The following is a 111,114-nucleotide window of genomic DNA, read 5'->3' as shown; positions in this document are numbered from 1 at the left end:
CGAGCTGCGGCCGAAGTGGTCGAAGGCCAGGCCGAAGCCGTCGTACACGGCCTTCTGCGCGTCGTGCGCCTGCCCGCAGAACTCGGCGACCGGCAGGCCCTGCTCCTTCGCGGCCAGCTCGGCGGGCGTGCCGTGCTCGTCGGTGGCGCAGATGTACAGGACGTCGTGGCCGCGCTGGCGGAGGTACCGGGAGTACACGTCCGCCGGGAGCATGGACCCCACCATGTTGCCCAGGTGCTTGATTCCGTTGATGTACGGAAGGGCGCTGGTGATGAGGTGTCGAGCCATCGGGGGCTGCTCCCAAGTCGCTGCGTGCGGTGACGGTGTACGTCAGTCGAATCAAAGAATCGTATCCGACACGGCGGGGCCGCCCCTCCCCGTATTTACGGGGTGGACGGCCCTGGGGGTGCGGTGCGGGTGCCGGTGCGGGTGCGGTGCCTAGCGGAAGTCGAAGACCAGCCGGGCCGTGACCCGGCCCGCCAGGATGTCCTCGATCGCCTCGTTGACCTCCTTGAGCCTGCGCTGCTCGCGGATGACGCGGGTACGGCCGAGGCGGTGCAGCTGGAAGACCTCTGCGAGGTCCTGCCGGGTGCCGACGATCGAACCGATCACGCTCTTGCCTTCGAGCACGTGCTCGAACACGGGCAGTTCCAGCTTCCCTCCGGCGGGCAGCGCGACCAGGACGAGCGTGCCGTGCCTGCGCAGGGAGCCGTACGCCGCCCGGAGCGACGCGTTCGACACGGCGAGCCCGATCGCGACATCGGCACCGCCCAGCCCGCGCACCGCCTCGGCGACGTCCTGGGTACGGGCGTCGATGACATGGTCGGCGCCCAGCTCGTGCGCGAGGCGCAGCTTGTCGTCGGTGACGTCCACGGCGACGGTCTCGGCGCCCGCGATCCGTGCGTACTGGAGGGCGAGATGGCCGAGGCCGCCGATCCCGGAGATCAGGACGCGCTTGCCGGGGCCGGCGCCCGACACCTTCACGGCCTTGTACGTCGTCACTCCCGCGCAGGTCAGCGGAGCGGCGTCCAGGGGGTCGAGGCCGTCGGGGACCTTCACGACGTAGTCGCCGTGCGCGACGGCGTACTCGGAGAAGGAGCCGTCGACCGAGTAGCCGCTGTTCCGCTGCCTCAGGCAGAGCGTCTCCCAGCCGGACACGCAGTGGTCGCAGTAGCCGCACGCCTCGCCCAGCCAGGCGATGGCGACGCGGTCGCCGACGTTGATGTGGCCGACCCGCTCGCCCAGGTCCTCGACGATCCCGATGCCCTCGTGGCCCGGGACGAACGGCGGGACCGGCTTGACGGGCCAGTCACCGGCTGCGGCGTGGATGTCCGTGTGGCACAGCCCGCTCGCCTCCATGCGGACGAGGACCTGGTGCGCCGCCGGCCGCGGGATCACACGGTGCTGGATCTCCAGGGGCCGGGTGAAGTCGGTGACTACGGCGGCCTTCATGGTGCGCGGTCCTTCCCTCGGTGCCGGAATTCATCCAGCTTCTCCCGATTCGGGGGGAACGGCGCGGGGGGAACGGCGGCGCCCCCCGTCCCGCCGGGGCGGGAACAGGGGGCGCGGGTCGTGCGGGGGTCAGGCCTGCTGCGAGCCCAGCCACTGCGGCAGGTCCGCGAGCAGCCCCTCGTACAGCTCGGTGTCCGTGAGCTCGCGGGGGGTGGGGCCCGCGTGGAAGAACGCGGCGTTGGGCGCCTTCAGCTTGCGCAGGTAGTCGAAGCCCTTGGCCTCGTGCTCGCCGAACGCGACGAACTGGAAGAACAGCGGGTGCCGGGCCGCGTCCGCGAGGGCCTGGTTGGCCGGGCCCTTCGCGTCCGGGGCGCCGTCCGTCTGGAAGACGACCAGGGCGGGCGTCTGCGACTGCGACTTCTCGTGGTGCGCCACGACCTCTTCGATCGCGCGGTGGTAGCTGGTACGGCCCATGTGGCCGAGCGATGCGTGCAGCTCGTCCACGCGAGCCTCGTGCCCGTCGAGGGTGAGCTCGCCGGTGCCGTCGATGTCGGTGGAGAAGAAGACGACGTGCACGGTCGCCTCGGGGTCGGTGTGCGCGGCCAGGGCGAGCACCTGTTCGCCGAGCGCCTGCGCGGAGCCGTCCTTGTAATACGGACGCATCGAACCCGACCGGTCGAGCACGAGGTAGACGGTGGCCCGGACCCCGGAGAGCTCGTTCTTCTGGAGCACACTCCCGGCGGCCTTGTAGGCAGCGGCGAGCCCGGGGGCGCGCGACTTGACCCGGGCGAGGGGGAGGGCGGGGGCGGAGGCCTCGGCGTCGGCGTCGGCGTCGGCCTCCGGCTCGGGCGCCACCTCGACGACGGGCTCGGCCACGTCGGCCTGCGGCGCGGGCTCAGCGACGGACTCGGCCACATCGGCCTCGGCGGCGACGGGCTCGGGGTCGGCGACGACTTCGGGCTCCGACGCGGCAGCGGCGACGGGCTCGACGACGGCCTCGGGCTCGGGCTCGGTCTCGGCGACGGGCTCGACGACGGCCTCGGGCTCGGGCTCGGTCTCGGCGACGGCCTCGGGCTCGGGCTCGGTCTCGGCGATGGCCTCCGGCTCGGGCTCGGCCACAGGCTCAGCGGCGGGCTCGACCACGGCCTCGGGCTTCTCGGCGACGGGCTCGGCCTCCGGCTTGGTCTCGACGGCGGTCGCAGACTCGGCCTCGGCCTCCGGCTCGGTCTCGACGACGGCCTCGGGCGCTGCCTCGGCCTCCGTCTTCACCTCCGTCTTCACCTTCGGCTCGGCGACGGGCTCTGCGTCAGCGTCAGCCTCCGCCTCCGCCGCGGGCTCGGCGACGGGCTCAGGGCTCTCGGCAGCCGGTTCCGCTTCGGCCTCGACGATGGCCTCCGGCTCGGTCTCGGCGATGGCCTCGGGCTCGGTCTCGACGACGGCCTCGGGCTCGGTCTCGACGACGGCCTCGGGCTCGGCCTCGACGGCGGGCTCGGGCTCCGGTTCGGTCTTGACGGCGGGCTCGACGGCGGCCTCGGGGGACGCCTCCGCCTCCGTCTTCACCTCCGCCTCCGCCACCGGCTCTGCGACAGGCTCTGCGTCAGCCTCGGCCTCCGTCTTCACGTCCGGCTCGGCGACAGGCTCTGCGGCCGCCTCCGCTGCCGGCTCAGCCTCCGCCGCCACCGGCTCCGCGTGCTCCGTGGTCGGTTCCGCTTCCGCGTCGGCGGCGGCCTTCTCGCCCACCGGCGCGGACGGCTTCGGGACCTTGATGTTGTCGAATGCCGCGGCCACCAGGTCGTCCGCCTCGCGCGTCGACGGCGCGGGCGTCGGCTCGGTCGAAGGTGCGGGCACCCTCGCCTTTGCCACGGCGGGAGCGGCCTCGGGCGTGTTTGCCGACTCGGCGGGAGCGGCCTTTGGCAGGGTCGCCTCGCCGGCCGGTGCCGGGACCGTCGCCTCGGGTGCGGCGGTCGCCGCCTCGTCACCCCGCGAGGACTTCCGCGGCCTTCCGAACGCGTTCCGCAGGAGATTCCGAATGCCCATGTGCGCAACCCTTCGCATGAGTTGGTTTCCGTAACCCCTGGCCAGGGCGGACACGTAAGGTTAGCCGCCACGTTCCGTGATCTTGGGCAGGGTCGCCCACCCTGCCGTTCCCGCACTCCGATGCGCCCTGCCCTGAATGGAATGTCAGGGAGATTAAGGCATAAAGCAGTCAACATCGCGAATCATCCATATCTGCACGGTAATTGGAGCTAGCTTGGCGGCGTGAAGCTGGTTGTGCAGGTGAAGCTCCTGCCTACGCCTGAACAGGGCAGAGGCATTGAAGGCGGCCCTGCACGCCTGCAATACGGCTGCTGACCGGGTCTCCGGTGTGGCGTTCGAGCGGCGGCTGTTCGACAGGAAGTCATTGCAGATCGCTGTCCATGGCGAGGTGAAAGACCTCTTTGGGCTGTCGGCGCAGCCTGAAGGGCACCAAGTCAGCCAGGCGACGGGTACACCGGCGGCGTCGCAAAGAGGCTCGACGAGCCAAGGACGTCAACCACAAAATCGCGAAATACATCGCGGCCGAGGCTCAACGCACCTCGCGCGGGATTGCCCTGGAGGACCTCACGGGCATCCGCCAGAGGGTACGGCTTCGCAAGCCCCAACGGGCCGCACTTCACTCGTGGGCCTTCGCCCAACTGGGCAACTTCATCGCTCCTCGGTCGCCTCAGGCCGATGCCGCGTCCGGCAGGCGCTCGCGATACGCGGGTGCCTGCCGGGCCGCTTCCCAGTAGGCGCCCTCCAAGTCCCCGTAGACCGCGTCCAGTTCGGCCTCCGTGCGGGCGGCGAGGACGAGGCGTACGCCGATCGGGTCGCCGTCGAGGGGTCTTATGGCCATGTCGGGGCGGGCCCGTGAGGTCGGCTGGCACAGGGCGACGACCTCGCCCGTGGCGACCAGGGACGCCGCCGTGAGGTAGTCGCCGTGCAGGATCCGGGGGTTGAGCCCGGCGGCCCGGAGCACCCGCAGGAGCCCGTGCCACTCGCCGTCCACGGTGGGGTCGACCATCCACCGGTCGTCCGCGAGGTCGGCGAGGCGCACGACGCGGCGCCGGGCGGCCGGATGGTCGGCGGCCAGGGACACGTACTGCGGTTCGCGTTCGACCAGGACGCGGCAGCGCAGACCCGGCGGGACGCGCAGCGGGCTGCCCTCGACCTCGTGCACGAACGCCACGTCGAGCTGTCCGTCGCCGACGAGCCGCAGGAGCGCGTTCGCGGAGACGTCCATGCGGAGCGCCGGTTCGCCGCCGGGCGGGTGCTCGCGCTGCCGCAGCCGTCGCAGCCAGCCCGGTATGGCCCGGCTCGCCGTGGAGCCGATCCGCAGATGGGGGCCGCCCGCGGCGAGTGCGCCGGCCGCCCTGGTCTCCGTGACGAGAGCGCGCATGCCGTCCACGAGGGGGCGGGCGCGGTTGAGGACGACGCGGCCCAGGGGGGTTGCACGGCAGCCGGTGCGCTCCCGGGCGAAGAGCGCGCCGCCGAGCGTGTCCTCGATGCGCCTGAGCTGGGTGGACAGGGACGGCTGGGTCATGCCGAGCAGCCGTGCCGCCTTGTGCAGGCTCCCGGTGTCGTCGATGGCGCACAGCGCGCGCAGGTGCCTCACCTCGAGCTCCATGGGCATGGAGCGTAAGGCGGTCACGGAGGCCGCACCAGACGTCCAAATGCGAACCGAAACGGGCGAGTTGGGCGGGTGATAGCTCCGTCCTATCGCCAATTGCCATCATCCCCAGGGGTCCCGGGCGCCTCCACACTCTCCCTCGTACCGAACCGTTCACGTAACCCCCCACTCACGGAACGAGGAGGAGCCCCCCACATGAAGCTCTCCCTGCGCTACGCCTCGGTCGCGGTCGGCATCGGCATGGCCGCCGGCGCGCTCGCCACCGCGGCCCCCGCGTCCGCCGCCCCGGCCCCGGTCGTCGCCGGCTACACCCACTACGCGGGTTCGGCCGAGGAGGCCGCCGCCAACAAGGCGTTCTTCCAGGCCGTCCTGAAGTCGGTCGCACAGAAGCGCGCCGCGCACCCGCACGCCGCGTCGGTCACCGTCACGTACGACGCGTCGGGCGCCCCGTCCTTCGCGCAGCAGATAGCCAACAGCACGTCGATATGGAACTCCTCCGTGTCGAACGTGAAGCTCCAGGCGTCCTCGGGCGGCGGCGACTTCTCCTACCGCGAGGGCAACGACCCGCGCGGCTCGTACGCGTCCACGGACGGGCACGGCAGCGGCTACGTCTTCCTCGACTACGCCCAGAACCAGGAGTACGACTCCACCCGTGTGACCGCGCACGAGACCGGTCACGTCCTCGGGCTCCCCGACCACTACGAGGGGCCGTGCAGCGAGCTGATGTCGGGCGGCGGCCCGGGCACGTCCTGCACGAACCCGTACCCGGACGCCAACGAGAAGTCCCGCGTCGACCAGCTGTGGGCCAACGGCTTCGCGAAGGCCGTGAAGTCGCTGGAGAAGTCCGCCAAGACCGGCTGACCCTCACCGGCCGACCGTCAGCGGCTGACGTACTGGAGCCACCCCCCACACCGATGCGGGCCGTCCCCTCCCCGGGGCGGCCCGCATCCGCGTCCCGTATCGGTGTCAGCGCGGTGAGGCGATGGAGCGGGCGGCCGCGACCTCCTGACGTACGGGTTCCAGCACCCCGTCGGGGTCCGCCTCGCTGAAGTCGGCGCGCACCCCCTTCAGGACGTCGGCAGCGCGCAGCCCCTGGGCCAGCTCCCGCAGTTGCCCCGCGGCCTGCGCCACCTCGGCGGGTCCCGGCGCCGGCGCCCCCTGCTTGACCCGGACCCGCGCCGCGGTCGTCGCGTCCACGATGCGTTCCACGGCGACGACGAGCGGCCACCAGGCGGCGGCGCGGCGGCCGATGGGCGGCGGTTCGGTCAGGGCGCGCTGGAACTCGGAGCGGATGACGGACAGGTCGCGGTAGAGCCGCCGGCGCATCCGCGCGCGGGCGGCCGGGACGTCCGGGTCCGCGGACGCCCCGAACGCGCGCTCCACGTATGTCGCGGTGTCCGCGACGGCGTCGGCGAGCCGGTCGCCGATGCGGGTGTGCCAGCTCTCGGGCCACAGCAGATATCCGGCGACCAGCGCGATGGCGCAGCCCATGAGGCTGTCCAGGAGCCGCGGCAGGACGAGCCCGATGCCCTGGTGGTTGAGGATGTCGGACAGCAGCAGGATGGCCGGCGTGATGGCGGCGGTCTGATAGCCGTAGCCGCGCGGGGTGAGCGCCGGGATGAGCGCGGCGAGGGCCATCAGCACGGGCACGTCCCACCACCCGCGGGGCACCTCGAAGAGGACCACCGTGGCGAGCACGAGCCCGACCGCCGTGCCGAGCGCGCGCAGGACGGCCCGCGAGAACACCGAGCCGAAGTCGGGCTTGAGGACGAACGTGATGGTCAGCGCCACCCAGTAGGAGCGCGGGACCGGCACCGTCGAGACGAGGACCTGGGCGATGCCGATGCACAGGGCCAGGCGCAGCCCGTAGCGCCAGGAGGCGCCGGACAGCACGACGTTGCGCGCGGCGCGGACGGCGCGCACGCGCAGGGCGGCGGGCCGGCCGAGGCGGTCGGCGTCGATCGCGCGGTGGGGGTCCGTGTTCTTGCTGGTGACGAGGTGGGCGGCGTGCCGTACGGCGTGATCGACGGCGCGGGCGGCGGGTCCTTCGGGTGCGGGCAGGCCGAGGGGCCCCACGTCGGTGCTGCCGGTGTCGACCGCGTCGGCGAGGCGTCGTACGGCGTCGGGTACGGCGGCGGGGAGCGGCACCCCGTGCTGGTGGGCGGCGGGCGCGGACTCGGCGAGCGGGGTGAGCGCGTTCAACAGGGCGATCAGGCGCACCAGTTCGGGGTTGCGGCCGTGGGAGAGGGCGCGCCGGGCGAGGACGAGGTCGTAGGCCTGGTTGAGGGACTGGGTGACGGCGTAGCGGGTCTCGACGTAGTTCTCGGGGTCGCCCGCCGACGCGAGCAGGTTCGCGACGGAGCGGTACGTGGCGGCGACGGCCGAGCGTTCCGGCACCCCTGACCGCAGGGGCCAGGCGAGCAGCGCGAGCGCGAGGACGAGGAGTCCGCCGCCCGTCATCAGGAGCGGCGCGAGCCACCACGCGCCCGGCAGGGGCAGCCCGGCGCCGATCACGCAGTTGAGCAGGAGCAGCAGCCCGGACACGGAGGCGACCGCGCCGATCGTCGAGATCATCCCGGAGACCAGCGCCACGCCCGTGACGGTGGCGACGGCGACCCAGCCGTGCCCGTACACGAGCGCGCCGACCGTGACGCCGGCCGCGCCGAAGAGCTGCGGCACCGCGATGTTGAGGATCCGCATCCGGTAGGCGTCGGCGGTGTCGCCGATGACGCCGGACAGGGCGCCCATGGAGGCGAGCGCTCCGTACGCGGGCTGCCCGGCGGCGAGCCCGACCGCGAGCGGCAGCGACATCGCGAGGCCGGCGCGCGCGACGGCCGCCCAGGGGATCGGCGCGGGGTGCGGACGCAGGGTCCTGACCAGCCAGTCGGGCGGTGCGAGAAGGCGGGCCGGGGACTCGGGGCGCATGCCGTCCATTGAACGCTACGGGCCCGGCGCTCAGGACGCTGCCGGTCGGTGCATCGTCAGGTCGACCAGGAGGGCGCGGTGGTCGGTGTCGGCCAGCTCGATGAAGCGGGCGGTGTGCGGGGAGAACTCCTCGCTCACCAGCACGTGGTCGATCTGGGTGCCGAGCGGCGGGCGCAGGCGCGAGGGCCAGCTCGGGGCGCGGGACTTCCCGGTGAGGCCGGCGCTGTCGTGCAGGCCCGCGTCGAGGATGCGGCGGAACGCGGCGTGGTCCTGCGTGGCGTTGAAGTCCCCGGCCAGGATGGTCGGCTGCGAGCGGCCCGCGGCGGCGAAGTCGCGCAGTTCGCCCAGCTCGGAGCGCCACAGGCCGACCTGCCGGGGCAGCGGGGGCATCGGGTGCGCGAGCTGGACCCGCACGTCGTGGCCCTTCACATCGGCGACGGCGCCTGGCATGCCCATGGTCCCGGGGACGCCCGCGGCGGCCTTGAGCGGATACCGGCTCAGAATCACCGACCCCTCCGAACCGCCCGCCTCCACGGCCTGCCGGTACGGGAAGTCGGCGCGCGGCAGCTCACGGCGCAGGGTGTCCTGGCACCCGTAATCACACTCCTCGACGAACACCAGGCCGGGCCGCTCGCGGCGCACCGCGCCCACCAGCGACTCGGTGCCGCGCCCGAACTGGACGTTCGAGGAGAGGACCCGCACCTCCGCGACGGGCGGCCCGCTCGCCGCGGCGTCCTTGGGGTTCTTGCCGTACGGCTCGATGTACCAGGCGAGGGCGCCCAGGACCGCGACGCCCCACACCATGCCGATCCGCCATCGTGCCAGCGCCGTGAGCAGCAGCGCGGCGCCGGTGGGCGCGAGGAGCCAGGGCAGGAACGCCAGGAGCTGCGGGACGGGGGTGACCCCGTCCACGTCCGCGATCCGGCAGCCCACGACCGCGCTGACTCCGGCGAGGAGCAGGCCCGCGGCCCAGGCGGCCAGGGTGCGGCCCGGCCTGCGGTCCGGGTCGTCGTAGGGGAGGACCGGCGGTGGGCCGGGCGCTTGCGTCACATGCTCCAAGGCCCGGGCCCGCCTTCCGTTCGCTCCGACACCCTCCGGCGCCGGATGCCGGAATCCTCCCTCAAAGACGGGGCGGCGCGGGGAACGGTTGCCCGGTTTCAGGCCCGGTCGGCCTGGTGCGAACTGTTGCTGGCCAGCGCCCAGATGACGAAGACGCCGATGCCGATCGCGATGACCGACCAGATGGGCTCGTAGGGCAGGAACATGAAGTACGCGATGACGTACAGCGAGGTGATGGCGATGCCGACGCCGCGCGCCCAGCCGGAGTCCGTGAGGATGAAGTAGCCGGTGATCGTGACGATGATGCCGATGATCAGGTGGATCCAGCCCCACGTGGTGAGGTTGAAGGCGTACGTGTAGTTGCCGATGCGGGCGTACACGTCGTCCTTGGCGATGCCCGCGATGCCGTTCAGGATGCCCAGGATGCCGCTGACCATCATCAGGACGCCGGCGAAGACCGTGCCGCCGGACGCCCAGCCGCTGCCCGCGCCGTCGCCCCGGGTGGGGTCGGGCCCGGCGGAGCGGTGCTTGTCCGACCAGACGCCGTGGCCGGCGTCGGGCTCGGGGGGCGGTGTCGGGGTGGTGGGGGTCTCGCTCATTCAGTCCTCCTCGGTGTCACTGGCATGCTCACCCCGGAAGCGACGGGCCGCATTTCGGGAGGAGCCGGAGGGCGTGGTGGGGGCCTGCGGCTCAGGCGCCCCGACAGCCAGGCGCAGACGGCCACTGCGAGGGCCGTGCCGGCCGTCCACCAGGACGCGGTGCGCACCGACGAGCTGAGGGCGTCGTAGGCCGCGCCCGCCGCGGAGCGGTCCAGGTCCGAGGGCAGGTTGTCGAGGGTGAGGGAGCGGCTCATCGCGAGCGCGACGAGGAGCGCCGCTGCGGCCAGGGCCACGCCGAGCGCCGTCGCGGTGAGGGCCCGGCGCCGGCGCCGGGCGAGCGCGAGCCCGGCGGCGGCGAAGGCGAACGCGGCGAACGGCAGCCACAGGCCCGCCCGTTGGAGCACGCGCAGCGACTGGCGCAGCCGGTCGAGGTCGCGCGAGCTCATCACGGTGATCGTGGTGTGCGTGACGGGGATGCGGTCGGCGAAGGCCACGCCGTCGTCGCTGAGCTGCTGCCTGACCTGCCCGGTGACGGGCGCGAGGTCGATGGTGACCGGGCCGTCGGTGCCGTCGTCGATGGCCTGCTGCACGGCGTCGTGCGCGGCCCGGTTCGCCGTGTTCCACGCCTTCTGGAAGGCGTCGGTGCCGGTGAACGACTCCACCGCGTCGTGCACGAACGCGTCGACCGTCGACTGGAGCGGCCCCGCGTCGAGTTGCGCCACGATGCCGTTCGTGACGGCGTCGGCGACCGCGCCCCGCACAGCCGGTTCCGCGGCGAGCGGAGCCATCGTCGCGACGTACCGGTCACTGTCCCCGACCTCGTACTTCGCCCATACGGAGAGCGTGCCGAGCGGCACGAGCAGGCAGGCCAGGGCCGGCAGGACGACGGACAGGGCTCTTCGCATCACCCTCCCAGGCAACGGGCGCGCGGCAGGGGGCGCCAGCGGGGACAGGGCAGATGGCGGGGTCTGCGGCGGAGGGCTCGGCCGAACGGGTGTCGCTGAGCCGCTCGGTCACTCACGTGCCCAGTGGCTCTGATGGTCCGTCACTCATGTGTGTAGTAGCGGTAGAACATCGCCGCGAACACACCGGCGGCGACCGTCAGCGCCATGATCGTGGACCGCAGGACCGTGGCGTCGGTCAGGCTGTAGAGATAGCCGAACGCGATACCGGCCCACGCGGCCCAGGCGACGGCGCGCAGCTCGCGCGGCAGCCGGGACGACGCCCGGTGCATCCCGAAGGTGACCACGGCGACGATGATGCCCGTGAGGAAGCCGAACAGGACGTTGCCCGTGGTGATCGGGCCGGCATCGCGCCGGATGCCCGAGGCCCAGAAGCCGTAGACGATGCCGAGCAGGAGAGGGAGCGCCATCGAGAGCCTGGAGCCGGCCGCCATGGAGCGCAGGCCGGAGGTTCGTGAGGCGGGTGCCGCGTGAGCCATGACGGCTCCTTTCTGCCTTTTCCCCCGTCTTCCATTGACCTCCGTCGCTCTCCGATCCGCAACATTGCGGCCGGTTTCTATGCCGCGGAGATGCGGGCGAACCGCCCGGCGACGTGCAGATCGGCCTCGATGTGCGAGGCCGTGGCGAGCAGCGCGGGAAGGACCTCGTCCGTGACCCGGGCCAGGTCGCGGCGGCTGCTGTGCGTGGCCACGTTCACCGCGGCGACGACCTGCCCGGCCAGGTCGCGCACCGGCACGGCGACGGAGCGCAGCCCCTCCTCCAGCTCCCCGTCCACGAGCGCGTGGCCCTGGTGCCGTACGTCGTCCAGGAGCGCGCCGAGCCGGTCGGCGCCGGTGACGGTGCGCGGGGTGAGCGGGGCCAGGTCGGCGCGGGCGAGGAACGCGGCACGCTCGGCCGGGGCGAGACCCGCGAGCAGGACCCGCCCCATGGACGTGGCGAAGGCGGGGAAGCGGGTCCCGACCGAGATGTTCACGCTCATCACACGGCTCGTCGCGACGCGTGCCGTGTACCGGATGTCGTCGCCGTCGAGCACGGTCAGGGACACCGAGTCGTGCAGCTGGGCGGAGAGAGCCCGCATGTGGGGCGTGGCGATCTCGGCCAGCGTGAGGTGGGACAGGGGCGGGAAGCCGAGGGCGAGGACGCGGGGCGTGAGCCGGAAGCCCCGGCCGCGCGAGGCGACGTATCCGAGGTGCTCCAGGGTGATCAGGGCGCGGCGCGCGGTGGCCCGCGCCAGGCCCGTCGCCGCGGCGATGTCGGTGAGGTTCAGCTCGGCCCGCCCGGGCCCGAAGACGGTCAGCACGGCGAGGCCGCGCGCCAGCGACTCGACGAAGTCCCGGCCGAGCCGCTGCTTGGCCTCGGCGGCCCAGGCGGCGTCCGGTCCCGTCGCGTCCGGTCCCGTCGGCGCGGGGGCGTCCGGCACGGGCCTTCGCAGCGCCTCCTCCATCTCCGTGACGGCGTCCCGCAGCCGCCCCAGCATCGCCTCGCGCAGCGATGCGGCGGTGTGCCGGCTGGTGTGACTGACGACGCTGACCACGCACGCGACGTCACCCCGGGGGCCGCGCACGGGCACGGCGAGCGCGACGAGGCCGGGCTCGATGAGCTGGTCGTCGAGGGCCCAGCCGGCGGCCCCGGCGCGCGCCACGCGCTCCTCGAACGGCTCCTTCTGCGCCTCCTGACGGGGCGGCACCGCGGGGAACGCGCGGTCCTCGGGATCCGCGGCCCGGCGCGCCCGCCACCGCTCCCACAGGTCCTCGTCCCACGCACCCGCGAACAGCGGTCCCGGCGCGGTGCGTTCGGCGGGCAGCAGGTCGCCGATACGGAAGCTCAGCGACATGGCGCGGCGCCGGGTCGCCTGGTGGATGAAGCGGATCCCGTCCCCGTCGGGGACCGCGAGAGAGACCGATTCGTCGAGCTCGTCCGCGAGCCGCTCGGCGCGCGGGCCGAGCAGCGCGGGGAGCCGCAGAGCGCCCAGATAGGCGTTGCCCACGGCCATCAGCGGCGGCGCGAGCGTGGCGTCACGCCCGTCGAGGCGCAGGCACCCCATGTGCGCGAGGGTCGCGCAGATCCGGTCGACCGTGGACCGGGCGAGGGCGGTCGCCCGCGCGAGCTCGCTCAGGCTCAGCGTGCCGCCGGCGTCGGTGAGCCTGCGCAGCACGTCGATGCCGCGCATCAGCGGTGCGACGGCCTCCGCGGGCGCCGCGACGCCGGGGTCGAGGGTGGGAACCGGTCCAGTGGACATGTGCGATGACTGCTCTCCGTGGCGCATTCTCAGGCAACGGTAGAGGAATCCCCCCGACACCCGGCTCCCGGCCGCCCGCGGGTGCGCTCAGCGGGCGAGGAGTTCCAGGATCCGGTCGAGGGCCGCGGGGGCGAGATGGCGGCGGAGGGACTCGACGACATCTTCCGGGGTGCCCCGGCTGTCGATTTTGATTACGCCGTAATCACGCCGGGCCTTCGGCACGGTCGGCGGGGGTGTGCCGGTGTCGCCGGGGAGCGCCTGCTCCTCCTGGGGGAGGCGGGCGATGCGGCGGGCGTCCTCGACCGAGACGCGTCCGTCGGCCAGCGCCTCCTGGAGGTCCTCGCGCAGCTTCATCAGGGACAGGCGCTGCGAGACGAAGCCCTGCGTCTTGCCGATCCGGGCGGCGACCTGGCGCTGCGAGTAGCCGTAGCTCTTGATCAGGCCCTGGATGGCCTGGGCCTGCTCCAGCTCGGTGAGGTCGTCGCGCTGGACGTTTTCGATCAGGGCGTCCTCGTCGGTGCGGGACGCGTCCTCGCGCACCAGGACGGGCACCTCGTCCAGGCCCGCCATCCGGGCCGCGGCGAGCCGCCGGTGGCCGTGCAGGACGACGTACGGGGCCCGGCCCACGGCCTCCTCGTGGTGCGGGTGCGCCGCGAGGAACACGGCGCGGGGGACCACCCCGAGCGCCTGGAGCACCCCGCGCTCGCGCAGCGTCTCGGCGAGCCCGTCCAGGTCGCGCAGCTCGTGGCGCGGGTTGTCGGGGTTCTCGGCGAGGTCGGCGAGCGCGACGGTGACGGGGTGCGCGGCGTCGCGGGCGACGGGCCGGGTGCCTTCGCCGGCTGTTTCCGTGGCCGGGGCCGCGGCGCCGGAGGACAGCAGGGAGGACAGATCGGTACGGCGCCCCATCAGACGTTCACCTTCTTGGCGTTCCTGGCGCTCTTGGCCTTGGTGCTGTTGGCCTGGGTGCTCTTGGCCGTCGCGGCCTGCGCGTCCTGCTTCTGCGCGCCCTTCCTCGCAGGCGTACGGGTGCTGCTCGCGGAGCGTTTGGCGGGGGCCGGGATCGCGGCGAGGCCCACCTCCAGGGCGAGGCGGAAGAAGTCCTCGCGGGCCTGGAGCGCGACCCGGTTCGCGCCGTACTGGGTGACGACGAGGCCGTCCGCGGAGGCGCGTGTGTGCAGCTTGTAGTGCCGTACGACCGTGCGGGCCAGCGGCCAGTCCTGGGCCTCGACGAAGGCGCGCGTCTGCTCCAGGTCGGCCTTGCCGTCGCGCGGGTCCCAGTTGTTGATGACCACGCGGTAGGGCAGGCCGCGCGGCTTCACGACGCGCTCGATGGTGCGCTGCGTGGGCTGGAAGCCGAGCGGCTCGGGCTCGATCGGCACGATCACGTCGTGGGCGTTGGACAGGACGGCGCGCAGCGCGTCAGCGGCGGCGCCCTTGCCGAGCGGGTCCTCGCCGGCGGACTCGGCGAGGTCGAGCCAGCCCGGGGTGTCGACGAAGACGTGCTGGGCGGAGGGGATGCGGGAGAGCGCGGCGAGCCCGGCCAGGTCGTCGTGGGCCTGCACGAAGTCGAAGGGGAGGCCGTCGCCGACGCGCTCCGACCACCACACGGCGGAGCCCTGCGGGTCGATGGAGACGGCGACGACGGGCGGCTGCCCGCCCTCGGTCCCCGCGCCGAGCACGTCCGCCGTCACGGCGGCGAGGTTGACGGCGAGCGTGGACTTTCCCACGCCGCCCTTCTGATTGAGGATCACGTGCACGTGGGCCATGCTCACCACACTCCCTGGGAGACCGGCGTAACGCACTAAAATTATGAAACGCGCGAAACGGGTGATTCTGTACCTGGTCACTGTGGCAGTGCGGGCGGGGCGAGCGGAGCGAACACGCCGTGGACGGCGGGTGGTTACGCCCAGACATCCACCTGCTCGTACCCCACGGCCCGCCCCTCGGCGTCCAGGAGCCGCCCCATCGTCGCGAAGGACGGCCTGCCCTGCAGGGACATGGACGGCCTCGCAGCCTGACCGTCACCCGTCACCCGAATGGACGCGGCCCACGGGCCGCGTCCCCGTCACGCGCCGGGCAGCAAGGCCTGTACGGCGGCGGAGCCGTCCGCGCCGTAGCGGGAGCTGTTCGCCGCCCCGCCGACGAGACCGAGCACCAGGAACGCTCCGACCAGCACCTTCGCCCCTTTCCCCAGGAACAGCGGCCGCGTCGCGGACGGGCCCGCGATGGTGCCGACGACGGCGTCCGGCGCCGACTGGTCGCCGAAGAGCCGCTTCGGGTACGCGGGGGTCAGCAGCAGCACGTACGCGCCGAGCCGCATCCGGTAACGCAGGACCGCCGCCGTCGCCTCGAACAGCGGCAGCGGCATCCGGCCGAGGACGAGCACGGCGAGCCAGGCGAGCACCGAGAAGGCCCACCAGCCGGCGGTGGCGACCACCTCGACGAGCGCCGCGGGGATCACCAGAAGCAGCCGGAACAGCACGGCCAGCCGGTTGAGGTGCACGGACTGCTGCACGCGCACCCGCACCGGGTAACCCATCGGTTCGCCGAGCTCGAAGGGCGGGTAGCGGCCGGTCAGGAGCATCGCGGAGGCGTTCACGCGGGTGTCGTAGCCGAGGAACCCCGCGAGGTAGCGCTCCACCGGATTGGGCAGCCGCCCGAGCAGCAGCGCCGCGAACCAGCCGGCGACCGCCACGAAGAACGTGACGATCGACAGGACGGCCAGCACGACGAAGTGCGGCACGAGCAGCAGCAGCCGCACCAGGACGGCGAGCCGGTTCTGCCGACCCGGGCGCGGGATGTCCAACTCGGGCAGGGCTTCGGTGCCCGGGATCAGCGAGACCGTGCCGTAGTGGGGTTCCATGCCGGTAACTCTGCCGAGAGGACGGGTGGTGAGCACGCCGGGTCGTCCGGGCGGGTGCATGAGCCTTTCGGTCAGCGTGCCGCGTCCCGGAGGACTGCGAACCGGCCACGGCTCTCCTCGCCGTCCGGCAGGCGCCAGCCCGCGGTGACGTATCCGCGGGCCTCGGTCGTGTCGGTGGGCCGGCCCGGCCGGAGGATGCGCGTCACCTCGAGGGTCAGAGGCTCCGCCGACTCGCTGTGCGGCTCGGATCCGGTTCCCACCACGATGTCGGTGCCGTGCTGGCCGTCGTGGACGGCCGTCGACGCGACGACGGACGGGAAGCCGGCTCCGGTGAAGTAACTGGTGACGGAAGGATCGGGGGTGTCGGTCGCGCCCTGGGCCTGCGGCTCGGCGCGGCCCTGGACGAGGGCGAGCAGTTGAGCGATGAGAACGGAGTCGTGGGTCCCGTCGTACACCCACCGCCGCCCCAGCACCCCGTGCTCGGACGTGCCGATGAGTGCCTGATCGGCTCCGTCGAGCGGTGCCCCCCGGTAGCTGAGCGGCAGGTGATACGAACACGGCCGGCCGCCGGACGTGTCCGTGACCACCATGAACTCGATACCCACCTCGCCTCGCGGGTCATCGAGCCGGAAGCCGCCGGCCTTGGTCAGTTCCGGCCCGCGCGCCGGGCCGACGTACCACGGTCGCGCGGGAAGCCAGGCCGCGAGAAGCTCCAGCTTGCCGGGAGTCATTGTGGTGTTGTGGATGACAGCCATGCCTCGTGAACTCCTTCCACCGGCGCCCGATTCCCCGACCTCGCTTCGCATGCGAACCACACCGTCTTCCCCGCTCGCCCGCCACGACCGCCGCCTTCGAGGCCTTCACGCAGGCGGCGGTCCGGGGCCGGATCCAGGAGAGTCGGGGAGTCGGGGAGTCGGGGGGTCAGTTCACCCCCCGCTCCCGCCCCTCCCAATACGGCTTCCGCAGCTTGTACTTCTGGAGTTTTCCGGTCGCCGTACGCGCCAGCTCGTCCCGGAACTCGACCGACGTGGGCGCCTTGTATCCGGCCAGACGTTCCTTGCAGTGGCGGATCAGCTCGTCCTCGGTCACCGTCGCGTCCGGTGCCCGCACGACAAGGGCCTTGATCGTCTCGCCCCACTTCTCGTCCGGGACGCCGATGACGGCGACCTCGGCGACGTCGGGGTGGCTGAAGAGGGCGTCCTCCACCTCGATCGACGAGACGTTCTCGCCGCCGGTGATGATCACGTCCTTCTTGCGGTCGCTGATCGTCAGATAGCCGTCCTCGTCGACGGTGCCGCCGTCGCCCGTGTGGAACCAGCCGCCCGCGAGGGCCTTCGCGCTCTCCCCGGGCTGCTCCCAGTAGCCCTCCAGGATCACGTTCGACCGGGCGAGCACCTCGCCCTCCTCGTCGGTGCGCAGCGTCACGCCGAGCGCGGGCGCCCCCGCCCGTACGAGTTTCTCGGCCCGCTGCGACGCGTCGAGCTCGTCCCATTCGGCGCGGGACCGGTTCACCGTCAGCAGCGGCGACGTCTCCGTGAGGCCGTAGATCTGGATGAACTCCCAGCCGAGTTCGGACTCGACGCGGGCCACCGTGCGGGTGGGCGGCGGCGCCCCGGCGACGATGATGCGGACCCGGTCGCGCCCGGGGATCGCGCCCTTCCAGGAACGGGCGGCGTCCAGAACGGCGTTGACGACGGCGGGCGCGGCGCACATCACGGTCACGCCGTGCTCGTCGACGCGGCGCAGGATCTCGGCGCCGTCGACCTTGCGCAGGGCGATCTGGCGCACCCCGAGCGCGGACATGGCGAACGGCATGCCCCAGCCGTTGGCGTGGAACATCGGCAGCGTGTGCAGGTAGACGTCCCGGTCGGTGACGCCCGCGTGCAGGGCGAAGGTGACGGCGTTGACCCAGATGTTGCGGTGGGTGATCTGGACGCCCTTGGGCCGGGCGGTCGTGCCGCTCGTGTAGTTGATCGTGGCGGTGGCGTTCTCGTCGGGCGTCCAGTCGCTGGGGTCCGCGTCGAAGCGGTAGAGCTCGGAGTCGGCGGCCGCTCCGATGGTGAAGCGGTGCTTGGCGGGGACTGCGGCCAGGCGGTCGGTCAGTTCGGGGTCCACGAGGAGGACGTCCGTGCCCGAGTGGGAGACGACGTAGCTCACCTCCTCCGCGGTGAGGCGGAAGTTGACCGGTACGAGGACGCGGCCGTAGCCGCTCACCCCGAAGAAAGAGGTCAGCAGCCGCGCGCTGTTCGGCGACACGACCGCGACGCGCGCGCCGAGCGGCACCCCGAGCGCGTCGAGCCCGGCGGCCTGGGCGCGCGCCAGCTCGGCCACCCGGCGGTAGGTGAGGTCCTCCCATGGTTCGGCCGGCTGGACCGGCTCGTCGACGACGCCGATCCGGTCCCCGTAGACGGTGGCGGCACGTTCCAGAAAATCAAGGGCCCCGAACGGGACGAACATCCTGGCCTCCCGAGCACAGACGATGAACAACAGATCAGGTTCTGTCCGACCACAGCATGGGTGAACCGGGCCCGCGCGGCATTACCTCCGGCGTAATCGACCCCCGTCCGCCCGCCCGGCAGGCTGAAGGCATCCGGAACCCGGGCGGCGCACTCCTCCCGGGCTCCGGCCCCTCATCCGATGTCCGACCTGGCTGGAGGCCGCTTCCTATGTCCGCCATCTCCGTTCACGAGACCGCCGTCGCCCGCTACTTCGAGGCCTGGAACGCCGAGGGCGCAGACGCCCGCGCCGAGGCCGTGGCTGCCGCCTGGAGCGACGACGGCTCCTACACCGACCCCCTGGCCGACGTGGCGGGGCACGAGGGCATCGCCGCCGTGATCGCGGCCGCCCGCGAGCAGTTCCCCGGGTTCGCGTTCAAGCAGACCGGGACGGTCGACGGGCATCACGACATCGCCCGGTTCACCTGGGAGCTGGTGTCCACCGCGGACGGCTCCGCGCCCGTCGCGGGGTCCGACGTGATCTCGCTGGCCAAGGACGGCCGGATCCGTACGGTGCAGGGGTTCCTGGACCGGATCCCGGCAGCGTGACGACTTCCTCCAGTCCCTCTAGCGCAGCGTCACCGTGAGGCTCCGCCCGTACGTGTGGCGGGTGTCCACGTCCAGGCGGGTGCCGCCGTGGACGCGGGTCACCCGCACCTGCGGGTCCGCGGTGACCTTGCCCAGGGGGCGCCCGTGGAGCAGGACGGACACGGTGTCCCGCTGTGTCGTCGGGTCCGCGACCGCGACGGTGACCGGGTCGCCGTGGCGCCGCCCGCGCCGCACGAGCACCGACGCGGGGCCCTCGACGCGCAGGCCCGCGGTCTCGTGGCGGCCGGGCGTGAAGGTGTTCGCGGCGGTCAGGCCGAGCCCCTTGTGGGTGACGGCCTGGAGTCGCGGTGTGTTCGCGTGGACCGTCAGCGGGCCGTCGAGGCGGGTGTACGAGCGCAGGGCGGCCTCCGCCGCGTTCGGCACCAACGCATAGGCCAGGCAAGCCGGTTCGGCTCCCGCCGCATGGTCGACCGTCACACCGAGGACCGTGCGGGTCACCGCGGTGTCCGGGTTCGCGGCGCGGACCACTCGGCGGCTGCGGGTGACCTCGTCGAGGGCGACCCGCACGCGCGGGGTGTCGAGGAAGACGTAGCCGAGCGACGTGCCGCGGGTCGCGTTGGCGTAGCGCAGCCAGTGCAGGTCGCCGGTGCCCGGGCCGCTCCACGGGCGGCCGTCGCGGAGCGCTCCGGTGACCGTGGTCAGGTCGTCGGGCGCCGCCGTGCGGGAGTCGACGGTCGTCGTCACGGCCCGCCCGGCCGCGTCGCCGACATCCGCCGCGAGGACCACGATCTCGTCGTCGAACAGGAACCACGACTTCGTCGACGTCGCGTTGCGGTAGACCACGAAGTCGTCGGGCAGGATGCCCTTCTGCTTGTCCCGGTAGGGGACGTCGTCCGACTGCACCATGGCGGCCGCGCCGTACGCGCCGAGCACGGCGCCGCCCGAGTACGGGCCGGTGCCGCACGGGAAGTAGACGTACGTGTTCTGCGACTCGGACGACGACGTGAAGTTCAGCGGGTGGCCCGGGTTGTCGTAGTACGGCTTCCCGTAGAGCTCGGGGACGGTGCGGCGCTCCTCGACCGGCGCGGTGACCCCGGCCAGTGCGTACGGCGAGACCGTCGTGAAGTAGTCGACGCCGTACGCCTGCGTCTGGTCCTGGCCGGACAGGTACAGGTAGTACGCGCCGTCGCCCTGGAACCACGGCATGAGGTTCTCGCCGTTCATGTACTCGTACTTGCTGATGCGGCCCGAACTCCGGGCGAGCGCGAAGGCGTAACCCGGCCTGCGGTGCACGGTCCGGTCCATGGCGTTGAACGCGACCGTGCGCGACGCGGGGTTGAGGTCCTCGGCGGGGACGGACGCGTCGCCGGTGATGTCGGCGTAGCGCGTGATGCTCACGGGGGAGACGAACGAGGACGGGTCGAGGGCGGCGCGCGAGGTGGCCCGGATGTGTTTGACGTAGCCCTTGAGGGCGGTGGCGTCGGTGCCTGCGGTGTCTTCGGCGAGTGACGCCAGATCCACGACCGCCTCGACGACGATCGCGACGTCGGTGTAGCCGGTGTCCGGGCGGGACACCGCCCGGCCCTTGACGATCTCCATCATCCAGCCCTCGAAGATGAGCGGCGCGAAGCCGTTCCGCACCCAGCCCACGACGGTCGGCACCAGCTCGCCGCCGTGCGCGAAGCCCGTGCCGTCGAGGATCTTGAGGGTCTGCACGACCCGTGTGAGCAGGCCCTTCCCATACGAGCCGGTGTAGGCGACGGACGCGTGCTGGATGAAGGAGCCGTCGGCGTAATAGCCGTCCGTGACCCCGTGGTCGAGCGCGTACGGGTCGATCGTCGCGAAGACGGTGAGCTGGTCGGTGAGGGCCTTGCGGATGCGGGCCTCGCCGTCGGGGGCACCGCCGCCGTCCCCGATGAGGAGCGCGCCCTGGAGGATGCGGTTCGTGGTGATGTCGGCGAGGTTGGCGCCCGTGTGGAAGCGGGAGTCGAGGTTCACGTCGCCATCGGTGCCGTTGCGCAGGTACGCGTCCATCGAGGCGACGTAGGTGCGCAGGAGGTCCGGGCGGTAGGCCTTCACCTCGGCGGCGAGGAGGACGAGGGTCTTGCTGATGAACTGGGAGAGGCCGATCTCCCAGTAGAACCAGTTGCCGTAGTAGCCCTTGGACTGGTCGCCGTAGTAGCGCTCGTGCAGCCACGCGAGGCCGTCGATGACGCGGCGCTGCACCGCCTCGTTGCCGTACAGGTCGGGGGCCGCGCCCGGCGCGCGCGTCGCGAGGGCGATCTCGTACAACTGCTTGTACGCCGTGTTGAGTCTGCCCTCGTCGGTGCCGAGGACGAGCCCGGCGAAGAGTTCGCCGGGGCCCGCCGCGTCCATCGACTTCAGGTTCGCGCGGGCGGCCTTGCCGATCGCGGCGCGCTTGGCGGCCGTCTCCGTACGGGAGTTGGAGGCCTCGGTCCCCGCGAAGACGCCCACGGTGTTGGCGAGGAGCCGGGCGCTGTCCGCGGCCGCGTCGGCGGCGTTCGCCCGTCCGGTGGGGATCACCGTCAGGAGACCGGCGGCTGACAGGGCGGACAGCAGGCGTCTGCGGGTGATCTCCATGGCTTCCTCCGCCGGTGAGGTGGCGTGCTGGCGCGCGGAGTCAAGCAGATGGGCCCGAGGGCGACAAGTGGTCCACGGGCCCGGAGGGGAAAGCGCGTACTGGCCTGTCTTGTACGGGTCCCGGCGCGGCGGTCAGACGGGAAGCCAGTCGGCGCCCTCCCCCGCCCCGTCCGGGACGACCTGTCCGAAGACGACGTCCGCGAAGTGGATGCCGAAGCCGAGGGTGCCCGGCTGCTGGAGTTCGCTGATCAGCCTGCGCCGGTGGCGCTCCGACTGGGCCGGGTCGCCCTCCGACACCGTGAACCACTCGGGGTGGCGCACCTGGAGCGGCGAGTGCAGCGCGTCCCCGAACGCGAGCAGGCGACGGCCCCGCGAGGTGATCGTGAAGCCGGTGTGGCCCGCGGTGTGGCCGGGCAGCGCCAGCGTCTGCACGCCCGGGAAGATCTCCTCGCCGGGGACGACGAGCCGCAGCCGGCGCTCCAGCGCGGTGAGCGCCTCGGCGGTCGGCCCCGGTACCTGATGGCGGCTCTCCCACTCGCTCTTCGGCACGGCGAACGTGGCCGCCGTGAACACCGGCGGATCCGTGCACGCCCAGCCGATGTGGTCCCGGTGCAGATGGGTGAAGGCCACGACCTCTATCTCGTCGGGCCGCGCCCCGAGCCGGGCCAGATTGTCGAGCAGCGAACCGCCGTGCACCGCACCGATGTACGGGTGGTCGGGGTCCTCCGGTACGGAGTGCGGGCCGAACCCCGCGTCGATGAGCAGCGCCCGCCCGTCGGACTGGACGAGCAGGCCGCCGGTGTTGGCGACCAGATGGGCGGTGTCGTTGAGATAGGCGGCACCGACGTCGGCCCGCGGCGGCTTGGGCGGCTTGAACAGCATGGCGCCGTCAGGTACGTAACTGACCTTCAGATCACCCACCTGCACGGAACACACCGCAGATGGCCTGCGCAGTCGCCTGTCGTTCACGGGTCGGTCTCCTCGGTGAATGTCCAAAGGGCGCTGAGAAGCGCCGTAAAGGGGCGCGGGGCTGTGTCGATTTGCGGCTCCGCCGCGTGGGCGCGCCCGCAGAGCAACGACAACGCCGGCACCCCGGATAAGGGGCGCGGGGAACTGCGCGAACGGCACGCACGTTCCCCGCGACCAAATTCCCGCACCCCGCGTCGCGGCTAGGCGCGCTTGCGCAGCACAGTCGCCGCAAGCCCCGCACCCACCAGGGCGACAACACCCGCGGTGACCATGCCGGCGTGCAGCCCGCCGAGCGTGGCGGCCGCGTCAGGAGCCGACCCGCCCGAGAGCGCATTGGTCCGAGCGGCAGCGATCGCGCTGAGACCGGCGACGCCGATCGCGGCGACGTACTGCGGGAGCTGCGACAGGCCGCCGACGACGCCCTGGTCCTCCTCGCTGACGCCCGTCGTCATCACGGTGATGAAGGAGACGACGCTGAAGACGTGGCCGAGGCCCATGACCGAGGACGTGATGATGAGCGGCGCGATGTTGCCGCTCTGCGGCAGGGTGAACATGGCGACGGTGCCGGCGCCCTGGATCAGCAGACCGGCCGCGAGGACCCGCTCGCCGCCGAACCGGCCGAGCAGCTTGGCGACGTACATGCCGCCGAGCATCGCGGCCGCGCCCTCACCGAGGTAGCTCAGACCGGCCTGGAGCGGGGTGAAGCCGAGGACGTCCTGCATGTAGAGGCTGAGCAGCACGGTCGTGCCGGCGCACATGCCGAAGGTGACGACACCGAACAGGCCCGACCACTTGATCGTGGGGCGGCCGAGGACGGAGAGCGGGATCAGCGGCTCGGGGTGACGGCGCTCGACGAGCAGGAACGCGCCGAGCAGGACGAGGCCGCCGACGATGGAGCCGAGCGAGTCCGCGCGGACCCAGCCCTTGTCGCCGCCGGTGGAGATGCCGAAGACGAGACCGAACAGGCCGAGCGTGGCGAGGACCGCGCCGGGGATGTCCATGCGCTTGGCGGCCGTGGACTCGCCGATAACGGGCAGCGCGAGTGCGCCGGCCAGGGCGACGGCGCCCATGACGCACAGCACGACCATCGTCCAGCGCCAGCTGAAGCCGCTGGTGATGACGCCGCCGCCGAGCGCGCCGAGCACGAAGCCGAGCGACATGACGGCACCGTTGAGGCCCAGGGCGCGGGCGCGCTGCGGGCCCTCGGGGAAGTAGCCCGTCATCAGGGCGATGGCGGCGGGGGCGATCATCGCGGCGGCCGTGCCCTGGCCGACGCGGGTGGCGATCAGGACGCCGGGGCTGCCCGCGAGGGCGGCGCCCAGCGAGAACAGGGTGAACAGGGCCACGCCGAACGTGAAGAGCTTCTTGCGGCCCACGAGGTCGGCGACGCGGGCGAACAGCGGCAGCAGGCTCGCGGAGGGCAGCAGGCTCGCGGTGGCGACCCACTGGAGCGTGCCGGGCGAGGAGAAGCCGAGGCTGCTGCCGATGTCGGGCAGGGCGACGGTGACGATGGAGAAGTCCAGGCCGCACATGAACGTCGCGCAGCACAGGGTGATCAGGACGAGCCAGCCCCGTGTGCTGAACGAGCTGTCGGCGGGGCCGACGTCGGCGACCGGCGGTGGCGGGGCGAGGACGTCGGTCTCGGTGGGGGGAGAGGACTCGGTGACAGCCATCAGGGGTGTCCTTTCGTATGTGATCGGGCCTGACCAGCATCGAATCGGGGCACCTGCGCAACAAGAACGATCTGTGCAACGATCGATTCGCCGGGCTCATCGTTCGAGGTGAGCGGGTTGGTGAGGGGTACGAGGCCGAGGACGCCGAGGACGGGGAGGACATGGAACGCCAGGAGATCGAGATCTTTCTGACGCTGGCGGAGGAACTGCACTTCGGCCGGACCGCCGAACGTGTGGGTGTCTCGCAGAGCCGTGTCAGCCAGACCATCGCGCGCGTCGAGCGCCGCATCGGCGCGAAGCTGTTCGAGCGCAGCAGCCGGCGCGTGACGATGACGGCCATCGGGGAGCAGTTGAGGGACGGGATCGGCCCTGCTCAGCGCCGTATCGAGGAGGAGATCGCCAAAGCCACGGCGGCCGGCCGGGGGATCACCGGCACGCTGCGCATCGGCTTCTCGGGGGCGTTCACCGGCCATCTGCTGCACAGCGTCGCCGCGGTGTTCGCGCGCCGTCACCCGGGCGTGGACGTGCAGATCCGCCAGGTGCAGATATCCGACCCGTACGGGCCGCTGCGCGCCGGGGACATCGACCTTCAGGTCACCGAACTCCCGGTGGCGGAGGCCGACTTGACGACGGGGCCGGTGCTGCTGTCGCAGCCGCGGGTGCTCCTGATGCCGTCCACGCACCCGTTCGCGCGGCGCGAGACGCTGAGCGTGGAGGATCTGGCGGAGGCGACGCTGCTGACGGTGACGAGGCCGGTGCCGGCCCACTGGCTGGACCATCACTTCCCGCGGCAGACGCCGTCGGGGCGGCCCATTCCGCACGGCCAGGCGATCACGCACTGGGAGGACGCGCTGTCGCTGGTCCTCGCGGGCAAGGGGGTGACGCCGGTCGCGGCCGCAGGTGTGCGGTACTACGCGCGCCCCGGCCTGGTGTTCCGGCCGTTCAGTGATGCCCCCCGCATCGAGTACGCGTTCATCTGGCCCGCCGACCACGAGACGGGCCGGCTGCGGGCGTTCGTGGGTGCCGCGCTGGAGCATGTGCGCTCGCTGGGCGGGCCCACCAGGGCGCTGGAGACCCTGTGGGAGTCCGAGGGCGGCGCCTGAGGGACGTCAGGGCCGCGGACGGTGGTGCGGGGCAGGGTCAGCGGACGGCTCCCGCGGCGGACAGATAGCGCTGGTCGGGGCGGTCCTGGAGCATTGCGTGGTGCAGGGACCTGGTGGTGGGCGACGGCGTGATGCCGAGGTCGTCGCTCATGCGGCGGCGCAGCGACTGGTAGACCTCGAGCGCGGCGGCCCGGCGGCCGGACGCGTACAGGGCGCGCATCAGCTGGGCGTGCACGTTCTCGTGGTACGGGTGCTCCTCGACGAGGGCGACGGCGTCACCCACGGCCTCCTGGAAGCGCCCGGCCGACAGCAGCGCGTCGACCCGCACCTCGCAGGCCGCGAGATGGGCCTCGTTCAATACCCGTGACTGGGCGGTGAGTTGGCTGCCCGCCTTGACGTTGCAGAACGGGGTGCCGCGCCACATCGCGAGGGCCTCGCCGAGTACCTCGGTGGCGCGCTGCGACTCGCGCTCCTCCATCAGGCCGCGCGCCTCGAGGACCAGCTGCTCGAAGCGGGGCCGGTCCCATTCGGTGTCGGCGAGCTTCAGGGCGTAGCCGTTCCCGTCGGTGACGAGGCGGTGTTCGGCGATGTGGCGCGCGGTGGTGCCGGTCGCGGTGGCGAACGTCTTGCGCAGGGACCCTATGTAGGTCTGCAGCGCGGTGGTGGCGGTGCGGGGCGGCTCGTAGCCCCACACCTCGTTGAGCAGGGTCGGTACGGACACCCGGCGGTTGGCTCTGGCCAGGAGCAGGGCGAGTACCTGCCGTTGTTTGGGTGCGGTGGGCGTGATGTCGCGCCCCTGCTCGGATACGTCTATCGGACCAAGGAGTCGGAACTCCATTGCCCCTCCCTCGTGATGGACGCGCTGTCCGTGTCGGCGGACGGCGAGTGGCTGGACTGACAGGTCGTGGTCCCTACGGTGCGGTGCGGTGCGGGGTGTGCGGACACCCGCCGTGGCCGAGCCTGCGCTGCGCGGACGCGGCGGAGACCAGCGTCGCGTGGCGGTGCCAGCCGGCGTAGGAGCGGCCGGCGAAGTCGTGCAGTCCGAGCTCGGTCTCGGCGGCTCCGGCGCGTGCGGCGGCGCGCTCCGCGATGAGCGCGCCCGCCTGGAAGTGGCGGTCGGGGTGCAGGTTGGTCAGCCAGGTCCGGTCGGGCCGGACGGACGACGATGTCCATTCCCCGACGAGCAGGCAGGGCCGGTCGCCGCCGGGCAGCGGCACCAGCGTGGACAGTGCGCCGAGGCGGGGACTGTCGCGTTCCGTCCGGGCGGCGGTACGCGGTGACGCGTGCCGGCGGACCAGGGTGCGTACGGTCTCGAGCGGCGGCCGGGGGGCGGCGCTCTGGGCGGGCGCGAGGGCGAGGCGGAGGGTGTCGGGCACGGCGACGATCCAGTCGTGGCCGCGTGCCTCCAGGCCCTCGATGAGTGATTCGGCATCCAGGTGGCCTTCGGGGTCGATGACGACGGGCGCCCGGCGGATGGTGGTCCGCGCGAGCCGGTCGAGCAGCGCGAGGCAGAGCCCGGCGGTGTCGGTGTAGCCGGTGGAGCCGGGGATGCGGGCCTGCTCGCGCAGCCGGCCGTCCGCGGTCCATTCGCGCGGCAGGTAGAGCTGCCAGTCCACGGAGACGTCGCCGAGCCCGGAGGTCAGGAACGCCCCGAGCGCCAGCTGGCAGTTGACGGTGCGTCCGAGGCCGGGCACGAAGCGCCGGTGGACCCCGGCGGCGAGGCTGCCCCGCTTGGGTATCACCACGGGGGCCACGGTCCAGGCGCGCACCGGTGTGTGTCCGGCGACCCAGCGGGTGAGCTCGGCGCGGACCGGACGCCATTCCCAGGGGCTGACGTTGACGAACTGCTGGAGCGACTGCGAGGCCGTCGGGGACGGGGTGACGGAGGCCGCCATCCGCCGCAGCGACTTCTTGCCCGGGGTGGTGAGCAGCCCCTTCACATAGACCTCGGCCCACCGGCGCTGGTCGGCGCGCGGCAGGTGGGCGAAGAGGCGGTGCACGGGCGGCGCGGGGGCCGCGCCGGTGGTCCGTGCGCCGTCGTCGATCGTCCGGTCCATGGGTGGGCTCCTCTCCCTCGGCGTGGCCACACAGAAAATATAGCGAACGTTCTCTATTTTTCTAGCCCAGTTCTCGGGGAGGGCAGGGGAAAGCGCGGGGGGAGCGTGCGCCGCGGTCCCGCGGCAGGGGTTCTGAGCTGGGGAGAGAGCGCGATCAGGGGTGCGCGGAGGGGAAGTTGAATATGTGGGTGCGGGCGTGGTCCGGCTCGTCGCCGGGTGTCGCCGCGCGTACGATCCGTGCCCGGAACGGTGCATTCAGTTGAGGCACGAGCGCCCGAGGAACCCTGTTCCGTACGTGAGTTGAGGGCGCCGGCCGGTGAACGCCGGTCCCGTCAGAGGGGCTTGGCCGGGGACGCGAGCGCGCTCAGTGCCTGGAGCGCCTGGGTCAGCTCGTCCTGGGGGTCGGCGCCGTACGCGTCCCGCAGGGCGCCGCGGGCCGAGGTGGTGGCCTCGACGCCGGCCATGACGTACGTGAGCAGCGCGGCGGCGGAGACCGGGGTCAGTCCGGCGCCGGGGCGCTCGTCGGGCCAGCCGCGCTCCAGGCTGTCGCGCAGGTGCGGGACCCAGGCCGCGTACCAGTTGGACTCGGCGTCGCGGCCCTCGCGGGTGAAGCGCGCGGCGGCCCTGATGCTCGGGGTGGTCTCCAGGGCCTCGGCGAGCGCCAGGGTGTCGACGAGTGCAGCCTGCAGTCCCGGGCCGGCCTCGTCGCCGTGCAGCACCGCGCGCGTGGCGGCGGCCCCGGCTTCCTGAACGGCGTCCGCCAGGGCGGACTTAGACGAGAAGTGGAAGGTCAGGGCGCCCATGGTGACCCCGGCCGACTTCACGATCCCGAGCAGGGAGGTGCCGGCGTACCCGTGCGCGGCGAACTCGGCGGCAGCGGCCTCGATGAGCCGGCGCCGGGTCAGTTCTGCTCTCTCCTGGCGTGCCATAGATCTACCGTAGGTCAAGACTTTCCCAAGAACACCCCATGGGCGGCAGCCCGGAACGTTCTTGGCAGGTCGGTCGGGCCCGAGGGCTGAGATGCCCTCTCCCGGCGTTCAGGATCACCTGCTTGACTGCCCGTCATGATCAAGGACGTACGCGACATGGACGGCCGGGTAGTGATGATCACGGGGGCTTCGTCGGGCATCGGCGCGGCGGCGGCGCGCCTGTTCGCCGGAAGGAACGCCCCTGTGGTGCTCATGGCCCGCAGACAGCAGCAACTCGACGCGCTCGTGGGGGAGATAGAGGCGGACGGGGGAAGGGCGGTGGCCGTCGTCGGTGACGTGCGCCGCGGCGAGGACGTGGAGCGGGCCGTCGCCACCGCCGTGGAACGCTTCGGCAGGCTGGACGCCGCCTTCAACAACGCCGGTCACGCCACGCTCGGCAAGGACCTGCACGAGACGCCGGACGACGACTTCGACGCCGTGATGGACATCAACGTGCGGGGCGTGTGGAACTGCCTGCGCCACCAGATCGGCGCCATGCTCCCCACCGGCGGCGGCTCCATCGTGAACACGGCGAGCACGGCGGGCCTCATCGCCACCGGCGTCGGCGCCCCCTATGTCGCCGCCAAGCACGCGGTGATCGGCCTGACGAAGGCGGCCGCCGCCGAGTACGGCACGCGCGGCATACGCGTCAACGCGCTCGCCGTGGGCAGCACGCTGACCGAGATGATGGAGTCCGTCATCGACCAGGCGCCCGGCATCGAGAAGACGTTCTTCGCGCGGGCCGTCCAGCAGCGCTTCGCCGCACCGTCCGAGGTCGCCGAGGCGGCGATGTGGCTGTGCAGCGACGCGTCGTCCTTCGTCACCGGGGCGACCGTGCCGGTGGACGGCGGGGTCCTGGCCGTCTGATCCCTGAACGCCCGTGCTCCGGCCGGTCCCTGGGCCGGCCGGAGCGCTCGCATCAGGGCGCCGGACCGCTCAGACCCCCGCGCCCGCAAGCCCCCTGGACATGTCACCCGCGTCACCCGCGTCCGCGCCGCCGCTCCGCCACACCGTGCCGCCCGCCGCCTCCGTGTCCAGCGTGCGCAGCAGGGCGTCGTCGATCTCGTGCAGGGAGCCGACGAGGTGGCGTACCCCGGTCTCCCGCATGAGCTCCGTCTGATGGCTGTGTTCGAAGGTGCTGGGGTGGCCGATGAACGGCGCGTCCAGCGCCCTGGCAGCCTCGGCGACCCGCGCCACGTCGTCGATGAACAGCACCTCGCCGTGGTCGAGGCCGAAGTGCGCGGTGATCTCCTTGAGGCCGGGCCGCACCTCGTTCGTGCAGATGTACTGCGGTTCGGCGAACAGGTGGGCGTACGCGCCCAGATGCTCGTCGAAGTGCGACTTGTCGAGCCCGCCGTAGCAGACGAAGGGCAGGCCCGCGGCGCGCAGCCGGCCGAGGAGGCCGAGCGCGCCGTCCATGATCTCCACGGGGTGGTCGGCGAGATAGTCGGCGCGCTCCTCGAAGTACGCCTCCAGAGCCTGCGGGCCCGTCATGTCCTGAGGCACCGACTCCGCCATGGCCTGCCCCGCGACGGCCTGGCGCTGGGAGAAGATCCGGCGCTCGACATCGGCCGAGTAGACACCGCCGCGGCCGGTGACGAACCGGTGGATCAGCGGACTGAACGTGTCGTTGAGCAGCACGCCGTCGATGTTGACGGCGGCGAGCCGCAGCCGGCGAGGCAGGTCAGTCATCTTCGCTCCCCTTGTCGTGCGCGCCCAGGGTGGTCCACAGGGACTTCGCGCGCTCCTGGCTGTTCTCGATCGTGCCGAGGGTCCGGTCGGTGGCGATGCCGGGCAGCAGCAGCTTCCACATGTTCACCGTGCGCCGCGGCAGGTCGGCCCGCTTGGAGACGACCTGCGCGTACTCCTGCATGCCGGTGCACGCGCCGACGACGAACTCGGCGAGCTCGCCGAGTGCCACGTGCTCACGCAACTCGCCGCTGTCGCGGGCCACTTCGAGACACTCCTCGAAGCTGCGCGCCCAGACCGCGTACGGGGACGCGTCCTGGAGGCCGAAGCTGGCCTGTTCGCCCGTGAGGCGCACGCCCGCCCGCAGCAGCGGGTCGGCCTGGAGCGAGTGCGACCAGATGAGGGTGATGTCCACCAGGCGCTGGAGCCCGGTGGACGGCACATGCGGCTCGATGGTGGTGCGCTGGGCGTGCATGACTTCCAGTGCGAGGTCCTGCTTGTTCTTGAAGTGGAAGTAAAGAGCCCCCGCCGTCACGCCCGCGCGCTGGAGAATCTTGTTGATCCCCGCACCGGCATAGCCGTACTCGTCGAAGACCTCGGCCGCGGCCCTCAGGAGCTGCTCCCGGGTCTGAACTGCGCGTTCCTGCTTCGGTGCTGCCATGCCACGTCCCGGTCTCGACAAAAAAAAGAACGCCCTCTATGTTACTGGCTGTGGCGCGGATCCGCTACCGCGTCGGGGGCAGCGCATGACAGCGCTCACTCACAGGGGGATCACTGATGAACGACATGGCTTCGACGGTCACTTCGATACCTGCTCGCGTCACCAAGGAACTTGTCCACAAGCACGACGCCTCCCAGGTTCTCCTCACGGACCTCAGGCGCATCGGCGACGACGAGTTCCTGATCACCGCGGACTGGACGGACACCAGCCGCCTGATGAGCACCCAGGACAGCCGCCGCGACGACGCGGTGCTGCTCACCGAGACGATCCGGCAGACCTTCCCGCTGCTCGCCCACGCGGGTTACGAGGTCCCGTTCGGCCACCACCTGCTGTGGGACGAGTACCGCTACGCGCTCGGCCTCGAGGCGCTCGGCCGCAGCGGCGCGGGCGGCAGGCCCCAGCTGCACATCAAGTGCTACGACATCGTGCGCCGCCGGGGCGTCGTCTCCGCGCTCTCCCTCGACATCACGGTCCTGCGCGACGGCGAGCAACTGGCCACCGCCCACACCCGGTTCGCCATCCAGCCCGCCGCGATCTACCGGCGCCTGCGCGGCGCCCGCGGCGACGCCCTGGAGATGCTGGAGCTGGCCCGCAGCCGCCCGCTGCCGCCCCCGGTCTCCGGGGCGAGCGAGGAGTTCCGCGACGCCGTCCTGTCACCCACCGACGAGCGCGACCGCTGGCAGCTGCGGATCGACACCCACCACCCGATGTACTTCGACCACCCCAGCGACCACGCCCCGGGCATCCTGCTCCTGGAGGCGGCCAAGCAGGCGGCCCGCGCCGTGCGGCACCCGAGGGCGGGGATCACTGAGGCGATGGAGACCGTCTTCCACCGTTACGTCGAGCTGGACAGCCCCTGCCGGGTGGACGCGCAGCCCCTGCCGGACGACCAGCAGGGCCGTGCCCGCATCCTGGTGACGATGCACCAGGAGGACAAGCTCTGCTTCACCGCGCTGGTGTCGGTCGCGAAGACGGCCTGACGATCCCGGGCAGCGTGCCGCCGCCCGCCCCGGTGACATGGGCCCCGAGGACCAGGTCGTCCCCGACGGCCACCGGGTGCCCCACCGACCGCAGGAGGTCCAGGTCGGAGGCGTGGTCGCCGTAGGCGGCGGCCCGGGACGCGGGAATCGAGTGCCGGGCCATCAGTTCGCGCGCGAGCCGGCCCTTCTCCGGGCCGATGACCGGGCGTTCGAGATGGCCGGTGCAGAACCCGCCGACGCTCTCGGGCTCGCTGCACAGCACGAAGTCCGCGCCCAGGTGCTCGGCCACCGGCTCCAGGCAGGGCCGGAACGAGCCCGACACCAGGGCGATCAGCGAGCCGTCCCGTCGGTGGCGCCGCAGCGCGTCGACGGCGGGACGGTGCAGCAGCGTGCCGCTCGCGAGCTCCGCGTCGAACCAGGCGCGGCCGTGCGCGAACAGTTCCTCCTGCGGCCGGCCGGTGAAGAGCCGGTAGTACTCGCGGTTCGTCCGCACCCGCGAGACACCGGCCGCCGCCCGGTCCCGCAGCTCCCCCGCCGCCACCGTGTACGCGGAGGGCGGCAGCCCGCGCTCGCGGTAGTGGAACTCGAGGAAGCGGAACATGCTTTTGACGGTGATCAGGGTCTCGTCGACGTCGAAGAACGCGATGGCGACAGACGAACCGGTTGCAGTGCGGGGTGAGTTGGAGACTTCTGACATGTGAGTCGCCTTCCGTACGGGGGCAGGGGCGGGATGGATGTCAGCCACCGGTCAGGCCGCGACCGCGGCGGGAACGGTGGCCGCGGCGCGCGCCGTCAGATACGCGCGCACTCCCTTGCCGGCCGTCTTGCGGCCCAAGTGCCGTGCGGCAACGAGCTGTTCGAGCAGTGCGGCGGGCGCAGGTGTCCACAGCGACGGTTCCGCGTGGAGCCGCCGCTGCACCTCCAGGGCCACATCGGCGCCCACGGTGTCGAGCAGACGTACGGGACCGAGCGGCTGGCCGCCCACCGACTTCAGGGCCAGGTCGAGCGTCGCCGTCGTGGCCTCACCGGCGTCGAGGAGGCCCAGGGCCTCGTTCAGATACGGGAAGAGCAGGGCGTTGACGATGAACCCGGCCCGGTCGCCGCACTCCACCGTCTGCTTGCCGAGCCGCTCGGCCACGGCGCGGGCCCGCGCGAGGGTGTGCGCGCTGGTGCGCTCGCCGGGGACCAGCTCCACCAGCGGCATCAGGGGCGCCGGGTTGAAGAAGTGCAGACCGAGGACGTGCGCGGGGCGGCCCGCGGTCTCCGTGCAGGCGCCCACCGGCAGGCTCGACGTCGACGTGGCGAGCAGCGTGTTCGGCGGGCACACCTTGCCCAGCTCGGCGAACAGCCGCCGCTTGACCTCCAGGTCCTCCACGACGGCCTCGACGACGATGTCCGCCGAGGCGAGCACGGAACGGTCGCTCGTCGCGGTCCAGGAGGCGGGCCCGGTGTTGTCGGAACTGACGTCTGTGGACGCGGAGTTGCGCTGGAGCGCGAAGTCTATGCGTTCGGCTGCGGCCGCGGCCTTCTCCTCGGACCGGGCGAGCAGCGTCGTGCGGAACCCGCCGCGCGCACACGCCTCGGCGATCCCGGTGGCCATCGTGCCCGAGCCGATGACGACGACGTTGCGTCCGGGCGGGGCCGTGGGGTGGACGGTCCGCTGCTGGGCGGCCCCTTCCTCGTAACGGTGGAAGCCGCGGCCCGACTTGGCGCCGAGCGCGCCCTGTGCGACCAGCTCGTCGAGGATCGGGGCCGGGGCGCGCAGGCCGCCGCCGAGGTCGCCGAGGCGGGCGAGGACATCGCGCGCCGTGTCCAGGCCGATCGCGTCGAGCGCGGCCAGCGGCCCGTCGCTCCAGCCGCAGCCGAGCCGCACCGCCGTGTCGACGTCCTCGGCGCTCGCGTACCCGTCGTGGACCATCCACGCGGCCTCGTTGAGGAGGCCGAGGAGCAGCCCCGGCGCGAGGGAGCCGGGCCGGTCGCCGACCTGATGGGCCTTGATCCCAGCCGCCGTGAGGACCTCCACGACCCTGGCGGCCGCGGCGTCCCCGGCACGCGGGGCGCGGGCCAGCTCCACGGCGTCGAGCGCGTCGGAGCGCAGGAAGCGCAGCGCGAACAGGTCGGGTCCCGCGGCGTCCTCGAGGTCCCCGAGCGGGGTGGTGAGCGCGGTGGTGAGGACGGGCGTCCCGGGCCGGCGCTGCTCGCGCAAGGAGGCGAGCACCGCCCGTTTCAGGGCCGCGGGTTCCGGCACGGCCTCGATGACCAGGTCGGCCGAGGCGACGCCGGCCGGGAAGCGGGTCAGAGTGCGCGGGCGCTCCCCGGGGCTCAGTCGCAGGGCCCTGACCAGGGCCGCGGGGTCGTCGTCGATGCCTATGACGCGAAGCCCTGCGCGGGTCAGGCGGCGCGCGAGGGCGAGCCCGGTGCCGCCCAGGCCGACAACGGCCACGGTGAAGGGCGGCGGCGCGCCCTCGGCGGAGGGAACGGAGTCGGTGGTGGGAATGGAGTCGGTGGTGGGAGTGGTGCGGGTGTGGTCGGCCATGGTGCTGCTCCTGCCTTCGCGGGTGGGGGCATCAGTAGCGGCTGCCGGTGGCGGCGGGCGCGGCGTCCAGGTCGCGCAGGTCCTGGAAGGTGAGGCGCAGGCCGGCCGCGGCCAGGTTCGCCGTCAGATAGCGCAGCTGCTTGGTGCCGGGGATGGGGACGACGTGGTCGCCCTGGGCGAGCGTCCAGGCGAGCGCGACCTGGGCGGCGGTGGCGCCGTGCCGGGCGGCGACCTCTTCGACCGCCTTCACGATGCGCAGGTTCGCGGTGAACGCCTCGCTCTGGAAGCGCGGGTTGGTGGCGCGGAAGTCGCCGTCCTCGAAGTCGTCGGGCCGGGTGTAGCGGCCGGTGAGGAAGCCCCTGCCCAGGGGTGCGAAGGGCACGAACGCGGCGCCGTTGGCGGCGCACCACGTGGCGATTCCGGTGTGCGGGTCGAGCGGTTCGCGGGTCCACAGGGACAGTTCGGACTGGACGGCCGCGACGGGATGCGCCGCGTGGGCGGCGGCCGCCTCCGCGGTGGTGACCTCGGAGAGGCCGAGATGGCGGACCTTGCCCTGTCGCACCAGGTCGGCCAGGGCGCCCCAGGACTCGGCGAGCGGGACTTCGGGGTCGACGCGGTGCAGGTAGTACAGATCGATGACGTCGACGCCGAGGCGGCGCAGCGATGCGTCGGCCGAGCGCCTGATGTGCTCGGGGGAGCCGTTGCGGCTCAGGGTGCGGGTGGCGAGTTCGTCCACGACGATGCCGGTCTTGGTGGCCACGACCGCGTCGTCGCGGCGCCCGGCGAGTGCCCGCCCGACGAGGGTCTCGTTGTGGCCCGCCCCGTAGGCGTCGGCGGTGTCGACGAGGAGGGGGCCGGCGTCGAGGGCGCGCCGGATCACGTCCACCGAGGCCGCGTCGTCGCGCAGCGACTCGGCGTAGCCCCAGCTCATTCCCATGCAGCCGAGGCCGACGGGGGTGACTTCGAGGCCAGTCGTGCCGAGCTGACGCGTTTCCACGCGAACTCCCTTGTCAGTAGCGGTAATTGAGGTAAGTGGGGGGTGGTGCCGGGCCGGGGCGCCGGTGCCCCGGCCCGTTCAGGCGGCGGTCAGGACGAGGGCGGCGTTGTGCCCCCCGAACCCCAGCGACGTACTCGCGGCGACCTGGATCCTCTTCTGCCGCGCCCGGCCCGTCACCACGTCGATGTCGACGTCGATCGAGGGGTCGAGCGAGTCCACGTTGGCGGTGGGCGGCAGCGCGCCGTGGTGCAGCGCCAGCGCCGTGTACGCGGCCTCGACCGCACCGGCCGCGGCCAGCGTGTGCCCGGTGACCCCCTTGGTGGAGGTCACCGCCGCCCGGTCGCCGAGCACCGAGTGCAGCGCGCGGGCCTCGGTCAGGTCGTTCATCGGGGTCGACGTGCCGTGCGCGTTCACGTGCTCCACTTCGTCGGGGAGCACCCCCGCGTCGCTGAGGGCGTCCCGCAGGGCCCGGGCCAGGCCCGCGCCCTGCGGGTGCGGCGCGGTCGCGTGGTGCGCGTCCGACGTCGCGGAGAACCCGGCGATGTCGGCGTAGCGCCGCGCGTTACGGGCGGTGGCGTCCTCGCAGCGTTCGAGTACGAGGATGGCCGCGCCCTCACCGGCCACGAAGCCGTCCCGGTCGTGCGCGAAGGGACGGGACGCCGCGGCCGGGTCGTCCGTGCGGGCCGACAGGGCGCCCATGCGGGACAGGCCGTTGAGGGTGCCCGGGCTGATCGCCGACTCGGTGCCGCCGGCGAGGACCACGTCGCACAGGCCGGACAGCAGCCACTCGCGGGCGGTGCCGATGGCGGACGCCCCGGAGGCGCAGGCGGTCGCCGTGACGAGGCTGGGTCCGTGGATCTTCTGGTCCATGGCCACGTACCCGGCGACCATGTTGACCATCCCCATCGGGATCATCAGCGCGGACACGTCGTCGGGCGTGCCCTCGAAGTACGTCCGCAGCTGCTTCTCCAGGGTGGCGACGCCGCCCAGCGAGTTCCCGATGACGACGCCGACGCGGGTGCCGTCCCAGGACCCGCAGTCGAGCCCCGCGTCCGTGACGGCCTGCCGCGCGCTGACGATGGCGAGCTGCGCGAACCGGTCGAGCTTCCAGGCGTTGCGCCGGCCCAGTTCGGCCGTGGCGTCGAAGCCGGGGACGCGGCAGGAGATGTCGACCCGTTCGCCCTTGAGCTCCGGGTCGGTGGTGGCGGCGGACACGCCCGACAGGACGCGCCGCCAGTTCTCGTCGACGCCGATGCCGGCGGGGGTGACGAGGCCTATACCGGTGACCGCGACTCCGCGGCCCCGGGCCACCCCGCTCATGCCTGGTCCGCCTTCGCGGCGATCACGGCGACGGCTTCGTCGAGGGTGAAGGACGACTTGAGCTCGCCCTCGACCAGGACGATGCCCATCTCCTTGCGGAGGATCAGGCTGAGCTCGACGAGTATCAGCGAGTCGATGTCGAGCTCGTCGAACGTGGCGCCCGAAAGCAGCTCCGCCTCGTCGAGGCCGAACTTGTCGCTGATGAGGCCGGAAACCTGGTGCTTGAGGGAGAACTCGACGGAAAGAGCGGTCATGACTGACTCCTGTTGTCTGTGAAATGAGGCGCCTGTGAAACGAGGTGCCTGTGAAATGGGTTGTGTGTGAGGTGAGTTGAGGCTTGGGGGGCTGAGCGGCTACGCCTGCGTGACCGGTTCGATGTCCGGCCAGATCAGCGCGGCCGAGCCCCAGGTGAGGCCGCCGCCGAAGCCCGTGAGGACCACGCGGTGGCCCGGTACGAGGTCGCCTGCGGCGGCCGCGTCCGACAGGGCGAGCGGGATCGAGGCGGCGACGGTGTTGCCGACCCGGTCCAGGTTCACCACGATCTGCTTCTCCTCCAGGCCCAGCTGCTCGCCGACGGCGTGCAGGATGCGGACGTTGGCCTGGTGCGCCACGACCTTGTCCAGGTCGCCCGGCGTCCAGCCGACGCGGTCGAGGAGGCGCTGCGAGGACTCGCTCATGTTGATCACGGCCTCGGTGAAGACGGGCCGGCCCTCCATGGCGAAGTACTGGTCGCCCTCGGCGGGCGGTTCACCCGTCGAGCGCTGGCGGGAACCGCCGGCGCGCACCGTGATGAGGTCGGCGCCGCCGCCGTCGCTGCCCAGGTCGAAACCGAGGAGCGCCCCGGGTTCCCCGGACTCGCCGGCCCGCAGGACCACGGCTCCCGCGCCGTCGCCGAAGATGGCGCGGGTGGTGCGGTCGACGGGGTCGAGGATCGTCGAGAAGGTGTCCGCGCCGATCACCAGGGCCCGCCGGGCGATCCCCGCCGTGATCATGGAGGCGGCGGTGGCCAGGGCGTACACGAACCCGGTGCAGACCGCCGCGACGTCGAACGCGGGGACCGTGCCGAGCCCGAGCCGGTGGGCGACGCCCGGCGCGGTGCCGGGGCAGGGCCGGTCGGGCGTGCTGGTCGCGAGGACCACCAGGTCCACGTCGGCGTCAGCGTCGTTGTCATTGCCCGTCCTGCGGGCCGACTCCAGGGCGCGCTCCCCAGCCGCGACGGCCAGGTCCGAGGTGGACTCGCCCGGCGCGACGACGTAGCGCAGGCCGATGCCCGTACGCGTACGGATCCACTGGTCGGACGTGTCGAGCTGGGCGGCGAGCTCCTCGTTGGTGACGGCGGTCGCGGGCAGCGCGCCGCCCAGACCGCAGACCACGGCGGCGCGGCTCATGAGGCCAGCTCCTCGACCTCGTGGGCGGCCGGCGCGGGCTGCGCGGGCACGGTCCGTACGGGACGCGCCATGGCCTTGAAGGAGCTGCCCGCCCGGCGCAGCGCCGAGCGCACCTCGGCCGGTTCGGGCGCGGTCAGTGCCGCGATGTGCCCGTCGGGCCGTACGAGTACGGCCTTGGGGTCCTTGCCGAGGAGCGGGGCGAAACCCGGCCAGGCGGAGATGTCCTGCACAAGAACGCCCTCGGGCGCGGCGGCCGTCAGCGCTGCCCGGGCCGCCACCCAGCCGGAGTCCTGGCGCTCGCCCGCCCACAGCAGCAGCGTCAGCCGCGCCGGGTCGATCGAGGGCCAGCGTTCGGCGCCCTGCTGGGGGGTGCCGTGCGCGGCGAACACGGGGAGGCGGTCACCGGCGCGGACCTTGCGGGTGAGGCCGGGCAGGGTGTCGCGCAGGGACTCGGCGGGCCGGTAGCTGACGTCGTGCTGCGCCATCAGCGGGGCGCCGAAGCGCTGGAGGAGACCGGTGCGCGAGGCCAGGCGCAGGGCGCCGTCGCGGGCCGCTATCTCGTGGCGCCGCTTGAACAGGCCCCAGCTCGTCTGCTTGGCGGTGGTCAGGACGATGCGCTCGGCGGCCAGGTGCCGGTCGGAGTCGTACGTGTCGAGGATGCCCGGCTCGAACAGGCCGTTGACGACACCGGCGAGCTTCCAGGCGAGGTTGACCGCGTCCTGGATACCGGTGTTCATGCCCTGCGCGCCGGCCGCGCTGAACACATGGGCGGCGTCGCCCGCGAGGAACACGCGCCCCGCGCGCATCGTCTCGGCGACCCTGCGCCGGGCCCGGAAGATCGTCGACCAGTCCAGCTTGCCGACCAGGCCGGGGCGCGGCGAGCGCTCGTCGAGGAAGTGCTGGAACAGCTCGCGCGGCGGGCCCTGCTCCTTGTCCCAGTCCGGCACGCTGATCGCGAGCCGGAACTGCCCGTTGCCGAACGGCGCGATGCCGAGGGCCCCGGTGCGTGAGTAGCAGTAGACGAGCGAGTGGGGGTCCATGTCGCCGTCGACCGGACCGTCACCGATGGCGAAGAGCACGTCGTTGCCGGTGCCGAGGAGCTCGATGCCGGCGAACTCGCGGACCGCGCTGCGGGCGCCGTCCGCGCCGATCACCCAGTCCGCCTCGATCTGCTCGACGCGCCCCTCGGCGCCCTCCACCTCGGCGACCGGGCGCGGCCCGGACGTGTCGAGGCCGGTGAGCGTCCCGAACTCGATCTCGCCGCCGTACGCGGCGAGCCGGGTGCGGATGACCTCCTCGGTGGTGTCCTGCGGGATGACCACGCCGAACGGGTACGGGGTGTCGGTCAGCCGGCTCATCTCGATGGCGCCGATGGCCCGCTTGTCGGAGTAGTACTGCACGGAGTCGAGGCGGTTGCCCGCGTCGACGACGCCCTGGGCGGCGCCGATCCGGCCGAGGAGCTCCAGGCTGCGCGGCCAGACCACGCTGGCCCGGGAGTGCTGGACGGGCCCGGCGGCCGAGTTGTCGATCAGTCTCACCGGGACGCCCTGGCTGAGCAGTTCGGTGGCGAGCACCAGGCCCACGGGGCCCGCGCCCACGACGAGGACGGGACGTCGTCCGCCGGGGCCCTCGCGCAGAGGGATCGTCATGACAGGTGTGCCTTTCGTCGAGTCGGTGGCTACGGCGGTCAGGGGCGGTGCACCACGACGGCGCTCCAGGTGAATCCCGCGCCGGCGCTCAGTACGGCGGCGTACTCGCCGCGTTCGAGGCGGTGCGGGCTCGCGCCCGCGGACAGTGCGGTCAGGTTGGACAGGAGGTCACCGGCGCCGAGGTGTCCGGTGCGGTCGCCGAGGTCGGCGACCGGCGCGTTCGTGACCTCGGCGACGGCCGGCCCGTACACGTCGCGGGCGGTGGCCCGGCCGAGCCTCGGAAGCAGCACGGTGCGCAGCTCCCGGCCGCCCTGGCCGATGCCCGCGTCGCGCAGTGCGTCGGCGAGGACCTCGCTGGTCTCGCGCCGCAGCCGGCCGAGGAACTCCGGTTTGCCCTGCGTGGCGAGGAAGGCCTTCTTGGTGCGGCGCACGTCCACGGCGGTACTGCTCGTGTGCGGCGCCGGGTGGAACGCGCCGACGTCGCGGTGGGCCACCTCCAGTGCGGGGACGGCCCGGGTCCGCAGGGCGCGCAGGGTGAGCGCGCCCTCCGGTACGTCGTCGGCGGTGGCGGCCCGTGCGACGACGGCCGCGGTGGCGCCGTCGCCGTACCAGACGCCGTAGTCACCGGCCCAGCGGTCGAAGCCCGGCCGGGCGAAGCGGTCCGCCGTGGTCACGAGGACCGGTGCGCCGCCGCCGTCGGCCGCGATGCGGTCCACTGCGGTGCTCAGGGCGGCCGCCGCTCCGTTGCACATCTGCTGGATGCCGGTGGGAATCGCCTGGTGGGCGCCCGTCTCGGCGGCGATGTAGTGGGCGGGTGACCAGAAGTCGTGGCCCTGGTAGTAGGTCCAGGCGTGCAGGGTGGCCGACAGGTCCCCGGCCTTCGCACCGACCCGCGACAGGGCGCGGTGCGCGGCCCGTACGGCCATCTGCGGCGCCGACTCCTCGGCGGACACGGGCAGTTGCTCGTACCCCATGGCGTCAGCCTCGGCGGCCGTCACCCGGCCGTCGGCAGCTGCGTCGACCGTCTTCTCCGCGGCGGGCGGCAGCCACTGGGCGGCCGACAGCCACACATGGCCGGGGATCACAGGCACTCCTCCCCCTCGGGCAGCGCGGTGACCGCCGCGGACGTCGTGGTGTGCATCCGGCCGGAGGCGATGACGTCGCCGTCCTGCACGAAGTCGATGTAGAAGGTCCGCAGGTCCGGCAGCATCAGGCTGAGGTTGTCCTCGTGCGCGTACGGCTCGGTCTTGCGGATGTGGACCGTGGTGGGCGCGTCGAGTTCGGCGTAGCGCATGAAGTCGAAGTCGAAGCCGGCGACCGTGGTGCGGCTGACGGAGGCGCCCCACAGGTCGGAGACGCCGAGCAGGCAGAGCTGGCGGGCGGCCTCCATGAGGACCATGCCGGGCACGTGGTCCTGGCCGTGGTCGAACATGCTGCGGTTGTCCAGCGGGATCCGCACGGTGGCGTACGCGTTGTCGGTGTTGACGGTGGCCGAGGCGAGCACCACGTTCGACGGGGAGCTGCGGCCGACCAGGTGCGGCGCCACGTAGGCGTTCTCGCGCGGGATGTCCTTGAAGGGGACGAGTGGCTTGCCGCGGCCCTGGACGCGTACGGCGTCGTAGACCTCGGCGGGTATGTAGCCGACGTCCATCTTCACGAAGCCGAGGCAGCGCTTGGCCAGCTTCATGTCGATGCCGAAGGTCAGCCGGCGCACATCGCCCGGCGTGCCGCGGCGGTTGCTGGTGCGCACCGAGATCCGCAGCTCGCCCGGCGTCTCCTCCTCGGGCAGGGTGAGCAGGCCCGGCAGCTCCATGGACCAGGACCGCAGCAGGAACTTGCTCTTGCGCGACACCCCGGCGAACTCGTGCCCGCCGTACGTCTCGGCCTGCCGGCAGCACTCCAGGAGCAGCATCGGGTCGGGGGCGCCGAGCCGCGAGGTGTGCTCGGTGTAGTAGGCGTGGGACGGGGGGAGCTGGGCCGCGGCGAGGTAGTCGTCCTCGCCGGTCTGCCGGCTGTCCGTCAGAAAGACCTCGGAAAGCGCCCAGCGGTGGAGAAGGGAACGGTCCACGGTGCGCATGAATTCGAGGTTCGCGGCGCCCGGCAGGCAGGTCTTGACTGCGGGGGATTCGGCGGTCTCGGGGTTCAGGGTCTCGGGGTTCATATTCGTCCTCCTGATGCGCTTGAATTCATTGTCGAGGGGGGTCGCAAAGCGTTCACTAAAGGCGGCCTCAAGGCGCTTTCGGGTGTACTCAGGCCGCCCAGGCGAGAGGGCTGCGGTAGCTGTCGGCGGGCCGGTCCCACTCCGCGCGGGCGGGCACCGCGGGGGCGTCGTCCACGCCGGAGTCGGCGCGCGCACGCAAGGTCGCGGTCAACACCGCGACGAGCGCGGCGAGTTCGGCCGGGGTCGGGTTGCCGCGCACCACGTGGAACGCGGCCTCCCGCAGCACGTCGGAGCCGCTCGCTGGGCTCACGGCGGAGCCGGTCGCGCTCACAGCGGGGTGATCCCGTGCTTGCGCTGCGGCAGCGCGCGGTGCTTGGTGCGCAGCATGGCCAGCGACCTGGCGAGCACGGCCCGGGTCTCGCCCGGCTCGATGACGTCGTCCACGAGGCCGCGTTCGGCCGCGTAGTACGGGTGCATCAGCTCGGCCTTGTACTCCTTGACCATCTGCTCGCGCATCGCGGCGGGCTCGTCGGCCGCGGCGATCTGCCGCCGGAAGATGACGTTGGCGGCGCCCTCGGCGCCCATCACCGCCACCTCGTTCGTGGGCCAGGCGAAGGAGAGGTCCGCGCCCACGGAGCGCGAGTCCATCACGATGTACGCGCCGCCGTACGCCTTGCGCAGGATCAGCTGGATGCGCGGGACGGTGGCGTTGCAGTACGCGTACAGCAGCTTCGCGCCGTGCCGGATGATGCCGTTGTGCTCCTGGTCGACACCCGGCAGGAAGCCGGGCACGTCGAGCATCGTGACCAGCGGGATGTTGAAGGCGTCGCACAGCGACACGAACCGCGCGGCCTTCTCGCTGGCCTTGATGTCGAGGACGCCGGCGCTGGACATCGGCTGGTTCGCGACGACGCCGACGACGTGTCCGTCGATCCTGGTCAGCGCGCACACCACGTTGTTCGCCCAGTCGGGCTGGATCTCGAAGTACTCGCCGTCGTCGACGATCTCCTCGATCACGGCCTTCACGTCGTAGCCGCGGGCCGGGTCGGCGGGCACCAGGTCGGCGAGCGCGTCGGTGCGCCGGTCCGGCGGATCGTCGGTCGCCACCGCGGGCGGCGCCTGCCGGTTGTTCGACGGCAGGAAGGAGAGCAGATAGCGCACGTCCTCCAGGCAGGACACCTCGTCGTCGTACGCGAACGCCGACACACCCGAGACCGACGCGTGCACGTCCGCCCCGCCCAGCTCGTCCATGCTCACGCGCTCACCCGTGACCGCCTGCACGACGTCCGGCCCTGTGATGAACATCTGCGCCACGCCCCGCACCATGAACGTGAAGTCGGTCAGCGCCGGCGAATACGCGGCCCCACCTGCACACGGCCCGAGGATCACGCTGATCTGCGGGATCACCCCCGAGGACAGGGCGTTGCGGCTGAAGATCCCGCCGTATCCGGCGAGCGCCGTGACGCCCTCCTGGATACGGGCGCCGGCACCGTCGCAGAGGCTGACCAGCGGGGCGCCGGACGCCTCGGCGAGGTCCATCAGCTTGTGGATCTTCGCCGCGTGGGACTCGCCGAGCGCGCCGCCGAAGATACGGAAGTCATGCGCGTAGACGAAGACCTGACGGCCCTCGACCGTGCCCCAGCCCGTGATCACACCGTCGGTGTGCGGCCTGCGCTTCTCCAGGCCGAAGCCGGTCGCGCGATGCCTGCGCAGCGGCTCCAGCTCCGTGAACGAGCCCTCGTCCAGGAGGAGTTCGATGCGCTCGCGGGCCGTGAGCTTGCCCCGGTCGTGCTGCGCCTGGGTCGCCCGCACCCCGGGTCCCGCGTGGACCTCGGCGCGCAGCCGGCGCAGCTCCTCGACGCGCACATGCACGCTGTCGGGCCGCTCCGGCTCACTCTCCCCGGAGATGTCCGGGCTTTGTGCGACGGGTTTCTCGACCACAGTGGTCATGCCATGTCCTCCCATCCGACCGGCACCCGAATGGCGCCACCCGGGGAAAAGGATTCGGGGCGGGCGGCAATGCGCGACTCAAGGCCGGGAAAAACAGCATTCCTTTTCCACGGCTTGAGCGGGCAGGCCGCACGATGCATACCGACCGCCACCGGAAGGGAAGATCATGACCACGCACCTCCACGAGTCGTCCGACTCCTCGCCGCGCTACGCCGTCCTCTTTCCCGGACAGGGAGTTCAGCGGCCCGGGATGGGTGAACCCTGGCGCGCCACCGAGTCCTGGGAACTCGTCGAGTCCGTCTCGCGCGCCTCCGGCTTCGACGTCGCCGAGCTGCTGCTCACGGCCGACCAGGAGACGCTGTCGCGCACCGACCACGCGCAGATATCGGTGTTCACGGCCTCCCTGCTCGCGTGGTCGGAGCTGCGCAGGCGCGAGTCGGACGCCCGGGTCGTGGCGGTCGCGGGCCACAGCCTCGGCGAGTACACGGCGCTGGTCGCGGCCGGTGTCCTCTCCGTCGCCGACGGAGCCTGGCTGGTGGGTGAGCGCGGCCGCGCCATGGCCGAGGTCGCCCGCCGCCGGCCGGGAGCGATGGCCGCCGTCATGGGCGGTGACGTCGACGAGGTCGCCGCCCTCGTCGACACCTTCCGGGAGGAGGGCGCGGACCTGTGGGTGGCCAACCACAACAGCCCCCAGCAGACGGTGATCGCGGGCAGCCGTACGGCGATCGACGCGGCGGCGTCACGCGCGGCGGATGCCGGCCTGCGCTACAGCGTCCTGCCGGTGACGGCCGCCTGCCACAGCCCTTACATGGAGCCCGCGAGCGCGGCCCTGCGCCGGGCCCTCGAACTGACGCACTTCGCGGCGGGCGTGCTGCCGGTCGTCGCGAACGTGGACGCCCGCGCGCACTACGGCGGCAGCCAGTGGCAGGAACTCAGCACCCGCCAGCTCGTCAGCAGGGTCCGCTGGGTCGAGTCCCTGAACACGCTCCACGAAGAACTCGACTGCACCGCGTTCCTGGACATCGGCCCCGGCGGCACGCTCGCGGGCCTGGCCCGCAGGGCGCTGCCGGGTGTACCGGCCCACAAGTTCACGGCGCCGGCACCACTGGTGGTGGCGGCGTAGCAGTCACTTACGTCGGTACGCGCGTCAGTACGCGCAGAGGCCCGGCCCGGGGGTCAGAACCCCGGGCCGGGCCTCGGTCGTTGCGGCGGAACTCAGCTGATGCAGAGAAGGCCGAGCACGCAGACGGGCTCGGGTGACGCCGTGCTGGGAGCGGGCGCGGGCGTCGTCGCCTGGTTCCCGCCCGAAGACCCCGTACCCGTACCCGAGCCCGTATTCGTACCCGAGCCGGACTGGTTGGTGGCGGGAGCGGGCGAAGAGGCCTGCGGCGCAGGGGCGGCGGGCGCGGCGGTGTGCGCACCGGCGGCAGTCGGCGCCGGGGCGGCGTGGCGCGGGGCGGCGCTGCGGGCGGTGGTGGGTGTGTGCGGTACCGCGGTCGGCGCGGCCGACGGAGGCGTGGAGGCGGCCGGGCGGGCGTGGCGCGGGCCGGAGGCCTTGTGCGAACGGTCGCTCTGGCTCCGCGAGGCCCGGGTGTCCGGCGTGTCCGTCGCGGAGTCCGTGTTGGCCAGGGCCGGCGAGGTGGTCACCGGGTCCGGGGCGGCCGACGCCTGCGCGCGGTCGTGGGAGTCGCTGTTCGGCAGCGCGGCGATGGTGAGCCCGCCACCGACGATGGCGACGGCCGTCGCGGCCACGGCCCGGCGCTTGTTCTTCTTCCACTGCGCGAGCTTCCGCCGCCGGGCGGCCCGGCCGCCCTGCGAAGCCGACGCGGACGACGGGGCGTCCGCGGAACCGGAGGCCGCACCGGAGACGGCCTCGCCGCCCGAGTCGGCCACGTCGAAGGCCTTGCCCGCATCGAAGGGGTCGAAGTCGTCGAACGAGTCGGAAGCGGCGTACGAGCCGGAGGTACCGACCGCCGAGCCGCCACGATCCGAGGCGGCCTGGGATATCCCGAAGTACGACGATGTGGAGGCCGTCGAGGTCGTGGACGCCGTGGAGGCCGTCATGACCGTCGAGGTCGTGGACGCCGTCGCGGGCGGGGCGATGTCGGGGGCGTAGGCGCCGCAACCCGGGCACACCAGCGCCCCGTTGAGGGTCCGACGGCAGGAGGAGCAGTAGTCCATTTCGATCTTTCTGTGGCTGACTGCGCCGCCGGGACGCCGGGCATTTGGTCACGTTCGCACGCGAGATCGAGCGGCCAGCAACGCTATCGACGCTTTCCGAAGGCGATGCGCACAGGGTGTGATGCTCTTGCGAAGATGTGTAACCGCTGTGACCGATGTGACGGAAGGGGCCCGGACCGCGTACAGCAGCGGCCGGGCCCCATCAGCTCACAAACTCACTTTCCCCCGCGTCAGACCAGCGCGTTCTTGTAGAAGATGCTGGAGCGCCGGTCGCCTTCCAGGCCGGAGGCGAAGCCGAGGAAGAGACGCGACTCACCCGCGTCGGTGCGGTAGATCGCGAGCCCCTCGGGCTCCCGGTACTCCAGGGTGGAACCCGCCTTGGTGAGGGTCGGGCCCTGGGCTATGGCACCGGTGTTGATGTTGATGCTGGTGAGGTACGTGTTGCCCGGGTCGGGGTTGGAGGCCGAGTAGGCGTCGCCCGTCTGGAAGTACATGTACGAGCCGTAGAGCGTGTATCCCTGCGGCGTGCCGGAGATGGCGGGCGGGGTGAACATGGCGACGGGCGAGCTGAAGTCCGCGTTGTCGGTGTCCGAGTTGTTGTAGACGGCGATGTGCTTGGCGCCGTCCTTGTGGTAGCGGACGATCATGCGGTCGTAGACCGGGTCCATGGAGCAGGTGAACTCGCTGGCGCCGGCGACCGGCACGAACTTGCCGATGCCGGGGTCCGAGGCCACGACGGTGGCGCCGGGGCTGTACGGGAGGAAGCCGAGCTTGGTGCCGTAGCCGGTAGTGCCGTTGGTGTCGGTCTCGATCCACAGGTGGCTGGCGCTGCCTATCGGGCGGATACCGAAGGCGACACCGTGGCCGAAGCCGTTGAGGTGCATGTACGAGATGTAGTTGCCGGCGAAGTCGAGCTCGCTGATGCACAGGTCACCGGCCGACTCGGGGCTGTCCAGCCGCTTGGCGGCGACGAACAGGCGCTTGTTGACCGAGTCGAAGGCGAAGCTCTGCTGGACGCGGTTGCTGTGCAGGTTCTTGTCGCGGAACAGGTCGTACGACGGCTGCGACAGATCGAACCGCGAGGTGGTGCCCACCGAGGCGGAAGCACTCGCGGCCCCGTACCCGAGCCCGAGCGCGGCAAGCCCGACCCCGGTCCCGGTCCGCAGCAGCCCACGACGGGTCAGGGGCGTACGGGAGTTGTGTTCCATGCGGGACTCCTGAGAAGAGTGGCCAACGAAGCAACGAAGTTTCGGAGACCATACGCAGGAGACGGCCGACACTCGCTTCGGGGTGACGGATGGAGACGTCAACTCCGCATCGCGGCGGCCTGCATGGGGTGACAGCCAAGAGTCTGAGTACCGCGACCGGCGGTTCGGTCAGGACGACCGGCGGTTCGGAGGGCGACCGGCGGTTCGGTCAGGACTGAAGAATCCTGCGCTTCTGCTCCTCGAACTCGCTGTCGGTGAGCACGCCCTGGTCCCTGAGGTCGCCGAGCTGCTTGAGCTGTTCGATCTTGCTCGTCATGTCGGGAACGACGGGAGGGGCCGGCGGGGCGGCGGGAGGTGCGGCAGGGGCTGCCGGGGCTTCGTACGCCTCCTGGGCAGCCCATCGCCCCTGCTGGCGGCGGCTCACACGGTTCGACACGGCGGTCGCCGTTCCGGCGACCACTGCCGTGCGCGCGACTCCACGGAGTAGACCTGGCATGGCGGTTTCCCTTCTGCTCGCCGGCTGTTGTCAGCCGCCGTTCAGCGAGCGGCTTCGGTGCTGTCGAGCGCGGCCAGGAGCGCGGGCACCGGGATCCGCCCGGAGGCGACCATCCTGGCGCCGCCACGGTGCAGGGCTGCGGCGAAGGGCGCGGCCCAGCGGTTCTCGTAGACCAGGATGCCGGCGGAACTGCCGGGCTCCAGGGCGCCTGCGGCCTCCTCGAGGTCGTCCTGGCCCAGGAGGCCGGAGGACGCGCCTTCGAAGACGGCCAGGTCGAGTTTGCCGTCGCCGTCGAGGTCGGCGATCTCCAGGCCGCTCACGGAGCCGTCCTCGTCCTTCCTGACGAACGTCAGGTCGAGGATGCGAATGAGGCCGCGGTCCACGAGATCGACGAGGAGGGGAAAGCCCTCGCCCGTCATTCGGTTGCCGGGGAACTCCACGACCAGATAGTCGATCGGCCCCAGTTCTTCGACTTCGTAGTTCACGGCGCAACCCCTGTGTTCGTAAGCCCTGGTGTTCGTAAGCCCCTGATGTTCATAAACCCGGTTCGTAACCCGGTGTTCGTGGCTCTCCCCGTGGACCCATTGCATCACCGGACCAGTGCCCCCGCACGTCGGTGCGCGTTCACCCGGCCGCCCTCGACCGGCGGGTCAGGAGCTTCCCCAGTTCCCACAGGAGCAGCAGCGCGACAGCGGTCAGCAGTGCCCAGCCGTGTATCCCACGGCGAATTGGCAAATCGGTCCATAGTCGCCGGACATGACGAAGTGTCATGGTGCTTTATATGGCCGGGATTCGCGGAAATTCCCGGTGGGTCCGGCCCTGGCCCTCTCGCATGCCACTGGATCTCCAGCGCAGTTGCGACGCTCATATGGACGGCTAAAGACGCCTGCTCGACGGTCTGAACCGTCTGGTCCGCCCTCGGCCCGCCGACCGTCTTGTCTCTCCACTTCTCTGCCCATACTCCATGCGGGTGGTGTGGGCCTTTGGGGCGTCACCGTCGAAGAGGGACGGCGTCAGAGGGGACGTCATGGCTCGGGCCTGACCGCCGACCGCTGACCTGCGGAATTGAGCAGACTTCTGCTCAAGATGCTGGAGAGGGTATGTGCTACTAGCGTGATGCTTGTGAGAGTCGCAACCGGGGCACGCCCTGGGCGGCAAGATTCCGGAAGGACCGGAACCAATGAGCGGCGAGACGTGCTCCCGCTTCGAGCTGTGACCTCTGCGAACCACACCGTATGTCTTGCATGCGCTGTGGCCACCCGCCTTCGATCTCCGGTGGCGGAAGGAAAGGTAGAGACTCATGCGAGCACCTCATATCAAGCGTTCCCTCGCTGTAGCCGCCACCGGTGTGATGCTGGCTGGTGGCGCCGCTGTTGGTGCCGCAGGGGCGGCTGCGGCCGCCCCCGCACACGCGACCTCCGCGGCCAGCCACTCCTACGACCGGTGCGGCAGGTGGGATGACTGCAACGGGTATGGCTACGGCTACGACAACGGGTACGGGTACGGGTACGGCTACGACAACGGGTACAGCTACGGCTACGACAACGGGTACGGCTACGGCTACGACAACGGGTACGGCTACGACAACGTCTACGGCGGCGTAGCCATTGTCGTGGTGGGCGTACCCGGCGGCTACGTCGGCTACTGAGCCAACTCGGGACAGCTGAACAGGTCCAGACAACAAACAAGGCCCAGGTCGCTGACCTGGGCCTCAAATATGGAGCGGGTGACGAGAATCGAACTCGCACTCTCAGCTTGGGAAGCTGAGGTGATCTAGGGCTGATTCGGCGGCTGAGCTGGTGGAACGAGGGAATCACGGCCCGCGTCGCCGCGTGTGGCCGAACCGTGATTCCCCGTAGTTCCCCGCTCGATCCGGTGCGGCTGTGGTGCGGGGCCTTGGTGCCGGGTGGTTGTGCGCGCCCTGCCTAGTTGGAGACATGAGGGCTCGGCAGGGCGGCTCCGAAGTAGCCCTTGGTGTTGCGAACGGTGATTCCGGCGCTCTTGCCGCACAGGTTGACCGAACCGCTCAGGACCGGGCCGGAGGCCGAGCCGCGGGCGGTCCACAGGCAACCGTCGCTGTTCTCCGTGGGTACACCGACGACCGTCTCGGCCTTGCCGTCCTTATTGAGGTCGGCGAGGTGGACGGTCGCGCCGAACCAGTCGCCGGCCTCTGCGGCACCGGGTACGTCAGCCGTGCTCTGGGTGTACCCGACCGCCTTGGTTGTGGTCAGGCCGGAGGCGGAGCCACGCAGCAAAACGGCCGTGCCTGCCAATTTGAGCGTGCCGACCGCCTCACCGGGAGAGCCGACGAGGACGTCGGCGTACCCGTCGGCGTTGACGTCGCCGACGCTGAGCGACTGTCCGAACTGGTCGCCGTCCTCGGCGGTTCCCGGGACTCCGGCCGTGTCCTGGTGGAAGACCTGTGGCTGCTGGTCGACGGTGATGCCCTGCGCGCTGCCGTAGAGGACCTGGATCTCGCCACCGCGGTGCGCTGCTCCGGTTGCGTTCATGACGGAATCGTCATCCGCGATACCAGTGACGAGGTCGCCGTAGCCGTCACCGTTGATGTCACCGATCTGGCCGGCGTGGCCGTCGGCGTAAGGAAGTTCGGTGGGCCAGTTGGCGAAATAGTCGTCAGTCGGAGGACCGTTGTCGACGTACACAGGCCCACGAAGGTCGTCGTCCGCGGGCCCGACCAGCCAGAAACGCTCCGCTCTGCCGTCGCCGTTCACGTCACCCATCACTACGCCACGGGTCTCGCCGAGGCGGCTTTCCCGGTAGTTGGAGGCGGCCTTTCCGGTGCGGGTGAAGGGGCCGGTGTAGGAGGCGCCCTCGCAGCGCGAGCCGATGGTCACCTCCGGGGCGCCGTCCCCGTTCATGTCGCCTGTGGCCAGGGAGTTCCCGAAGCCGCAGTACGTGCGTCCGTCCCCGTATCCGGCCGGCGGAGAGATGGTCGCACCGCCTGTCAGCCCGCTGGGCCCGCCCCATACGACGGTCGCGGAGCCCCGGAGCTCCTTGTCGCCGACCTGCTCCCTCGGGGTACCGACGATCAGATCCGCGTATCCGTCCCGATCCAGATCGGCGCTGGAGACCGTCGTGCCGAAGGCGTCCCATTCCTCGGGGTCGCCGGGGACACCGGAGGTCGCCTGCGTGATGACCGTCCGGCGCGCGGTGCTCACTGATGAGGCCGACCCGTACAGGACGACGACGGCACCGGCTTCCTCCACGCTGCCATTGGCGGCGTAGGGCGCGCCGACAGCCAGGTCCCGGTAGCCGTCACCGTTGAAGTCGTCCTGGACGGCTGCGGTGTTGGCTCCCTTGTAAGGGCTGGTGGCGGAAGCCGTCGTCGGGGTGAGGGCGAAGGCGATGAGGGGTGCGAGCACGGCGGCGGCGGCCGTGGCTGCTCTGCGCAACGGAACTCCTTGACGGAAGGACGGGGACTGCAGGGACCGCGGAATGACTGGAGTGACAGCACCTGAAGCTCAGTCGCCCCACTGGACACACGAGAAGCCCTCAAGGTTGTGCGCGATTCGCTCCCATCTCAGGACTGGACCCGCTCGCCGCCTCGAAGAGCTCTTTGCCCTGACATGGCTGTTTGCTTGGAGCGGGTTCTTGACCGATCAGGGGCAAGCTGAGTGGCTGTCCGAGGCGCGACTGACAGGGACCCCTGGCCTCCGTATTCCGCCGCCGGTCCGGTCTGAGGCCGCCGGACATTCGGCCGGCCCGTTGGACGGCGCGCGGTTGCTCCGTTCGCACGATCTGATGTGCGCCCCCCGGCTCGATGCCGGCTGCGGACCGCGGTGACCGGCGACCACCTGTTGGACCGGCCTGCCAGGGAATCCTGAGCGGTTCACCCATCGTCGAGCCGGATAAAAAGCAGGGCCATTCGGCCCATTAATCATTTATATAGATCGCGCGCCGAATTCTTCCATTTCGGTGAGACCGCCCGGAGAAGCCGTAATCCGATTGCCTTTCCGCGTAATATGCCAGCCGCAGAATCCTATTCTGCGCGGCTGGGAATCTCCATGATCATCCTCCCCAAGGAGTTGTCCCCTCAATGACGCTGAATATCCCTGACGCGCCTCTTCGGCGCACATTTTCGGTGTGGCTCGCGGCGGTGACGGCCGTGGTGATCGCCGCTGCCGTCCTCGCGATGTCGCCGACACGCGCACAGGCTGTTGCCAGCCCTGTGGGACTGGGCACTGCGGCCAGTTTCGGAGTACTGGCCGGCTCCACAGTCACCAACACCGGTCCCACGGTGGTCAACGGTCTCAACGTCGGCGTGAGCCCCAAGACGGCCATCACCGGGTTCCAGACGTCCGACGGAGGGCCCGGCAGGGTGACCTTGCCCGGGGTTCTGCACTCTGCCGATGCCGTCGCGGGCCAAGCCAAGGCCGACCTGAATACGGCGTACAACCAGGCCGCCGGACAGACTCTGACGGATGCGGTGTACATCACTCCCCACGAGTTCGGTGGCCAGACGCTGACGCCGGGCCTCTACAAGGCGAACAGCTCCGCCAGGATCACCGACACGCTCACCCTGGATGCCCGGGGCAACTCCAATGCCGTCTGGGTGTTCCAGATCGGTTCGACGCTGACGACGGCATCCGCCAGCTCAGTGAGCTTCATCAATGGCGCCTCGCCGTGCAATGTGTACTGGCAGGTCGGCAGCTCGGCCACGCTCGGTACCAACTCCACGTTCGTGGGCACCATCATGGCCCACACCTCGATCACCGCCACTACGGGGGCGACCATCAACGGCCGGCTGCTCGCCGGTGCGGGCCCCAGCGGTGACGGCGCCGTGACGCTGGACTCCAACACGATCGGCCTGTCGGATTGCGGGTCTGGGTCGCCTGGTGAGACCACCGGCACGACGCCTGGTGAGACCACCGGCACGACGCCTGGTGAGACCACCGGCACGACGCCTGGTGAGACCACCGGCACGACGCCTGGTGAGACCACCGGCACGACGCCTGGTGAGACCACCGGCACGACGCCTGGTGAGACCACCGGCACGACGCCTGGTGAGACCACCGGCACGACGCCTGGTGAGACCACCGGCACGACGCCTGGTGAGACCACCGGCACGACGCCTGGTGAGACCACCGGCACGACGCCTGGTGAGACCACCGGCACGACGCCCGGTGAGACCACCGGCACGACGCCCGGCGAGACCACCGGCGAAGCGCCCGGCGAGACCACCGGCGAAGCGCCCGGCGAAACCACAGGTGGCCACGACCACGACTGCAAGCCCGATAAGCACAACGGGTATGGCGACAGCGGCTATGGCGGCAAGGACGATGGCTACGGCTGTGATGCTGCCTAGCGCGATGGTCGGCGCGGCACCGAGCGATTCCCGCACGACCTGCGGTTCGCGAAGGCGTAGCTGCATCACGTGATGGAACCGTCCGGCGGGGGTGCCTGCTCGGGGGCAGCCGCCCGCGTGCGGGAGTAGGACGGGCGGCGCGCGGCGCGGATCGTCATCGATTCCGTCGCGCGCCGCCGGTAAAAGTTCAGGAGAAGCAGGTGAGAGAAGTCGAGACGGACAGGCCGGATGGGCCCGTACAGGGTGGCGTGGCATCAGCGGATGCAGACGAATCGGACCGGACCGGCGCCGAGCCGGCCGCACAGAACGGGGGCGGGAGCCCCCTTGCGTTCCAAGGGCCTGCAGAGCCGCCCGTCGCCCTGAAGGCCGGAGTTCGCATCGCCGTGGTCCTGTGTCTGGCGACCGCCCTGACGCACGTGCTCCTGGTATTCCTGCAGGTGGCACCGCCGAATCCGCTCTCCCGGCAGTACAGCCGGCAGGTCAACGCCTGGGTCTTTCCGTTGTTCGAGCAGAACTGGCAGCTCTTCGCCCCGGACCCGGAGTCGGTCAACCGGCAGATTTCGGCAAGGACCATGCACACCGCCCCGAACGGCACCACCCAGGTCAGCGGCTGGTTCGACCTGACCGCCGTCGACACAGCCGCAGTGAAACACGACCCCTTCCCGAGCCACTCAGCGCAGAACATGCTGCGCCGGGCCTGGAATTCCTACCTCAAGACGCACGGCAGCGACGACCACCCGCGCTCGCAACGCGCTCTGATGATCCAGCAATACCTGCGCAACATCGCAGCGGATCGCGTCGCCGCCCATCGTCACGGCGCATTCGAGTCCATCCAACTGCGGGTGATCATCCTGCCCATCGCCGAGCCTCCCGCAGCGGGCGGCCCCGGTCCCGGCGCGGCCGCACCAAGGCCATCCGGCACCCGTTACCTGCCCTGGTGGAAGGTGGCCCGCCATGCAACAGGCTGAGCAGACATCGACTTCGGCAACATCGCCGTCGCGACCCGGACACGGCACCGAGCGGGCGAGCGCACGCGCGCCGCAGCGAATGCCCGTCCGCATCGGTACGCTCCTCACTCTCCTGCTGGAGCGGCCCATCTCCCTGTACGCTGCGGCGGTTCTGCGCATCGGCTACGGGTTCCTCTACCTCGCCTTCCTGCTACGCGAGTTTCCCCATCGCAACGAGATCTGGGGCCCCGGCTCACCGTGGACGCCGGCACTGGCCAAGCAATTCTTCGACCAGACCGGGTGGGCCAGCATCCTCACGCTGTCCGACAGCCGGGCCTACTTCGAGGTCTGTTACACGGCAGCCGTCGTCACCTCCGCACTGTTCATGCTGGGCTGGCGGACCAGGGCGGTGTCCGTGCTGTTCGCGGTCGTAGTGACGTCGTTCCACGCCAGGGCGATCTACATGACGGACGGAGGGGACACCCTCATCCTCCTCATGGTCCTCTACCTCGTCGTCACCGCATGCGGCCGACGCTGGTCCCTCGACGCGCGCAGGACGCGGCTCCGAGCATCCGCCGGCAAGACAGTCCGGCCTCCGCTGGACCAGGCGTCCGGCGAGCTGCGACGCCACCTCCGCGACGCGCGCCTGACAGTGATCACCGTGATGCACAACTGCGGCATGCTTGTCATCGCCGCCCAGGTCTGCTTCCTCTACGGATCCGCAGGCCTGTACAAGGTGCAGGGCGCCGCCTGGGACAACGGCACCGCTCTCCACTACGCCCTGAACCTCGACGTGTTCCAGCCCTGGCCTGGGCTCTCCGCCATGGCAGACGAACACGACGTACTGCTCGCCATCGCCTGCTACCTGACCGTGCTGTTGCAGGTGGCCTTCCCGTTCGTCCTGTTCGGCAGGCTCAAGTACCCCGTATTGACAATGCTGTTGGGCATGCACGTGGGTATCGCGGTGTTCCTGGGCCTGCCGCTCTTCTCCGGCGCCATGATCGTCGCGGACGCCGCGTTCCTTCCGGACCGCTTCTACCGGACTCTGGGACGGCTGTGGCGACGCACCGTTCGGGGCTCGGGATCCGGAGGAATGGCCGACGCGTCCCCGGCACCCCGCGCACTGGTACCTGCGCAGAGCGAACCGGCCGGCTGAGGCCGCGCCGTGCCCCGTCACGAGGGGCACGCACGTCCCCTGAGGTTGGAGTGGGTGGTTTGACTGCCTACTGGGGTCGAGGCGAGTCGAATCGAGTACGGATACTCACGCCGGAGTCATGGTTCCGCCAGGAGCATGGGGAGCACCACATCTCCGGGGGGAATCGATGAACGCTCGCACCCTGTCACGTCTGACCTTCGCCAATGCTGTTTCTGCTGCCTATCTGGGGCTCGTCGGCGCGTCCGTCGTGACAGCTGAACAGGCCCAGACAACAAACAAGACCCAGGTCGCTGACCTGGGCCTCAACTACGGTGAAACTGTGGAGCGGGTGACGAGAATCGAACTCGCACTCTCAGCTTGGGAAGCGACGGCGCTTGCGGGGCCCTATGCCATCTGACCTGCGCAGATCCATTGAGGGGCTACCGCTGTGGGAGTGTGGCGGCACCGTTGTTGACCGTGGTTGTCCGCCCTTAAGGGCACGCTATGGGCACGACGCTCCAGGACGGGCAGGTGTCGGGCTGAAGTGGCCCGCTTTCTACACGGAGTCTGTCGGTGCCGGGGCAGACCACGCGGAGTCCTTGCGAGTGCACATGGACTCGTCTTCGGCCTGTGGACTCCGTCGTGGTGTGCATCTCCTGCTCCGGGCCTCTCAGCGGATCAGGCAGCCGCCAGCTTCCGGATGCGCGGATGGTTCTCCAGTGCCCACCGCACGGTCTTCGGCGGGCGTCCGAGCAGGGTTTCCAGCTGGTCGGTGGCGCCGCGGTAGCCCCCGCCGCCCATCAGCCGGGTCAGGGTCTTCAGGTGCTCCGCGGTGTGCGGGAGCGCGGCCAGGGCGGTGTCGACGTAGGTCTCGTTCCAGGTTTCGACGTCTTCGGGAACGTAGGTGACCTCGCGTCCCAGCACGGCCGCGTAGTCCTCCGCGAACCCGTGCATGTCCTTCAGCTCAGGGCCGTTGAGCTCGTAGGACTTCGAGATGTGCGGCTCCGGGTCGGTCAGGATCTTCACGCACAGTTCCGCCACGTCGTAACCCGCGATGGGCGCGAGCCGGTGGTCACCGAAGGGCAGGCGCAGTTCACCCCTGCTCAGCGGCTCCAGTGCCAGCCAGGTCATCAGGGGGTTCTCGACGAACATGGCTCCCCGGATGTTGACGGTCGGGAGGCCGGACCAGTCCAGCACCTGCTCGGCGACCCAGTGGGCCCGTTGCTGGGGCGACCAGTTGGCGATGAGTCCGCCGAGCCACGCGCGCCGTTCCTCCTCAGGCGCGGTCATCTTGTCGAACGTCATGAACGACTGTTCGTACTCGGAGATGTTGACGAACACTTCGATGTCGCCCTGGGCCCGTGCCGCCGCGGCCATCAGGCTGACGGCGTCGGTGTAGTACGGCGACAGGCTCATGCTGAAGTAGATGCGCCGGACGCCCTTCAGTGCGGCGGTCACGACGGCGATGGTGAGCAGGTCACCGACGAAGACCTCGGCCCCGGCCTGGCGGAGTGAGTGGGCGCGTTCGTCGTCCTGGCGCACGAACGCCCGTACCGGGTGCCCTTGTTCAAGCAGCATGTCGACCATCGTCCGGCTCACACCGCCGATTTCGCCGGCGGCACCGGTGATCAGGATGGGATTGCGCTCTGGCATCAAGGTGTCCTCTGTCTGGTGCGGGTGGGGCGGCTGTTCAGAAAGCCCTGGGGCTACCTGCGCGTCAGTCGGCCAGCTTGTTCATCTTGCGGATCTGCTTGTCGAAGACCCCGGCGGGAGCGAGGCGGCGCAGTACGCGTGCGCGTCCGGCCAGGGGGCCGGCGGTGTAGCGCGGCTTCGGCTTCGTGTCGGTCGCTGCCGCGAGGATCGCCTTGGCGACGACGGCGGGGGCGTCGCCGCCCCTGACCGCCTCCGCCATCACGCGGTCGACGGTCTGCCGCTGCTTCGCGTACACGTGCAGGGGGATGTCGGGTTTCGCGCTGTTGGCCTCGAACCCGGTCCTGGTGTAGGCGGGTTCGACGATGAGAGCCCGGACACCGTGGTCACGGACCTCGTGGTCCAGGGACTCGGTGTAGCCCTCGATGGCGTGCTTGGAGGCGGCGTAGGCGGCCATGAAAGGCTGGGGCAGGAAGCCGAGCACGGACGAGATGTTGATGATGCGCCCACGTCGCTGAGCGCGCATGTGCGGCAGGACCTCGTTCACCATGCGCATGACCCCGAAGACGTTGGTGTCGAAGACGGCCCGGGCCTGCTCGACGGAGGTTTCCTCCGCCGCGCCCATCGAGCCGACGCCGGCGTTGTTGACCAGGACGTCGATCCGCCCGAACCGCTCGATCACCTCCTGGACCGCGGCGGCGACCGAGGCGTCACTGGCGACGTCGAGCCCGAGGAACGTCACGCCGTCGAGCGGGGTGACGCGCGAGGTGTCACGGCTTGTGCCCACCACCTTGAAATCCGCCGCGACCAGCGCGAGCGCCGCTTCCTTCCCGATGCCGGATGACGCGCCCGTCACGAGTGCCACCGGCCGATCTGTCGTCATCATGGACTCCCGTGCTCATTTGAAACCGATCGGTTTCCGCTACAGTAAACCGATCGGTTTCCGTGCGCAAGTTCAAGCAGGGGGTGGCGTCATGGGCAGGATCAGTGCACAGGAGAGGCGTGAGAGCGTCATCCGCGCGGCGATCGCCGAGTTCGCGATCGCCGGCTACCGCGGCACCTCTACCGCGGCGATCGCCAAACGGGTCGGCGTCACGCAGCCGTATCTCTTCCGGCTCTTCCCGGACAAGAAGGCGATCTTCGTCGCTGCTCTGGTGCGGAGCATGGAAGACACCCGCCTGGCTTTCGAGGCTGCGGCCGAAGGGGTGGCAGGCGGCGGGCAGGCCCTCCAGGCAATGACGAACGCTTACGCGCGGCTGATGTCGACGCGCCCCGAAACGCTTCTGATGCAGATGCAGGGATACGTCACCGTGGCGGCCGCCGCGGCGCAGGGCGACGACCTGATCGGTGAGGTCGTCCGGGCCGGCTGGATGAGAATCTGGGAAACCGTGCACCTGTCGCTGGGTGCCGATGCCGACGAGACGGCGAGCTTCTTCGCCTGCGGCATGCTCGGCAACACACTTACGGCCATCGGGCTTCCCGTGAGTGCCCGGAAGTAAGGGAGTTTCCTGGAGGGGCGATGTGTCAGCGCATACCTGCCGCGTGGAGCAGGGTGGTCACCGTGGGCGCGATGAGCCCCGTCAGTCTGTCGGCTCCGATCCCCGCGCGGGCGCTGGCACCGTCGAAGACCAGGCTGAGCTGCCGGGCCAGCAGGTCGGGATCGCTTGCTCCGCCCTGTTCGGCCTCGGCGCGGAAGAAGGCCGTCAGGTTGTCCTTGACCTGATGGGCGACCCGGCTCGCGGGGTGACTCTGGTCCTTGAGTTCGATCTGCACGGCCAGGTACCGGCAACCTCGGAACTCGGGCGCCCCTGCTTGCGATTCCACCTGCTCGAAGACGTGCAGGATCCGCTCGCGGGGTGACCGGCCGTCGTCCGCCGCGGGCAGGAGAGTTGCCACGTAGGCGGAGGCGCGCTCCTTCAGGCTTGCTGCCAGGAGTTCGTCCTTGCTTTCGAACAGCTGATACATGGAGCGCTTCGACACCCCCGCCGCCTTGCACAGCGCCTCGACGCCGATGCTGACGCCGTCTTGATAGGTGAGCGTGGCCGCCGCCTCCAGCAACCGCTCCCTGGGGCTCAGCTTCACTTCGGTGGTCATACCGCGAGGTTAACCCGAAGCAGACGAAATGAAAACCGATCGGTTTTCAGGGGCTCCAGGCAGAGGCTCGGCGACGGCCTGGGGGAAAGACCGTCGCCGAGCCATGATGGTGTGCGCGCCTGTCGTCCCCGGCAGGGCGACACACACCGGGGCCACTCCGAGTAATGGCCCGTCTGGGGTGACCTGCCGTTACGCCGGGACGGCGGTCTTCTCGGGCTTCGTCTCCGCCGGGATGCGGTGCAGTCCCTTGCGGTCGTACCACCCCAGTACCCCGAAGCCGAACAGTGCGGCCGCCACGAGTCCGGCCGCCAGCATGACCCAGCCCCGCGTCAGACCCGCGTCGCCCTGGGCGTCGTAGTAGAGGATCGAGCGGATACCGCCAGTGATCTGGCGCAGTGGCTCGAACTCGGCGAGGAAGCGGTAGAAGCCGGGCAGCGCCTGGAGAGGGGTGGTGGCGCCGGCTGTCGGTACCGCCATTCCGATGAAGACCAGGGTGACCACCAGCATGCCGGGTGTGCCGAAGACCGCGAGGAGCGTTATCGCGCCGATCCCGGTTACGGCGATGGCGCACACCGAGTACAGCCACAGCAGCGGCAGATGAGAGGCGTCCATGCCCATGATGCCGACGGCGCCCACCATGACCAGGGTGCCCATCAGAAGGGACAGGCCGGCCATGAGCGTGCTGCTGATGGCGAGGGTCTGCACCCGGGTCGCCCGGATCAGCGGGCGGTGCAGGCGCAGCGGTCCCATGTCGTTGTGGGTGTAGCCGAGGGCGTGGTCGACCTGGCCGCTGATGACGTTGGCGGAGAGCATGCCGATGACCGCCAGGGTGAGCGCGTAGTAGAACGCCGTCAGGCCCAGGCCGCTGTGCGAGCCGAGGGGATGGCCGTCCTCGACCGTGACGGCGGCCGGGTCGGCGAGCAGGACGCGTGCCGCGGCGGGCAGCTTCGCCTGCTGGGCGCCGGTTTCCGCGGTCAGTTGCTTGCCCAGCTGAAGCGAGGCATTCGCGGCCGCCTGGGTCGTCGCCGTCCGGGCCAGGCTGGAACCCAGACTGCCGGCGGACTGGTTGGTCAGCACGGTCAGCGTCGGGCGGGCAGGGGTTCCGGTGGTCGCGGTGCCGGCCAGTTCCGTGGTGGAGGAGGTGAAGTCGGCGGGGACGACGAGTGCGCCGTACAGCTTGCCCTTGCCGAGCTCCTCCTTCATCTCCTTCTCGTCCATCACTTTCCAGTCGATCCTGCCCCCGCTCGCGGTGGACTTCCTGATCGACTCGGTGATCTGCGCCCCCAGACTGACCTGTTTGCCGCCGGCCGCGGCTCCCTTGTCGGCGTTGACCAGACCGACGGGCAGCTTGCTCATGTGATCGACCGGGTCGATGTTGGCGCCGACGTAGAACACGGCGAACAGCAGCGCGAGTACGCCCGTGATGACCCCGTTGGCGATCCACAGGGGTTTGGCGCGCAGTATGCGGAAGGGCGGAATCCCACTCATGACTTACTCCGGATTCGGTGAATAAAGGCCATCGGCAGTTCGCCCGCGGTCGTGGTGGCGCTCCGTCGGCGACTCTCCCTGGGATGCGTGGCGGTTCCCCCACTCCGCCAGGGCGAGCAGGACCGGCTGCAGTTCGTGCCCGGCTTCCGTCAGCGTGTACTCGTAGCGAGGAGGGCGAGACTCATACAGCTCCTTGGACAGGACGCCACGCTCGATGAGTTTCCTCAGCCGGACGGCCAGCACGTTCGAGCTGATGCCGGTGTTCGTCATGATCCGGCGGAAGCGTCGAGCGCCGAAGGACACCTCCTGCAGCACGAGGAGGGTCCAGTAGTCGCCGACGACGGCGAGGGCGTTCTCGATGGCGTGCGGGTGCGGCCGTTCGGCAGCGGGCATGAGTGACAACCTCTGTGCAGGGCAAGCGGGTTGAGGACACCGGGTCAGGAGGCTGCGGCACGTTTCGCCGGGGGCTGCCAGCCGCCGGTGACTTCCTTGACGGGTTTGTGGGGGAAGCGGCGCCGGGCGTACTCCTGGGCGTGGGAGCCCGGCAGGACGTACAGGGTCTCCTTCTTGTCCTGGAGCGGTCGCAGCACGGTGTCCATGAGCGTCTTGCGGTCATCCAGGTACGGGCCCAGGACGTCCTCGCCGCCGGGACAGACGGCCACGCAGTAGCCGGACTTGTAGCCGGGGGGCGAGGTCAGGCTCTGCCACATGGAGGCGCTCTCGGAATCGGTGACCCGGGAGCGGTAGTCGGCGGCGTCCTCGCTGTCGGCGACGGTCTGCGCCCAGTCGGTGAACCCGCTCATGAACTCGCGGTAGTTGTGCGTGGTGCAGGCCAGCGCGTCGAATGCGCCGTCCTTGGCGATGGCGCCGACCGGGCAGGCGGCGACGCACAACTTGCAGTCGATGCAGGGGTTGTAGTCCAGCGCCTGTCCGTACGCGCTGACCTCGGCGTCCACCAGGACGGTCACGAGCAGGATGAAGCTGCCGAACTTCGGGTGGATGACGTTGCGGTGCAGGCCCATCACGCCGAGCCCGGCGGCCACCGCGACCGTCTTGTGCGCCACCACCCAGATCCGCTCGCGGGGGAAGCGGTCCATCTCCTGCGGGAAGCCGACGGATGGATTGAGCGCGCGGTATCCGGCGTCCTGGAGGGCCTGGGTGACGCTGCGGGCGGCGTGGTTGGCCTGTTCGTCGGTCTGGTGGAACTCCTGGTTGGCCAGGCTGCGGGCCGGGGAGCGGCAGTTGTCGCGGTTCATCCGGACCGCCATCGCGATCAGGGTGCGGGTACCGGGCAGCGCGGACTGTGCGTGCTCGCGCTCACCGGCCAGGTCGGGGTGGTCCAGGCCGACCGCGGCGGCGTCGTCCGCACCGGCCGCCAGGCACAGCTCACGCAGCCAGGCCGCGTCGATCACCGCCGGCGGGCTGACCGCGTCAGCTGACCCGCGCCGGGCGAGTACGGCCTGTACCGACGGGTGGGCGGCCAGCTTCGCCGGAAGCCTGGGATGAGTGGGTTGCCCCTCGGCGTCGCGCGCGGCAGTCATCCGTGCTCCTAGGGATGCGGGTACGAGGCTCGCCACCACGGGCGAGAAACCGATCAGTTTCACCACCGTAAACCGATCGGTTTTCGCGCGCAAGCCCAAGCGGGTGAGACTCTCCTTCGGACTGTCGATCAAGTTCCTCGCGGGCGTCGGCGATCGATCGTCAGGCGATCAGGGCTCGGCCCGCGAGTCAGGCCGGGGCGCTGGTCCTCGGCTGGCAGCGGGCGTGGGGGACCCCATGGGAGTTGCTCGGTCGCCGGGGGTCGGCTGCGACTCGCCGAGCGCATCGCTCGCCGCCGCTGCTCGTCACGCGATGCGTCAGCGCATGTCAGCCGCATCGAGCAGGGCGGCCACGGTGGGGGCGATGAGCCCGGCCTGCGTGTCAGCTTTGATTCCCGCACGGGCGCTGGCGCCGTCGAAGACCAGGATCAGCTGCCGGGCCAGCAGGTCCGGGTCGCTCGCCCCGCCCTGTTCGGCCTCGGCGCGGAAGAAGGCTGTCAGGTTCTCCTTGGCGCGGTGGGCCACCCGGCTCGCGGGGTGGCTCGGGTCCTTGAGCTCGATCTGCACGACGAGGTACCGGCAGCCCTGGAAGTCGGGTGCACCCGCCTGTGCCTCCGCCTGTTCGAAGACGTGCAGGATCCGCTCGCGGGGTGGACGGTTGTCGTCCGCCGCGGGAAGGAGTGCCGTCACATAGGCGGAGGCGCGTTCCTCCAGGCTCGCCGCCAGCAGTTCGCCTTTGCTCTCGAACAGCTTGTACATGGAGCGCTTGGACACCCCCGCCGCCTTGCACAGCGCGTCGATGCCGATGTTGACGCCGTCTCGGTAGGTGAGCGTGGCCGCTGCCTCCAGCAGCCGCTCTCGGGAGCTTGGCATTGCTTCGGTGGTCATATTGCGAGGTTAACTCGATTCCGGCCGATTGGAAACCGATCGGTTTACGGTGAATGCTGCGAGGAAGCGGTAGAAGCCGGGCGGCGCCTTGATGGGGGTGCCGTCCGGACGTCGGCACCCCCATCGCGGTCTCCAGAATCGGTGAGCTCACCCTCCTTGCCGCGCTCCGAGCGCCCGGCATCGCTCGCCTGCCGCTGCTGTGAGCTGCTGTGACTTCGCCCGGTGGCCGGCGTGTCCACCGGCCTCGGAAATTCAGCCCACATCTTCCGTGCCTTCTACCGGCGATGATCGGAGCGCAGGACATTTCTCGCCACGGTGGATTCAGACTCAGTGGGCGATCACAGGCTCGCCCTCCGACGGCGCCAGAGCTGAATTCGGCATCAGGAGCGCCGTGAGCACCGCACCGACCACGAAGATCCCGGCGCCCCACGCCAGGGTGGCCGTGTAGCTCTCGACCCCGGCCTGGGCCATGGTCAGTGCGCCCGGCTTGTGCGAGGACAGGTAGTCGGTCGCGGCCGATGAGGCAACGGTGGTCAGCAGTGCCGTACTGATCGAGCCGCCCACCTGCTGGCTGGTGTTGATCAGCGCCGAGGCGACGCCCGCGTCCTCATGGCGCACGCCTGCGGTCGCACCCTGGAACGCGGTGGTCATCACCCCACCGATACCGAGACCCAACAGGATCATGCCCGGCATGATGTTGGCGACGTAGCCGCTGTCCAGCGTGAGCCGGGTCAGCAGGGCCATACCGGACGCGGAGACCAGGAAGCCGGCGCTGACCACGACCTTCGGGCCGACCCTGGGCAGCAGTAGCGAAGGCACCGTGGTCGACGAGGCAACGATGCCCCCGACCATCGGCAGGAAGGACAGACCGGCCTCGATCGGTGAGTAGCCGATGCTGGCCTCCAGGTAATAGGTCAGGAACAGGAAGATCGAGAACATCCCCATGCCCAGGACGAACACGGCCAGGAACGAACCACCTCGGGTCCGGTCCAGCACGACTCGCAGCGGCAGCAGCGGATGCGCGACCCTGAGCTCCAGCCAGGCGAATACCGCGATCAGCACCACGCCGCTGATCATGGAGCCGAGGGCGACCGGGTCGGTCCAACTGGTGGATTCGACGTGCGCGAACCCGTAGACGATGCCGAACAGCGCGGCGCTCACCACGACGGTGCCAGGAATGTCGATTTTGGGTCGCTCGGTGACCGTGGGCTTGGCCAGCAACAGCAGCGCACCGGCCAGCGCGACGCCCGCGAAAACGACGTTCACGTACATCACCCAGCGCCACGACGCCCATTCGGTGAGCATGCCGCCGAGCAGGAGTCCGACCGCGGCGCCCGCACCGGACAACGCACTGAAGATGCCGAAGGCTTTCGGCCTTTCGGCCGGCTGGGTGAAGGTCACGCTGAGCAGTGAGAGCGCCGCGGGCGCGAGCAGCGCGGCGAAGAGGCCCTGGGCCACGCGTGCCGCGACGAGTATTTCGAAGCTGGTGGCCGCGCCGCCGACGACGGATGCGGCCGCGAAACCGATCAGGCCGGTCACGAAGGTCGTACGTCGGCCGAACAGGTCGCCGAGTCGGCCCCCGAGCAGCAGCAGGCTGCCGAACGCCAAGGCGTACCCCGTGATGACCCACTGTCGGCTGCCGTCACTGAAACCGAGGTCATGTTGCGCTTCGGGTAGCGCGATGTTCACGACGGTCGCATCGAGCGTGACCATGAGCTGTGCCACGCCCAGCACGACGAGCACCCACCAGCGCACGGCATGTGAGCCGCGGCGGCCCGAGTCTGTTTTCCCGGAGGCGGGCGCTCCGCGGTCGAAGGTGGTACTCACTTTTCCCCTTAGTCGCTGGTCATGGGCCGACCATCGGTCGGAAACCGATCTGTTTCCACTCAGGAAAACAGATCGGTTTCCTAGGTGCAAGTGAACGGGTCGCTTCTGGCCCGGGACTGCCCCGACAGGGTCGAAGTCCGCGTAGGCCGACGACGCTGCCTCGACAAGGGACTGGTTGCTCGGCGTCGCGGCACGGACGTTCTGCCGACGGAGCGTCCATGTCGGCGCCGACAACTTGTGCCGTACCGCCAAGACCGCAGGACGCCCGGGCGTACTTGGCCGGTGGGTCGGCGGTCTACGGCGACACCCTGGACGCGCTCGGCTCGGTGCTGCTGCCGCTGAAGGCCATCTTCAGCACGGCAGCCGTGGCGGCCGGGCCGCAGGTCATCGGCCACCTGGTCGTGAGCGCGGCGCTGCTGATGTGAGTGCCACTAGCGGCGATCGGGATGAGCGATGTGCTGACCGTCAAGCTCTTCGGCGTCGGCATGGTGTTCGCGGTCCTGGTGGACGTGCTGATGGTGCGCATCCTGCTGGGAGCGGCCGTCATGAGACTGCTGGGAAGAGCGGCCTGGTGGGCTCCGGGCCCGCACGCCCGCTGCTACGACCGGCTCGGCATCAAGGAATCCGACATGCCGGCCGACGACCCCGCCGGCGAGCCGGTACCCGTCGCCGCGGGCTGAGCCCTGCGAGCAGGGTGCCGGTGACCCGTCGGTACCCCACCGGGGACTCACTCCGCCAGCTGCTCCCCCCGCTCGCACGTACGGCGATCGTGGCGACGATGGTTCGCGTCCTCCTGGGCCAGACGCTGCAGCAGCCTGACGACCGGCTCGAACAGCACACTGAGGACCACCGCCCGCTCGGCGAGGGCGATCTGGTCCTCGATCCCTTCGAGCTGCGCAAAATCCAGGTCCGCGGTGGAGGTGGCGAGTCGCGCGTAGGGGATGAGTTCGTCGGCCGTGTAGTCCGTACCGAGGCGGCTCAGCGCCGCGAGACTCTCGGCGAGTGCCGGGCGGTGCGGTGACGCCCCGGAGATCTGCCAGCCCATGTTCTCGATGAGAGCCTCGACCCTCGCGGCGGCTCCGCCGGATGCCGCCTCGTCGGCGGCACCCTCATGGTCCTCGCCGTCCTTCCCGCTCGTCTCCGCGGACGGAACGGGCAGGGCGTGATGGACAACCGCCAGGGTCTCGAACGCGTCCAGCGGCTGCTCGACGGCTTCGAGCACTTCCCGGGTGCGGGCGACGGACAGCCCACCGAGCTGGATGAGGGAACGGATCAGACGCAGCCGCTGGATGTGCTCCTCGTCGTACTCGACTGTGGTCGGGTTCAGCGCGCGGCCCTCGGGGAGCAGCCCCTCCCGGCGGTAGTACTTGATGGTCGCCACCGGCACCCCGGACCGTCGGCTGAGCTCTGAAATCCTCATGCGCTCCCTCACGCTCAACTGTCCCTCCAGTATCGCGTTACCGGGGGTTGCCCCACCGAGCTCGATAGTGCCACTATCAGGCACTCGGTAGTGGAGCTATCGAGTGCTTCTCCGGTGTGCCTTCTTTGTGCGCCCGGCCTCGACTCACCTCGTACACCTCGACAACGGAGGGCCACGCATGTCCCAGCGAATCGGCAGAACCCACTGGAAGCGTTTCGCCATCGGTGCGGTGCCGACCGTGGCCGCCACGGCTGCGGTCGCCATTTCCATGGCCCAGGGCGCCCTGGCCGCTTCGTTCAGCATCTCCGGTTCCGCCTTCCAGGTCTCGGCCGGCAAGTTGAGCGGCACCGGATTCGCCAACTACGCCACGGTGGACGTCGCCAAGAACGGCAAGCACGTGCCCGTCTCCGTCTCGTCCATCAAGAACGCGACGGTCACCGACATGTGCCAGTCCGTCCCGGTGGACATTCCCGTCCTCGGGACCTACACGATGTCGCTCAAGGCCGGAGGGTCGGGTACGCCGGTCAAGGCCAAGGACCTGTACATCGACATGACCGATCTCCAGGCGAAGAAGGGCACCTTCACCAACGTCGACATCGGCGTCGCCACCGGTTCCATGACCAAGGGCCAGGTCAACCCGAAGGACCACGTCGATCCCAACGGCTACGCCCAGCAGGCGGACGCGGTCGAAATCATTGATGCCCACCAGAAGGTCTGGGCCACGACTGCCGGAACGTTCGAACTGGCGGGCCTGCACATGAACATCGCGGCCGGCCGCCACGACTGCTTCTGATCACGCCCCAACCTCCCCCGCCCGCTGACGATTTGGGAACTTCCACATGACGAGTGCCGGCGCATCCGCGCACCCCCACAGTGGCAGCGGCTTCGCCCGCGTTCGCCGGGACTTCCGGGCCTGGCGGCGCACCCGCCCCTTCTGGGCGGGCCTGCTGGTACTCCTGGCCGCCGCGCCGATCATCTACTTCCCGTACTTCAACCTCTCCCTGGGCGCCCTGTCCGTGGCGATGTCCACCACAGCGGGGGCGGGGTCCCTGGTCATCGGCCTGACACTGATCGTCCTTGGCGGACTTCTGTGGTTCCAGCCGGTCATCAGGTTCTTCGCCGGATGCGTGGCCGTCTTCCTCGGTGTGCTGTCGCTTCCCATCTCCAACTTCGGCGGATTCTTCGTCGGCACGCTGTGCGCGGCCACGGGTGGACTTCTGGCCCTGGCGTGGGGCCCGGTGAACACGTCCGACGACACCGAGGGGCTGTCGGGGAGGGCCGGGGAATGACCGACCAGTCGCCCGACCTCCGCAGCGAGACCGTAGGACCCCACTGCGCCCGGCCGACGAGAGGCCGCCACGCCGTTCCCCGTACGTCCGCGCTGACCCGCCTGCGCCTGCCGCTCGGGAAGGCTCTCGCACTGACCGCGCTGCCGACCGTCCTCGTCCTGGGAAGTCAGCGTCCGCCCGCGGTCGACACAGGTGCCACCGCGGCTCATTCCGCTCCCGAAGAGGCGCCCGGCGACGGTGTCGACTGTGCCCGTCCCGACGACACGGCACCCCCTGCCACGGCACCCACTCCTTCCGCTGCTCCCAGCACGCCAAGTGCCCCCACGAGCGGTGAGTCGGTCAAACCGTCCGAGCACGTGGCTGACCAGGAAACGGGCCTCGCCCCGGCTCCGACCGCCTCACCGAGCGCGACCGCTGCCACCACCGGCCTTGCGGACATCCTCGGTTCCCTCTTCCAGGGCGACACCGAGCAGCAGAGTCCGGCACCCGACACGAGCCCCTCGCCGAGCCTGGCCGCTCCGACGCCGACGGCCACGGAACCATCCGACGCGCCACCGGCCGCACCTCACGCGTCACCCACCCCCGGCCATCGGACCACTGAGCCGTCATCCCGGTCGGGGCCCGCCACCGGGGCCGCCCGCACCTGTGACATCAGCGATCTCAAGGCGCCCGAGGACAAGAGCGCCGGTCGATTCGCCGCCGAGTCCTGGAACATGAAGGGAAGCCGCCTCGAACTGCGCGACCTCGTCTTCGGCGGCGTGGTGACCGTGGACACGGCCGCCGGGCCCAAGCGGGTGCTCAAGTTCTCCGCGGCGGCCGTCACGATCCGCGACCTGAAGATGGCCGTACCCGTCGGCCCGCAGATCCAGCACATCGACGGAGCGCCCGGCTCGACGTCCACGCTGCGAGGCGACCACATCACCATGTACGTCGAGAGCCTGACGGGCACCCTCTCCGGCGTCGAAGGCATTCCCCTGCCCCCGGCCCTTCGCCTCCACCTCACGCCCGACACCGTCCCGGAGTGGCTCTACGACACGCTCGGGAAGCTGGGCCTCAAGCTCCAGCTCGGCCTGGACGACGCTGACATCGACCAGGCGGGACAGACAGGTGGAGAGCTCGTTATCCCAGGGATCCACGGGTACGGAACGCCCCGCTGAAGCCGGGGACCCTGGCAGGCTTGCGCCTGGAAACCGATCGGTTTACCGTTGTGGAAACCGATCGGTTTCTCATTTTGTGGAGGCAGTCAAGACCGCTCTGAAGGGCGCCAACGTGTTCGTCACCGGCGGCAGCCGTGGCATCGGCAAGGCACCTCCTCTTCGTCGGCGAAAAGGGAGCCCCCTTCCGTCGCTCGACCTTCGGCCGCAAGTGGCGCAAGGCGAGGACCAAGGTGGGCATGCCGGACAACTTCCGCTTCTACGACCTCCGCCACACCGGCAACACCCTCGCCGCCGACACCGGCGCCAAGCTGAAGGACCTCATGGTCCGCGCCGGTCAGTCCTCGGAGCGGGCCCAGCTGATCTATCAGCACTCGAAGTCGAAGCATCAGCGAAGGCTCGCCCAGGGCATCGATGCCGAGGTGCGTCAGCAACTGCTGGAGTCAGACGCCGAGCACCGGCGGCCGACGAAGCGTGACAACGCATTGGCCGTACGGATCCCGGTGAACCCGTCCGGCAGTCGATAGCCGGCAGGTGCGCCGCACCTGCGTTCATCGTGCAATGGTTCTCGCCGGCCTGCCTGATCGAAACAGGGCCGCCGAGTGCGCCGGGCCGTTGAACGAGGGGCGTGGGCTGCCGTCCGGTGCGGAAAGCTCCTGAAGGAATCCGGGCCTGCGTGATCAGGGCTGATCGCTGATGGCTCGGTAGGCCGCGATGAACAGGGTGTAGCACAGGTCGATCAGTTCTTCGACGGTGGCGTTCTGGTGGCCGAGCGTCCAGTCCACGAGCAGTTCGTTGACTCCGCCGACCAGGCTCATCGCGGTCATGGTGAGCCGGCTGGAGGAGGCTTCCGGGCCGGGGAGCGGTGCGACGACGGCGGCGACCATTGCGGCGAATTCGTGCAGGACCTCACGGCGGCGCACTTCGAGGCGGGGGCTGGCGCCCACGACCTCGATGAGCACCAGACGGGCCATGCGGGCGTCGCCGGCCAGTGTGCGGATGAACACCTCGAGGCCGGCGCGCAGCTGGGCGTCGACATCGGGTGCGGCAGCGGCTGCGGCCTGCGCGGTTTCGGCGCTGATCGTAGCGATCAGCTCGTTGTAGACCCCGGCGAGCAGGTCTTCGCGGTCGCGGAACGACTCGTAGAAGTAGCGCTCGGTCAGTCCGGCATGCGAACACACCTGCTTGACGGAGGCCGAGGCGTATCCGACCGTGCCGAACATGTCGAGGCCCGCCTGGATGAGGCGGGTGCGGCGCTCCTGCTGTCGTTGCGCCGCATCGCGTCCGCCGTAGCGCCGCCCGGCGGTCTGCGTGCCGGTCATTTTTCCCCTTCGCAGAGGTGTTGACATCGGTGTGCTCCAAACTGACACTCTAGCTTGTCAGTTCATCTGACATGGAATCGTGTCAGAAATGCGTGGGGGCCGCTTGCCGCTCAGCGGTCCGCTCGTACTCAGGGCAAGGAAGGGGCTCGACCGTGGCAGCACCGCCCAAATACCCGTACACGTTCAGCCGGAGAGACCGCGACGGGCTCTCCCGCACAGAACCGCTGACCGGCCGAGTGATCGCGGTCACCGGGGCGGGCCGCGGGATCGGGCGTGCCGTCGCAGCCCGGCTCGCCGCAGTCGGAGCCGCCGTGGCGATCGGCGATCTCGACGCGGAGCTTGCCAGGGAGACGGCCGGTGCCATCGGCGCGCATCCCGGTGGCCGACTGCTCGGGCTGTCTCTCGACGTCACCGACACACATTCCTTCGATGACTTCCTGCGCACCGTCGAGACCGAGCTGGGGCCGATCGACGTACTGATCAACAACGCCGGAATCATGTGGGTGGGCCCCTTCGAGGAGGAACCGGAGGAAGCCGCCCTGCGCCAGTTCGACGTCAACGTCCACGGCGCAGTGCGTGGGATGAAACTCGTGATCCCGGGGATGCGGAAACGCGGTCGCGGCCACGTGGTGAACATCGCCTCCGCCGCCAGCAAGGTCGCCCCGGCCGGCGAGGCGACCTACGCGGCGACGAAGCACGCCCTCCACGGTTACAGCACAGCCGTCCGCGCCGAACTGCGCGGCACCGGCGTGCACGTGTCCCTGGTGATGCCCGGAGTCGTGGACACCGAGCTGGCCGTGGGCACCGCGACCGGCCCCACCCGACGCCTGACGACAGATCAGGTGGCCGACGCGGTGCTCGACGTCGTGCTGCGCCCGCGGTTCGAGGTCTTCGTTCCACGCCAGGTAGCCGCCCTGACCCGGTTGGCCGCGCTGCTGCCGGGCCGTGCCCGCGACGCCCTGCATCACCTCCTTGTCCCCGACCAGCTCGCCGCCCTGTCCGACCGGTCGGTCCGCGCGGCCTACGAGCAGCGCACCCGGACCGCCCGCCTGCCCGAAGGATGAGCCCGTGACCACCACGCCCAAGCCGGCGCCCAGCGCGAAGAAGGCCCAGGACGCCGCCGCTCCGCGTCCCATCCCCGAATTCGAAGGTGTCCACGACGTATGGCCCCGCGGTGACCGGCTGCGCGCCGTGCGCAGCGCCGCGGCCACCTACCGTGAGCGGTTCGTCCAGCAGGGCCGCATCCACGCCGTCCGCAGTTTCGACATCGCCGCCGCCCCGTACCCGACCCGGTTCGGCTTCCACGGCGCCGCGCTCGCCGTCAACCCGTTCGTGAGCATTGTCAACCGGATGCTCGTCGTGCAGTTCGACGGCTTCGACGGTGAGCCGAAAACACTGGTGTGGGAGCCGACCGTCGCCGCCGGAACGGCTCAAGCGCCGTTCTACGCCCAGCTCAAGCGGCTGGCGGGGGACTTTCTCACCGAGCACGTCTTCGCCCGCTTCTACCAGGACCCGAACACCGTCCTGCCCTCCTGCGGTCTGCGACCCGAGGACGTGGACTTCGTCAGCTTCGACCACCTGCACGTCCAGGACGTGCGCATGATCATGGGAAGTACCAGCACGATTCCGGGCGAACGGGCGCCCCGCGATGCGCTGTTCCCGCGCGCCAGGCTGTTGGTGCACCGCAGGGAGCTGGGCACCTTCGAATCGGTGCATCCGATGCAGTGGGCCTGGTACGTCGACGGAGGCATGGACGGGGTACCGGACGAGCGCATCACCGCCTTCGACGGCGATGTCGAACTCGGTGTCGGCGTCAGCCTGCTGTGGACCCCCGGTCATACGGACGGCAACCACTCCCTGGTGCTGAACACCCCCGACGGGGTGTGGGTCTCCTCCGAGAACGGCATCTCGGCCGACAACTGGCAGCCCGAGCTCTCCCGCATCCCCGGGGTGCGCCGCCACGCCGCGTTCTACGGCCATGAGGTGGTGCCCAACGCCAACACTCTGGAGGACTCTCTCGACCAGTACGACTCCATGGTCAAGGAGAAGACCCTCGCCGACCCCAGCCGGCGCGATCCGCGCTGGCTGCAGATCCTGCCCTCCTCGGAGCTGGCCCCCTTCAAGCGGCACTGGCCGGTGCTGCCCAGTTTCTTCCACGGCGGTCTGAACTACGGCGAACTGACCCCTGCCGGTGGCGGCCGATGACCGGCCCGGCCGCCCGCCGGATCGCCGCGGACGGCGTGGAGTTGGCCGCCTACCAATGGGGAGCGTCCACGGCTCCTGCGGTGGTGCTGGTCCACGGCTATCCGGACACCAGCGCCGTGTGGCGCCCCGTCGCCGAGCGCCTGGCTGACCGCTTCCACGTCACCGCCTTCGACGTGCGGGGAGCCGGTGCCTCCCACCGGCCCAGGGGTCTGCGCGCCTACCGGATGTCCCGTCTGGAAGCCGACCTGGAGGCGGTTCTCGACGCCGTGAGCCCCGACCGTCCGGTGCACCTGGTCGGACACGACTGGGGATCGATCCACTCCTGGGAGTCGGTCACCGGCACCCGCCTGGCCGGGCGGATCGCTTCGTTCACCTCCATCTCAGGGCCCTGCCTGGACCACGTCGGCCACCTGATCCGTGCCCGTCTTCGGCCGCGGCATCCGGATCTGCCGAAGCTGCTGCGGCAGGCCGCACGGTCCTGGTATATCGCCTACTTCCATCTTCCGCTCCTGCCCGCCCTGACCTGGCGAGCACTGGGACACCGCTGGCGCGCCTTCCTCACCGGCTCCCAAGGCGTGCCCGGCAACACCACCTACCCCGCGCCGACGCTGGCCCGCGACGCCGTGTCCGGCATCGCGCTGTACCGCGCCAACATGCTGCCCCGCCTGCTGCGTCCCCGGGACCGGCCGACCACCGTCCCGATTCAGCTCATCATCCCCACCCGCGACTTCTGCGTCACCCCGGTGCTGTCGTACGGAGTGGAGCACTGGACGCGCCAGGTACAACGGCGCCCGATCGACGCCGGGCACTGGGTACAGCTCAGCCACCCCGAGGAGGTCGCGTCCCGGATCGCGGAATTCGCCAACCGCATCGAAGACGGCTCCCGCCGCACTCCGGACCACACCGCGCACCCGATCTGACAGCCCAACAGACCAGCAGTGGACGACTGCCTGACCGCCCCTTCGCACACACCGATCGCCGACGGAGGAACCTGCCGTGTTCCGAGCCGCACATGCCCACCCGGAGCGTCCGTCCGAGCCCATCGACCACCACGACCTGGTGCTGCAGCCCCGGGACGTCACCTTCGACTGGAGCACCACCCCGCTGCATTGGCTGCCGGGTGAGCCCTTCGCGACCCACACCTTCGATGTGCTCCACCTCATGCTCCCCGAACTCGAACGCTGGTTCGTGCGCACCTTCGAGCAGGCACTGCCACTGATCACCGACGACCGGCTGCGCGAGGACGTACGCGGCTTCATCGGCCAGGAAGCGATGCACGCCGAGGCGCACCAGGAGGTCCTGGAGCACCTGCTCACCAAGGGGCTGGACCCGGCTCCGTACATCCTGCAGTCCGAATGGATCTTCCGAAGGGTGCTCGGAGACCGGCCGGAGCTGACGCCGACCGCCACACACGCACACCTCCTCCAACGGCTCGCCCTCATAGCGGCCTTCGAGCACTTCACCGCGTACATGGGGCACTGGATTCTCAGTAACGGGCACCTGGACCAGTCCGGCGCGGACCCCGCGATGCTCGATCTGTTCCGCTGGCACGGCGCAGAGGAGGTCGAACACCGTTCGGTCGCGTTCGACCTGCTGGTGCACCTCGATCCCCGCTACCGGCGCCGAATGGTCGGCATGCTCGTCACCGCTCCGGTGCTGACCCGGCTGTGGATCCGCGGAGTCCGCTTCCTGATGAGCGCCGACCCCGAACTCGACGATCGGGTCAAGGTCCGCTTCCGCGACTACCTGGCCGCGGCCCGCAAGGACCTGTTGCCCCCGCCAGGCTCGTTCGCCCGCTCGGTGCTGCGCTACTTCCGCCCCGGCTACCACCCGACCCAGGAGGGCTCGACCCAGCTGGCGGTCGCCTACCTGGCGGCGTCCCCTGCCGCCCGAGCGGCTGCCCGATGACCCAGCAACCAGTGAGGCATGCCATGGACATCGGCACACCCGTCACTCGGCCGCCGGACCTGTACGGCAGGCCGCGCGGCGACTCGTTCATGCAGAAGCTGGCGGCTTTCAGCGACAACGCGGTCACACGCCTCGCGCGGCGCAGCACTCCTCCCAGGCGCCCGCCGGCCACCGAGATGCCCGTGATCCAAGAACTGGTGGTCGCCGCCAAGCACCAAGAGGCCGAGGATGTCGTCTCCCTGCGGCTGGCAGCACCCGACGGGGCAATACTCCCGCCCTGGCAGCCCGGCGCCCACATCGAACTGCACCTGCCCTCCGGCCGCAAGCGGCAGTACTCTCTGTGCGGCGACCCTGCCGACCGGTACCGGTACCGAATCGCGGTGCGCCGCATCGCCGACGGCGCAGGCGGCTCGGCCGAGGTACACGACGCGCTCGGAGACGGTATGCGGGTCGCCATCACCGGGCCCCGGAACGCCTTCCCCTTCGCCGCCGAAGCATCCATCCTGCTCATCGCGGGCGGCATTGGAATCACCCCGATCCTGCCGATGGCTCGGGAAGCCGCCCGACGCGGGCTGGACTGGAGGCTCGTGCACACCGGCCGCAGCCGCGGCTCGATGCCCTTCGCGGCAGAGCTGGCCGAACTCGCAGCCGCAGCCCCTGGCCGGGTCTCCATCCGTCCTGACGACGAGTCCGGCGTGCCCGAAGCAGCCGATCTGTTGAGCTTGAGCCCGGCGGCGGGTGCGGTGTACTGCTGTGGGCCCGCGCCCATGATCGACGGTGTTCGGCGCGCGTTCGGTGACAGCCGCGCGTCAGCCCTGCACTTCGAGCGTTTCGCCCCGGCCCCGATCACGGACGGTCGTCCCTTCGAACTCCAGCTGGGCGACACCGGACGGGTTCTGCCAGTGCCGCACGACCGCTCCGCCCTGGATGTCCTCCACGAGGCCCTGCCGGACCTGCCGTTCTCCTGCCGCCAGGGGTTTTGCGGTACCTGCCGGGTACGGGTGGCCCATGGCCATGTCGATCATCGTGACTGTCGGCTCACGGCCACCGAACGTGCGGCCGGCGCCATGCTGCCCTGCGTCTCGCGTGCACCGGAGGGAGAGCGGTTGGTGCTGGACGTGTGAGCGATGGCCGAGCGCCGGATCCCGCCGAAGCGGGCGACCAGCGGTTTGTTCCCCTTCTCTCGCTGCACCGTGGCCTGGAAGCAGGTCCGCCGGCCGTCCGGAGTGTCGACGCTCGCGAGGGCGAGGGCGAGGGCGAGGGCGAGGGCGAGGGCCTGGCCGAGATCGACCGCATCGCCGCGCACTGCACCGGCAAGTCCTGGCCCGCCCGGGTCCGCGTTCAGGGCAGCGCCCGGGTCGGGGTCGACCGCTGCACGGTTGGAGTGCGCACCGGGAAGCGACCAGGCAGCCAGATGACGCGAGCCGGAGAGGTCACACGAGCCTGACAGGCCCGGCGTCGATCGGCAGGCGGACCAGGAGGTAGGGCTTGCGGCGCAGGTCCTTGCCCTCGTGGAAGGGCGATAGCCGGTTGAGCTGGTTGGCGGTGGCGTACAGGTGCCGGTCCGAGGCGACGGACAGGGTGTCGACCCAGAGCAGGTCGCTCCCCCGGGCGAGGGTCCGGTAGGTGCCGTTCGGGCTCCTGCGCCAGAGCGAGTTGTGTTCCAGGTCGCCGCCGTAGAGCCGCCCCTTGTCGTCGCTCTCCAGGCCGTCGGCCATCGGCTTGAACCCGAGGTCCTCGACCGTCGCCGCCACCTCGCCGTCCGTGGCGTCCGGGTCGGCGAGGGCGTCGGTGGACATGCTGTGCAGCCGGCGGCTGGAGAGCGGGCAGTAGTAGAGGCGCGTGCCGTCGGCGCTGAGAGCGATGCCGTCGGAGCCCGTCTCGTAGTACGTGGGCTCGCCGCCCGCGGGGCGGACCATGAAGGGCTCGCCCTCGATGACCGGAAGGAACTGCTCGTCCGCGAGCGCCGAGGGATGCCCGGCCAGCCGCCGCCAGGAGCGGCCCGTGGCGAGGTCGACCACGATCACCCCGTTGGAGCCTCCCGAGTCGGTGATGAACGCCATGCCCTCGGCGCCGCGCCGCAGGTCGAAGCGCACGTCGTTGGGGTAGCTGTTCGCCGGCACCACCTCGGGCAGGAAGAGGATCTTCCGTACGATCCGGTCGGTGCGCAGGTCGACCGTCACGAGCTTCGGACCGCCGTAGGAGGACCCGGCGAACAGCGGACTTCCGGTGTCGAGGATCCACAGCCGGTCGGCCGGGTCGACGACGCTCTGTACCGACTGGAAGTGTCCGGCCAGGTCGGAGGCGTCCTGGCGGTTCACCTCGGCGTCGGGGTAGGTCACCGGCTTCCCGCCCCGCAGTTCGGCGACGGCGAACGGGACGTCGTCGCCCCAGCGGGGAAAATTGACGAAGACCCGGCCGCGGCGCGAGACGGTGACGCCCGTCGGCATCGCGCCCCAGAAGCGGGCAACGACCTCGTAGTTTCTGGCTGTTGAACCAGATGCGGAGGCCCGGCGAGTTGGGTGGCGGCCAGCGACGCGGTGGCCGCTGTAAGGAACGTACGTCGTTTCACGCGAGCGTCTCCTGTTGGGTCAAGGCGCTGGAGAACGCGTCGAGTTGCCGCATCACCTCGGCGCGTGGGGGGATCGGCCGGACGCTGCCGTGGCCGGTGGAGCACACCGCCTCCAGCAGCCGCTCTCGGGGAGTCGGCTTCGCCCGTGTGGTCAGGGCGAGCCGAAGCCCACCTGGACGGCAAGTACCTCCTGCGTTCCTGCGACCCGAAGCTGTCCGCCGAGGACATCGCCTGCGGCTACCGCCAACTCCCGGAAGGGGAACGGGGCCAAACGGCCGGTGGACCTGGTGCTCTCAGGTCCGCCGGGCTGCCGGCCGGGTCAGCGGGACCACGCGGCGGTCCCCGAAGGTGACCATCGCGTGCACGGGTGCGGCGCTGGCGCGCATGAGCGCCGCGACGCCCCGGCGGCCCTGCCGGCGGGCGAGCTCCGACCCCGCGCTGATCATCAGGGCGGTGAGGGCCGGCATCGGACGCCCGAAGAGCGTGATCTCCTTGATGCGTGCCTCGCCGTCGAGCCGCAGCAGTTGCGCTTCCTCGAACGGCTGGGATCCCACCCGCGCCCGGTAGAACAGCGAGTACGCGTCGCCCTCGCCGGTCTGAGTGTGGAAGCGGATGTCTTCGACCGCCGTGAACGCCGAGGTCAGGAAGTCGCGCAGTTGGTCAGGTCCCTCGAAGCGGTACTGCTCGGTGAGCGGCGAGCTGAGCACGACGTCCCGGCTCAGGCACGCGACTGCGGCGTCGACGTCACCGCGTTCTGAGGCGGCGCGCCAGCTCGCGACGGTAGCGGCGGCGGAGTGCGGGGTCTCGGACATGGGTCTCTCCCGGTATCAACGGCGCGATGGAGTGCGTGGGGTGGCGGGGGTCAGCCGGCCAGCTTGTTCATCGTGCGGATCTGCTTGTCCAAGACCCAGGCAGGAACAAAGCGGAGTAGGCGCGCGCGTCCGGCCATGGGGCCGGCGGCATAGCGCAGTTTCGGCTTCGCGTCGGTCGCTGCCGCGACGATCGCCTTGGCGACCACAGCGGGGTCGTCACCGCCCTTGATCGCCTCCGTCATCAGGCGGTCGAAGACGTGCCGCTGGTCCGCGTAGACCTGCAGGGGGGTGTCGGGCTTCGCGCTGTTGGCCTCGAATCCGGTCCTGGTGTAGGCGGGTTCGACGAGAAGCGCGCGGACGCCGTACTGCCGCACCTCGTGGTCCAGGGACTGGGAGTAGCCCTCGATCGCGTGCTTGGAGGCACCGTAGACGGCCATGTAGGGAGCGGGGATGAACCCCTGCACTGACGAGAGGTTGATGATGCGCCCGCGTCCCCGGGCGCGCATGTGCGGCAGGACCTCCTTCACCATGCGCATGACCCCGAAGACGTTGATGTCGAAGACGCCCGCGGCCTGCGCGACAGAGGTTTCCTCCGCCGCACCTATCGAGCCGATGCCGGCGTTGTTGACCAGGACGTCGATCCGCCCGAACCGGTCGATCACCTGCTGGACCACGGTGGTGACCGACTTGTCACTGACCACGTCGAGGTCGAAGAACGTCACACCCTGGAGCGGGGTGACGCGTGAGGTGTCCCGGCCTGTGCCGGCCACCTCGAAACCCGCCGTGACCAGCGCGAGCGCGGTCTCCTTGCCGATGCCGGAGGACGCCCCCGTCACCAGGGCCACCGGCCGATTTGTCGTCATCATGCACTCCCGAACTCTTGTCGGAAACCGATCGGTTTCCAACTCTCCTCACTGTAAACCGATCGGTTTCCACGCACAAGCTCAAGCACAAAACTGATCCCGGGCACGCGTCACCAGCTGTCTTCAGGTGGACCTGACCGGTGCCCGCCGGCGTGACGGCAGGGCCGGATGGGCAGGCAGGAGAGACGCGAGGGCGCCATCCCCGCGCTGCGATCGCCGAGTTCGCGCTCAAGGGCTACCGCGGCATCTCTACCGAGGCGATGGCCAAGCGTGTCGGTGTCACGCAGCCGTACCTCTTCCGACTCTTCCCGAGCAAGGAGGCGATCGTCGTCGCCGCTTTGACGCGGAGCGCGGAAGACGCCCGCCAGGCTTGCGAGCGCGTGACCAAAGGGATGAAGGGGCGCGAGCGGGCCCTCCCGCGCGATGGGCAGCCCCATGGCGAGCGCTTACACGCGGCCGATCTCGACGCACCCCGAAACGCTCCAGACGCAGATGCAGGGATACGCCGTCGCGGCAGCCACCGACACACGGGGCGATGACCAGATCGGCGAGCGTCCGATCCGGCTGGATGAGGCTCTGGAAAGCCAGGTCCTGCCGCTGGGCGCCGATGCCGATAAGACCGCAACCGTCCCCGCGCCCGGCTGCTCATCAATTCACTGAGCCGATGCCTTCCGCAGGGAGCGGGCGCACCAGTTCCGGTGCGATTAACTCAGGCAAGTGGCTGCTGTTGCCATGGGCGGGCCGGGTAGCCGGCTGCCTCGGGCCGAGCAGTTGCCCGCCGCCCAACAAGTAGCCCTTTGCGTACGCGACTTGGATCCCATTGCCCCAGCATGTGACCCAGGTCACTGAAAATGGATCTCGTCATTTGAGCCGCGCCAGCGCTGCGGAACCCGGATTCGCCCCCGATGACCCTCCTGTTGGACCCTTCGCTTCGACTTAGGGCACACGGAGGGCGCGCCGCCCTCAAATTGGATTAGACAACAAACAACCCCCAGGCCGCTGACCTGGGGGCGAATTCTGGAGCGGGTGACGAGAATCGAACTCGCACTCTCAGCTTGGGAAGCTGATGTTCTACCACTAAACTACACCCGCGTAAGACGCCGGTTGAACCGGAGTCGTAACGTCGCACACTGTACCTCATGCCAGGCCCCCGGTGCTTTCGCCGTGGGGCCCGGCTGCGTTGTGCGTGCCGGATGTGACTGCGGGTGAAGGGAGTTGAGGCGTACGGTGGGGCGAACCTCGAGGGTCCGTCGGTAGCCGGAGTGCCGCCTGGAGCGGCGTCCCTTTCATCCCGTAATGTGACCCATCGTTGTCGGCCAGAAATGGCTGAGTGGCTCGTGGGGAAGGGACTCTGGGACTCGATGGAGCGCACATTCGTCCGTTGTGCCGAGGGGCACGTGTTCAGCACCGCTTCGTTCCCGATGCAGCAGGCCGACCGGCTCGGACCCGGCCGGCTGATCCGATGTCCGCGGTGTGCGCGGCTGAGGAACGCGGTTCCTGTGGAGTTCGAGAAGCGGTAGCCGGCGCGTAGCCGAAGGACAGGCGCGCGGGTGCGCCACAGTCGCGGTGCAATGGCCGGATTGTGGCGGGCCCGCGCGCTCTGCGTATCCTCGCTACGTGCTTCTCTCAGACAAGGACATCCGGGCCGAGATCGACGCCGGGCGGGTCCGCATCGATCCGTATGACGAATCCATGGTGCAGCCCTCGAGCATCGACGTGCGGCTCGACCGCTACTTCCGGGTGTTCGAGAACCACCGCTACCCGCACATCGACCCCGCGGTGGAGCAGGCCGACCTGACGCGCCTCGTGGAGCCGGAGGGCGACGAGCCCTTCATCCTCCACCCCGGCGAGTTCGTGCTCGCCTCCACGTACGAGGTCATCTCGCTGCCGGACGATCTCGCTTCGCGCCTCGAGGGCAAGAGCTCCCTCGGCCGGCTCGGGCTCGTCACGCACTCCACCGCCGGCTTCATCGACCCCGGGTTCTCCGGGCACGTCACGCTGGAGCTGTCGAACCTCGCGACGCTTCCGATCAAGCTGTGGCCGGGCATGAAGATCGGGCAGCTGTGCATGTTCCGGCTGAGCTCGCCCGCCGAGTTCCCCTACGGCAACGAGCGCTACGGGTCCCGCTACCAGGGTCAGCGCGGGCCCACGGCCTCCCGTTCCTTCCTCAATTTCCATCGAACGCAGGTGTGAGCAGCAGCATGAGTGACGTACGCGAGAACCTTACGTACGAGAAGTTCGGCACCGCCGTGCGCGAGCTCGCGCAGTCGATCGCCGACGACGGGTACGAGCCGGACATAGTTCTGTCCATCGCGCGCGGCGGCGTCTTCGTGGCCGGCGGGCTCGCGTACGCCCTCGACTGCAAGAACATCCACCTCGTGAACGTCGAGTTCTACACGGGCGTGGGGACGACGCTCGAGATGCCGGTCATGCTGGCGCCCGTGCCCAACGCGATCGACTTCTCGGACAAGAAGGTGCTCATCACCGATGACGTCGCCGACACCGGGAAGACCCTGAAGCTGGTCCACGACTTCTGCCTCGACGCCGTGGCCGAGGTGCGCTCCGCCGTGATCTACGAGAAGTCGCACTCGCTCGTGAAGTGCGAGTACGTGTGGAAGCGCACGGACGACTGGATCAACTTCCCGTGGTCCGTCGAGCCGCCCGTGGTGAGCAGGGCCGGGCAGGTTCTGGACGCCTGAGCAGTCGTATACGCGAGTGGGGCCCGGCACTGTGTGTGCCGGGCCCCACTCGCGTTGCCGGGTGGACCAGGGCGTTGCCGGGTGGGCTATGGCGTTGCGGAGCGTGGCTGGGTCGTCGGGATCCGTGAGGTGAAGAAGAGGGCGAGCAGCGCCGTGAGGGCGAGGACGGCGAGTGCGGCGCGCAGGCCGTCGAGCCGTGCTTCGCTGTTCGCGTCGAGCGCGGCCTGCGAGACCTCCGAGCTCGTGCCGGATTCGTCGAGCGCGGTCTTGAGCTGAGCGTCCGAGAGGAAGGGCGCGCCGCTCTGGAGCTCGACGGAGGTCTGGCTCTTGACGTCGGCCGGGACCGCCGGATTCTGCTCGATGGCGGTCACGAACGAGGTCGTGAGCGCGGCGATGAGGATCGACCCGGCGAGTGCCGTACCGAGCGAGGCGCCCAGGTTGGTGACGGCGTTCTGGACCCCGCCGACTTCCGCGCTCTGTGCCTCCGGCACCGCGGACACGGTGACCGACCCGAGCTGGGACGCCAGCGCGCCCATGCCGAGCCCGATCAGCAGGAGGGGGATGGTGACGATTTCCGCACCGGCTCCCGCGTCGAGTGCGGCCATCAGGACCACCGCGCCCGCGAGCAGCGCGAGGACCCCGAGCCGCACCACCCGGCGCGGCGAGACATCCGGGAAGAAGCGCGGGATCAGGATCGCGGCCGCCAGCAGCGTCAGCGAGAGCGGCAGGATGCGGGCACCGGTCTTGAGCGCGGACAGGCCCAGGGCGACCGACAGATACAGCGGGACGACGAAGAACACGCCCATCTGCACGAGGTACTGGAAGAAGAACATCGTCAGGCCACCGGTGAGCTGCTTGTTCTGCAGCAGGGCCGGGTCGATGAGCGGCTCCTTGCGCTGCTTCACCAGGCGGGCCTCCCAGCGGAGGAAGAGCCAGATCAGGCCAAGCCCGGCCAGCGCCAGCCACACGACCAGCGAGATCCCGAGCCAGGAAGGCGCACCGGGTTTGGGCTGGAACCAGCCCCATTCGTCCGAGCGGAGCACTCCGTAGACGAAGATCCCGAGGCCGAGGGCGGAGAGCACGCAGCCGAGGAGATCGATGCGGGTGCGTTCGCCGACCGGCGCGTCGGCGATGGGGCGGGCGAGTACCAGGATGCCGAGCACCACCACGACCTCACCGGCGAACACCCAGCGCCAGGAGAAGTACGTGGTCGCGACGCCTCCGATGAGCGGCCCCAGCGCGATCGCCACGGCCCCTGCGGCGGCGACGAGTCCGTAGGCGGCGGGACGGCGTTCCGCGGCGAAGTTGCCTGCCACGAGTGCCACGATCGCGGGCAGGATGAGAGCGGCTCCGAGCCCTTCGAGGAGTGCCCAGCCGAGCAGCAGCACGGGGAGGTTGGGTGCGAGCGCCGTGATCAGGGAGCCGCAGCCGTAGATGCCGCAGCCGATCATGAAGGCGAGTTTGCGGCCGATCAGCGCACCGACCTTGCCGCCCGGGATCATGAACATCGCCATCACGAGGGTGTACGTCGTGATGGCGCCCTGGATCCCCGTCACGGTCGTGCCCACGTCCTCGGCCACGGTGGCGATCGAGACGTTCATGACCGAGCTGTCGAGAGCCATCAGGAACTGACCTGCCGCGAGGGTCAGCAGGACGAGTCGCGCCGTCGCCGGACTCTCAGCGGTGCCTGCCGCAGGTGCCATGGGCGAATCGTGGCAGTTTGCCGGGGGAGGTCGGCGCTTCGACCCGCCACCGGCAGCAATCTGTTGGCGGCGACGGGGTGGCGACGACCGACGCGAGTGGGGCCCGGCACTGTGTGTGCCGGGCCCCACTCGCGTTCACCAGGTCTCTAGAACGTGCCCAGCTTGATGATCGACAGGAGCGCGATCAGCTGGATCGCGGAGGCGGCCAGCGCCTTCGGCCACGGCAGGTCGTGCGACCTGCCGACCATGAGCGTCAGCAGGAAACCGGCCAGGGCCCACGTCGCCCAGCCGAGAATCTGCACGAACGGGGCGTCGCCGCCCAGGAACATCGCGAAGAGCAGGCGCGGGGCGTCCGTGATCGCGGTGATCAGCATCGCGAGGCCGACCGTGGGCTGCCACGCTCCGTCACCGCCGAGCTGGCGGGCCAGCGTGTGCGTGACCACGCCCAGGACGAAGAAGCTGATCGTGATCGCGACGCCGGTCGTCAGGACGTACGGGACCGCCGACGAGATCGTGGCATTGATCACGTCCTCGCGGGCCGAGTCGAAGCCGAAGATCGCGAGCAGCCCGTAGAGGAGCGTCACGATGAGGGCGGGGCCCCACATCGCGTAGTCCCGCATCTGGAGGTACGTCTGGCCGGGGCGCAGGACGACTCCGGACAGGAGCTGCTTCCAGTGCAGCCGCGGCCCGACGGGCGCGGCCGGGGCCGAACCCGCCCGGTACGTGTCGCCCTGGCTGTACGGGTCCTCGCCCACGGAGAACGCCTGGGTGTGCCCCGGGTTGTTCGCCGCGTACGGGTCGTAGCCCTGACCCTGCTGACCGTGCCCCTGCGGGCCGTTCGGGTCGCCGAAGTACTCCGGCTCACCGTGGCCTCCGGACTGGGGCCACTGCTGCTGCTGCTGACCGTACGGCTGCTGCTGTTGCTGCCCTCCGTACTGGTTCTGCCGCGGTTGCCCGTTCGGGGGCGCGGGAGGGTAGCCGTACGGGGCCTGCCCCTGGGGGGCCTGCTGTGCGTACGGTCGCGATTGCGAGGCGCGGTTGTCCCGGCCGCGTCCGATCCTGAATCCAGCCACGTAATCGAACGTACCTGGTCCCGGAGAGTGAGGTGCCGGGCCCGGTGGATCGGGCCCGGCTTTGCGGCCGAGCTGTGACATCCCCTAGGGGGACGGACAGGGCCTTGTCAGGGGCTTTACGGGGCTGTCGGGAAGACGGATCCGTACTGCGGCGGGTTGACGGACGAGGGCAGGCCGAGCGTGCGCGGGGAGAACGCGGTGACCGGGACGTCGTCGGCGCCGCGCAGCTGCCAGGCGGCGCCGAGGGAGCCGTTCTCGCCGGGGGAGCCGACCGTGACGTCGGGCAGGCCGTCGCCGTCGTAGTCGTCGGCCGAGAACGCGGCGCCGAAGAGGTCGCCCGCCTCGGCGGCGCCGGGGATGCCGGGGGTGTCCTGCTGGATGCCGACGCCCACGGCCTTGCCGTCGGCGTTCACGATGCCGTCCTTGCCGCCGCGCAGGGCCGTGATGGCGCCCGCCTTCGCCTTGCTGCCGATGGCCTCGCCGGGGGCGCCGACGATCAGGTCGTCGTAGCCGTCGCCGTCGAGGTCCGCGACGGTGAGGGCGCCGCCGAAGAGGTCGCCGGTCTCGGCCGTGCCCGGGACGTCGGGGGTGTCCTGGTTGAACGTCTGCTGGCGGCCCCAGAAGAGGTCGGTGCCATCGCCGTACTGGATGTGGATGCCGCCGCCCTGGGTGTACTTCTCTGGGCCGCACGGGTCGTCGATGTTCTCGTCGGCGTTCTCGCGGCAGTTGCCCATTGCGAGGTCGGTGAAGCCGTCGCCGTCGAAGTCACCGGCGGCGAGGGCGCTCGCGGTGCCGTTGCTGGTGTTCCAGTAGTTGAGCATGCGCTGCTCGCCCGCGTTCCAGGCCGCGAGACGGATCTGGGACTGCGTGTACGGCTGGCTGTTCGTGTAGTACGTGACGGCCACGTCGGCGGTGCCGTCGTGGTTGAAGTCGCCGGCCGCGAGGACGGGGGCGCGGCCGCCCATGTGGTCGCCCATGAAGGCCGTGGTGGTGGTGCCCGTGTGCAGCAGGACCCTGTCGGTCGCGCCGATCACGACGTCCGGCTTGCCGTCGCCGGTGAAGTCGTCGGCGACGAGGGACTTTCCGTACGCGGCGGAGGCGGCGGGGCCGTCGGCGACGGTGGTGCCCGCGGCGAACCCGGTGGCCGAGCCGTGGACGACGGCGACCGTGCCCGCGTCGGTGCCCTTGCCGGTGACGTCCTCGCCTGGTGCGCCGACGACGAGGTCGGTGTGCCCGTCGCCGTCCACGTCGGCGGTGTCGACGGATGCGCCGAACCGGTCGCCGGACTCGGGGGCGCCGGGGACACCGGTGGTGGCCTGGCTGATACGGGTGCTGCCGCCCGCGCCGAGTCCGCCCTTGCCGCCCCACACGATGTTCACGTAACCGGCCTTGGCGACGCCGGAGACGGAGGCATTGGGCAGGCCCACGGCGAGGTCGGCGTAGCCGTCGTGGTTGAAGTCGGTGCGGGGGGTGGGGAGTTCGTCGGCGCTCGCGGTGACGGCCGAGGTGAGGCCGGTGGCGGCGAACGCGGTGGCGGTCGCGGCGGCGAGGGCGAGGGTGGTGCGGATGCGTGTGCGTGTGCGTATGGGCATGGGGGTTCCTGGAGGGTGTGGGGTGGCCGGGCCCGCGACGGGGGCGCGGGCCCGGCTGCTTCGGAGCGGCCTGTCAGTCGGTGAAGTTGCCGCCGAGGACCGGGGTGCCTGATGCGGAGATGCCGAGCGTGGAGGTGTAGATGCCGGAGGAGGCGGCGAGGGTGCCGTCGGCGTTGACCTTCACCGGGTAGACGGCGCCGTTGTAGCCGTTCTCGCCGTCGGCGCCGATGAGGATCTCGTCCCGGCCGTCGTGGTTGAGGTCGTCCAGGTGCACGTCGGAGCCGAACTCGTCGTTCTTCTCACTGGTGTTGGGGACGTAGGCGTTGTCCTGCTCGAGGAAGAGGGCGCCCGTGCCGGTGATGCCCGAGCCGTCGGCGGAGCCGTACAGGACGGTGGCCGCGCCCGCGTTGGCGCCGCCCGTCAGGTTCTCGCCGGGGGCGCCGACGACCAGGTCGAGGTGGCCGTCGCCGTTGACGTCGCCGAGGTCGAGCTCGCCGCCGAAGGCGTCGCCCGTCTCGCTCGAGCCGGGGACGCCCGAGGTGTTCTGCGTGAACTTCTCGGTGTCGCCGGAGGACGGGCCGCTCGCCGTGCCGTGCACGACGTACACGGAGCCGCCCGTGGTCGCGCCCGCGATGCCGGAGTCCCAGGAGGTGCCGATGACGATGTCGTCGTAGCCGTCCTCGTCGGTGTCGCCGAGGTCGGTGATGATGCCGGCGGGCAGCTTCTGGGAGCCGGCGGTGGCCAGGCCGGTGTCGCTGCCGGGGATCCAGTAGTTGGCGTTGAGGTTGTCCGACGGGTCGTAGCCGTTGACGATCAGGTCGTCCTTGCCGTCGCCGTTCGCGTCACCGGAGTGCAGGCTGTTGATGCCGTCGCCGGTCTGGACGCCGGTGCTCAGCGTCGTGCGGCTCGCGGCGCCCCCGGTGCGGGTGAAGCCGCCGGAGAAGACGTCGACCTTGGTGGAGCCGAACGCGCCGATGGCGAGGTCGTCCTTGCCGTCGCCGTCGAAGTCGCCCGCCTCGACCGGACCGCCGAAGTGGTCGTGGCTGGTGGGGCGCGGGTCGGCGACGGTGGTACCGCTGGTCAGCCCGCCCGCCGAGCCCCACAGGATGGCGGCCGTGCCGCCGTTGGTGTCCGTGCCGACGTCCTCGCCGGGCGCGGCGACCAGGACGTCGTCGAAGCCGTCGCCGTCGAAGTCGCCGTACGCGGAGTCACCGCCGAACACGTCGCCGGCCTCGGCGGTACCGGGGATACCGGCCGTGTTCTGGCTGATGGTGGCGTAGTGGTTGCCGGTGGCTCCGCCGTAGATGACGGCGAGCTGGCCCGCGTTCGCGTGGCCGTTCACGTAGGCGCCGGACGCGGAGGCGACGGTGTCCGCGTAGCCGTCACCGTTGAAGTCGGCGTCGTTCTGGGACACGCCGGCGGGCGTCTCGTCGGCGGCGGCCACCCCGGCCGAGGTGGCGAGGAGCCCACCGGTCAGCGCGGCGGCGGCCGCGGTCGCGGTGGCGAGCCGTATCCGGGCGGGGGACGGCTCGGGCGTGCGCTTGTGCTTGGCGTGCCTGGTCATGCGCGGGTCTCCTGCGTCAACCGGGGGATGTGGGGGCATCCGCAGTCAGTAAGGGTGCGTTCCGCGTTCCGCGGGCGTTTGCCTGGAGTTGTCCCGGGCGTGGACCTGCGGTCGGCTTACAGGAGACGGTTGGTGGGGGTGGAGGGTTGTACGGGGTGGGTGGGAATCTGCGGGGTCAGGCGGGCGTGCCGAGCTCGCACCACACGTATTTGCCGGCCGAGCCCGCGCCGGCGTTGACCTGGAACCAGCCCCAGTCGTCGGCGTACGTGTCGACGAGGTGCAGCCCGTAGCTGTCGGGGCCGGGATCGGTGGGTGGCGCGGGGTCGGTGTCCCAGGCGCCGAGCCGGAGTGCGCTGCCGTTGTGCCGGAGCTTGAGTGCGGCGGGGCCTTGGGTGTGCCGGATGGCGTTCCCGAGGAGTTCCGATGCGAGGAGCTGCGCGTCGTCGAGGAGGGCGGGGAGGTGGTGGGTGGTGAGGATGCGGGTGAGGGTGTGCCGGGCGACTGCTACCGCTCGGGTGTCGTGGGGGACGTAGAGGGTGTATTCCCAGGTGGAGGAGGGGCCGGTGTCGTGGCTGTTCCGCATGTGGGGCTCCCGGTGGGCGCGGTGGCATTGCCGCCTGGCCAGGGCGGTGCCTTCCGCGGTTTCGAAGAGTGTGTGATGCGTCACTGACAGTAGGGGGTTCAGTTGAACCCCGTCAAGCGGGACTGGGATACTCGCGTGTCCCAACTCGCAGGAAAGCAGGGGTACATGCCGGCGCGAAGCATCATCACGGCACGTCAGGAGCGGCTCGGGGCCGAGCTGCGAAAGCTCCGTGAGCGTGCGGGTCTGACCGGCCGGGAGGCGGCTCGGGCCATGGGGTTCGCCGAGACAAGGATTTCTGCCGTCGAGTCGGCGCGGGCCGGGGTGAGTGCGGAGCGCGTCCGCTACTTGGCCGGTCAGTACGCGTGCGACGACGACGCGTTTGTCGATGCGCTCGCGGCCATGGCGGCGGAGAGCGGGCGGGGCTGGTGGGACGAGTACCGCGGCCTTGTGCCCGCGGGCTATCTGGAACTGGCCGAACTCGAGGACCACGCGGTGCACTTGAGGACGTTCCAGAGTGTCAGCGTCCCGGGCCTCCTGCAGACGGAGGCGCAGGTGCGGGCGCTGTTCGGCACGGCGGTACCGAAGTTGCCGGACGAAGAACTCGACCTACGAGTCCAGTTCCGGCTGCGACGCCAGGAGTTCCTCACAGGGGAGCGGCCGACCAGGTACGACGTTGTGATTCATGAAGCGGCGCTGCGCATCCGGGCGGCTGACGGCAAGGTTGCCCGGGAGCAGCTGCTGCACCTCCTGGACCGGTCGGAACTGCCCCAAGTGACCCTGCGCGTGGTGCCGTTCGACGCCGACGGCTTCGCGGGCCTGTGCTATCCGATGCTCTACGCGGACGGCCCGGTTCCCCAGCTCGACACCGTCCTGATGGACACCCCGCACGGCGGTGCGTTCGTGGACGCGGAGGCGCAGCTCAGCCGCTACCGAGGGCTCCTGGACAAGGTGGAGCGGGCCGCGCTGGGGGTCGTAGAGTCGAGAGAACTCATCCACCGCCTTGCGCACGACATGTGAGAGGTCCCCTCATGGCCCAGGAGATCGTGTGGCAGAAGTCCTCGTACTCCGGCGGTCAGGACGGGCCCGACTGCCTAGAACTCGCCACACACGAAGGGGCCGCCCTCCTGAGGGAGAGCGACGCCCCGGGTGACGTACTCAGGACCCGGCCGGAGGCGCTGGCTGGGTTGATACGTCGGGTGCGTGCTACTGGAGGAAGCCCTCGATAGGGACGTCGTTCGCGGAGGTCACGCCCGTCGTCGTAATGCCGGACGACGAGCCCGGCAGGCGCAGGGAGCCGGCCTGGCCCGTGAAGTACAGGTCCGCCGTGCCGTCGTGGTTCGTGTCGCGCAGGCGGACGAGCCAGCCGATGCCGTCGTCGGAGGTGAGGGCGCCCGGGACGCCGGGGCTGTTGCGGGCGAACCACTGGGACCCGGTCCCCGAGATCCCGCTCGCGCGGCCCTTGAAGACTTGTACGCCGCCCGCGTACTCCTTGCCGTCGATCTCCTCGCCGTACGCGCCTACCGCCAGGTCCTGGTAGCCGTCGCCGTTGACGTCGCCCGCGGAGAGGGACGAGCCGAACCAGTCGTCCGCCTCGGGTGTGCCTGCCACGCCGCTCGTCGACTGGGTGAGGCGGGAGCTGGTGCCGGGCCCCGTGGAGGATCCGTACCAGAGGGAGACGCGGCCCTTGTAGCCGGAGTACAGCGGCGTACCGATGGCGATGTCGCCGTAGCCGTCCTTGTTGAAGTCGGCGATGACGCCGTCGCCGCCCCGGTACGCCTGGCCGCCGTTGCCCGACTGGGATTCGAGGCGCAGTGTCTTGCCGGAGGTCAGCGTGGAGCCGCCCTTCACGAACCAGGCGTCGGACGCGATGTACGAGCTAGTGACCACGTCGCCGATGATGACGAGGTCCGTCTTGGCGTCGCCGTCGACCTTGCCCGCGATCAGGGCGGTGACGTTGAAGGCCGACGACGACTTGTCGAGGGTCGACACCGAACCGGTCGTGCCGGACCGCGTGAAGCCGCCCCGGTAGACGTATGCCTTGGCGTTGTTGACGACGGCCAGGTCCTGCTTCCCGTCGCCGTTGAAGTCGCCGGTGGCGAGGTCGCGGCCCATGGAGCCGTACTGCTCGGGTGCCTTGTTGGGGAGCGCGGTGCCACCGGACAGCCCGCTCGCGCTGCCCCACAGGATGGTGACCGCGCCCTGGTCCTTACGACCGTCGGCGTCCTCGCCGCGGGCGGCTACAGCCAGGTCGCCGTAACCGTCGCCGTTGAAGTCGGCGGCGGCACGGACCTCGCCGAACGCGTCGTCCTCCTCGTCGGCGCCGTACACGCCAGGGGTCGACTGGTCGATGTGCTGGGTCGCCGTGCCGGGGCCCTGGGCGGTGCCGAAGGTGACTCGGACGCCGCCGCCGTGGTTAGGGCTGTCGGCGTAGGAGGCGTAGTCGCGGTACCCGTCCCCGTTGAAGTCGTCGCCGTACTTCGCCGTGGCCGCGGAGGCGGGGGCGGACGGCAGGGTGAGCGGGGTGAGGCCCGCCGCGACGAGTGCCGCGAGGGCCGCGGTGGTGTGTAGACGCATGGGTGGGGTTCCCTTCGAGGTCAGCCGCTGATGTGGTTGCCGAACAGCGACTGGGCGCCGTCGAAGCCGAGGGTGGACGGGCTGAAGCTCGTGGCGCCCGACGTGGTGAGGCCCGTGCTGGAGCCGCGCAGGTTCCAGACGGATCCCGTGCCGCTGTTCTCGAAGGCGGCGCTGGTCGTCAGGTCGGCCCTGCCGTTCTTGTTGATGTCGGCGAGCAGTACGTCGGTGCCGAACTCGTCGTTCTTCTCGGCGGTGCCGGGCACGCCGGACGTGCTCTGCGAGAAGGCCTTGGCGCCGGTGGTGGTGAGCCCGGTGGCGGAGCCACGCAGCAGGACGACGGTTCCCGTGCCGGCGGCGGAGCCGATCGTCTCGCCGGGCGAGCCGATCGCGAGGTCGCCGTATCCGTCGGCGTCGGCGTCGCCCACGGAGAGGGCGGAGCCGAAGGAGTCCCATGCCTCCGCGGTCCCGGGGACGCCCGAGGTCGCCTGCGTGTAGCTCTTCGTGGCTCCCAGGGCCGGTCCCGACGCGCTGCCGGGGAGCACGGTGACCTTGCCGCCGAGGGCGCCGCCCGGGTCGGACGTCTCGTCCAGGGGGTTGCCCAGGACGATGTCGCCGTAGCCGTCCTTGTTCAGGTCGCCGATGGCCGCCGCGTACGCGCCGGGAAGGGTGATGGCAGAGGGGGCGGTGACCGGCGCGAGGAAGAGGTACGTCGCCGCGTACTGGTCGTCGGCGCCGTCCGCGTAGGGCGCGTAACCCTGTACGACGAGGTCGTCGACCCCGTCCGCGTTGGTGTCGCCCGCGGTGAGGCTGCCGGACGTGGCGTCGGGGTCGAGGGCGGTGGCGATGGTCGAAGATCCGGCATAGGTGCCCGACTTGGTGAAGCCGCCGCGGATGATGTCCACGGTGGGTCCGATCGAGCCGACCGCCAGGTCGTCGTGCCCGTCGCCGTCGAAGTCGCCCACGGCGAGCGTCGCGCCGAAGTAGTCGTGCTTGGTGGGGCGCGGGTCGGTGACCGTGGTCCCGCCGGACAGGCCGCTCGCCGAGCCCCACACGATGGTGACCGCTCCGGCGTGGGTGTCGGTGCCGGTCTTCTCGTTCGGGGCGCCGACGACGAGGTCGGCGTATCCGTCACCGTTGAGGTCACCGGTGGCGAGCGAGTCACCGAAGGTGTCCTCGGCCTCCGGGGTGCCGGGGATGCCGGTGCTGCTCTGGCTGAGCACGGTCCGCTTGGCGGTGTTCAGACCGCTGGAGGAGCCGTAGACGACGGCCGCGCGGCCGGCCATGTACTTGCCGGACACGGTCGCGGTGCCCGCGGTGAGGGCGATGTCGCGGTACCCGTCCCCGTTGAAGTCCCCCTGGAGCCCGGAGGGCGCGGCGGAGGCCGGGGTGGTGGTGAGGGGCAGGGCGAGCAGGCCCGTGGTGAGGGCCGTAGCCAGGAGGAGGGTGCGCTTGCGCATGGGGTGGCCGCTCCAGGGGGTGTGCGCGGTCGGGAATGGGCCCGCACCGGAGCGGTGCGGGCCCAACGAGCCGAAAAGGGACGTCAGTTCGCCGCGTTTCCGCCCAGCTGCGGGTAGCCGTCCGTCGAGACGCCGACCGAGGTCGCCGACAGGGAGCGCGCTCCGGTCGTCGTGAGCTTGGTGCCGTTGGAGGGCAGGTAGGTGAGCGAGCCGTTGAAGTCGTTCTCGCCCCACGCGCCGACCGTCAGGTCGGACTTGCCGTCGCCGGTGACGTCGGTGAGCTTGACCTCGGTGCCGAACTGGTCGTCCTTCTCGTCCGTGCCGGGGACGCCGGCCGTGGACTGGGCGAAGTACTGCGACCCGGAGCCGGTGTTCAGGCCCTCGGGGGACCCGTAGAGGACGGTGACCGCACCCGCGTTGACGACGCCGTTCAGGTTCTCGCCGGCCGCACCGATCGCCAGGTCCTGGTAACCGTCGCCGTTGATGTCGCCGAGTGTGAGCTCGCTGCCGAACGCGTCGCCGCGCTCGGAGGAGCCGGGGACGCTGCCGGTGTCCTGGCTGATCTCGGCCGTCGTGGCGGGGCCGCCGGCCGAGCCGTAGATGATGTTGATCTTGCCGCCCGTGACGGACTCGGGAACGGAGGGGCTGCCGTCCTTGGACGGGTCCCAGGACTGCCCGGTCACGATGTCGCCGAAGCCGTCGCCGTTCACGTCGCCGATCCCGGTGATGACGCCGCGCTTCAGTTCCGTCGCGGACGAGCCGTCGAGGCCGGAGGCGGAACCGGGCACGTAGTAGTTGGTGTTCCAGCCGTAGTCGCTGTCGGTCTCGTAGCCGTCGACGACGAGGTCGGTCTTGCCGTCGTTGTTGACGTCGCCCGCGGTGAGGGTGATCGGGCCGGCGCCGCCGCCGGACATGATCGGCGGCTTGAGCGTGTAGCGGCCGCCGGACGTGCCCGCGGACGTGATGCCGCCCTTGTAGACGTAGATCGTGCTCGCCGACGAGCCGATGGCGAGGTCGTCCTTGCCGTCTCCGTCGAAGTCGCCCGCGGCGAGCGTCCTGCCCCAGCGGTCGTGCGAGGAGACGGCCGGGTCCTTGATCGTCGTACCGCCGGTGAGGCCGGACTGCGAGCCCCACATGATCAGGACGGTGCCGCCGTCCGTGTCGCCGTCCACGTCCTCGTGGTCGGCGCTGACGGCCAGGTCGTCGAACCCGTCGGAGTTGAAGTCGCCGTACGCGCTGACCCAGCCGAAGCCGTCGTTGGTCTCGGCGGTGCCCGGCACGCCGGTGGTGTTCTGGCTGACCGTCTTGCGGGCGGCGGCGTTCATGCCGTTCGCGGAGCCGTACAGGGCGACGATCTGGCCGGCGCCCTTCTTGCCGCCGACGGTCGCCCAGCCGGCGGAGTACGCGACGTCGCCGTACCCGTCGTGGTTGAAGTCGGCCTCGTGGTGATGGACGGAGTCGGCGGCGAGCGCCGAGCCGGTCGAGAGGGACATGAGCCCACCCGTCAGCGCGACCGCAGCGGCCGTCGCGAGGGCGGTGCGTATGTGCTTGTGCATGCGGGGTTCTCCTGCAGCATGCGGGGATGCCTGGCGGGCATCCGCAGTCAATGGGGTGCGTTCCGCGGGTATTTACCGGGAGTTGTCCCAGGCGTGGCCCTGCGGTTGGCGAACAGGAGACTCCTGGTGGGGGTGGAGGGTTGTACGGGATTCCCGGGAATCTGTGTGGCTGGTGAGTCGACGATGTGCCCACTCCCGGCCGGGTCAGTCCGTCAGCCGGCCCCAGAGGTACTTGATCGACGTTGCCCCGAGCGTGGCCGGCGTGAAGGCCTGCGAGCCCGTTCCGGTCGGGCCCGAGGAGGTGCCGGGAAGCACGAAGACGCGGCCCATCGTCCCGTCGAGGAAGCCGGCCTCCGGGGCCGAGGCGACCAGTTCGGGGCGGCCGTCGCCGGTGACGTCGGTGAGCTGGACGGAGTCGCCGAGCGCTCCGTCGTCGGTGGTCTCGCCCTCGATTCCGTAGGTCCCGTAGTCGTACCAGCGGGCGTTGCTGCCGGTCAGCCCGGACGAGCCGCCGCGCAGCAGTGTGAGGCCGCCGGCGTAGAACGGGCCGTCGCCGATCATCTCGCCGCTGACGCCCACGGCGAGGTCCGGGTAGCCGTCGCCGTTGGTGTCGGCGGCCGATACGTCGCTGCCGAACCGGTCGCCGAACTCGCGGGAGCCGGGCACGCCGGACGTGGACTGCGTGATGGTCCTGGCCGAGGAGCTGGGGCCGGTGGAGGTGCCGGGGAGGACGTAGACGGCGCCGCCCGTACTGGCGCGCGGGCTGCCGAGGGTGAGGTCTCCGTAGCCGTTCTTGTCGTAGTCGGCGATGGTGACGCTGGCCTCCATCAGGGACGCGGACGCGGGCAGGCTCACCTTCTTGGTCTTCGTGGGGCCGCTGCTGCCGCCCTTGTAGAACCAGATGCGGTTGCTGTCGGTGTCCCAGTCGTCGCCCAGGACCGCGAAGTCGGCCGTGCCGTCGTTGGTCACCTTGCCCGCGACGACCCGGTCGGGGGAGATGTTCTCGCCGTCGATGGGGTCGAAGTTGGTGGCGCTGCCGCGGGTGCCGGATTTGGTGAACGGGCCCCGCAGGTACCAGATGTTGTCGTCGTCCACGGCGACGAGGTCCTTGCTGCCGTCCGCGTTGAAGTCGCCGACGGCGATGTCCTTGGCGAACCCCTTGTCCTTGTACTTGGGGTTCTTGTATGCGCTGCCCGCGGTCAGCCCGGTCGCGGAGCCCCACAGGACGGTGACCGTGCCGTTGTACTCGCCGTCGTTCTCTCCGGGCGCTGTGACCACCAGGTCGGCGTAGCCGTCCTTGTTCATGTCCTGCGCGACGACGTCCGTGCCGAACCCGTCGCTCGCCTCCGCCGCACCGGGAATCCCGCTGCTGTTCTGCGAGACGATCGCGCGCCGGGCGGGGTCGAGGCCGTCCGCGGCTCCGAAGAGGACGACGACGGCGCCGGCCTTCGTCGCGCCGTCGACCGTGGCGCCGCGGTCACCGATCGCGAGGTCGCGGTAGCCGTCCCCGTTGAAGTCGCCCGCGAGGCCGGAGGCCGCCGCGGAGGCCGGTGCCGTGGTCAGCGGAACGGCGAGCAGCCCAGCGGTGAGGGCCGTCGCCAGGAGGAGAGTGCGCTTGCGCATAGGGGTGGTCGCTCCAGGGGGTGTGCGCGTTCGGGAAAGGGCCCGCACCGGGCAGGTGCGGGCCCAAGTAGCGGTATAGGGCGCTCAGTTGGCCGCGTTGGCGCCGAAGTCCGGGTAGCCGGCCGTGTCCACGTCGACGTCGGTCGGGTCGATCGCCTTGGCGCCGTCCGTGGTGATCTGCGTGCCGTTGGAGCGGAGGTAGGTGAGGTTGCCGTTGCCCGCGTTCTCCCACGGGGTCGAGGCGATCAGGTCCGCCTTGCCGTCGCCGTTGACGTCGTCCAGCTTGACCTCGCCGCCGAAGCCGTCGTTCGTCTCGTCCTGGTTCGGGACGTACGAGGTGTTCTGCGTGAAGTACTGGACGCGGTCCGTGGTGCTCAGGCCTTGGCCACCGGCGGTGCCGTACAGGACGGTGACCGAGCCCGCGTCCTTGATGCCGTTCAGGTCCTCGCCCGGGGCGCCGATGGCCAGGTCGAGCAGGCCGTCACCGTCGATGTCGCCGAGCGAGAGTTCGCTGCCGAACATGTCGTCCGTCTCGGAGGCGCCCGGGATGTCGCCCGAATCCTGGTTGATTGCGTCCGTGGCGACGGGGCCGTCGACCGAGCCGTACGTGACGTAGACCTGACCGCCCTTGTGGGCGTCGGGGAGGTCTCTACCGCCTTCGACGGCGTCCCAGTCGATGCCCGTGACGATGTCGCCGTACCCGTCGCCGTTGACGTCACCGATGTCGGTGATGACGCCGGGCTTGAGCCGCTGGCCCCCCGAGACGCTCAGGCCGGTGGCCGTGCCGGGGATGAAGTAGTTCATGTTCCAGCCCGTCGTGGACTGCTCGAAGCCGTCGACGACGAGGTCCGTGCGGTGGTCGCCGTTGACGTCGCCGGCGGTGAGCATGAGAGGCCCGGAGCCGCCGCCGGACTGGACCGGGGGCTTCACGGTGTAGCGGCCGCCGGATGTGCCGGTGGAGGTGATGCCGCCCTTGTAGACGTAGATCGTGCTCGCCGTGGAGCCGATCGCGAGGTCGTCCTTGCCGTCGCCGTCGAAGTCTCCGGCCGCGAGGGAGTCGCCCCACTTGTCGTGCGAGGAGACGGCCGGGTCCTTGATGGTGACGCCGGTCTTCAGGCCGGAGGCCGAGCCCCACAGGACGGCGACGGTGCCGCCGTCCGTGTCGCCGTCGACGTCCTCGTGGGCGGCGCCGACGGCCAGGTCGTCGTAGCCGTCGTGGTTGAAGTCGCCGTACGCGCTCGTCCAGCCGAAGCCGTCGTTGGTCTCGGCGGTGCCGGGCACGCCCGTGCTGTTCTGGCTGAGCGTCTGGCGCGGAGTGATGGCGTTGATGCCGCCGGTGGTGCCGTAGAGGACGACGATCTGGCCGGCGCCGCCGCGGCCGCTCACCGTGGCGTTGCCTGCGGACTCGGCAATGTCGCCGATGCCGTCACCGTTGAAGTCGGCCTGGGCGACATGCGTGGAGTCGGCGGCACCTGCGACGCCGGTCGAGAGGGACACGAGCCCACCCGTCAGCGCGACCGCAGCGGCCGTCGCGAGGGCGGTGCGTATGTGCTTGTGCATGCGGGATTCTCCTGCAGCATGCGGGGATGCCTGGCGGGCATCCGCAGTCAATGGGGTGCGTTCCGCGGGCGTTTGCCGGGAGTTGTCCCAGGCGTGGCCCTGCGGTTGGCGAACAGGAGACTCCTCGTGGGGCCTGGGGGTTGTATGAGGGACGCACTTATTTTTCTGGCCCGCTGAGGGATAGCAGCGGGCGGCTCATCGCGTCGTGATGACTGCCAGAAGGGGAGGGTCGATGGAGGCCTCAAGTCACGACGGGTTCCGGGAGTTCGTAGCGATGCGCTCCACCGCGCTGCTGCGGCTCGCGGTGCTGCTCGCCGGAGGGGACCGGCATGCCGCGGAGGATCTGCTGCAGATCGCGCTGATGAAGGCCTACGGGCGCTGGGCGCGTATCGAGCAGCCCGAGGCGTATGTCCGCCAGGTCCTGTACCGCCAGCAGGTCAACCGCTGGCGGCTGCGCAGGCATCGCGCGGAGACGACGGTGCCCGTACTGCCCGAGCCCGGCACGGACACCGATGCCGGGTCGGACCCCGAGCTGCGGATCGCCCTGTGGGCGGCGCTCGGTCGTCTGACGAAGCGGCAGCGCGCCGTGGTCGTGCTGCGCTACTTCGAGGACCTGCCGGAGGCCGAGGTCGCGGCGCTGCTGGGGTGCCCGGTCGGCACGGTGCGCAGTACGGCGTACCGGTCGCTCGCCAAGCTCCGGTCGCTCGTACCGGAGCTCGGGCCCGAAGGGCCCACGGAACAGGGGAAGCCGCTCAGCTATCAGGCGAAGGGGATCCAGGGATGACGACGGAGCGGGTGGAGGAGAAGGTCCGGGAGACGCTGCGCGCGGTCGCCCTGGACGGGGTGCGGGCGCCCGGGGACCTGGCCGAGAAAGTGGTGCGGCGACGCGGCCGGCGCCGTTTCTCGCAGGCCGCGGGGGCGGCGGTGGCCGTCGCCGCGATCACCGTCGGAGCGGTGTTCGGCATCGGGGGCGGCGGTGCGGCCGAGCGGGACCGGCCTGTCCGGACGGCGGCGTCGCCGGAGGGCTGGAAGCCGTGGAAGAGCGACGTCCCGGGTGCCGCCGAGCGGGGCTGCCTGGTGGACGGTTCCGCGCTGTACTGCGGCGGGTCCAAGTACGACGTCGCGAAGCTCGACGCCAACACCGGCGAACGGCTGTGGACCGTCAAGGTCAATCGCGAGGGCGACGGGATCGACCACCCGTTCGCCGTGCGCGACGGCGTGGTCTACGCATACCGCAACCACACCGCGAAGAAGCAGCCGAACGGGGACTACATGGGCGGTACCGACCTGATGGCGGTGGACGCCCGCACCGGCGAGCGGCTGTGGGCGGTCGAGATGCCGCAGGACGACCGCGGCGGCCAGGCCGCCATGCTCATCGACGGCGCGGTCCTCGCGAACACCCCGTCGCTCCGTACGATGTCGGCCCTCGATCCGCTGACCGGCAAGGAGAAATGGCGCCACACCTGGGACAAGGGCATCGTGTGCCAGCGAGCGGTGCTGAGCGGTGTGCCCTATCTCCTGTGCACGCGGGACACCGAGGAACCGCACGACACCGACGTCTTCCGACTCGATCCCGCCACCGGAACCGCCAAGAAGGTCACGACCGTCCCCGGCAGGCAGCAGCTCATCGGGACCTCGGGGGACCGGATGATCCTGGGCGAGATGAAGGATGTGGCCGGCAAGGACCGGCAGTTGACCTTCGTCAGCAGCTCCGGGCAGCGGACCTCGCACCCCTATCGGATCGAGGGGTCGCCGGCCCGTGCGGATGTCGTCGGTGATCTTTTGATCTCCGTGTCCTGGCAGGGCAAGGCCTCCGCCTACTCGCTGACCACGGGAAAGACCCTGTGGACGGGCCCGGTCGGCGTCAAGATGCCCGGCAAGAACTCGATGTTGGACATCGCGTCTCCCGTGGTGTCGGCGGGGCAGGGGGTCGTGTACTTCTTCGGCTCGACGGGAGATCTGTCCGGCCTCGATCTGCGCACGGGCGAGCGGGTCTGGCGCGGTCACGTCGACATCCCCCGGCTGGGGCCGGGGCCGGGCATCAGGAACCCGCCCCAACTCCTGCTCTACGAGGACGTGCTGATCGCCCGCGACGGCGGCAGCAAGCTCGTCTCCCTGCTGCCGAGGATCGGCGACTGATCCGAAGGGCCATCGGCCGGGCGGAACTCCCGCCCGGTACTCCCGTCCGGTACTCCCGCCCGGCCGATGGCCCACCAGGCCCTAGTTCTGGCGGGCCAGTACCGCCCCGTACGAGACCGCCCCCGTCAGGCCCAGCTTCGACGGCGTCACCGCGACCGTGTCCGGGTACGGCGGCTCCTCGCCCGTCTCGCGGTACCAGATGCCGCCCGAGTGTCCGTTCTCGCCGGGGGCGCCGCCAGGTCCGCTGTGCCGAGGGCGGTGGCTGCGCACAGCACTACGGCGGACAGGGCTGTCTTCTTTCCGCGTGCCAGCAGCACTTCTGTCTCCTGTCTCCAATTCGCTTACTGCGTCAGTCTGTTCAGCGCAGGACCGAGCCGAAGGCGAGCCCCGCGCCGGCCGTCGTGCTCCCGAAGTTCGCGCCGTTGAAGGACGTGGCGTACGACGTGGTGACGTACGGGACGGCGCCGCGCAGGACCCAGACGGCGCCCGCGTCGGCCGAGGTGCCGATGTCCTCGCCGTTCGCGCCGATCGCCAGGTCGGCCCGGCTGTTCTTGTTGATGTCCTTGAAGCGGAGGGACGAGCCGAAGTGGTCGCCCGCCTCCGGTGCGCCGGGTATACCTGCCGTGTCCTGGTGGTAGGCGCGGCCCGCGCCGAGGGCGCCCGCCGAGCCCTTGAGGACGGTGACGCTGCCAGTGGCCTGCACGGCGCCGACGGTCTCGCCGGGCGCGCCCACGGCGACGTCCGCGTACCCGTCGTTGTCGAGGTCGCCCACGCTCACGGAGCCGCCGAAGAAGTCGGCCTCCTCGGAGGCGCCCGGCACCCCGGCGGAGTCCTGCGTGTACGTCGTCGCCGGGCCGAAGGAGCCCTGGGCGCCGTAGTGCACCGTGAAGGAGTTGTCGGCGCCGTTGCCGGTGACGAGGTCGGTGTAGCCGTCGCCGTTGACGTCCCCGGACGCGGCCGCGTTCCGGGTCGCGCGGGGGTTGTCCTCGGCGATCACGCCCGAGTAGTAGCCGATGTCGCCGACGCCGCCCTTCATGTACACCACGTAGGGATGGCCGTCCGCGTTCTCGCCGTAGAGGACGTACGTGTAGCCGTCCTTGGAGAGGTAGTGGCCCGCCTCCATGCCCTCCAGGTGGATGCCCTCCGGCAGGAAGTCGACCTCGGGGGCGATGGCGCGGGTCGGGTCCGCGCTCTCCGCGTAGTACCACCAGCCGTCGGCGCTGATCACGGCGAGGTTGGCGGCATCGTCCCCGTCGATGTCCACGAAGGACGTGGCCTCGCCGAAGCGGGCGGTGTCGGTGGTGGGGGAGTTGAGGACCTTGGCGCCCCGGTTGAAGGGCTTGGGGCCGCCCCAGAGGATGCTGACGGAGCCGGTGGTGTTGCCTGTCACCCGCTCGCCGGGCGCGCCGACGATCAGGTCGGCGTAGCCGTCGTTGTTGACGTCGCCCGAGGTGACGTTCTCGCCGAACTCGTCCTCCGGCTCGGTGACTCCGGGCACCCCGACCGTCATCTGCGTGACGGTTACGGAGCGGGACGGGCCGACGCCGTCCGCGGAGCCGAAGGTGACGGTGACGGCGTTCGCATCCGGCGTCCCGATGGCCAGGTCGCGGTAGCCGTCGCCGTTGAAGTCGTCCTTGAGCGTGGTGGCGGCGGACGCGGACCCGGCCAGCGGCAGGGTGAGTCCGGCCGCGGCGACGACGGCGGCACTTGCGGCGATGACGAGTTTGCGCATACGCACGAGCAGTACTCCCGGGAGTGGGGGAACAGGTTCCGGGGCTGTGACTCGTGAGGTGTGGGGATGGTTGTGTTCGGGTGGACGTTCGGTTAACGGCGGCCGACCGTCATCGGATCCGTACGTATCAGGACGTGAACTCGGCTGTGGAGAACGTCACTGGGGGCCTCTCCGCCACCAGCTTGCCGCCCTTGACCCCCGTATACACCGCCACCGTGTCCGCGCTCTCCCCTCGGTACGTGCGGACCGCGAGGTCCGTACGCCCGTCCCCGTCGAAGTCGGCGGCCTTCAGGACCTGCGTGGTACCGGTCGCCTTCGGGGTGACGGTCGCCGTGCCCTGCCCGGTCGCCTTCAGGATGGTCACGTCACCGCCGGACACGACGAGTTCGCCCAGGCCGTCCCCGTCGAAGTCGCCCGCGGTGATGGTCGTTCCGGTGGCCTTGAGGGCGGGGGCGCCCGGCCGGGAGAGGGTGACCCCGGAGGCCGTGAGCAGCGCGGTGTCCGCGCCGCCGCCCTTGGTGAAACGGCCGACGGCGAGGCCAAGGCCGGACGGGAGCGCGGTGCCGGACAGGGCCGGTCCCTTCGGGCCGCCCAGCACGATCCGCGACGGCGACGAGCCACCGGAGGTACGGCGCACGAGCAGGTCGTCGTACCCGTCGCGGTCGACGTCGAAGGCGGGTCCCACGGGTACGTTGCCGGGTGCGGTCAGTGGTTTCCCGGCCGCGCGCGGGGCGCCCTTGCGGGTGAAGGGGCCGCGCAGGAAGCTCAGCCGGCCGCCGCTCGCGTGAACCGTGAGGTCGACCGAGCCGTCCCCGTCGAAGTCGCCGCACACCGGCTGGTCAGGCCAGTCGTTGCCGAACCGCGCCTGCGCGGGCACGACGAGTTTCACGCCCCGGTGGGTGAGCCCGCCCGGGCCGCCGAAGAGGATCTGCAGCGGCACCGGCGGCTGCCCCTGCCCGTCGAAGGGCGGATCCGTCGACACGACCAGATCGGTGAAGCCGTCCTTGTCCAGGTCGCAGCTCGCCTCGGAGTCGAACGCGGCGGGCGTCTCGCCCTTGGTCGGCGCCGCGTACTTCGTGGGACGCAGCAACTGCCGCGCCCCGGGCACGAGTCCGTGCCCCTTCTTCCCGTACACGATCCCGATGCCGGGGTCGTCGCCGAGCCCCTTGTGCACGAGATCGTCGAGTACGAGGTCCGGGGCGCCGTCGCCGTTGAAGTCGTCGGCGACCTTGCTGCCGTGGCCGCGCGGGACGGGGAGTGCGGCGCCGGACTTGCCGGCCATGGCGACGGGGTGGTGCTTCTTGGACGCGGCGGCCTTGTCGTGGTTGCCGCAGCCGGTGACGGCGGCGAGCAGCAGCAGGGCGCACCCGGCTCCGGCTGTGCCCCTGCGTATCGCCGCGTTCCGGCCGCCCCGTATGCCCACCATCGCCTTAGACCCCGCCCGCCTCATGTGCCACTTGACCCGTTCATGATGCCGGTGGGGTCGGGGAGGGGGTAGGGGCGGGGGCTGCCGGGTTGGTCACGCGGCGCCGCGACCGGACCGCACCGCGGAAACGCCGGAGGGGCCGACCGGGTCACCCCGATCAGCCCCTCCACAGACAGCGGTTGCCGAACTACTTCACCGGCTCCGGCTCCGGCGCGTCCTCGGTCTCCTCCGAACCCGCCGGGTCGACCGGCGTCTTCACGGAGTCGAGGAGCAGCTGGGCCACGTCCACGACCGTGATGGACTCCTTGGCCTGGCCGTCGTTCTTCTTGCCGTTGACCGAGTCGGTCAGCATGACGAGGCAGAACGGGCAGGCGGTGGAGACGATGTCGGGGTTCAGCGAGAGGGCCTCGTCGACGCGCTCGTTGTTGATGCGCTTGCCGATCCGCTCCTCCATCCACATCCGCGCGCCGCCGGCGCCGCAGCAGAAGCCGCGTTCCTTGTGGCGGTGCATCTCCTGCTGGCGCAGGCCGGGGACGGCGTCCATGATCTGCCGCGGGGGCGTGTAGATCTTGTTGTGCCGGCCCAGGTAGCACGGGTCGTGGTAGGTGATCAGGCCCTCGACCGGGGTGACCGGGATGAGCTTGCCCTCGTCGATGAGGTGCTGGAGCAGCTGGGTGTGGTGGATTACTTCGTAATCGCCGCCGAGCTGCGGGTACTCGTTGCCGATGGTGTTGAGGCAGTGCGGGCAGGTCGCGACGATCTTCTTCGCGGACTTCGGCTTCGCCGACTCGGGGACGACCTTGCCGTCGTCGTCGAGCTCCTCGCCGAACGCCATGTTCAGCGCCATGACGTTCTCCTGGCCGAGCTGCTGGAACAGCGGTTCGTTGCCCAGGCGGCGCGCGGAGTCACCGGTGCACTTCTCGTCGCCGCCCATGATCGCGAACTTGACGCCCGCCATGTGCAGCAGCTCCGCGAAGGCCTTGGTGGTCTTCTTCGCGCGGTCCTCGAGCGAGCCGGCGCAGCCGACCCAGTACAGGTACTCGACCTCGGTGAGGTCCTCGATGTCCTTGCCGACGACCGGGACCTCGAAGTCGAGCTCCTTGAGCCACTCCAGGCGCTGCTTCTTGGCCAGGCCCCAGGGGTTGCCCTTCTTCTCCAGGTTCTTGAGCATCGTGCCCGCCTCGGACGGGAACGCGGACTCGATCATCACCTGGTAGCGGCGCATGTCGACGATGTGGTCGATGTGCTCGATGTCGACCGGGCACTGCTCGACGCAGGCGCCGCAGGTGGTGCAGGACCACAGGACGTCCGGGTCGATGACGCCGTTCTCTTCGAGGGTGCCGATCAGCGGCCTCTCGGCCTCCGCGAGAGCCGCGGCCGGGACGTCCCCCAGCTGCTCCGCGGTCGCCTTCTCCTCGCCCTCCATCGACTTGCCGCCACCGGCGAGCAGGTAGGGGGCCTTGGCGTGCGCGTGGTCGCGCAGCGACATGATCAGGAGCTTCGGCGAGAGCGGCTTGCCGGTGTTCCAGGCGGGGCACTGCGACTGGCAGCGGCCGCACTCGGTGCAGGTGGAGAAGTCCAGCAGACCCTTCCAGGAGAACTGCTCGACCTGGGAGACACCGAAGACGTCGTCCTCGCCCGGGTCCTCGAAGTCGATCTCCTTGCCGCCACTGGTCATCGGCTGCAGCGCACCCAGCGCCACCCCGCCGTCCGCCTCACGCTTGAACCAGATGTTCGGGAACGCGAGGAAGCGGTGCCAGGCGACACCCATGTCGGTCTTCAGGGCGACCGTGATCATCCAGATGAAGGAGGTCGCGATCTTCAGCCCGGCGAAGAAGTACGTGAGGTTCTGCAGCGTGGAGACGTCCATGCCGCGGAACCAGGAGACGACCGGGTACGAGACGAAGAACGAGGCCTCGTAAGCGTCCACATGGTGCTGGGCGCCCTCCAGGGCGTGCAGCGTGAAGATGCAGATGCCGACGATGAGGATGACGGCCTCGACGAAGTACGCCTGGCCGGTGTTGGACCCGGCGAAGCGGGACTTGCGGCCCGGCCGGTCCGGCCGGTTCAGCTGCCGGATGACGATCAGCGTCAGGATCCCGAGGGCCGTCATCGTGCCGAGGAACTCGACGAAGACGTTGTACGGGGCCCATTCGCCGATGATCGGGAGCAGCCAGTCGGCCTGGAAGAGCTGGCCGATGGCGTTCACGATCGTCAGCAGCAGCGAGAAGAAGCCCACCGCCACGAACCAGTGCGCCACACCGACGATGCCCCAGCGGTTCATCCGGGTGTGGCCGAGGAACTCCTTGGCCACCGTCACGGTGCGCTGTACGGGTTCGTCGGTGCGGGTGCCGGCGGGGACGTTCTGGCCGAGCCGCATGAAGCGGTAGATCTGCGCGATGGCTCGGACGAACAGTGCGACGCCGACCACGATCAGGACCAGCGACACGATGATCGCGGCGAGTTGCATTCGGGGGCTCCTCGGGCCTGCGAGGGTGGATATTCAGCGATTACTAAGCGGTAACTTATTTCAGTCCATGCTGAGAGTACCCACTTGTGTGGCCGCACTGTAGTCAGCCGGGCGGTGATCTGCGTCGCTGAGGCCACCCTCGGTCGACAGCGAAAGCAGATCGTGTTATTCACCCCATATTGCGACATAAGCGACTAGCTTATGAAGGTCTCCGGCCGGGCGTGCCCCTCCGGTGTCACCCCGATACCGCAAACCGAGCTGACGGGACGTCCGCCGTGTCCTACGGGATCGCCGCCGCCGCGACCGCCCTGCTGGTGGCCTCCGCCCTCACCGCCCTGCTGCGTCTCGTCGCCCTGCGCACCGGATTCACCGTCCGGCGGATCGGCCGCACGGGACGGCGGACGCCGCGCCTGGGAGGCGCCGCCGTCGCCACGGTGACGGCCGCCGTCACTACCTTCGGAGCCTCGACCGGACTCGCCCCGCTCGGGTCCGGCACGCTCACGCTGCTGATCGCGGCCGGGGTCGTCGCCGCGCTCGGGTTCCTCGACGATGTGCGCCCGGTGGGGGCGCGGGCCCGCGTCGTCGTCGAGGCGGGGGCGGCGACCTTCGTCGTGCACACCGCTCAACTCGGCTTTCTCGTCGGCGCGTTGGCCGTCCTGTGGATCGTCTTCGTCACCAACGCCTGCCGGCTCATCGACACCTCGGACGGGGTGCTCGGCACCGTCGCCGTCGTGACCGCGCTCGGCCTGAGCGCCTGTGCCGCCGCCGGAGGGCTCGGTCCGCTCGCCGCGATCCTCGGGGTGCTCGCGGCGGCGCTCACCGGGTTCCTCATGCACAACTGGTACCCCGCTCGGATGCACCTCGGGGGCTGCGGGTCCCTGTTCACGGGCTTCCTCCTGGCGTCCGCGGCGGTCCTGGTGAACGCGGGCCACGAGGCGCTCCCCGGCGCGGGCTCGCTGTTCGCCGTGACGGTCGTGGTGACCGCGGACGCGGCCCTGGTGGCGGTGTCGCGGCGGCGCGCGGGGCGGCCTCTTCTCCAGGGCGGCGCGGACCACATCGCCCACCGGCTCCGCCGGCTCGGCCTCACCCCGACGGGCGTGGCGGTGGTGCTCGGCATCGCGTCGCTGGCCGGTGCGGTGACCGCGCTCCTGCTGCACGACGGGACGCTGGGCCCGCTGGCCGCGCTGTGGCCGGTCTGCGCGGCGGCCGGGTCGGTCGCCGGGCTGCTGCGGGTGCCGGTCTACGGGGTGCGGCGGCGCGGTCACCGGCCCGTACGGACCGCTGTGGTGGACGTCGCACGTTAGTGACGAAGGTCCCGGCGCAGTGGCTGACCTGCACAGATGCCCTGTCTGCCCATAAGGGCCGTATAAAAGTTGAGTCGGCTCGACTCAGCTCTGTTGACCGAACAGCGGTCGTCATGCATCCTTGAGCCAGATCCACTCAAGTAGTCATGCTGGAGGAATTGAAATGGCACGTGCGGTCGGCATCGACCTGGGCACGACTAACTCCGTCGTCAGCGTTCTCGAAGGCGGCGAGCCCACCGTCATCACCAACGCCGAGGGCGCCAGGACCACGCCGTCCGTCGTCGCCTTCGCCAAGAACGGTGAGGTGCTCGTCGGAGAGGTCGCGAAGCGCCAGGCGGTCACCAACGTCGACAGGACGATCCGTTCGGTCAAGCGCCACATGGGCACTGACTGGAAGATCGAGATCGACGGCAAGAGCTTCAACCCGCAGCAGATGAGCGCCTTCATCCTGCAGAAGCTGAAGCGCGACGCCGAGGCGTACCTGGGCGAGAAGGTCGCGGACGCGGTCATCACCGTCCCGGCGTACTTCAACGACTCCGAGCGCCAGGCGACGAAGGAGGCCGGCGAGATCGCCGGTCTGAACGTCCTGCGTATTGTCAACGAGCCGACGGCCGCCGCCCTGGCCTACGGTCTCGACAAGGACGACCAGACCATTCTCGTCTTCGACCTCGGTGGCGGCACGTTCGACGTGTCGCTCCTCGAGATCGGCGACGGCGTCGTCGAGGTGAAGGCCACGAACGGCGACAACCACCTCGGTGGTGACGACTGGGACCAGCGCGTCGTCGACTACCTGGTCAAGCAGTTCAACAACGGGCACGGTGTGGACCTGTCCAAGGACAAGATGGCGCTCCAGCGCCTGCGCGAGGCCGCCGAGAAGGCGAAGATCGAGCTCTCGTCCTCGACCGAGACCACGATCAACCTGCCCTACATCACGGCGTCCGCCGAGGGCCCGCTGCACCTGGACGAGAAGCTCACGCGCGCCCAGTTCCAGCAGCTCACGTCCGACCTTCTGGAGCGCTGCAAGACGCCGTTCCACAACGTCATCAAGGACGCGGGCATCCAGCTCTCCGAGATCGACCACGTCGTTCTCGTCGGTGGCTCGACCCGTATGCCCGCCGTCGCGGAGCTCGTCAAGGAGCTGACCGGCGGCCAGGACGCCAACAAGGGCGTGAACCCGGACGAGGTCGTCGCCATCGGCGCCGCCCTGCAGGCCGGTGTCCTCAAGGGTGAGGTCAAGGACGTCCTGCTCCTCGACGTGACCCCGCTGTCCCTCGGTATCGAGACCAAGGGAGGGATCATGACGAAGCTCATCGAGCGCAACACCACGATCCCGACCAAGCGTTCCGAGATCTTCACGACGGCCGAGGACAACCAGCCGTCCGTGCAGATCCAGGTCTACCAGGGCGAGCGCGAGATCGCGGCGTACAACAAGAAGCTCGGGATGTTCGAGCTCACCGGTCTGCCGCCGGCCCCGCGTGGTGTCCCGCAGATCGAGGTCGCCTTCGACATCGACGCCAACGGCATCATGCACGTGACCGCGAAGGACCTGGGCACGGGCAAGGAGCAGAAGATGACCGTCACCGGCGGCTCCTCGCTGCCGAAGGACGAGGTCGACCGGATGCGCCAGGAGGCCGAGCAGTACGCGGACGAGGACCACCGTCGCCGCGAGGCCGCCGAGACGCGCAACCAGGGCGAGCAGCTCGTCTACCAGACGGAGAAGTTCCTCAAGGACAACGAGGACAAGGTCCCCGGCGAGGTCAAGACCGAGGTCGAGGAGTCGCTCACCGAGCTGAAGGAGAAGCTCAAGGGCGAGGACACGGCCGAGATCCGCACCGCCACCGAGAAGGTCGCCGCCGTCTCGCAGAAGCTGGGCCAGGCCATGTACGCCGACGCCCAGGGCGCGCAGGCCGCGGGCGGTCCCGAGGCCGGTGCCCAGGGCGACGGGCAGAAGGCCGCTGACGACGACGTCGTCGACGCCGAGATCGTCGACGAGGACCGCAAGGACGGTGTCGCGTGACGGAGGAGACCCCGGGTTTCAGCGAGAGCGAGAAGCCTGACGTCCCCTCCGGCGCCACCCCCGACGACGCCGAGCCGAAGGCCGCTCCCTCGCCCGACAAGGGCGAGGGGGCGGCCCCGGCCGGGGACGCAGCAGCTTCAGCAGGAACCGCTTCGGCGGTTCAGAACGTAGGCCTGACGGCCCAGCTGGACCAGGTACGCATGGCGCTCGGCGAGCGCACCGCGGACCTCCAGCGGCTCCAGGCCGAGTACCAGAACTACCGTCGCCGGGTGGAGCGGGACCGGGTCACGGTCAAGGAGATCGCGGTCGCGGGCCTCCTGACCGAGATGCTCCCCGTACTCGACGACATCGGCCGTGCCCGTGAGCACGGAGAGCTGGTCGGCGGCTTCAAGTCGGTCGCCGAGTCGCTCGAGATGGTCGCCGCCAAGATGGGGCTCCAGCAGTTCGGCAAGGAGGGCGAGCCCTTCGACCCGACGATCCACGAGGCCCTGATGCACTCGTACGCGCCGGACGTCACCGAGACGACCTGCGTCGCGATCCTGCAGCCGGGCTACCGGATCGGCGAGCGCACCATCCGCCCCGCGCGGGTGGCGGTGGCCGAGCCGCAGCCCGGGGCCCAGCCGGCCAAGGGCGAGTCCTCCAAGGGCGGGGAATCGGCTGCCGCCGACGACAAGGAGAGCGGTGGCCCGGACGAGGGCTGACGTCAGTAAGCAGCGAGAGGAGGGACGTCGAGGATGAGCACGAAGGACTTCATCGAGAAGGACTACTACAAGGTCCTCGGCGTCCCCAAGGACGCCACCGACGCCGAGATCAAGAAGGCGTACCGCAAGCTCGCCCGTGAGAACCACCCCGACGCCAACAAGGGCAACCTCAAGGCGGAGGAGCGCTTCAAGGAGATCTCCGAGGCGAACGACGTCCTCGGTGACTCCAAGAAGCGCAAGGAGTACGACGAGGCGCGCGCCCTGTTCGGCAACGGCGGATTCCGTCCGGGGCCGGGCGGGGCGGGCGGCGGCACCTTCAACTTCGACCTGGGGGACCTCTTCGGAGGCGCCCCCCAGGGCGGCACAGCGGGTGGTGCCGGCGGGTTCGGCGGCGGACTCGGGGACGTCTTCGGCGGCCTGTTCAACCGGGGCGGCGCGGGCACCGGCACGCGCACGCAGCCGCGCCGCGGCCAGGACATCGAGTCCGAGGTCACCCTCAGCTTCACCGAGGCGGTCGACGGGGCGACGGTGCCGCTGCGCATGTCGTCGCAGGCGCCCTGCAAGGCCTGTTCCGGCACCGGCGACAAGAACGGCACACCGCGCGTGTGCCCGACCTGCGTCGGCACGGGCCAGGTCTCGCGCGGCGGAGGCGGCGGTTTCTCGCTCACCGACCCGTGCGTGGACTGCAAGGGCCGCGGCCTGATCGCGGAAACCCCCTGCGAGGTCTGCAAGGGCAGTGGCCGCGCGAAGTCGTCCCGCACCATGCAGGTCCGCATCCCGGCCGGCGTCTCGGACAACCAGCGCATCCGGCTGCGCGGCAAGGGCGCACCGGGCGAGCGCGGGGGCCCCGCGGGCGACCTGTACGTGGTCGTGCACGTGGACTCCCACCCGGTCTTCGGCCGCAAGGGCGACAACCTCACGGTCACGGTGCCGGTCAGCTACCCGGAGGCCGCGCTCGGGGGCGAGGTCAAGGTCCCCACGCTCGGCGGGCCCCCGGTCACGCTCAAGCTGCCCCCGGGCACGCCGAACGGGCGGACGATGCGGGCCCGCGGCAAGGGCGCCGTCCGCAAGGACGGCACCCGTGGCGATCTGCTCGTCACGGTGGAGGTCTCGGTCCCCACGGATCTGACCGACACCGCGAAGGACGCCCTCGAGGCGTACCGAAAGGCGACTGCGGACAGCGATCCGCGGGCAGAACTGTTCCAGGCCGCGAAGGGAGCATGAGCGTATGGACGGCCGTCGACGACAGAGTTCCTTTGTTGGCAGGGCCTATGAGCTGACCGACGAGACTCCGGTCTATGTCATCTCGGTGGCCGCCCAGCTCAGCGGGCTGCATCCGCAGACCCTGCGCCAGTACGACCGTCTCGGCCTGGTCTCCCCGGACCGCACGGCCGGGCGCGGCCGGCGCTACTCGGCCCGCGACATCGAACTGCTGCGCACCGTCCAGCAGTTGTCGCAGGACGAGGGCATCAACCTCGCGGGCATCAAGCGCATCATCGAACTGGAGAACCAGGTCGCGGCGCTTCAGTCCCGCGTGGCCGAACTGTCCTCGGCGGTGGAGGGCGCGGCGGCGGCGATGCAGCAGCGCGAGGCGGCGGTGCATGCGTCGTACCGGCGGGATCTGGTTCCTTACCAGGAGGTCCAGCAGACCAGTGCGCTGGTGGTTTGGCGGCCCAAGCGGTCGCAGGACTGAGGCGTGGGCGCTCACTGCGCGCGAAGAGGCCCCGGAGTCACTGGACTCCGGGGCCTCTTTGGTGTGTCGGCCGACAGTGAACCCGGCCTCGGTCAGCGTGTGCGATGCGGTGCCGGCCGACGGTCGTAGGTCAGGCCAGGGATGTCACGGTAGATGCCATGCCGGCCCTCCAGCGGTTGCCCGAAGTTGTAGTCGATCACTTGGAGGCTGCGCCGCCTTCGCCGCCGAGCCCCGGGACCGCTGGTCCGGCTCCTTCGGCGCGCCGGTCTCGGTCCGTCGTCGGTGCTCTCGCTCTTGCCGCTCAAGACAACCCCCCAGCCGTCTCGCGGCGACCTGCCTTCGGCCGCCCCCGGAGGAACGAGATCTTAATGGATCGCAATGCGGATCCGGGGACATGGCCCCACACTGTGAGGCATTGATGTAACCAAAGACCGTCGGTGGTACGGGAGTTGACGGTGGAGCGAGGCCGGGAGGGGGCGGAGGAGTATGAGTGCGCAGGACGTCGAGGCGAGAGTCGACGAGCTGGCGCGCGGGGTGCGGCGGATGGCCGCGAGCCTGCTGGAGGCGGCGGCCGAGCATCCGGAGGCGGTGCGGGCCCGGGAGCTGTCGGCCGCGGCGCGGGTGTTGATGAACTCCGTGCTGGAGCGGCTGGACGGGGACGCCGGTGAGGGCCTCCCGGTGGACGGGGGCGTGTCCGAGGGCGGGGTGCAGGACTCCGTCCCGGTGCCGGCGGAGACGGGGAGCGCCCTTGAAGAGCTGGTCGGGCTGTATGTGTCGAATTACGAGCGGGACCTGGAAGACCCGGTGATGACCGACCCGTCGCTGTCCTACGAGAAGTCCAGGCCACTGCGCCGGGTCGAGTACGCACGTGACGAGTGCTTCGAGGACGCGCCGCTGTGGAAGGACGTCGTGCCCAGCCGGGGCAAGGCGGTAGTGCGCGGCATGACCTCCAAGGCGGAGGTGCTGCGCCGGATGCACCACCACTACGTCCTTCGGCGTGACCTGGACGGCCCTGAGGGCGAGCTGGCCGTGCGCGTGCTGCTCGGCTGCCAGGCGGTCCTCGGCTCACGGGCGGTCCGGGACGGCGGCTACTTCGACCACTGGAAACTGGAACGCAAGCTGGACGCCCTGCGGTGGCGAGCGGTGGTCACCGCCGCCGAGCGGGGTGCGGAGGCGCAAGCCCAACTGGCTGAGATGCTGAAGGAGTTGGAGACTCTCGCCGATGCCGTCGGGAAGCTGGACACCCTGTTCCGGCGGCAGGCCGGCGATCCCTCGCTGGCGGCCGGCATCCCCGGTGCGGTGCGCGTGGTGGAGGCCATCCTGCAGGGCTGGCCCAAGGCGTGAGTTTGCGGGTGCGGGGCGGGTCGGGATCGCCGGGCACGGGGCGAGCGTCGTTGCCCGGACCCGGCTGTGCCGTTCCCTGATCCGTTCGTGGTGACGCCCGGTCCCTGACGGGAGGTCAGGGGCCGGGAGGTTTGATACCTCCCGGCCCCTTCGTCGTCCCTGCTACCGGATCAGGCCGTCGGGGTGACCGAGACCTCGGGGGACAGGTTCGACTCGACGCCGTCGGTGTTGAGCACGGTGACGACGTAGTAGTACGTCGTGCCGTTGGTCAGGCCGGTGTCGACGTAGCCGTCGCTCGTCGTGTCGAACACCGCCTCGGCGTTACCCGGCGTGACGCCGGGGGTGGTCGAGCGGTACAGGCGGTATCCGGCGAAAGGCGGATCGTCCATGCTGAAGGGTGGGTCGTACCAGTTCAGTGTGGCCTGGC

104 protein-coding genes, 1 tRNA gene and 2 pseudogenes (2 of these 107 cut by a window edge) are annotated in these 111,114 nt (G+C 70.5%); 39 read left to right on the top strand and 68 right to left on the bottom strand.

What is annotated here, in order from left to right:
- From metG to OHA58_RS17245, 3 genes are all read right to left on the bottom strand, one after another.
- Positions 1-288, bottom strand: the 5' portion of a protein-coding gene (metG, locus tag OHA58_RS17255; RefSeq protein WP_405479679.1) for a methionine--tRNA ligase. 1,425 nt of this gene lie to the left of the window's left edge; the window shows 288 of its 1,713 coding nt (coding positions 1-288); the start codon lies at positions 286-288; the stop codon falls past the left edge of the window.
- A gap of 150 nt (positions 289-438) precedes the next feature.
- Positions 439-1,452, bottom strand: coding sequence for an alcohol dehydrogenase AdhP (adhP, locus tag OHA58_RS17250; protein WP_405479677.1), 1,014 nt, complete (start codon positions 1,450-1,452; stop codon positions 439-441).
- A 129-nt stretch (positions 1,453-1,581) separates the two neighbouring features.
- The gene (locus OHA58_RS17245; protein ID WP_405479675.1) at positions 1,582-3,489 is read right to left on the bottom strand and encodes a VWA domain-containing protein; all 1,908 of its coding nucleotides are present in this window, start codon (positions 3,487-3,489) and stop codon (positions 1,582-1,584) included.
- 422 nt (positions 3,490-3,911) lie between these two features.
- On the opposite strand from OHA58_RS17245, the pseudogene OHA58_RS17240 reads away from it, so the two are divergent.
- A pseudogene (locus OHA58_RS17240) lies at positions 3,912-4,163 on the top strand (IS200/IS605 family accessory protein TnpB-related protein); the annotation flags it as partial.
- Here OHA58_RS17240 and OHA58_RS17235 read toward each other — a convergent pair.
- Positions 4,157-5,098: a LysR family transcriptional regulator gene (locus tag OHA58_RS17235; protein ID WP_405479673.1), complete on the bottom strand. Its 942-nt coding sequence runs from the start codon at positions 5,096-5,098 to the stop codon at positions 4,157-4,159. The pseudogene OHA58_RS17240 and the gene OHA58_RS17235 overlap by 7 nt on opposite strands.
- 198 nt (positions 5,099-5,296) lie before the next feature.
- Here OHA58_RS17235 and snpA point away from each other — a divergent pair, with 198 nt between their 5' ends.
- Entirely contained in the window at positions 5,297-5,962 is a 666-nt protein-coding gene (snpA, locus tag OHA58_RS17230; RefSeq protein ID WP_405479671.1) for a snapalysin, read from the top strand.
- A 105-nt stretch (positions 5,963-6,067) separates the two neighbouring features.
- Here snpA and OHA58_RS17225 read toward each other — a convergent pair whose 3' ends face one another.
- The 11 genes from OHA58_RS17225 to OHA58_RS17175 form a co-directional block, all read right to left on the bottom strand.
- The gene (locus OHA58_RS17225; RefSeq protein WP_405479670.1) at positions 6,068-8,026 is read right to left on the bottom strand and encodes an FUSC family protein; all 1,959 of its coding nucleotides are present in this window, start codon (positions 8,024-8,026) and stop codon (positions 6,068-6,070) included.
- Between the two features lie 30 nt (positions 8,027-8,056).
- Entirely contained in the window at positions 8,057-9,076 is a 1,020-nt protein-coding gene (locus OHA58_RS17220) for an endonuclease/exonuclease/phosphatase family protein (RefSeq protein WP_405479669.1), read from the bottom strand.
- A gap of 107 nt (positions 9,077-9,183) precedes the next feature.
- Positions 9,184-9,684, bottom strand: a complete 501-nt coding sequence (locus OHA58_RS17215; RefSeq protein WP_405479667.1) for a hypothetical protein — start codon at positions 9,682-9,684, stop codon at positions 9,184-9,186.
- Complete coding sequence (locus OHA58_RS17210; RefSeq protein WP_405479666.1) at positions 9,681-10,589, bottom strand: hypothetical protein; 909 nt, start codon at positions 10,587-10,589, stop codon at positions 9,681-9,683. Before OHA58_RS17210 ends, OHA58_RS17215 begins: the two co-directional genes overlap by 4 nt.
- Before the next feature lie 140 nt (positions 10,590-10,729).
- Entirely contained in the window at positions 10,730-11,125 is a 396-nt protein-coding gene (locus OHA58_RS17205) for a hypothetical protein (protein WP_405479665.1), read from the bottom strand.
- A 77-nt stretch (positions 11,126-11,202) separates the two neighbouring features.
- Entirely contained in the window at positions 11,203-12,885 is a 1,683-nt protein-coding gene (locus OHA58_RS17200; protein ID WP_405479663.1) for an IclR family transcriptional regulator C-terminal domain-containing protein, read from the bottom strand.
- Between the two features lie 87 nt (positions 12,886-12,972).
- Positions 12,973-13,791 (bottom strand): ParB/RepB/Spo0J family partition protein, encoded by an 819-nt coding sequence (locus tag OHA58_RS17195; RefSeq protein ID WP_405479662.1) that lies wholly within the window; start codon positions 13,789-13,791, stop codon positions 12,973-12,975.
- On the bottom strand, positions 13,791-14,651 hold the full coding sequence (locus OHA58_RS17190; RefSeq protein ID WP_405479660.1) for a ParA family protein: 861 nt from the start codon (positions 14,649-14,651) through the stop codon (positions 13,791-13,793). Before OHA58_RS17190 ends, OHA58_RS17195 begins: the two co-directional genes overlap by 1 nt.
- A 299-nt stretch (positions 14,652-14,950) precedes the next feature.
- Positions 14,951-15,748: a DUF4389 domain-containing protein gene (locus OHA58_RS17185; protein ID WP_405479659.1), complete on the bottom strand. Its 798-nt coding sequence runs from the start codon at positions 15,746-15,748 to the stop codon at positions 14,951-14,953.
- 71 nt (positions 15,749-15,819) lie between these two features.
- On the bottom strand, positions 15,820-16,503 hold the full coding sequence (locus OHA58_RS17180; RefSeq protein ID WP_405479657.1) for a maltokinase N-terminal cap-like domain-containing protein: 684 nt from the start codon (positions 16,501-16,503) through the stop codon (positions 15,820-15,822).
- Positions 16,504-16,669: 166 nt separating this feature from the next.
- The gene (locus tag OHA58_RS17175) at positions 16,670-18,205 is read right to left on the bottom strand and encodes an AMP-binding protein (protein ID WP_405479655.1); all 1,536 of its coding nucleotides are present in this window, start codon (positions 18,203-18,205) and stop codon (positions 16,670-16,672) included.
- Positions 18,206-18,414: 209 nt separating this feature from the next.
- Here OHA58_RS17175 and OHA58_RS17170 point away from each other — a divergent pair, with 209 nt between their 5' ends.
- Positions 18,415-18,792, top strand: coding sequence for a nuclear transport factor 2 family protein (locus tag OHA58_RS17170; protein WP_405479653.1), 378 nt, complete (start codon positions 18,415-18,417; stop codon positions 18,790-18,792).
- Between the two features lie 18 nt (positions 18,793-18,810).
- Here the strand turns inward: OHA58_RS17170 and OHA58_RS17165 are convergent, their stop codons facing one another.
- The 3 genes from OHA58_RS17165 to OHA58_RS17155 all read right to left on the bottom strand — a co-directional run bounded on the left by OHA58_RS17165 (position 18,811) and on the right by OHA58_RS17155 (position 24,035).
- Complete coding sequence (locus OHA58_RS17165; RefSeq protein WP_405479651.1) at positions 18,811-21,393, bottom strand: polysaccharide lyase family 8 super-sandwich domain-containing protein; 2,583 nt, start codon at positions 21,391-21,393, stop codon at positions 18,811-18,813.
- A 132-nt stretch (positions 21,394-21,525) separates the two neighbouring features.
- Positions 21,526-22,362, bottom strand: coding sequence for an MBL fold metallo-hydrolase (locus tag OHA58_RS17160; protein WP_405479649.1), 837 nt, complete (start codon positions 22,360-22,362; stop codon positions 21,526-21,528).
- A 200-nt stretch (positions 22,363-22,562) separates the two neighbouring features.
- Complete coding sequence (locus OHA58_RS17155; RefSeq protein ID WP_405479648.1) at positions 22,563-24,035, bottom strand: MFS transporter; 1,473 nt, start codon at positions 24,033-24,035, stop codon at positions 22,563-22,565.
- 161 nt (positions 24,036-24,196) lie between these two features.
- Here OHA58_RS17155 and OHA58_RS17150 point away from each other — a divergent pair, with 161 nt between their 5' ends.
- The gene (locus OHA58_RS17150; protein WP_383986398.1) at positions 24,197-25,138 is read left to right on the top strand and encodes a LysR family transcriptional regulator; all 942 of its coding nucleotides are present in this window, start codon (positions 24,197-24,199) and stop codon (positions 25,136-25,138) included.
- Between the two features lie 37 nt (positions 25,139-25,175).
- Here OHA58_RS17150 and OHA58_RS17145 read toward each other — a convergent pair whose 3' ends face one another.
- The 3 genes from OHA58_RS17145 to OHA58_RS17135 form a co-directional block, all read right to left on the bottom strand.
- Positions 25,176-25,976: a BTAD domain-containing putative transcriptional regulator gene (locus tag OHA58_RS17145; protein ID WP_405479646.1), complete on the bottom strand. Its 801-nt coding sequence runs from the start codon at positions 25,974-25,976 to the stop codon at positions 25,176-25,178.
- A gap of 73 nt (positions 25,977-26,049) precedes the next feature.
- The gene (locus tag OHA58_RS17140) at positions 26,050-27,195 is read right to left on the bottom strand and encodes an IS701 family transposase (RefSeq protein WP_405479645.1); all 1,146 of its coding nucleotides are present in this window, start codon (positions 27,193-27,195) and stop codon (positions 26,050-26,052) included.
- 332 nt (positions 27,196-27,527) lie between these two features.
- Positions 27,528-28,124, bottom strand: a complete 597-nt coding sequence (locus tag OHA58_RS17135; protein ID WP_405479644.1) for a TetR family transcriptional regulator — start codon at positions 28,122-28,124, stop codon at positions 27,528-27,530.
- A 135-nt stretch (positions 28,125-28,259) separates the two neighbouring features.
- On the opposite strand from OHA58_RS17135, the gene OHA58_RS17130 reads away from it, so the two are divergent.
- Positions 28,260-29,030: an SDR family NAD(P)-dependent oxidoreductase gene (locus OHA58_RS17130; protein WP_405479643.1), complete on the top strand. Its 771-nt coding sequence runs from the start codon at positions 28,260-28,262 to the stop codon at positions 29,028-29,030.
- Positions 29,031-29,099: 69 nt separating this feature from the next.
- On the opposite strand, the gene OHA58_RS17125 is transcribed toward OHA58_RS17130, so the two are convergent.
- Together OHA58_RS17125 and OHA58_RS17120 are read right to left on the bottom strand one after the other, a co-directional pair.
- Entirely contained in the window at positions 29,100-29,855 is a 756-nt protein-coding gene (locus tag OHA58_RS17125; RefSeq protein WP_405479641.1) for an HAD family phosphatase, read from the bottom strand.
- Positions 29,848-30,513 (bottom strand): ScbR family autoregulator-binding transcription factor, encoded by a 666-nt coding sequence (locus OHA58_RS17120; protein ID WP_405479640.1) that lies wholly within the window; start codon positions 30,511-30,513, stop codon positions 29,848-29,850. Before OHA58_RS17120 ends, OHA58_RS17125 begins: the two co-directional genes overlap by 8 nt.
- Before the next feature lie 116 nt (positions 30,514-30,629).
- On the opposite strand from OHA58_RS17120, the gene OHA58_RS17115 reads away from it, so the two are divergent.
- Entirely contained in the window at positions 30,630-31,553 is a 924-nt protein-coding gene (locus tag OHA58_RS17115; RefSeq protein ID WP_405479638.1) for a ScbA/BarX family gamma-butyrolactone biosynthesis protein, read from the top strand.
- Here OHA58_RS17115 and OHA58_RS17110 read toward each other — a convergent pair.
- The 11 genes from OHA58_RS17110 to OHA58_RS17060 form a co-directional block, all read right to left on the bottom strand.
- On the bottom strand, positions 31,519-32,250 hold the full coding sequence (locus OHA58_RS17110; protein ID WP_405479637.1) for an HAD family hydrolase: 732 nt from the start codon (positions 32,248-32,250) through the stop codon (positions 31,519-31,521). The two genes, OHA58_RS17115 and OHA58_RS17110, sit on opposite strands and share 35 nt — an antisense overlap.
- A 51-nt stretch (positions 32,251-32,301) precedes the next feature.
- Positions 32,302-34,089, bottom strand: coding sequence for a 3-hydroxyacyl-CoA dehydrogenase family protein (locus OHA58_RS17105; RefSeq protein WP_405479636.1), 1,788 nt, complete (start codon positions 34,087-34,089; stop codon positions 32,302-32,304).
- 31 nt (positions 34,090-34,120) lie between these two features.
- A complete protein-coding gene (locus OHA58_RS17100) occupies positions 34,121-35,086 on the bottom strand; it encodes an aldo/keto reductase (RefSeq protein WP_405479635.1) in 966 nt (321 codons plus the stop codon).
- 78 nt (positions 35,087-35,164) lie between these two features.
- Positions 35,165-36,406, bottom strand: coding sequence for a beta-ketoacyl-[acyl-carrier-protein] synthase family protein (locus OHA58_RS17095; protein WP_382762234.1), 1,242 nt, complete (start codon positions 36,404-36,406; stop codon positions 35,165-35,167).
- On the bottom strand, positions 36,403-36,660 hold the full coding sequence (locus tag OHA58_RS17090) for an acyl carrier protein (RefSeq protein ID WP_266562073.1): 258 nt from the start codon (positions 36,658-36,660) through the stop codon (positions 36,403-36,405). Before OHA58_RS17090 ends, OHA58_RS17095 begins: the two co-directional genes overlap by 4 nt.
- Positions 36,661-36,759: 99 nt before the next feature.
- Positions 36,760-37,794 (bottom strand): beta-ketoacyl-ACP synthase III, encoded by a 1,035-nt coding sequence (locus tag OHA58_RS17085; protein ID WP_405479633.1) that lies wholly within the window; start codon positions 37,792-37,794, stop codon positions 36,760-36,762.
- Positions 37,791-39,443, bottom strand: a complete 1,653-nt coding sequence (locus OHA58_RS17080) for an FAD-dependent monooxygenase (RefSeq protein WP_405479632.1) — start codon at positions 39,441-39,443, stop codon at positions 37,791-37,793. Before OHA58_RS17080 ends, OHA58_RS17085 begins: the two co-directional genes overlap by 4 nt.
- Positions 39,444-39,481: 38 nt before the next feature.
- Positions 39,482-40,528 carry a 3-oxoacyl-ACP synthase gene (locus OHA58_RS17075; RefSeq protein ID WP_405479630.1) on the bottom strand — a complete coding sequence of 349 codons (1,047 nt, stop codon included), beginning with the start codon at positions 40,526-40,528 and terminating at the stop codon, positions 39,482-39,484.
- Entirely contained in the window at positions 40,525-41,604 is a 1,080-nt protein-coding gene (locus OHA58_RS17070) for an AfsA-related hotdog domain-containing protein (protein ID WP_405479629.1), read from the bottom strand. The genes OHA58_RS17075 and OHA58_RS17070 overlap by 4 nt, the downstream gene beginning before the upstream one ends.
- Before the next feature lie 88 nt (positions 41,605-41,692).
- Positions 41,693-41,914: an acyl-CoA carboxylase subunit epsilon gene (locus OHA58_RS17065; protein WP_405479627.1), complete on the bottom strand. Its 222-nt coding sequence runs from the start codon at positions 41,912-41,914 to the stop codon at positions 41,693-41,695.
- Between the two features lie 17 nt (positions 41,915-41,931).
- Complete coding sequence (locus tag OHA58_RS17060) at positions 41,932-43,554, bottom strand: acyl-CoA carboxylase subunit beta (RefSeq protein ID WP_405479625.1); 1,623 nt, start codon at positions 43,552-43,554, stop codon at positions 41,932-41,934.
- Positions 43,555-43,720: 166 nt separating this feature from the next.
- On the opposite strand from OHA58_RS17060, the gene OHA58_RS17055 reads away from it, so the two are divergent.
- A complete protein-coding gene (locus OHA58_RS17055) occupies positions 43,721-44,677 on the top strand; it encodes an ACP S-malonyltransferase (RefSeq protein ID WP_405479624.1) in 957 nt (318 codons plus the stop codon).
- A gap of 92 nt (positions 44,678-44,769) precedes the next feature.
- Here the strand turns inward: OHA58_RS17055 and OHA58_RS17050 are convergent, their stop codons facing one another.
- The 4 genes from OHA58_RS17050 to OHA58_RS17035 all read right to left on the bottom strand — a co-directional run bounded on the left by OHA58_RS17050 (position 44,770) and on the right by OHA58_RS17035 (position 47,924).
- Entirely contained in the window at positions 44,770-45,735 is a 966-nt protein-coding gene (locus OHA58_RS17050) for a hypothetical protein (protein ID WP_405479622.1), read from the bottom strand.
- 230 nt (positions 45,736-45,965) lie between these two features.
- Entirely contained in the window at positions 45,966-46,943 is a 978-nt protein-coding gene (locus OHA58_RS17045; RefSeq protein ID WP_405479621.1) for a teichoic acid biosynthesis protein C, read from the bottom strand.
- 208 nt (positions 46,944-47,151) lie between these two features.
- On the bottom strand, positions 47,152-47,439 hold the full coding sequence (locus OHA58_RS17040; RefSeq protein WP_405479620.1) for an SHOCT domain-containing protein: 288 nt from the start codon (positions 47,437-47,439) through the stop codon (positions 47,152-47,154).
- A gap of 41 nt (positions 47,440-47,480) precedes the next feature.
- Positions 47,481-47,924, bottom strand: coding sequence for a DUF6325 family protein (locus tag OHA58_RS17035; protein WP_405479619.1), 444 nt, complete (start codon positions 47,922-47,924; stop codon positions 47,481-47,483).
- 815 nt (positions 47,925-48,739) lie between these two features.
- Between OHA58_RS17035 and OHA58_RS17030 the strand changes: the two genes are divergently transcribed.
- Positions 48,740-49,087: a hypothetical protein gene (locus OHA58_RS17030; RefSeq protein WP_405479618.1), complete on the top strand. Its 348-nt coding sequence runs from the start codon at positions 48,740-48,742 to the stop codon at positions 49,085-49,087.
- Between the two features lie 277 nt (positions 49,088-49,364).
- Here OHA58_RS17030 and OHA58_RS17025 read toward each other — a convergent pair whose 3' ends face one another.
- Positions 49,365-50,852, bottom strand: a complete 1,488-nt coding sequence (locus OHA58_RS17025) for a hypothetical protein (RefSeq protein WP_405479617.1) — start codon at positions 50,850-50,852, stop codon at positions 49,365-49,367.
- 644 nt (positions 50,853-51,496) lie between these two features.
- Here OHA58_RS17025 and OHA58_RS17020 point away from each other — a divergent pair.
- The 4 genes from OHA58_RS17020 to OHA58_RS17005 all read left to right on the top strand — a co-directional run bounded on the left by OHA58_RS17020 (position 51,497) and on the right by OHA58_RS17005 (position 55,265).
- A complete protein-coding gene (locus OHA58_RS17020) occupies positions 51,497-52,765 on the top strand; it encodes an ice-binding family protein (RefSeq protein ID WP_405479615.1) in 1,269 nt (422 codons plus the stop codon).
- Positions 52,766-52,965: 200 nt separating this feature from the next.
- A complete protein-coding gene (locus tag OHA58_RS17015) occupies positions 52,966-53,733 on the top strand; it encodes a DUF5819 family protein (protein ID WP_405479614.1) in 768 nt (255 codons plus the stop codon).
- 79 nt (positions 53,734-53,812) lie between these two features.
- Positions 53,813-54,868, top strand: a complete 1,056-nt coding sequence (locus OHA58_RS17010) for an HTTM domain-containing protein (protein WP_405479613.1) — start codon at positions 53,813-53,815, stop codon at positions 54,866-54,868.
- Positions 54,869-55,034: 166 nt separating this feature from the next.
- Complete coding sequence (locus OHA58_RS17005; protein WP_405479612.1) at positions 55,035-55,265, top strand: hypothetical protein; 231 nt, start codon at positions 55,035-55,037, stop codon at positions 55,263-55,265.
- Positions 55,266-55,525: 260 nt separating this feature from the next.
- Here the strand turns inward: OHA58_RS17005 and OHA58_RS17000 are convergent, their stop codons facing one another.
- Together OHA58_RS17000 and OHA58_RS16995 are read right to left on the bottom strand one after the other, a co-directional pair.
- Positions 55,526-56,500: an NmrA family NAD(P)-binding protein gene (locus OHA58_RS17000; RefSeq protein WP_405479611.1), complete on the bottom strand. Its 975-nt coding sequence runs from the start codon at positions 56,498-56,500 to the stop codon at positions 55,526-55,528.
- Between the two features lie 64 nt (positions 56,501-56,564).
- Positions 56,565-57,380 carry an oxidoreductase gene (locus tag OHA58_RS16995; protein WP_405485012.1) on the bottom strand — a complete coding sequence of 272 codons (816 nt, stop codon included), beginning with the start codon at positions 57,378-57,380 and terminating at the stop codon, positions 56,565-56,567.
- A 91-nt stretch (positions 57,381-57,471) separates the two neighbouring features.
- On the opposite strand from OHA58_RS16995, the gene OHA58_RS16990 reads away from it, so the two are divergent.
- Positions 57,472-57,996 carry a TetR/AcrR family transcriptional regulator gene (locus OHA58_RS16990; RefSeq protein ID WP_405479610.1) on the top strand — a complete coding sequence of 175 codons (525 nt, stop codon included), beginning with the start codon at positions 57,472-57,474 and terminating at the stop codon, positions 57,994-57,996.
- Positions 57,997-58,021: 25 nt separating this feature from the next.
- Here OHA58_RS16990 and OHA58_RS16985 read toward each other — a convergent pair whose 3' ends face one another.
- The 6 genes from OHA58_RS16985 to OHA58_RS16960 all read right to left on the bottom strand — a co-directional run bounded on the left by OHA58_RS16985 (position 58,022) and on the right by OHA58_RS16960 (position 64,332).
- Positions 58,022-58,591 (bottom strand): TetR/AcrR family transcriptional regulator, encoded by a 570-nt coding sequence (locus tag OHA58_RS16985; RefSeq protein ID WP_327430298.1) that lies wholly within the window; start codon positions 58,589-58,591, stop codon positions 58,022-58,024.
- Positions 58,592-58,780: 189 nt separating this feature from the next.
- Positions 58,781-60,079, bottom strand: coding sequence for an SNG1 family protein (locus tag OHA58_RS16980; RefSeq protein WP_405479608.1), 1,299 nt, complete (start codon positions 60,077-60,079; stop codon positions 58,781-58,783).
- 3 nt (positions 60,080-60,082) lie between these two features.
- Positions 60,083-60,472, bottom strand: a complete 390-nt coding sequence (locus OHA58_RS16975; protein ID WP_405479607.1) for a winged helix-turn-helix transcriptional regulator — start codon at positions 60,470-60,472, stop codon at positions 60,083-60,085.
- A gap of 44 nt (positions 60,473-60,516) precedes the next feature.
- The gene (locus tag OHA58_RS16970) at positions 60,517-61,620 is read right to left on the bottom strand and encodes a 4Fe-4S binding protein (RefSeq protein WP_405479605.1); all 1,104 of its coding nucleotides are present in this window, start codon (positions 61,618-61,620) and stop codon (positions 60,517-60,519) included.
- 315 nt (positions 61,621-61,935) lie between these two features.
- Positions 61,936-62,505, bottom strand: a complete 570-nt coding sequence (locus OHA58_RS16965) for a TetR/AcrR family transcriptional regulator (protein WP_405479604.1) — start codon at positions 62,503-62,505, stop codon at positions 61,936-61,938.
- Positions 62,506-62,832: 327 nt separating this feature from the next.
- Complete coding sequence (locus OHA58_RS16960) at positions 62,833-64,332, bottom strand: MFS transporter (protein WP_405485010.1); 1,500 nt, start codon at positions 64,330-64,332, stop codon at positions 62,833-62,835.
- Positions 64,333-64,550: 218 nt separating this feature from the next.
- Here OHA58_RS16960 and OHA58_RS16955 point away from each other — a divergent pair, with 218 nt between their 5' ends.
- A complete protein-coding gene (locus OHA58_RS16955) occupies positions 64,551-64,757 on the top strand; it encodes a hypothetical protein (RefSeq protein ID WP_405479602.1) in 207 nt (68 codons plus the stop codon).
- 21 nt (positions 64,758-64,778) lie between these two features.
- The gene (locus OHA58_RS16950; RefSeq protein ID WP_405479600.1) at positions 64,779-65,012 is read left to right on the top strand and encodes a hypothetical protein; all 234 of its coding nucleotides are present in this window, start codon (positions 64,779-64,781) and stop codon (positions 65,010-65,012) included.
- Positions 65,013-65,059: 47 nt separating this feature from the next.
- Here the strand turns inward: OHA58_RS16950 and OHA58_RS16945 are convergent, their stop codons facing one another.
- The gene (locus tag OHA58_RS16945; RefSeq protein WP_405479599.1) at positions 65,060-65,752 is read right to left on the bottom strand and encodes a MerR family transcriptional regulator; all 693 of its coding nucleotides are present in this window, start codon (positions 65,750-65,752) and stop codon (positions 65,060-65,062) included.
- 178 nt (positions 65,753-65,930) lie between these two features.
- On the opposite strand from OHA58_RS16945, the gene OHA58_RS16940 reads away from it, so the two are divergent.
- The 4 genes and pseudogenes from OHA58_RS16940 to OHA58_RS16925 all read left to right on the top strand — a co-directional run.
- The gene (locus OHA58_RS16940) at positions 65,931-66,545 is read left to right on the top strand and encodes a DUF6230 family protein (RefSeq protein ID WP_405479597.1); all 615 of its coding nucleotides are present in this window, start codon (positions 65,931-65,933) and stop codon (positions 66,543-66,545) included.
- Between the two features lie 46 nt (positions 66,546-66,591).
- Positions 66,592-67,041 (top strand): DUF6114 domain-containing protein, encoded by a 450-nt coding sequence (locus OHA58_RS16935; RefSeq protein ID WP_405479596.1) that lies wholly within the window; start codon positions 66,592-66,594, stop codon positions 67,039-67,041.
- On the top strand, positions 67,038-68,198 hold the full coding sequence (locus OHA58_RS16930; RefSeq protein WP_405479594.1) for a hypothetical protein: 1,161 nt from the start codon (positions 67,038-67,040) through the stop codon (positions 68,196-68,198). The genes OHA58_RS16935 and OHA58_RS16930 overlap by 4 nt, the downstream gene beginning before the upstream one ends.
- 152 nt (positions 68,199-68,350) lie before the next feature.
- Positions 68,351-68,722, top strand: a pseudogene (locus OHA58_RS16925) (hypothetical protein); the annotation flags it as partial.
- A gap of 153 nt (positions 68,723-68,875) precedes the next feature.
- Here OHA58_RS16925 and OHA58_RS16920 read toward each other — a convergent pair.
- Positions 68,876-69,517 carry a TetR/AcrR family transcriptional regulator gene (locus OHA58_RS16920; protein WP_405479592.1) on the bottom strand — a complete coding sequence of 214 codons (642 nt, stop codon included), beginning with the start codon at positions 69,515-69,517 and terminating at the stop codon, positions 68,876-68,878.
- 152 nt (positions 69,518-69,669) lie between these two features.
- Between OHA58_RS16920 and OHA58_RS16915 the strand changes: the two genes are divergently transcribed.
- From OHA58_RS16915 to OHA58_RS16890, 6 genes are all read left to right on the top strand, one after another.
- The gene (locus OHA58_RS16915; protein ID WP_405479590.1) at positions 69,670-70,581 is read left to right on the top strand and encodes an SDR family oxidoreductase; all 912 of its coding nucleotides are present in this window, start codon (positions 69,670-69,672) and stop codon (positions 70,579-70,581) included.
- Between the two features lie 4 nt (positions 70,582-70,585).
- Positions 70,586-71,722: a hypothetical protein gene (locus tag OHA58_RS16910; protein WP_385881877.1), complete on the top strand. Its 1,137-nt coding sequence runs from the start codon at positions 70,586-70,588 to the stop codon at positions 71,720-71,722.
- Positions 71,719-72,642 (top strand): alpha/beta fold hydrolase, encoded by a 924-nt coding sequence (locus tag OHA58_RS16905; RefSeq protein WP_405479589.1) that lies wholly within the window; start codon positions 71,719-71,721, stop codon positions 72,640-72,642. Before OHA58_RS16910 ends, OHA58_RS16905 begins: the two co-directional genes overlap by 4 nt.
- Before the next feature lie 76 nt (positions 72,643-72,718).
- Positions 72,719-73,630, top strand: a complete 912-nt coding sequence (locus OHA58_RS16900; protein ID WP_405479587.1) for a metal-dependent hydrolase — start codon at positions 72,719-72,721, stop codon at positions 73,628-73,630.
- A gap of 23 nt (positions 73,631-73,653) precedes the next feature.
- The gene (locus tag OHA58_RS16895) at positions 73,654-74,754 is read left to right on the top strand and encodes a PDR/VanB family oxidoreductase (RefSeq protein ID WP_405479586.1); all 1,101 of its coding nucleotides are present in this window, start codon (positions 73,654-73,656) and stop codon (positions 74,752-74,754) included.
- A complete protein-coding gene (locus OHA58_RS16890; RefSeq protein ID WP_405479584.1) occupies positions 74,751-75,077 on the top strand; it encodes a hypothetical protein in 327 nt (108 codons plus the stop codon). The genes OHA58_RS16895 and OHA58_RS16890 overlap by 4 nt, the downstream gene beginning before the upstream one ends.
- On the opposite strand, the gene OHA58_RS16885 is transcribed toward OHA58_RS16890, so the two are convergent.
- From OHA58_RS16885 to OHA58_RS16875, 3 genes are all read right to left on the bottom strand, one after another.
- Positions 75,064-76,080 (bottom strand): L-dopachrome tautomerase-related protein, encoded by a 1,017-nt coding sequence (locus OHA58_RS16885; protein WP_405479582.1) that lies wholly within the window; start codon positions 76,078-76,080, stop codon positions 75,064-75,066. The genes OHA58_RS16890 and OHA58_RS16885 overlap by 14 nt on opposite strands.
- A 415-nt stretch (positions 76,081-76,495) precedes the next feature.
- Positions 76,496-77,014: a nuclear transport factor 2 family protein gene (locus tag OHA58_RS16880; protein ID WP_405479581.1), complete on the bottom strand. Its 519-nt coding sequence runs from the start codon at positions 77,012-77,014 to the stop codon at positions 76,496-76,498.
- 50 nt (positions 77,015-77,064) lie between these two features.
- On the bottom strand, positions 77,065-77,877 hold the full coding sequence (locus OHA58_RS16875) for an oxidoreductase (protein WP_405479580.1): 813 nt from the start codon (positions 77,875-77,877) through the stop codon (positions 77,065-77,067).
- 260 nt (positions 77,878-78,137) lie between these two features.
- Between OHA58_RS16875 and OHA58_RS16870 the strand changes: the two genes are divergently transcribed.
- A complete protein-coding gene (locus tag OHA58_RS16870; RefSeq protein WP_405485008.1) occupies positions 78,138-78,416 on the top strand; it encodes a hypothetical protein in 279 nt (92 codons plus the stop codon).
- Positions 78,313-78,537, top strand: coding sequence for a hypothetical protein (locus tag OHA58_RS16865; protein WP_405485429.1), 225 nt, complete (start codon positions 78,313-78,315; stop codon positions 78,535-78,537). Before OHA58_RS16870 ends, OHA58_RS16865 begins: the two co-directional genes overlap by 104 nt.
- 358 nt (positions 78,538-78,895) lie before the next feature.
- Here OHA58_RS16865 and OHA58_RS16860 read toward each other — a convergent pair.
- Positions 78,896-78,969, bottom strand: a tRNA-Gly gene (locus OHA58_RS16860).
- 525 nt (positions 78,970-79,494) lie between these two features.
- Here OHA58_RS16860 and dcd point away from each other — a divergent pair.
- Positions 79,495-80,070 carry a dCTP deaminase gene (dcd, locus tag OHA58_RS16855; protein WP_100596440.1) on the top strand — a complete coding sequence of 192 codons (576 nt, stop codon included), beginning with the start codon at positions 79,495-79,497 and terminating at the stop codon, positions 80,068-80,070.
- 8 nt (positions 80,071-80,078) lie between these two features.
- Positions 80,079-80,576 carry a phosphoribosyltransferase gene (locus OHA58_RS16850; protein WP_405479579.1) on the top strand — a complete coding sequence of 166 codons (498 nt, stop codon included), beginning with the start codon at positions 80,079-80,081 and terminating at the stop codon, positions 80,574-80,576.
- 86 nt (positions 80,577-80,662) lie between these two features.
- On the opposite strand, the gene OHA58_RS16845 is transcribed toward OHA58_RS16850, so the two are convergent.
- The 5 genes from OHA58_RS16845 to OHA58_RS16825 all read right to left on the bottom strand — a co-directional run bounded on the left by OHA58_RS16845 (position 80,663) and on the right by OHA58_RS16825 (position 87,091).
- A complete protein-coding gene (locus tag OHA58_RS16845) occupies positions 80,663-82,279 on the bottom strand; it encodes an MFS transporter (RefSeq protein WP_405479577.1) in 1,617 nt (538 codons plus the stop codon).
- 146 nt (positions 82,280-82,425) lie between these two features.
- Positions 82,426-83,433, bottom strand: coding sequence for a Yip1 family protein (locus OHA58_RS16840; protein WP_405479575.1), 1,008 nt, complete (start codon positions 83,431-83,433; stop codon positions 82,426-82,428).
- Positions 83,434-83,468: 35 nt separating this feature from the next.
- The gene (locus tag OHA58_RS16835; protein WP_405479573.1) at positions 83,469-84,944 is read right to left on the bottom strand and encodes an FG-GAP-like repeat-containing protein; all 1,476 of its coding nucleotides are present in this window, start codon (positions 84,942-84,944) and stop codon (positions 83,469-83,471) included.
- Between the two features lie 73 nt (positions 84,945-85,017).
- A complete protein-coding gene (locus OHA58_RS16830; protein ID WP_405479572.1) occupies positions 85,018-86,508 on the bottom strand; it encodes an FG-GAP repeat protein in 1,491 nt (496 codons plus the stop codon).
- Positions 86,509-86,683: 175 nt separating this feature from the next.
- On the bottom strand, positions 86,684-87,091 hold the full coding sequence (locus OHA58_RS16825; protein ID WP_405479570.1) for an ATP-binding protein: 408 nt from the start codon (positions 87,089-87,091) through the stop codon (positions 86,684-86,686).
- A 165-nt stretch (positions 87,092-87,256) separates the two neighbouring features.
- Here OHA58_RS16825 and OHA58_RS16820 point away from each other — a divergent pair, with 165 nt between their 5' ends.
- Entirely contained in the window at positions 87,257-88,108 is an 852-nt protein-coding gene (locus tag OHA58_RS16820; protein WP_405479569.1) for a helix-turn-helix domain-containing protein, read from the top strand.
- An 11-nt stretch (positions 88,109-88,119) separates the two neighbouring features.
- Complete coding sequence (locus OHA58_RS16815) at positions 88,120-88,317, top strand: DUF397 domain-containing protein (protein WP_405479568.1); 198 nt, start codon at positions 88,120-88,122, stop codon at positions 88,315-88,317.
- Here OHA58_RS16815 and OHA58_RS16810 read toward each other — a convergent pair.
- The 5 genes from OHA58_RS16810 to OHA58_RS16790 form a co-directional block, all read right to left on the bottom strand.
- On the bottom strand, positions 88,295-89,665 hold the full coding sequence (locus OHA58_RS16810) for an FG-GAP and VCBS repeat-containing protein (protein WP_405479566.1): 1,371 nt from the start codon (positions 89,663-89,665) through the stop codon (positions 88,295-88,297). The genes OHA58_RS16815 and OHA58_RS16810 overlap by 23 nt on opposite strands.
- 20 nt (positions 89,666-89,685) lie before the next feature.
- The gene (locus tag OHA58_RS16805) at positions 89,686-91,122 is read right to left on the bottom strand and encodes an FG-GAP-like repeat-containing protein (protein WP_405479564.1); all 1,437 of its coding nucleotides are present in this window, start codon (positions 91,120-91,122) and stop codon (positions 89,686-89,688) included.
- A gap of 83 nt (positions 91,123-91,205) precedes the next feature.
- Positions 91,206-92,678: an FG-GAP-like repeat-containing protein gene (locus OHA58_RS16800; RefSeq protein WP_405479563.1), complete on the bottom strand. Its 1,473-nt coding sequence runs from the start codon at positions 92,676-92,678 to the stop codon at positions 91,206-91,208.
- A 204-nt stretch (positions 92,679-92,882) separates the two neighbouring features.
- The gene (locus tag OHA58_RS16795; protein WP_405479562.1) at positions 92,883-94,301 is read right to left on the bottom strand and encodes an FG-GAP-like repeat-containing protein; all 1,419 of its coding nucleotides are present in this window, start codon (positions 94,299-94,301) and stop codon (positions 92,883-92,885) included.
- Positions 94,302-94,385: 84 nt separating this feature from the next.
- Positions 94,386-95,861 (bottom strand): FG-GAP repeat protein, encoded by a 1,476-nt coding sequence (locus tag OHA58_RS16790; RefSeq protein WP_405479561.1) that lies wholly within the window; start codon positions 95,859-95,861, stop codon positions 94,386-94,388.
- A gap of 232 nt (positions 95,862-96,093) precedes the next feature.
- On the opposite strand from OHA58_RS16790, the gene OHA58_RS16785 reads away from it, so the two are divergent.
- The gene (locus OHA58_RS16785) at positions 96,094-96,645 is read left to right on the top strand and encodes a SigE family RNA polymerase sigma factor (protein ID WP_405479560.1); all 552 of its coding nucleotides are present in this window, start codon (positions 96,094-96,096) and stop codon (positions 96,643-96,645) included.
- The gene (locus OHA58_RS16780) at positions 96,642-98,000 is read left to right on the top strand and encodes a PQQ-binding-like beta-propeller repeat protein (RefSeq protein ID WP_405479558.1); all 1,359 of its coding nucleotides are present in this window, start codon (positions 96,642-96,644) and stop codon (positions 97,998-98,000) included. Before OHA58_RS16785 ends, OHA58_RS16780 begins: the two co-directional genes overlap by 4 nt.
- 81 nt (positions 98,001-98,081) lie before the next feature.
- Here OHA58_RS16780 and OHA58_RS16775 read toward each other — a convergent pair whose 3' ends face one another.
- The 4 genes from OHA58_RS16775 to OHA58_RS16760 form a co-directional block, all read right to left on the bottom strand.
- Positions 98,082-98,270 (bottom strand): hypothetical protein, encoded by a 189-nt coding sequence (locus tag OHA58_RS16775; protein ID WP_405479556.1) that lies wholly within the window; start codon positions 98,268-98,270, stop codon positions 98,082-98,084.
- A gap of 88 nt (positions 98,271-98,358) precedes the next feature.
- Positions 98,359-99,732 (bottom strand): FG-GAP repeat protein, encoded by a 1,374-nt coding sequence (locus tag OHA58_RS16770; RefSeq protein ID WP_405485006.1) that lies wholly within the window; start codon positions 99,730-99,732, stop codon positions 98,359-98,361.
- A gap of 127 nt (positions 99,733-99,859) precedes the next feature.
- Positions 99,860-101,158: an FG-GAP repeat domain-containing protein gene (locus OHA58_RS16765; protein ID WP_405479554.1), complete on the bottom strand. Its 1,299-nt coding sequence runs from the start codon at positions 101,156-101,158 to the stop codon at positions 99,860-99,862.
- Between the two features lie 187 nt (positions 101,159-101,345).
- Positions 101,346-103,628 (bottom strand): (Fe-S)-binding protein, encoded by a 2,283-nt coding sequence (locus tag OHA58_RS16760; RefSeq protein WP_405479552.1) that lies wholly within the window; start codon positions 103,626-103,628, stop codon positions 101,346-101,348.
- A gap of 275 nt (positions 103,629-103,903) precedes the next feature.
- Between OHA58_RS16760 and OHA58_RS16755 the strand changes: the two genes are divergently transcribed.
- The 6 genes from OHA58_RS16755 to OHA58_RS16730 all read left to right on the top strand — a co-directional run bounded on the left by OHA58_RS16755 (position 103,904) and on the right by OHA58_RS16730 (position 110,687).
- Positions 103,904-104,932, top strand: a complete 1,029-nt coding sequence (locus tag OHA58_RS16755) for an MraY family glycosyltransferase (RefSeq protein ID WP_405479551.1) — start codon at positions 103,904-103,906, stop codon at positions 104,930-104,932.
- A 163-nt stretch (positions 104,933-105,095) separates the two neighbouring features.
- Entirely contained in the window at positions 105,096-106,949 is a 1,854-nt protein-coding gene (dnaK, locus tag OHA58_RS16750; RefSeq protein WP_405479549.1) for a molecular chaperone DnaK, read from the top strand.
- Positions 106,946-107,650: a nucleotide exchange factor GrpE gene (gene grpE, locus OHA58_RS16745; RefSeq protein ID WP_405479547.1), complete on the top strand. Its 705-nt coding sequence runs from the start codon at positions 106,946-106,948 to the stop codon at positions 107,648-107,650. Before dnaK ends, grpE begins: the two co-directional genes overlap by 4 nt.
- Before the next feature lie 33 nt (positions 107,651-107,683).
- Positions 107,684-108,874, top strand: coding sequence for a molecular chaperone DnaJ (dnaJ, locus tag OHA58_RS16740; protein WP_405479546.1), 1,191 nt, complete (start codon positions 107,684-107,686; stop codon positions 108,872-108,874).
- A 4-nt stretch (positions 108,875-108,878) separates the two neighbouring features.
- The gene (locus OHA58_RS16735) at positions 108,879-109,343 is read left to right on the top strand and encodes a heat shock protein transcriptional repressor HspR (RefSeq protein WP_405479544.1); all 465 of its coding nucleotides are present in this window, start codon (positions 108,879-108,881) and stop codon (positions 109,341-109,343) included.
- Between the two features lie 486 nt (positions 109,344-109,829).
- The gene (locus tag OHA58_RS16730) at positions 109,830-110,687 is read left to right on the top strand and encodes a hypothetical protein (RefSeq protein WP_405479542.1); all 858 of its coding nucleotides are present in this window, start codon (positions 109,830-109,832) and stop codon (positions 110,685-110,687) included.
- Between the two features lie 170 nt (positions 110,688-110,857).
- On the opposite strand, the gene OHA58_RS16725 is transcribed toward OHA58_RS16730, so the two are convergent.
- Positions 110,858-111,114: the 3' portion of a hypothetical protein gene (locus tag OHA58_RS16725; protein ID WP_405479540.1), read on the bottom strand. 1,306 nt of this gene lie beyond the right edge of the window; 257 of the gene's 1,563 nt are visible here — the last part of the coding sequence; its start codon lies beyond the right edge, outside the window; the stop codon is at positions 110,858-110,860.

The sequence above is a fragment of the Streptomyces sp. NBC_00009 genome (assembly GCF_045040855.1).
In the GTDB taxonomy this organism is placed as follows: domain Bacteria; phylum Actinomycetota; class Actinomycetes; order Streptomycetales; family Streptomycetaceae; genus Streptomyces; species Streptomyces aureus.
The sequence above is the reverse complement of the archived record's forward strand: the minus strand, read 5'-3'. Positions and strand labels throughout refer to the sequence as shown.

Excerpts from the sequence above, each read along its gene's own strand:
- OHA58_RS17145 (WP_405479646.1), bottom strand. The coding sequence starts at position 25,976 with ATGGAGTTCCGACTCCTTGGTCCGATAGACGTATCCGAGCAGGGGCGC.
- OHA58_RS17185 (WP_405479659.1), bottom strand. The coding sequence starts at position 15,748 with ATGGAACCCCACTACGGCACGGTCTCGCTGATCCCGGGCACCGAAGCC.
- OHA58_RS17205 (WP_405479665.1), bottom strand. The coding sequence starts at position 11,125 with ATGGCTCACGCGGCACCCGCCTCACGAACCTCCGGCCTGCGCTCCATG.
- OHA58_RS16760 (WP_405479552.1), bottom strand. The coding sequence starts at position 103,628 with ATGCAACTCGCCGCGATCATCGTGTCGCTGGTCCTGATCGTGGTCGGC.
- OHA58_RS17130 (WP_405479643.1), top strand. The coding sequence starts at position 28,260 with ATGATCAAGGACGTACGCGACATGGACGGCCGGGTAGTGATGATCACG.
- OHA58_RS16820 (WP_405479569.1), top strand. The coding sequence starts at position 87,257 with ATGCCGGCGCGAAGCATCATCACGGCACGTCAGGAGCGGCTCGGGGCC.
- OHA58_RS17120 (WP_405479640.1), bottom strand. The coding sequence starts at position 30,513 with ATGGCAGCACCGAAGCAGGAACGCGCAGTTCAGACCCGGGAGCAGCTC.
- OHA58_RS17105 (WP_405479636.1), bottom strand. The coding sequence starts at position 34,089 with ATGGCCGACCACACCCGCACCACTCCCACCACCGACTCCATTCCCACC.
- OHA58_RS16825 (WP_405479570.1), bottom strand. The coding sequence starts at position 87,091 with ATGCGGAACAGCCACGACACCGGCCCCTCCTCCACCTGGGAATACACC.
- OHA58_RS17030 (WP_405479618.1), top strand. The coding sequence starts at position 48,740 with ATGCGAGCACCTCATATCAAGCGTTCCCTCGCTGTAGCCGCCACCGGT.
- OHA58_RS16800 (WP_405479563.1), bottom strand. The coding sequence starts at position 92,678 with ATGCACAAGCACATACGCACCGCCCTCGCGACGGCCGCTGCGGTCGCG.
- OHA58_RS17040 (WP_405479620.1), bottom strand. The coding sequence starts at position 47,439 with ATGCCAGGTCTACTCCGTGGAGTCGCGCGCACGGCAGTGGTCGCCGGA.
- adhP (WP_405479677.1), bottom strand. The coding sequence starts at position 1,452 with ATGAAGGCCGCCGTAGTCACCGACTTCACCCGGCCCCTGGAGATCCAG.
- OHA58_RS17085 (WP_405479633.1), bottom strand. The coding sequence starts at position 37,794 with ATGAGCCGCGCCGCCGTGGTCTGCGGTCTGGGCGGCGCGCTGCCCGCG.
- OHA58_RS17060 (WP_405479625.1), bottom strand. The coding sequence starts at position 43,554 with ATGACCACTGTGGTCGAGAAACCCGTCGCACAAAGCCCGGACATCTCC.
- OHA58_RS16850 (WP_405479579.1), top strand. The coding sequence starts at position 80,079 with ATGAGTGACGTACGCGAGAACCTTACGTACGAGAAGTTCGGCACCGCC.
- OHA58_RS16780 (WP_405479558.1), top strand. The coding sequence starts at position 96,642 with ATGACGACGGAGCGGGTGGAGGAGAAGGTCCGGGAGACGCTGCGCGCG.
- OHA58_RS16970 (WP_405479605.1), bottom strand. The coding sequence starts at position 61,620 with ATGACTGCCGCGCGCGACGCCGAGGGGCAACCCACTCATCCCAGGCTT.
- OHA58_RS17110 (WP_405479637.1), bottom strand. The coding sequence starts at position 32,250 with ATGTCAGAAGTCTCCAACTCACCCCGCACTGCAACCGGTTCGTCTGTC.
- OHA58_RS17225 (WP_405479670.1), bottom strand. The coding sequence starts at position 8,026 with ATGCGCCCCGAGTCCCCGGCCCGCCTTCTCGCACCGCCCGACTGGCTG.
- OHA58_RS16735 (WP_405479544.1), top strand. The coding sequence starts at position 108,879 with ATGGACGGCCGTCGACGACAGAGTTCCTTTGTTGGCAGGGCCTATGAG.
- OHA58_RS16885 (WP_405479582.1), bottom strand. The coding sequence starts at position 76,080 with ATGCCGACGGGCGTCACCGTCTCGCGCCGCGGCCGGGTCTTCGTCAAT.
- OHA58_RS17170 (WP_405479653.1), top strand. The coding sequence starts at position 18,415 with ATGTCCGCCATCTCCGTTCACGAGACCGCCGTCGCCCGCTACTTCGAG.
- OHA58_RS16955 (WP_405479602.1), top strand. The coding sequence starts at position 64,551 with ATGTCGGCGCCGACAACTTGTGCCGTACCGCCAAGACCGCAGGACGCC.
- OHA58_RS16785 (WP_405479560.1), top strand. The coding sequence starts at position 96,094 with ATGGAGGCCTCAAGTCACGACGGGTTCCGGGAGTTCGTAGCGATGCGC.
- OHA58_RS17125 (WP_405479641.1), bottom strand. The coding sequence starts at position 29,855 with ATGACTGACCTGCCTCGCCGGCTGCGGCTCGCCGCCGTCAACATCGAC.
- OHA58_RS16870 (WP_405485008.1), top strand. The coding sequence starts at position 78,138 with ATGGCCAAGCGTGTCGGTGTCACGCAGCCGTACCTCTTCCGACTCTTC.
- OHA58_RS17150 (WP_383986398.1), top strand. The coding sequence starts at position 24,197 with ATGGAACGCCAGGAGATCGAGATCTTTCTGACGCTGGCGGAGGAACTG.
- OHA58_RS16995 (WP_405485012.1), bottom strand. The coding sequence starts at position 57,380 with ATGACGACAGATCGGCCGGTGGCACTCGTGACGGGCGCGTCATCCGGC.
- OHA58_RS16835 (WP_405479573.1), bottom strand. The coding sequence starts at position 84,944 with ATGCCCATACGCACACGCACACGCATCCGCACCACCCTCGCCCTCGCC.
- OHA58_RS16920 (WP_405479592.1), bottom strand. The coding sequence starts at position 69,517 with ATGACCGGCACGCAGACCGCCGGGCGGCGCTACGGCGGACGCGATGCG.
- OHA58_RS17020 (WP_405479615.1), top strand. The coding sequence starts at position 51,497 with ATGACGCTGAATATCCCTGACGCGCCTCTTCGGCGCACATTTTCGGTG.
- OHA58_RS17200 (WP_405479663.1), bottom strand. The coding sequence starts at position 12,885 with ATGTCCACTGGACCGGTTCCCACCCTCGACCCCGGCGTCGCGGCGCCC.
- OHA58_RS17115 (WP_405479638.1), top strand. The coding sequence starts at position 30,630 with ATGAACGACATGGCTTCGACGGTCACTTCGATACCTGCTCGCGTCACC.
- dnaK (WP_405479549.1), top strand. The coding sequence starts at position 105,096 with ATGGCACGTGCGGTCGGCATCGACCTGGGCACGACTAACTCCGTCGTC.
- OHA58_RS17005 (WP_405479612.1), top strand. The coding sequence starts at position 55,035 with ATGAACGCTCGCACCCTGTCACGTCTGACCTTCGCCAATGCTGTTTCT.
- OHA58_RS16730 (WP_405479542.1), top strand. The coding sequence starts at position 109,830 with ATGAGTGCGCAGGACGTCGAGGCGAGAGTCGACGAGCTGGCGCGCGGG.
- OHA58_RS17175 (WP_405479655.1), bottom strand. The coding sequence starts at position 18,205 with ATGTTCGTCCCGTTCGGGGCCCTTGATTTTCTGGAACGTGCCGCCACC.
- OHA58_RS17245 (WP_405479675.1), bottom strand. The coding sequence starts at position 3,489 with ATGGGCATTCGGAATCTCCTGCGGAACGCGTTCGGAAGGCCGCGGAAG.
- OHA58_RS17070 (WP_405479629.1), bottom strand. The coding sequence starts at position 41,604 with ATGAACCCCGAGACCCTGAACCCCGAGACCGCCGAATCCCCCGCAGTC.
- OHA58_RS17135 (WP_405479644.1), bottom strand. The coding sequence starts at position 28,124 with ATGGCACGCCAGGAGAGAGCAGAACTGACCCGGCGCCGGCTCATCGAG.
- OHA58_RS17195 (WP_405479662.1), bottom strand. The coding sequence starts at position 13,791 with ATGGGGCGCCGTACCGATCTGTCCTCCCTGCTGTCCTCCGGCGCCGCG.
- OHA58_RS16765 (WP_405479554.1), bottom strand. The coding sequence starts at position 101,158 with ATGGTGGGCATACGGGGCGGCCGGAACGCGGCGATACGCAGGGGCACA.
- OHA58_RS16880 (WP_405479581.1), bottom strand. The coding sequence starts at position 77,014 with ATGTCCGAGACCCCGCACTCCGCCGCCGCTACCGTCGCGAGCTGGCGC.
- OHA58_RS16865 (WP_405485429.1), top strand. The coding sequence starts at position 78,313 with ATGGCGAGCGCTTACACGCGGCCGATCTCGACGCACCCCGAAACGCTC.
- OHA58_RS16950 (WP_405479600.1), top strand. The coding sequence starts at position 64,779 with ATGAGCGATGTGCTGACCGTCAAGCTCTTCGGCGTCGGCATGGTGTTC.
- OHA58_RS17000 (WP_405479611.1), bottom strand. The coding sequence starts at position 56,500 with ATGCCAGAGCGCAATCCCATCCTGATCACCGGTGCCGCCGGCGAAATC.
- OHA58_RS16770 (WP_405485006.1), bottom strand. The coding sequence starts at position 99,732 with ATGCGCAAACTCGTCATCGCCGCAAGTGCCGCCGTCGTCGCCGCGGCC.
- OHA58_RS17055 (WP_405479624.1), top strand. The coding sequence starts at position 43,721 with ATGACCACGCACCTCCACGAGTCGTCCGACTCCTCGCCGCGCTACGCC.
- OHA58_RS16980 (WP_405479608.1), bottom strand. The coding sequence starts at position 60,079 with ATGAGTGGGATTCCGCCCTTCCGCATACTGCGCGCCAAACCCCTGTGG.
- OHA58_RS16940 (WP_405479597.1), top strand. The coding sequence starts at position 65,931 with ATGTCCCAGCGAATCGGCAGAACCCACTGGAAGCGTTTCGCCATCGGT.
- OHA58_RS16845 (WP_405479577.1), bottom strand. The coding sequence starts at position 82,279 with ATGGCACCTGCGGCAGGCACCGCTGAGAGTCCGGCGACGGCGCGACTC.
- OHA58_RS16790 (WP_405479561.1), bottom strand. The coding sequence starts at position 95,861 with ATGCACAAGCACATACGCACCGCCCTCGCGACGGCCGCTGCGGTCGCG.
- OHA58_RS17140 (WP_405479645.1), bottom strand. The coding sequence starts at position 27,195 with ATGGACCGGACGATCGACGACGGCGCACGGACCACCGGCGCGGCCCCC.
- OHA58_RS17010 (WP_405479613.1), top strand. The coding sequence starts at position 53,813 with ATGCCCGTCCGCATCGGTACGCTCCTCACTCTCCTGCTGGAGCGGCCC.
- dnaJ (WP_405479546.1), top strand. The coding sequence starts at position 107,684 with ATGAGCACGAAGGACTTCATCGAGAAGGACTACTACAAGGTCCTCGGC.
- OHA58_RS16815 (WP_405479568.1), top strand. The coding sequence starts at position 88,120 with ATGGCCCAGGAGATCGTGTGGCAGAAGTCCTCGTACTCCGGCGGTCAG.
- OHA58_RS17180 (WP_405479657.1), bottom strand. The coding sequence starts at position 16,503 with ATGGCTGTCATCCACAACACCACAATGACTCCCGGCAAGCTGGAGCTT.
- OHA58_RS16965 (WP_405479604.1), bottom strand. The coding sequence starts at position 62,505 with ATGACCACCGAAGCAATGCCAAGCTCCCGAGAGCGGCTGCTGGAGGCA.
- OHA58_RS17080 (WP_405479632.1), bottom strand. The coding sequence starts at position 39,443 with ATGACGATCCCTCTGCGCGAGGGCCCCGGCGGACGACGTCCCGTCCTC.
- OHA58_RS17190 (WP_405479660.1), bottom strand. The coding sequence starts at position 14,651 with ATGGCCCACGTGCACGTGATCCTCAATCAGAAGGGCGGCGTGGGAAAG.
- OHA58_RS16990 (WP_405479610.1), top strand. The coding sequence starts at position 57,472 with ATGGGCAGGATCAGTGCACAGGAGAGGCGTGAGAGCGTCATCCGCGCG.
- OHA58_RS17090 (WP_266562073.1), bottom strand. The coding sequence starts at position 36,660 with ATGACCGCTCTTTCCGTCGAGTTCTCCCTCAAGCACCAGGTTTCCGGC.
- OHA58_RS16975 (WP_405479607.1), bottom strand. The coding sequence starts at position 60,472 with ATGCCCGCTGCCGAACGGCCGCACCCGCACGCCATCGAGAACGCCCTC.
- OHA58_RS17045 (WP_405479621.1), bottom strand. The coding sequence starts at position 46,943 with ATGGAACACAACTCCCGTACGCCCCTGACCCGTCGTGGGCTGCTGCGG.
- OHA58_RS16930 (WP_405479594.1), top strand. The coding sequence starts at position 67,038 with ATGACCGACCAGTCGCCCGACCTCCGCAGCGAGACCGTAGGACCCCAC.
- OHA58_RS16895 (WP_405479586.1), top strand. The coding sequence starts at position 73,654 with ATGGACATCGGCACACCCGTCACTCGGCCGCCGGACCTGTACGGCAGG.
- OHA58_RS17165 (WP_405479651.1), bottom strand. The coding sequence starts at position 21,393 with ATGGAGATCACCCGCAGACGCCTGCTGTCCGCCCTGTCAGCCGCCGGT.
- OHA58_RS16805 (WP_405479564.1), bottom strand. The coding sequence starts at position 91,122 with ATGCGCAAGCGCACCCTCCTCCTGGCTACGGCCCTCACCACGGGCCTG.
- OHA58_RS17155 (WP_405479648.1), bottom strand. The coding sequence starts at position 24,035 with ATGGCTGTCACCGAGTCCTCTCCCCCCACCGAGACCGACGTCCTCGCC.
- OHA58_RS16905 (WP_405479589.1), top strand. The coding sequence starts at position 71,719 with ATGACCGGCCCGGCCGCCCGCCGGATCGCCGCGGACGGCGTGGAGTTG.
- OHA58_RS16945 (WP_405479599.1), bottom strand. The coding sequence starts at position 65,752 with ATGAGGATTTCAGAGCTCAGCCGACGGTCCGGGGTGCCGGTGGCGACC.
- OHA58_RS17050 (WP_405479622.1), bottom strand. The coding sequence starts at position 45,735 with ATGGACTACTGCTCCTCCTGCCGTCGGACCCTCAACGGGGCGCTGGTG.
- snpA (WP_405479671.1), top strand. The coding sequence starts at position 5,297 with ATGAAGCTCTCCCTGCGCTACGCCTCGGTCGCGGTCGGCATCGGCATG.
- OHA58_RS17210 (WP_405479666.1), bottom strand. The coding sequence starts at position 10,589 with ATGCGAAGAGCCCTGTCCGTCGTCCTGCCGGCCCTGGCCTGCCTGCTC.
- OHA58_RS16810 (WP_405479566.1), bottom strand. The coding sequence starts at position 89,665 with ATGCGTCTACACACCACCGCGGCCCTCGCGGCACTCGTCGCGGCGGGC.
- OHA58_RS16840 (WP_405479575.1), bottom strand. The coding sequence starts at position 83,433 with ATGTCACAGCTCGGCCGCAAAGCCGGGCCCGATCCACCGGGCCCGGCA.
- OHA58_RS17215 (WP_405479667.1), bottom strand. The coding sequence starts at position 9,684 with ATGAGCGAGACCCCCACCACCCCGACACCGCCCCCCGAGCCCGACGCC.
- OHA58_RS16935 (WP_405479596.1), top strand. The coding sequence starts at position 66,592 with ATGACGAGTGCCGGCGCATCCGCGCACCCCCACAGTGGCAGCGGCTTC.
- OHA58_RS16985 (WP_327430298.1), bottom strand. The coding sequence starts at position 58,591 with ATGACCACCGAAGTGAAGCTGAGCCCCAGGGAGCGGTTGCTGGAGGCG.
- OHA58_RS16875 (WP_405479580.1), bottom strand. The coding sequence starts at position 77,877 with ATGACGACAAATCGGCCGGTGGCCCTGGTGACGGGGGCGTCCTCCGGC.
- OHA58_RS16830 (WP_405479572.1), bottom strand. The coding sequence starts at position 86,508 with ATGACCAGGCACGCCAAGCACAAGCGCACGCCCGAGCCGTCCCCCGCC.
- OHA58_RS17095 (WP_382762234.1), bottom strand. The coding sequence starts at position 36,406 with ATGAGCGGGGTGGCCCGGGGCCGCGGAGTCGCGGTCACCGGTATAGGC.
- OHA58_RS17235 (WP_405479673.1), bottom strand. The coding sequence starts at position 5,098 with ATGGAGCTCGAGGTGAGGCACCTGCGCGCGCTGTGCGCCATCGACGAC.
- OHA58_RS16795 (WP_405479562.1), bottom strand. The coding sequence starts at position 94,301 with ATGCGCAAGCGCACTCTCCTCCTGGCGACGGCCCTCACCGCTGGGCTG.